Below are 115,343 nucleotides of genomic sequence, written 5' to 3'. Positions count from 1 at the left end.
TCAGTAAGCCATTTAAAACCGTACACGGTTGGCACATCGTCGAAGTTCTAGATCGTAGAGATGTAGACAAGACAGGCTCAGCCATGCAGAACCGCGCATACCGCATCTTGTTTAATCGTAAGTTCAATGAAGAAGCTTCGGCCTGGATTCAAGAACTTCGCGCCAGTGCATTCGTAGAAATGGTGAACGATGATGAGGAAGATAACAATGCCAACTAAGCGTATTGTTGTTACCGCCGGAGAGCCCGCAGGTATAGGCCCCGATCTCGCGGTTGCTCTCTCACAGCGAGACTGGCCGCATCAGGTTGTCGTCTGTGCTGATAAGACCTTAATTGCCGAGCGTGCACAGCAGCTTGGCATTGACATCGACCTAATCGATTATGATCCGACTGTTCACGATTCACATTGCAAAGGCCGCTTGGTTATTTTACATGAGCCGTTGCAAGCCCCAGCCAAAGCAGGAAAGTTAAACGAAGCGAATGGACAATACGTGTTAAATACCCTAGAAAAAGCAGCAAAAGGCTGTATGAAAGGTGAATTTGATGCTATTGTCACCGGCCCTGTGCATAAAGGGGTGATCAATCGAGCTGGTGTCAGCTTTAGTGGCCATACTGAGTTCTTTGCAGAAGTATCAAATACACCACTTGTGGTCATGATGCTGGCAACGGAAGGATTAAGAACCGCACTTGTCACGACTCACCTTCCATTATCGGAAGTACCTGCAGCCATCACCGAAGATCGTGTTACACGCATTGTTGATATATTGCATCACGACTTGGTCACCAAGTTTGGTATTACCAAACCCAATATCTATGTCTGTGGCCTCAACCCTCACGCAGGTGAAGATGGCTGCTTAGGTATGGAAGAGATAGAAACTATCACTCCTACCCTAGAGAAACTTCGCACAGAAAAAGATTATCAACTTATCGGCCCATTACCCGCCGATACAATATTTAATGACAAATATTTACGCGATGCGGATGCTGTCTTAGGCATGTATCACGATCAAGTTCTCCCTGTACTTAAATACAAGGGCTTCGGTCGTTCAGTAAACATCACTCTTGGTCTACCCTTTATAAGGACATCGGTCGATCATGGCACTGCATTGGATCTTGCTGGCACAGGCCAAGCAGATTTTGGCAGCTTTGAGACAGCACTGGCGTACGCAATAGATTTAGTAGAGAGCAGACAATGAGAAATGATGTCCACCTAGGGCACAAAGCAAGAAAGCGTTTTGGTCAAAACTTCCTAAATGATCCTTACGTTATCGACGGAATTGTATCAGCAATTAATCCGCGTCCAGGTCAAAACTTAGTTGAGATTGGCCCAGGTCTTGGTGCGATTACTGAACCAGTAGGCAAAGAAGTCGACAAGTTTACAGTTATTGAATTAGACCGAGATCTTGCAGAGCGTCTACGCAATCACCCAGATTTGGGAGATAAGCTCACCATTCACGAAGGTGACGCTATGCGTTTTGACTTTACTCAACTTGTTAATCCAAATAACAAGCTGCGTATCTTCGGTAACCTGCCGTACAACATCTCTACACCTTTGATGTTCCACTTATTTGAGTTCCATAAAGACATCCAAGATATGCACTTTATGCTACAAAAAGAAGTGGTGAATCGCCTTGCCGCCGGTCCAGGCACAAAAGCTTACGGCCGTCTGACGGTTATGGCTCAGTATTACTGCAAAGTGGTTCCAGTACTTGAAGTACCACCAACAGCATTTGTTCCACCACCGAAAGTAGATTCAGCGGTAGTAAGATTGGTTCCTTATGAAGAACTACCTTATCCTGCGACTAGTTTGAAATGGCTAGATAGAGTCTGTCGTGATGGCTTTAACCAGCGTCGTAAAACCGTTCGTAATTGCTACAAGTCTCTTATGTCGGCAGAAACGCTGGAAGAACTGGGCGTAAACCCTTCTATGCGACCAGAGAATCTAACATTACAACAGTTCGTAGCCATGGCTAACTGGTTAGATGAAAATCATAACTAATTCATTAAAAAACGCTCACTAGCTTGCTAATGGGCGTTTTTTTTTGTCATAGTGAATAGGCAGCCCTTTCAACAGCATAGGAGAGTCATATGGATACAACTTCGCCATGCGTGAAATGCCAAGTACATACCAAATACGTTGAAGAGCAATCTGACCCAGACAATAAGCGCTTTGTCTTTGCTTACGTCATCACGATAAAAAACCTAAGTCAGCAAACTGTGCAATTAATGAGTCGACGTTGGCTGATTACTGATGCTAACGGAAAACAGATCAGTGTCGAGGGTGAAGGTGTGATCGGCCAACAACCTATAATCGAAAAAAGTGATGAATACACGTATACCAGTGGCACGGCTATTGAGACACCTGTTGGCGTGATGCAAGGTCATTACATAATGATCGATGCCAACGGCAAAGAATTCATTACCGAAATAGAGCCATTCCGCTTAGCTATTCCCAATATTCTAAATTAAGGTTTTTTGTGGCAAATTATATTGTTGGTGACATTCAAGGTTGCTTGGATGAATTGGAACTACTGTTGTCAAAAAGTCATTTCGACAAACAAAAAGATACCCTTTGGATTGCTGGAGATCTCGTAGCTAGAGGCCCTAAATCACTGGAAACGCTCCGCTTCGTCAAAGCGATGGGAGAAGCAGCAAAAGTCTGCTTGGGCAATCATGATCTTCACTTATTAGCCGTATCGCTTGGCGTACACAAAGCGAAACCCAAAGACAAAACACTTCCGATTTTAGAAGCTATAGACAAGGCTGATTTATTAGACTGGCTCAGACACCAGCCTTTGCTCTTAGAACATGATGAATTTGTCGTTTGTCATTCAGGTGTTTCTCCTCTGTGGACTTTGGAACAGGCGAGAGTCAATGCTCGAGAAGTTGAGCAACAACTACAAAGTGATGATTGGCAAGCACTCATCCATAATATGTACAGCAATGACCCCGACTTCTGGCAATCAGGACTCACCGGTTTCGAACGTTGGCGTTACATCATTAATGCCTACACCCGAATGCGCTTTTGTTATCCAGATGGGCGCTTAGATATGGCCTGTAAGCTACCTCCTAGCGACGTAAATCCTCTGGAATATGTTCCGTGGTTCCAATTAGAAAATCGTGTCCCGCTTAATAAAACCGTACTATTCGGGCATTGGGCAGCACTAGGTGGCTACATCAGTGAACAGGTTATAGGATTGGATACCGGGTGTGTTTGGGGAGGTAGCCTTACTATGATTCGTTGGGAAGATAAGGCCGTTTTTGAACAACCAGCCTTGGGCTAAATATTCAATAAAAGACGCCTAAGAAACCTCTCTTAGGCACCCAATTATTAGCGCTCAAGAATGACGAACTGCATGTCGTACGCGTTTTTCTCATCCGCTTGATATTGCTCATTATGCACTTGTTTCCAGCCTTCTCCCCAATCAGGAAATTGAGTATCGCCATCAACATTTGCATCGATATAGGTTAGATAAAGTTTGTTTGCCATCGGCATACAGTGTTCGTAAAAGCTGCCACCACCAATGATCATCGCTTCTTCCACATCACTCACTAGGCTCAAAGCTTGTTCCAATGAAGTTACCGTCTCTACTCCATCTATGCAAAGCTCAGAATTTCGACTAACAACAATGTTTTGACGACCAGGTAAAGGGCGTCCTATAGATTCATAGGTTTTTCTACCCATAATAACGGGTTTTCCCATGGTGCACTTTTTGAACCAGATAAAGTCGGCAGGTAAGTGCCAAGGCATTTGGTTATCTTTGCCTATGACTCGATTGTCTGCCATAGCGGCAATCATGCTAATAATCATTGAGGTACTGTATTCCTAATTAAACGACGGGTCGGCTGCGATAGAATAACAGTCCCGGCATGGCAAGACCAATAGCCAAACCAGCAATTATAAACATCGCCTTTAGGAAGTTCTCCATTAGAGTAGCCAGAAGCTCTGGGGTATAACCAAGATGATTGATTTCCACCATAGCAATCATAGCTTTATAGGCAAACACCCCAGGAACCATCGGTATTAGCGCGGCCACCGTAAACACTTTAGGATGAGCTAGAAACTTATGCGACCAATGAACGCCTATCATACCGACAATCGTTGCGGCGAAAAAAGTCGCCCATTCAATCGGAACACCATAGTGCATCATCAAAAAGCGAGAGCCATGGCCAACTGCCCCACCAATCGCGCAATAAGCTAACGCATTTTGAGGAACATTAAATACCAACGCAAACCCTACTGCTGGAATGGCGGCAAAGAACATGTCGTTAAGTAGAGCAAATAATAATTCCACTATTGTCATTACTGAGCCCACCCTAGAACATCCGTCAGGCTCATGGCACCAATTATCCCCAAGCAGGTTGCTAGGGTTAATAAACTGGCAAACACAAAACGAGCGATCCCCATGTTGACATAGCCTTTGACCATATCAGCAACAGAGTTAATTAGTGGAAAGCCGGGGACTAACATGAGCACTGATGACGCCATCACTAGCTGAGGCTGCGCTCCGATGCTATAGATAACTGCTTGGGCAGAAATAAGTGTGGTAACAAACGCCGTGACGGAGAAGTTTAAGAGAGGGTTAAAATGGCGATGGCCGATTTCTTGACGTACCGTCATACCAACGGCTGAAGCTAGAAAAGTCATTGCAAACACTGACCAGTCACCGCCAGCGAGACGACTAAAAGCAGCGCATGATAGCCCTATCATCACCATGACTAGCCAACGATTATAGCGTTCAGGACTGATCTTATTCAGTTTTTTCTGAGCTAGTTGATAGTCAAGAATGCCTTTCTCCATCATGATACAGATACGTTGAACCTGAGTCACAACACGCATATTAAGCCCACGATCTGGGCTTCGTCTTGCCGTCGTAACACAATGTTCTTTGTAAACCGTGGTAATCACTAATGAACTTGCTGACAGTGATACTTCTACTTCGTCCATAGAAGCAGCAATACCCATTCTTCGAGTAATATCGCCAACTAACGTACTTTCTGCGCCATGAGCAAGTAACATTTGCCCTGCTTGCGCAATCAGCCGAGAGACGGCTCGTTGCTTAGAATCCATTCCAGTTTTTTCGTTGTCATTCAGTATTGAATCCATTTTAGGGGCATTTTCATTGTTGATGAACTAAAAACTGGAGCGCGATTGACAGAAAACAACAAATTTGTGAAAACTACTCTTGAGACAGATTCAGCGAATAAACTAACAGTCGTTTCAGGCTTACAAGGTCTTCCATTAGCTTCAAATTAAGCCATAAGTAGCCATTGATGCTCGTCTCCTCACCATCAATCTTTGGCAAACTGTTTTTTAAGGTCTCTCTTGCTGTCGCAATTTCTTTACCTGAAAGCTCGGTCTCTAATTTCCCGGTCATTATTAATGTTGCAAGTGCTTCGAACTCTTTCTCAATGATTTTCTGGCAATCATTAAGGGGTTTGGACCAAAGCATATTCAAATGACTGTGCCTATCGCTCCAATAAGAGGTGTTCAAAAGTTCAATGGAGTAAAGCATGTTGCGAAGCTGTACTTGAATCGCTTCTAATAATTGTGCACTCAGCTTTGACTCTTTAACTGAAGGAGAAATGAGACTTCTCAAGGTTACCATCTCCTTCATTAGCGTTTGCTGGTAGCGCTCAAGGTTCGGCTGTTCAAGCATGTTCAATGATGTGGATATTTGATAGACCTTAGCAAACCGGTCCAGCGTAGCGCCTAGACGCATGCGCCAATGAATAAACGCTCTTTGCGGATAAATAATGCAAAACAACACCGCTAATACACAGCCAATCGTTACATCAAGACCACGCCACAACGCAACTTCAATATCGTGATTACCTGCTCCAATAGTGACCGCAAGGGTAATACCAATCAGCAAACCCACATAAGGGCGTTTACCTAACGCAAAATAGGCACTACAAAACATCACAGCGCCGCACCAAGCATACATAGCCAACATTGACCATTGTCCAAGTAAAATGGCGGTAATCCCTGACAATGCTCCAATAATCGTTCCCATAGTGCGATGCCAAGCTCGTGGTAAAACATTACCTAAATACGAGATAGGGCCAATCACTACTACTAACGTAATGAGTATCCAGGTGCTTTCGGGAATCTGAAAATAACTGGTTAAAGCTAGAGTTAAAACGAATGCCACGGAAATCCGAATGCCATGTACAACACGGTAGTGTTTAAATATCAGAGCATCCACATCCGAAATTCGCCGATTTAAATCCATTTAAAAGGCTTCCTTTAGCATAAAGGGGGAGAAAAGAGAGTTTGTATCAGTTTGCCTTAGTACAAGCCACACTGAAATAATTTGAGTACAAAAAAAGCTGCAAAGTAACTTTGCAGCTTTTTAAATCATTGAGGTAACAATCAGTCACGGACGTAGACAACGTGGCCGTCATCTTCTTCGTCGTCCCAATCATCCCAATCGTCTTCAGTAATCACGTCTTTACCAGACATTGCATCTTTGTGGTAATCGTCCCACATAAAGTCGACTTTCTCTTCCTCAGAAATCTCTTCTTCAGCGCGAGGCAGTGTTTCCATAAAGTCAGCAAGCTTATAGCAAAGCTCTTTAGTTCCTTGCTTATTCACTGCAGAGATCTTGAAGTACTCATCTTCCCAACCAAGTGCGTCGAGGATCTCTTGGATCACTTCATTCGCTTCTTCTTCTGGCATAAGATCGACTTTATTGAATACTAACCAGCGCGGTTTATCCGCTAGCTTTTCGCTGTACTGCTCTAGCTCATCGATAATCGTCAGTGCGTTCTCGATTGGGTTACTTTGATCGATAGGCATAATATCGATCATGTGCAGCAATACTCGGCAGCGCTCTAAGTGCTTAAGGAAACGAATACCTAAGCCAGCACCGTCTGCGGCACCTTCAATCAGACCTGGGATATCCGCCACAACAAAGCTTTTCTCAGGAACAACGCTAACCACACCTAAACTAGGGATCAGCGTAGTAAATGGATAGTCGGCTACTTTTGGCTTAGCCGCCGAAACTGCACGGATAAATGTTGATTTACCCGCATTTGGCAAACCAAGCATACCCACGTCAGCAAGTAGCAACAGCTCTAAACGCAATTCACGAATTTCGCCTTTAGTACCCAGTGTTTTCTGGCGAGGAGCTCGGTTAACCGATGACTTAAATCGAGTATTACCTAGGCCGTGCCAACCACCCTTTGCAACCATCACTTTTTTGCCATGTTCAGCAACTTCAGCAACGATTTCATTAGTGTGAATATCTACAGCTCGAGTACCGACAGGCACTTTAAGTACCTTATCTTTACCACGCTTACCTGTACAGTTACCACCGCGACCATTTTCGCCACGCTCAGCTTCGTAAAAGCGTTGGAAGCGATAGTCAATGAGCGTATTTAGGTTCTCATCTGCTTCGATATAGATGTCGCCACCGTCGCCGCCATCGCCACCGTCAGGACCACCTTTCGCTACGAATTTTTCACGCCAAAAACTAACGACACCGCTACCGCCATCGCCCGCTTGGACTTTTACTACCGCTTCATCAACGAACTTCATCTCTTACTCCGACTACTTCTTCGCTACCCACCACCAAAGCCATCCTGCCGAAAAGACATAAGATCACTTTGTGGGCTCAATCAATTATCACTACATTTTAGCAGATGACAGAGACGATTCCCCATGGTGCAGAGCTTGTTGTTTCAACATAGCTATGCCTAGAGACTCGTCTCTATCGACTGCCCATATAAATAAAAAACCCCGCCGACTCGGCAGGGCTTTTGAATTCAGCTAGAAAGCTTATTCGTAATTTAGCTTAGCGCTAAAATTACTCAGCTTCGATGCTAACGAATTTACGGTTCTTAGGACCTTTAACTTCGAATTTCACTTTACCTTCAGTAAGAGCGAAAAGAGTATGGTCTTTACCGATACCAACGTTAGTACCAGCGTGGAACTTAGTACCACGTTGACGTACGATGATGTTACCTGCAAGAACAGACTCACCACCGAAACGCTTAACACCTAGACGTTTGCTTTCTGAATCGCGGCCGTTACGAGTAGAACCACCAGCTTTTTTGTGTGCCATTGTTAAACTCTCCTAATCGAATTAAGCGTTGATGCCAGTGATTTTCACTTCCGTGAACCACTGACGGTGACCTTGTTGCTTACGAGAGTGCTTACGACGACGGAACTTAACGATTTTTACTTTATCGCCACGACCGTGTTGTACCACTTCAGCAACTACCTTGCCGCCCTCAACAAGAGGAGCGCCAACTTGAATGTCTTCACCGTTAGCAACAAGAAGAACTTTATCAAATTCAACAGTTGCACCAGTTTCAACGTCTAATTTCTCTAAACGAAGAGTTTGACCTTCGCTTACACGGTGTTGTTTACCACCAGATTGGAAAACAGCGTACATATTTTACTCCGCTTTTTCCGCACAGCCTTTTGATTGTTATTTCAACAAATAGGGTGTGCGCTAAACTAATCATCAATAGGGCGCAGATTCTACGCGAATGATTACCCTATGACAAGCCATATTTTGAAAAAATTGGCGAAACACTAATCGCCAATGAAAAGTGCGGCAATAATGCCCTTTCACCATGTATTAATCAACGTTTTTTAGTGTATTATTCACAGATTATAACCAACGACTAAGCCTTATTGGCTCTAAGCTCAACCGGGTACGTAATGGATTTTAAAGCTATCCAAGCACTGACTGCCGATGATATGGCAAAAGTGAATGAAACAATACAAGCACAATTAAACTCAGAAGTTAGTCTAATCAATCAACTTGGTTTCTATATTGTAAGTAGTGGCGGCAAGCGCTTAAGACCGCTACTCGCGTTGCTTTCAGCGAAAGCTTTAGGATATCAAGGTAACGCACATACAACGGCTGCTGCGTTTATTGAGTTCATCCATACTGCGACGTTATTGCACGACGACGTAGTAGATGAGTCAGATATGCGACGAGGTAAAGCAACAGCAAACGCCGCCTTTGGTAACGCTGCGAGTGTTCTAGTAGGTGACTACATCTATACTCGTTCTTTCCAAATGATGACGGGTCTTGGCTCATTGCGCATTTTAGAGCTTATGAGTGATGCCGTGAATGTCATCGCAGAAGGTGAAGTTCAGCAGCTGATGAACTGCAATGACCCTAATACTTCTGAAGCAAGCTACATGCAAGTCATCTACTCTAAGACGGCACGTTTGTTTGAAGCCGCGACTCAAGTTGGAGCCATCCTCAACGATGCCTCTCCAGAAGTCGAACTTGCACTACAGAATTACGGTAAGTACCTTGGAACCGCGTTCCAGCTTATTGATGACGTCATGGATTACACCTCTACGGGTGAAGACATGGGTAAAAATGTCGGTGACGACCTAGCTGAAGGTAAACCAACATTACCGCTTATCCACGCCATGCAGCACGGTGAGGAACACGAAAGTGCGATGATTCGCGAAGCAATAGAAAAAGGTAATGGGATTGATAAGCTCGATACCATTATGGCAACAATGAACCGTGTGGGCTCATTAAAGTACACTGAAGACATGGCCTTTAAAGAAGCTGATAAGGCCATTGAAGCACTTTCTATCGTGCCTGACAGTGAATATAAAGAAGCCTTAATCGCGCTTGCCTACATGGCAGTGAAAAGAACAACATAAAGTCAAAGGGCAGTGATTGTACATCACTGCCCTTTTCCGTTTCTGACACCAAGCTTTAGTAGTATTTATCACAACCGTTATGAAGCTGCAGCTCTTCTTCGACTTCGTCAACAGATAGTGCCCATTGCTCCTCGCTTCCTATTGGTTCGACCAAAACGGACTGTGACTGCTCGTCGACAACAAGCACTCTGCCAGCGCCGTGTTGTGAATCCACCCACATACCTTTTACTACATCTTTCATTTCCATGACCCTTCCTCCCGCTCCGATTTATTACGGAGTCTTATAGGGTATAGATCAAAAAAGCCGATCTTAAAAAGACCGGCTTTTGCTATATAAATTAAATGTAGGAGTTTACTTAGCGAACTCTACACCAATTTCAATATCTTTATTAAGCGTCTCTAGCATGCCATCTAGTGCTGCTTTCTCGTAATCACTGAGCTCACCGTAACTAAGGATAGCTTCTGCGCCGTCTTTACCTAGCTTAACTGGTTGTGCGAAGAATGGAGCGTGCTCACCATCACCTTCCACATAAGCACACTCAATAACGTTCTCTTCGCCTTGAAGACCTTTAACAAGAGCTAAACCAAAGCGACACGCTGCCTGACCCATAGACAAGGTCGCAGAGCCGCCACCCGCCTTCGCTTCAACCACTTCAGTACCCGCGTTTTGAATACGCTTCGTTAACGCTTCTACTTCTTCCGCAGTAAACTCAACGCCTTCAACTTGAGAAAGTAGCGGCAAAATAGTCACACCAGAGTGACCACCGATAACTGGTACACGAATATCACCAGGATCTTTCGCTTTCAGGTCAGCCACAAATGTCTCAGAACGAATAACGTCAAGCGTCGTCACACCGAACAGTCTGCGCTTGTCATACACACCTGCTTTCTTCAGGACTTCAGCTGCGATAGGCACTGTGGTGTTAACAGGGTTAGTGATGATACCAACACATGCAGTAGGACACACTACCGCGATTTTCTCGGCCAATGACTTAACGATACCTGCATTGACATTGAATAGGTCTGAGCGATCCATACCTGGCTTACGCGCAACACCCGCTGAAATTAGAACCACATCAGCACCTTCAAGTGCTGGTGTTGGATCTTCACCCGCATAGCCTTTAATAGAAACAGGCGTTGGGATGTGGCTTAGATCAGCTGCAACACCTGGTGTGACGGGAGCAATATCATACAGGGCTAGATCAGAACCAGCAGGAAGACGGTTTTTTAGCAATAGAGCTAGGGCTTGGCCGATGCCACCTGCGGCACCAATAACAGCTACTTTCATGGGAGTTCTCCTTGAGATTTATATCTCTTATTAATAGTCTTGTAGGGTAATTTTTCATCGATTAGCTAAAAAGTTATAGTAATCACTAATCGATTACAATCAATTAACCTCAGCTTTGCGAGCTCGCGCAACTCACTGATTACGTGCTACTACGCTATCATGACAAGAGGGTGATGAGAACCCATTTTTCCCCTTGCTAATTATAAGGTTATCATCGCTAACCTCAGCATTGATAATAGTGATACCGTTGGCATAAACCATGGATTATTTGGTCAAGATCGAGGTTCTGTGCCACAATAGCCGGATCACTGCTAGTTGAACAAAAATAAGAGGCGTTTATGCGCAATAATGACAAACAAGACAACCTGGTTCGCGCGTTTAAAGCGTTACTAAAAGAAGAGCGTTTTGGTTCTCAGGGCGAGATTGTCGACGCATTAAAACTTGAAGGGTTTGAGAACATCAACCAATCAAAAGTGTCACGTATGTTGACTAAGTTTGGCGCAGTGAGGACCCGCAACGCAAAAATGGAAATGGTGTACTGCCTACCAGCAGAGCTTGGCGTTCCAACTGTCTCTAGCTCTCTACGTGAATTGGTTCTTGATATAGATTACAACAACGCTATCGTCGTTATTCACACTGGCCCTGGTGCTGCACAGTTGATTGCTCGATTGCTCGATTCTCTGGGTAAAGCAGAAGGGATTCTAGGGGTCGTTGCAGGCGACGATACCATCTTCATCACACCAACCTTGAGTGTGTCTACCCAACAATTGTTTGAATCGGTATGTGATCTATTTGATTACGCTGGCTAAGTTTTAAACATTAACATTTAGAATAAAGTATCACGGAACATGATTGTTCCGTGATTTATATCACATCTTGATAAATCGAAAAACAAGCCACAAAAAACATCTAATTACCTGTTTTTATTGAATAACACCCTAATCACCCCTATCCTTCTAAATCCTCTAGCACAGACAATTCCCCTATATTCATTAACAATTCAGTAATTTTCTGCCAATTTTTTTGGTATGATTGCGCCACTTTTTCAACATATGGATTGAAAAAGATGCCGTTTCCACATAGGAAACCTCTGAAGACATCTATAGTTATTCAGGGCTAATAATGAATAAGGAAGGGAAATTCATGGCATTTAAGAAACTTGTTAAAATTGGTGCTATTGCCGCTGCCGTTATGGGCACTGGCGCTGTTAACGCTCAAGAGTTCATCACAATTGGTACAGGTTCGGTAACAGGTGTTTATTACCCAACTGGTGGCGCAATCTGTAAGCTTGTGAATAAAGGCCGTAAGGAACACAATATTCGTTGTTCAGTAGAGTCCACTGGTGGTTCTATCTACAATGTCAACACAATGCGTGCTGGTGAGTTAGATTTCGGTATCGTTCAATCTGACTGGCAATATCACGGCTACAACGGCACAAGCAAATTTGAAGAGCAAGGCCCTTACAAAAAGCTTCGTGCAATGTTCTCTCTGCACACAGAACCATTCAACATTATCGCTCGCACTGATGCTGGTATCGAAAACGTAACTGACCTTAAAGGTAAGCGCGTGAACATCGGTAACCCAGGCTCAGGTGACCGTGCGACAATGGGCGTTGTTATGGATGCAATGGGTTGGACCAACGCAGACTTTAAACTTGCATCAGAGCTTAAAGGTTCAGAGCGTTCTCAAGCACTTTGTGACAACAAAATCGACGCATTCGTTTATGTGGTTGGTCATCCAAACGGATCAATCAAAGAAGCAACAACATCTTGTGATGCTAAGCTAGTTCCAGCAACAGGCGCACAAATCGATGAGATCGTAGCGGCAAACCCATACTACGCGTACAGCAATGTACCAGCAGGTATGTACCGTGGCACAGATCAAGATGTGAAGAGCTTTGGCGTAGCAGCAACAATGGTAACCACATCAGATGTTTCTGATGAAGTGGCTTACAACGTTGCAAAAGCAGTGTTTGAAAACTTTGACACGTTCAAACGTCTGCACCCTGCATTTGCTAACCTGAAGAAAGAAGACATGGTACAAGCAGGCCTATCTATTCCTCTTCACCCAGGTGCAGAGAAGTACTACAAGGAAGTTGGTCTTCTTAAGTAAGACGACTCCGTAGGGGAAGGCTCCCTTCCCCTATCACTTTTCTAATATGAGTATCACTCAAAACAATCAACACCAATTAACCCAATTGGTGTGGCTATTTGGGCTCTCTTTCCAAGCCCGTCATTTTTAGAGCCTTAAGAAACACAACTAAAACCACACGTTTGCATCCATTGACTACAATGTTAAATGCGAAATATGGTTCGTTCATTTTGTTTGAAAAACACTGGACCATAAAATAATAAAGGAAAAAGTACATGACGCAGACAACACAACCGTCGCAAGATGTGCAAGAAATGGTCGCACAAGCTGACACTGGAGCAAGAAGCCCGAAAGGGATTCCCGCAAAAATACTCTGGCTTGTTCCACTATGTTGGTCGCTATTTCAACTTTGGTACGCATCCCCACTGCCGTTTATTTTTAACTTTGGCGTACTGAACGACACAGAAGCACGTTCAATTCACTTAACGTTTGCTATTTTTCTAGCGTTTACCGCTTATCCAGCGATGAAAGGTTCACCGCGCGATCGAATTCCTGCTATCGACTGGATTTTAGCACTGGCAGGTAGTTTTTCTGCTGCCTACATTTACCTCTTTTATACTCAATTAGCAGGCCGCTCGGGCGCACCAACGACCATGGACATTGTCGTTGCCTGTACGGGTATGGTTCTACTACTTGAAGCAACACGCCGTGCTTTAGGTCCACCGCTAATGGTCGTCGCTGCGGTATTCTTGTTGTATACCTTTGGCGGTCCATACATGCCGGATGTTATCGCTCACAAAGGCGCAAGCTTGAACAAAGCGATGTCACATCTGTGGCTAACAACAGAAGGTGTATTTGGTGTTGCACTTGGTGTTTCAACGTCATTTGTATTCTTATTCGTTTTATTCGGAGCTATGTTAGAGCGCGCCGGAGCGGGTGCTTACTTTATTAAAGTCGCATTTTCTCTATTAGGTCACATGCGTGGTGGTCCCGCAAAAGCGGCCGTTGTGGCATCTGGTCTGTCAGGCTTGGTTTCTGGTTCTTCCATCGCCAACGTAGTAACTACAGGTACCTTTACCATACCTCTCATGAAGCGCGTTGGCTTCCCGGGGACAAAAGCAGGGGCTGTGGAAGTTGCGGCATCAACCAACGGTCAGCTAACGCCACCGATCATGGGTGCTGCGGCATTCCTGATGGTTGAGTATGTGGGGATTTCATACGTTGAAGTAATCAAAGCGGCACTACTACCTGCGCTGATTTCTTATATCGCTTTGATTTACATTGTTCACCTTGAAGCTTGCAAAGCGGGTATGACTGGCCTACCGCGCCGCCATAACCCGACGCTAGTTCAAAGTCTCTTATCATTTACCGGTACCATTCTTGGTCTTTGTGTCATTAGTGCTGTGGTGTACTACGGCATTGGCTGGACTAAAGGCGTCTTTGGTGACGCTGCGACCCCAATCGTAGGTGTAGCGCTCTTACTATCTTATATCGCGTTACTGCGTGTCTCAGCTAAGTACGCGAAAGAAGGTGGTATTGAAATTGATGCAGAACTAACTGAAGTGCCAGATCCGGGTCCAACCATCAAGTCTGGTTTACATTTCCTACTGCCTATCGTGGTTTTAGTGTGGTGTTTGACTGTTGAGCGCTTTTCTCCGGGTCTCTCTGCGTTCTGGGCAACGGTCTTTATGATCTTCATTCTGATTACCCAGCGTCCACTGATCGCAATCATGTCGAAAACCAGTGATGTCAATGCAGAGATAAAAGCTGGTTTTGTCGATTTGGCAGAAAGCTTAGTGTCTGGTGCTCGTAACATGATTGGTATCGGTGTGGCGACAGCTGCTGCGGGTACCGTTGTGGGTGTGGTTACACTCACGGGTATCGGCCTTGTAATGACCGACTTCGTTGAGTTTATCTCGGGCGGTAGCATTATCTTGATGCTGCTATTTACCGCCGTTATCTCTCTCATCCTCGGGATGGGTCTACCAACAACAGCAAACTACATTGTTGTTTCAACTCTCATGGCGCCTGTTATTGTCACATTGGGTGCGGCACACGGTTTAATCATCCCGCTGATTGCCGTTCACTTATTTGTGTTCTACTTCGGTATCTTAGCCGATGATACACCGCCAGTTGGTCTTGCTGCCTTTGCCGCAGCTGCAATTGCGAAATCCGATCCAATCCGCACCGGTATTCAAGGCTTCACCTACGATATTCGAACAGCAATTTTGCCTTTCATGTTCATCTTCAATACTCAATTATTGATGATGGGGATTGATTCGTGGTGGCACCTTGCTCTGACGGTTATCTCTGCGATTATTGCAATGCTTATTTTCTCTGCCGCAACTCAAGGTTGGTGGTTCACTAAGAACAAGTGGTGGGAAACTGTATTGCTACTTGTATTAACGTTTACCTTCTTCAGACCAGGTTTTTGGTGGGATATGGCCTTCCCGGCGAAAGTTCTTTCGCCAGGTGTTGAGATAGCTCAAGTTGTTGAGAAGCTAAATGTTGGACAATCCATCGAGTTACGTGTTGCAGGTGAAACCCTCGAAGGTAAGTACGTTGAAAAAACCGTTCGACTACCTTTTGATGATAGCGCTGTCACCGCAGAGGAGCGTATCGCTTCGATGGGACTAATGCTCGACAAAGATGCTGATAAGATGATCATCGATATGGTTGAGTTTGGAAGCCCAGCAGAAGCATCCGGTCTAGACTTTGACTGGGAAATTAAATCTATTGTGCAGGATGCCGATAGACCAATGAAAGAGTGGGTATTTGTACCTGCGTTGCTCTTGCTTCTCGCGATGGCGATGAACCAAAAGCGTCGTGCTCGTCGTGAAAACTTGAGCGCATAAAGGTATCAGGCTCTGGACTCGCTTTTGAATCCAGAGCCTAAAAACCTTAATACGGAACGGATAAAACTAGCCAAGCGTATGCTTTACCCTATGCTAGTAGGGTACAAACCAAAAAGAGAAAACACATGTACAAGCAAATCCTTGTTCCTGTCGATTTAAACGATAAAGGCTTTTCAGACAAAGCTGTAGAAATCGCGGTCTGGCATGCTAAGCACTCTAATGCCGAAGTGCATTTACTAAATGTTCTGCCGGGTATCCATATGTCTATGGTGGCTACGTATTTCCCTAAAGATGCCGCCTCGCAAATGAAAAATGATGTCAAAGCGCAACTTAAATCATTTGCTGATCAGCACATCCCTGATGAAGTTGTCTATAAAGTTCATGTTGCTGAGGGTAAACCTTATGCGACTATTCTTGATTATGCGGAGCGTTTAGGTGCAGACTTAATTGTTATGCCAAGTCACAAACGCTCTAAGATTGACAAGGTGGTTCTTGGCTCTGTTGCAAGTAAAGTGGTTCAGAACTCACCCATCAATGTACTGGTCGTTAAACCACAAGCAGATTAATTTCCTCGCCCCACTTTACGTGGGGCGAGTTATTTCTAGACCACTCTATTTTGCGTTTTGCCTTGCTCTACAGCTTCAATATTACTCACTAATATTTCGCAAAGCTTCTCTATGGAAGAGCGGCTTCCCCATGCGACATGCGGCGTTAAAATGAGATTGGGCAAATCCATATTCTCAACTAGAGGATTCGTTTGAGGCGCTGGCTCTTCTGTAAACACATCCACTCCTGCTCCAGCAATGTGATTCTCCTTTAAAGCACAAACCAAATCTGCTTCGTTAACCAAGCCACCGCGTCCAGTATTAATCAATACTGCCGTAGACTTCATATTCGACAACGCTTCACTATCGATAAGATTGGTCGTTTCCTCGGTCAAAGGACACAAAAGGGCAATGGCATCGCTCGTTTTCAAAAATCGTTCAAAAGGCACATAGCCCTCGCGGTATTCTGTTACACCTTTGCGTTCGGAGAACTGCACATTCATACCAATTGCCCTAGCAAGCGTCGCTGTCGCCTGTCCTAGGGCTCCGCTACCAATAATACCTAAGGTAGATTGAGCAATATCTTGAATAGGATGAGTGAAGAAACAGAACTTATTCTGACGTTGCCACTCACCATTGCGGATATCGTTGTGGTAAGCAGGAATATTTCGCATCAAAGTAAATAGCAATGCAATCACATGTTCAGGCACCGATTGAGTCGCATAACCTTGGACATTGGTAACGGTAATACCGCGTTGCGCGCAGTAATCGAGCTCAACGTTATTAACCCCAGTGGCAGCCACCGCAATATGTTTTACTTGCTTGGCCTGTTCAAGAATGTCTGAACCTAAATAGACTTTATTGCTAATGACGACATCTGCATCATAAATGCGTTCTAACACTTGTTCAGGCGAGGTCGACTGATATTCGACCCATTGATGTACGAAATTTGGAGTGGGAATCGCGATGGATGCTGGAATGGTATCACGATCTAAAAAGACAATTTTCTTGGTGGCCATGACTTCTCCTTGATGTCGTACGGCCACACACTTTATGACCGAGGCAAGGTCTTATAATCCGGTAAATCTGTCGCGGGGTCAAAGTGTTGCACCACTAATGGCTCAGACACTTGATGAAAATCGCATGGAACGAAAATGGATTGTAGCTTTTCAGTTTCAGGATGGTAGAAACACAGCTCTGCCGCATGCAGCTCTAATCTATCTGAGAAACTCATCGCTTCTTCATGGGCGTAGAATTCATCACCAACGATAGGATGCCCCAGTTCCAATAAATGCACTCTTAGTTGATGTGAACGTCCGGTAATGGGGAATAAGCGCACAATACTTGTCTGTTGTTCCTGCTTTACCACCTGATAGTATGTTTGCGACGGCTTGCCATGTTCGTAGCACACTTTTTGCCTTGGACGATTCGGCCAATCACAAATAAGCGGTAAATCGATTAACCCTTCCGATTCATCAGGTGTTCCCCAAACTCGCGCATAGTAGACTTTATGAGTAAGCCGATACTGAAATTGTTTCTTTAGAGAACGTTCTGCTTCTTTGTTTTTCGCTAGTAACATCAGCCCAGAGGTCGACATGTCTAAACGATGCACTACTTGAATCTCGGGATACACCTCAACAAGACGGCTCCACATACTGTCATAATGCTCGGGCGCTTTCCCTGGTACAGATAACAAGCCTGAAGGTTTGTTTACCGCGAGAATATGTTCATCTTCAAATACAGTATCTATCCAAGGATCTGTTGGAGGTGTGTAGCTAAGCATGGCCATAATAATTTACCGCATCACAATGAAGTAGGACGCAGATATCTGCGCCCTATTTTGTGTTATTAATTGTGGCTGACAACGATCAGACGTAGTGAATCCAGTTGGACTTGAGCTTTCGCGATATAGCCATCAAGCTCTTTGATTTGAGCTTCAATCGCTTCGATTTCCTCGTCACGAATATTTGGGTTTACCGCTTTTAGCGCCTGTAAGCGTTCTAGTTCACCATTCAAGCTCGCATACATTGCTTTATGTGCTTGCTCGCGAACCGCCACGACTTTCTCTTCGACCGCCTCATTACCCGATTCTATCAATCGATGAACATCGGCTTGAACAGACGTTACCAATTTACTTCCCAAATGGCGATTAACTGGGCTAAGTTGACGGTTGAAGCCTTCAAACTCTACTTGTGAAGAGAGATCATTACCGCGAGCATCCATCATCAAGCGAATCGGTGTTGGTGGTAAGAAGCGGCTAATACCACTCTGTTTTGGTGCTTGCGCATCCACAACATACACCAACTCCAATAAGATAGTACCGACTGGCAGTGCTTTGTTTTTCAGCAGCGAAACGGCGCACGTCCCTACGCCTTCACTCATCACGAGATCGATACCGCCCTGAATCATTGGATGTTCCCAACTAATAAAGTTCATATCTTCACGAGAAAGCGCCGTATCACGGTCAAACGTAATGGTTGCTCCTTCATACGGTAGGCCTGGATAGCTCGGTACCATCATATGCTCAGAAGGCGTCACCACCAGAGCGTTTTCACCTTTGTCATCTTGGTTTAAACCAATGGTGTCAAACAAACTCAGTGCGAATGTGACTAAGTTAGTATCGCCATCGGTCGCTGCAATCTTTTCGACAATCTCTTGCGCTGCTTCACCACCATTAGAATGCATCTCAAGTAAACGGTCACGGCCTTGCTCAAGTTCATGCTTAAGCTCTTGGTTGTAATGTCTTGAGCCTTCAATCACCTCATCCAGCTCGGTCGTATCGCCACTCGCAAGCATGTTGATAATGCTCTCTTCATAGCGGTCATACACCATACGTCCCGTTGGACACGTCTCAGCAAATGCATTGAGTCCTTCATCAAACCAACGTGCTAGTATTGCTTGAGAGGTGTTCTCTAAATAAGGAACATGTACGTCAATATCACGCTTCTGACCAATACGATCCAAACGGCCAATACGCTGTTCTAGCAAGTCTGGATTGAATGGTAAATCAAACATTACCAGTTGGTTCGCAAACTGGAAGTTACGACCTTCAGAACCGATTTCACTACAGATCAAGACCTGAGCACCACCTTCTTCTTGCGCGAAGTAAGCTGCCGCTTTATCACGCTCAAGAATCGACATACCTTCATGGAACACAGTTGCACGGATACCTTCACGTTCACGCAACGCTTGTTCAAGCTGAAGAGCGGTACTTGCACGTGACGCAATCACCAACACTTTCTCACTGCGCTTTGCTGTGATCTTTTCAATCAGCCAGTTAACACGAGAATCAAACTGCCACCAGCTAGAGTCTTCGCCTTCAAACTCTTGGAAAATCTCTTCAGGGTAAAGCATTTTCATCGCGCGTGCTTCTGGTGCCATCTTGCCACCAATCATGCCTGATACACGCATAGAGGTGGTGTATTGCTGTGGAATCGGCATCGGCACAAGGTTTACGTTACGCTTTGGAAAGCCTTTAATCGCGGCACGCGTATTTCGGAACAGCACTCGTCCAGTACCGTGGCGATCCATTAGGTTGTCGATAAGCTCTTGACGTGCTGTGGCTTTTTCTTCATCACCGGCATTGCTTTCTAGAACGTTGAACAATGGCTCAACATCTTGCTCAGACAATAGCTCAGTAATTTGGTTCTTCGCCTCATTGCTCAGCGCCTCTCCCGAGAACAGAGCTGTTACTGCATCGGCAACTGGCGCATATTGCTCTTCTTCTTTAACGAAAGATTCATAATCAAAGAAACGGTCTGAATCGAGAAGGCGCAATCTTGCAAAGTGGCTTTCGCGTCCCAACTGCTCTGGTGTTGCTGTTAGCAAAAGGACACCCGGTGTCTTCTCGGCCAACGCTTCAATGACTTGGTACTGACGACTTGGGTTGTCTTGACTCCACTCAAGGTGGTGCGCTTCATCTACGACCAGCAGATCCCATTCGCCTTCCAATGCTTGTTCAAAGCGTTTACGACTCTTACGTAAAAAGTCCAAAGAGCATAGGACAAACTGTTGAGTATCAAATGGGTTATCCGCCTCTGCGTATGCCTCAATGCAGCGTTCTTCATCAAAAATAGAGAAATGCAGATTGAAACGACGCATCATCTCCACCAACCATTGATGCTGTAGTGTCTCTGGCACCACAATCAAAACACGTTGAGCACGGCCGGACAGCACTTGCTGGTGAATGATCATACCTGCTTCAATGGTTTTACCGAGACCAACTTCATCAGCCAGCAATACACGTGGCGCATAACGACGACCCACTTCATGAGCAATAAAGAGCTGATGAGGAATCAAGCCTGCACGCATGCCACAAAGACCGCGCATTGGACTTTTGTGTTGTTCGTATTGATTGCTTAGTGCACGATAGCGCAGTACAAAGTTATCCATTCGGTCAATTTGACCTGCAAACAATTTGTCTTGCGGCTTGTTAAAACGAATTTGATGGCTCAAGAAGATCTCGCGTAATGCAACGCCCTGCTCTTCTGTATCTTGACGTGTGCCGACATACGTTAATACGCCTTGGTCTTCGAGCACTTCTTCAACTAGAAGCGTCCAACCTTCTTGGCTATCTATGACATCGCCAACATTAAAGATAACTCGGGTGACTGGCGCATCACTGCGTGCGTACACACGGTTTTCTTCTGATGCTGCAAACATAAGAGACACTGTTCTCGCATCCAATGCGACGACCGTACCTAAACCTAAATCACTTTCCGTATCGCTAATCCAGCGCTGCCCTAAAGCAAATGTCATAGAGAGACTACCTCAACTCGTATCGATATCTTTTGGTCATTCAAACGGTAACTCAGTCGAAAACTAAGCTCAAAACCCCGCCCAAATAATAGTAGGTGATAGAGCAAATATTGCTCATTTTCACCCTAGGGTGAAAGGTCGCTAATCTTACTTGAAGGCGTGATGCAGGTCACGCCAATTACAAGGAAATCCTAAGTTTTTTTTGTATTGTCGTGGCTGACATCAAACTGCAAAAAAATAGTGGCAAATGTAAAGACCAAAGTGAGTTTTTTCACTTATACTCAAATTGTAAACGTTAATAACATGTTACCAAAGAACCATGTTTTAATTGGATACAAGGGTATCAGGTTCAATCAGACTAATCATCGATTGAACATAGCAAGGTTGACTCACTAAGATAGGAAATCCGAGCCAGCATTGACCCCAGTCTGACTCGTTCCCAATCCGAGTTAACCGCAAAGGACAAGCGCCAGTTGCGGCAAGGAGACTCTATGGGCGATACCGACCGTAAATTTTTCGTTCTCGACACCAACATCCTTCTCCACGAACCCCACGCCATTTTTTCGTTCAAAGAACACGACGTCGTCATACCCATGACCGTACTTGAAGAACTCGATCGCATTAAGGACAGCAAACGCGATGTTGCTCGTGATGCACGCGTCGCAATTAGAGCTCTTGAAGATATCTTTAAAGAAGCGACGCCTGATGAAATTTCTGAAGGGATTCCCTTCTCTCACCAAATGGAAGCAACAGGAACCATTTCAATATTGGCAGACTATGTGCTGCAAGAAACAGTCAAAGCCTTCGCCGACAAGGAAGGCGACAACCGAATTCTCAATGCGGTGCTCTACTTGCAAAATAAACGCTCTCCTCGAGAAGTCGTTTTGGTCACTAAAGACATCAACATGCGTTTAAGAGCTAAAGGAGCTGGCGTTCGCTTTGTTGAAGACTATCGTACTGATCAGCTAATCGATGATGTGCAGTACCTCACAAAAGGTTTTCAAAAATCTGAAGGGGCGTTTTGGGAACATATTGACGAGGTAGAAACCAAAACTCTCGCCAACAAGACGTATCACACTTTTGACAGAGCCGCGATTGACCCAACGTTTATCAATCAATACTTGATCGATGATAGTAGTGATTTTGCGGGACGAGTGGCTGACATTGATAGTGATAAAGTGACAATTCGAGATCTCAGCCAAGAACGCCTATTGTGTCGACAAGCATGGGACATTCGCCCTAAGAATATCTACCAAGGCATGGCCATGGATGCTTTACTCGACCCTGATATCGATTTAGTGATTCTCACAGGTGCCGCAGGTAGTGGTAAAACACTACTCGCTATGGCTGCAGCACTGGAGATGACGATAGAGAGAGGTATGTTCGATAAGATTATCGTCACCCGAAATACACCAGATATTGGCGAGTCCATCGGTTTTCTTCCGGGTACTGAGGAAGAAAAAATGATGCCTTGGTTGGCTGCCATTACCGATACACTCGAAGCGCTACACAAGAACGATCACTGCACTGAGGGCTCACTGAAATACATCTGTGATAAAGCGAACATTCAGTTCAAATCTATTAACTTCATGCGCGGACGTTCAATCCAAAATGCGTTTGTTTTACTCGATGAGTGCCAGAACTTAACAGCCTCTCAGATTAAAACCATCATTACTCGCTGTGGTGAGGGGACTAAGATTGTCTGCTCGGGTAACTTAGCACAAATTGATTCCCCGTACTTAACGCCAGTAACATCAGGGTTAACGTATATGGTTGAGCGCTTTAAGAACTTCGGAGGCAGTGCCAACATTCACTTAAATGGTGTGGTAAGAAGTAGATTGGCCGAATTTGCAGAGGAAAATTTGTAAGTGGCTGCGACGTCATCCCCTTGAAAAAGGGGATGACGGTAGTTTTTGCTTTATACTTGTAAACTTAGTCAGTACCACCGACAGTTAGTGCATCTAACTTCAAGCTTGGCTGACCAACACCAACTGGCACACTTTGCCCAGCCTTACCACAGACGCCAACACCGCGGTCGATACTCAGGTCATTGCCCACCATAGAGACTTGCTGCATCGCTTCGATACCAGAGCCAATTAGCGTCGCACCTTTCACTGGCGCAGTAATCTTACCGTCTTCGATGAGATACGCTTCTGATGCTGAGAACACAAACTTGCCAGAGGTAATATCAACCTGACCACCACCAAAGTTTGGTGCATAAAGACCTTTCTTCACAGTAGAGATAATTTCTTCTGGAGAATGCTCACCCGGCAACATATAAGTGTTGGTCATACGAGGCATAGGTAAGTGGGCATAGGATTCACGACGGGCGTTACCTGTAGGGTTTACTCCCATTAGACGCGCATTAAGCTTGTCTTGCATGTAACCTTTCAGAGTGCCATTTTCAATCAACGTATTGTACTGCCCATGAACACCCTCATCGTCCACGTTAAGCGAACCACGAAGGTCTTGCAGTGTTCCATCATCAACAATCGTACACAGGTTTGATGTGACTTGCTGACCTACCTTGCCAGAGAATACTGATGACTCTTTACGGTTAAAATCACCCTCTAGGCCATGACCTACGGCTTCGTGTAACAGTACTCCAGGCCAACCAGAACCTAGTACAACTGGCATAGTACCAGCAGGTGCGTCAATTGCTTCCAGATTGACTAGCGCTTGGCGAATGGCTTCATCGGCATAGTTGTAAGCGACTTGTTGACCTTCCTCTGTTGAGAGGAAGAAATCGTAACCGTAGCGGCCACCACCACCAGCACTACCACGCTCACGACGGTCGCCTTTCTGTGCTAATACACTGATAGATAAACGTACCAATGGACGTACATCTCCAGCAAATGTGCCGTCGGTCGCTGCCACTAGCATTTGCTCATAGACGCCACTTAAGCTGACAGAGACTTCTTTAACTAAAGGCTCTTTAGTACGAATGTAGGCATCAAGCTGCTTTAGCAGTTCAGTTTTTTGTTGTTTTTCCCAACTATCTAATGGGTTAACCGCTGCATAGTAAGCTTGATTATCGCGACGAGTAAGCGCGTTAACTTGCGCGCTTTGACCTTGCTGTGCAATGCCTCTTGCCGCTACTGCACTTTGCTTCAGACCATCCAATGTGATTTGGTCTGAGTATGCAAAACCCGTTTTTTCGCCAGCAACCGCTCTAACACCAACACCGCGGTCGATATTAAATGAACCGTCCTTGATGATGCTGTCTTCTAGCACTAGAGATTCGTGCCAGCTGGATTGAAAATAGATATCCGCATAGTCAATCTGGCGAGTTGCAATGCTCGCAAGCGTAGCTTCAATATCTTGCTCAGACAGACCTGTAGGCCCTAATAGCGCGTCTTCTATGCGTTCCATATGATTACTCTTTATAGTAAATATAATTAGTGTAAGTGCTGTTCAAATCGAATGTGTTTAGCGACAGGCATACTCTGTCTCACTTCTTCAACAACATCAAAATTCAGTTCGGCGGTTATTGTACCTGTTTGCTGCTCAAGCTGTCCTTGAACCTCCCCCCAAGGCGATATCACCATAGAGTGTCCCCAGGTTTCTCTTCCGCACGGGTGAGTACCACATTGATTCGCTGCGACTATCCAACATTGGTTTTCAATCGCTCTAGCACGCAACAGGACTTCCCAATGTGCCTTTCCAGTCACCGCCGTAAATGCCGCAGGCACAACAATTACGTTCGCCCCTTGAGCCCTCAATGCACTGAATAGATGTGGAAAACGCAGGTCGTAGCAGATAGTTAAACCCACCGCACCAAAATCAGTCGGTACCATCGCAATACTTGTACCCGCTTTAAACGTTTCCGATTCACGGTAATTTTTGTGACCATCATTGACGTCTACATCAAACATATGCAGCTTATCATAATGGTTCATACGCTGCCCATTTACGTCAAAGACCAGCGTTGTTGTCGTCACTTCCGTTTCAGAAACCCGAATAGGAAAGCTGCCAATAATAAGGTGAACCTGATGGCGTCTTGCTAAATCAGATAACTTGTCTTGATACTGGCCTTTACCTAAAAATTCCGCGTGACGGTGATAATCGTCACGGGAACCAAAAACCAGTGAGTTTTCTGGGGTAAGAATCCACTTCATCCCCTTAGCAGAAAGAAACTCAACCTTATGTTCAATGAACTTGAAGTTCTCTTCTGGTTCAGGTCCTGATGTCATTTGTATGATGCCAAAGCGTTCCTTGCTCATGGTGTTACTTAATCTCCTTCTTGAGGTTTTCAGGTAACTTATACTCTCCCTGACTCCTCGAAATCTCACTTACCGTTGGTGAATCCAGTGGACCTTTAACTGAGTAGTTAACTTGTGTCACGACCTCAACCACTGGTGATATCACTGTCGTCACTGCAAGCACAACTAATGCTGTCTGAGGCGTCACCGCAAAAGCCGTAATGATAGGGATCCCTGAAGTCATGTCAGGCGTAAAGTTTACTTCAGCGTCGACGGTTTGAGTCGAGAGATCAGCCAATCCTTTGATCGTCATTTCACCAGCAACCGCATCCATCTTAATGTCATTGGTTACAAACACGCCATCTCTGATTTTGCCGCTACCCGTAATTGAGTTAAACGCCATCCCTTTATCAAATACATCAGTAAAATCGAGCTGCATCTTACGAATAATGGAATCCAAGCTAAACAGACCAAGCAAGCGCGCGGCACCGCTCACATCAGAGATGATACCTTTACCTAGCTTAGTACTGATTTCACCACTGACGGTATTTACTCGCATTGACCATGGTGCGCCATCCCACGTTAACTTTGAGTCGAGATCAAATGGTGCACGTTGGATACCCGAGGTAATACCAAATCGTTCCATAAGATCACTGTTATTCTCACCACTGACCGCTACGTTGACCTGTGATTTATTTTGCTGGCCAGCGACCATCCAGTTACCGTCAATATGTACTTTGTTTGTCCCGCTCGATAAGTCCAGTTTTTTCCAAACGAGCTTATTACCTTGTCGTTCAACATCCATATCCACTTTGCCGACTTTGTAACCTTGGAACCAGAAGTTATCAATCGTCAGTTGAGTATCCGGCATGATATCAAAGAAAGTTTTATCAAACTCAGTCACCAATGGCGCTTCAAGATTTTCCTGAGTGATAAGCGACTCATCATCTTGCGCCTTCTTATCAAATTCTGGCACGTAGATATGCAGACGCTTCAACGCAACATACAACTCGTTGTTGTCGCTGTAACTCGCCTGCCCTTTTGCCTCCTGGCTATCAAGATCGAACTGCCAGCCACCTTTTTTGTATCTGGCATTGAAGTTCACATCGTGCCACTCAATACCACCTAGCATCAGTTCTTTCGCTTCCACGTTTACCCGTTTAGGTAATGGAAGCTCCGGTTTATTCAGCTCATCTAGTAGTGCTTTCTTTTCACTCGGCGGCTCTTTAAACAACTCGCTCCATTGGTCGACATTGAACTTATCGGACCGTACTTGGAAATGATGGCCAACTATAGGGCTGATTTTGAACCCACCTTTCCCCAACACCAAGTTAGTCGCCTTAAGAACCGGAACTTCTCCTGTGATATCAATCTCGGTTTGATATTTAACGGAGGGTAACTGCAATCTAGCGGTTATAGCTTGTTGGTTTCCGGAAGCTTGAAGTCTTGCTTTACCTGATTCACCAAACGCTTTTTTGAGTGGATAAGGATATTCACTCGCAATGGTTGCAAGGTTAGCATTCAGGTCAAGCTGATAAGTAAAACCGACATCGTTGAGTTGAATATCCACGTCTAGGTTCCAAGGCGAGTGCCCTGCCAGTCGGCTGACCACCTTATCACCAACATAAGGCTCTAGTGGTGCGGTTTTCCAATCTCCAACCGCATCAATTCCAACCGAATAACCTTTGCCAGCATTCTGCCCTTGAAAATCAAGGAAAATCGGCTGGTTCAGCAAGTTTGCAGACAGTCCTGTCGCTTTCACCACATCATTGTCAAACTCTACTCTACCGGACACTTTTTCCAGCGTCATTGGGGGAGCATCGATTTCGACGTGATTGTCTTTTAGCTCCGCATAACCCCAAGCTCTGGACGGCGTATCGTCGCCAGAAAACGGAATATACAACTGGAAGTCGGCATTCACATCACCACTAACTTGAACCGCAGTTAACGCAGCACCAACCGAGTCCACCAGCGGCGAAGCGGTCATATAATCCCTGACGGCACTACCTTGACCTGTTGCCTTCGCTTCTATTTCAAGGTGCCCATCACCACTGAGTACTGGAATTCGACCCGTGATTCGCTGGCCTTTAACATTCATCAGTGTCGCAGAGCGAGAGTCCAAATACATGGTCTCATTCTGGAACAACAAATCGAGTTGTAAATCAGTCAGTGGTGGCCAATTGGTATCAAAACTAAATTTAGCATCGCGAAGTCCCACCCAAGCTTGGAACATGCCGTTATGTTCTCGATATGGGAAGTCTGACAGTTTGCCATACCACAACAGCTTAGATGTATTGACTCGACCCGCTTGGATCGCTGCCGATAAGTAGTCTGTAAGACTTTGCCCCATAGCTAAAGTTGGCAGATAACGCCAAACCTCACCTGCATTGTAAAGATCCGCTTCGGCATAGAATGACAAGAATGGGCTGTCATTCTTAGGGAAATCAAGTCTAAAAGCACCAAGCACTTGCAAGTCTGGCGTCGCAGCCGTCACTTTATCAGACCATAACGACCAACCTTGCTCGCCGTTATTTTGCCAATGAATATCAACCAAACCTTGCTTAATATTCAGTGGAGCTTGAAACACATCACCATAAGGGAAACGATCATCAATAACGTTAACGCGGGCATGAGCTTGCTTCATGTTACCGCGCACCGATCCTGAGACATGAGAGAAGCCTGGCAAAAGTTCCCATTGCGACATCGACATATTCTCAAGGTGTGCCGAATATTTCAGGGAGTCAGTACCATTAGTTTGGGATAGTCGAATATCTTCAATCTGCCCACCCGGGTTAAGTTTAGTTAACCACTCTTCCACACTCGGGTCAGAACTTAGTGATGCCAATGGCTTTAACGCATTCACATCGAGCTGAGAAATATTCACTTGCCATTGCTGTTGGCGATTCCATTCTGCTGCAATATCCAGTTCAGGCCACGGAACATCATTAGTTCTGGCTTGAACTTCATGAACATTTAGCTGCCAACCAGCATCTGATGGCAATAAATGCATAACCGCAGACTCGACGAATAGATCGTGGTCTTTGCCATCTTTAGACCAACTAAGCTCAGATGGTAACACTTCAAGATAAGCTTCTTTTGCAGTGCTGTTATCCAATGTAATCCAGCTGCGTAAGCTTACTTCACCATCTTTAATGCCAGTTTGCTGCTTTTGAGTTTCAGACAGCCACGGGGACAGTGACATTTGGTCCACGGCTACGTAAAAGTCGCCAGAGACATTCGACAGCGAACCTTTATCAATAAAGTCCGCTCTAACTTCTAGCGAGTTTAAGTTTGCATCGGCAATGGAGATGGTGCCCTGTGCTAAATGGCGTGCCTTTTGATTCCGCCATTGCAAATTCTCTATATCTAACTGACGTTCCTCACCAGATATAGATTGATACAACACTGTTGAATTAGCGACAGCAAAGCGATCTAACTGCCTTAATAACAAGTTATCTAGGCGGTTGACCAACTGCTCGCCACTCGCAGCGGGTTGCTTGGGCTGTTGAACCGTTTTTGGCTCAGTCGCTTTGAGTAAATCGACCGAACGAATGTCCAGCATCATGTCATTAATGACCATATCCGCTAAGACAGGCTGTCTTTGAATAATGGTTTGAATCAAGTCAAATTCGAGCTCTAAGTTCCCGACTTCGAATTTGGTTTCAGGACTTTCAGGAAGACCAACAACAACACCTTGAAGAGAAATAGAAGGGTGAGTGTTACGCCAGAAACCGCGCACATCTTTCAAAGAAATATTGAGACCTGTTCCTTGGTTTACCCAAGTCACAATTTCTGGTTGAATTTTATTTAGCTGTGGCAAACCCACACGCAATACTGTGACCGCAGAGGCAAGTAATACCAATACGGTCAATAGTAACCAGAGAAAAAAACGGACAATCCGATTAACGCGAGAACTCACAAATTACTCATTACATCATAACAACATCAAATTGTTCTTGAATATATAAAGGCTCAGCTTGAATTCGAACCTGTTTACCTATAAAGACTTCCAGTTCAGCCAATGCATGAGATTCATCGCCTTCAAGCGCTTCAGCAACAGCAGGAGACGCATAAGCCACGAATTTGTCGGCATCGTAAGCTCGATTAACACGCGTGATCTCGCGTAAAATCTCATAGCAAACTGTTTCGACGGTTTTCACTGAACCTCGGCCTTCACAAGTTGGACAACCACTACAAAGAACATGTTCAATACTTTCTCTAGTTCTTTTTCGTGTCATCTCAACCAACCCTAACTGGGTAAATCCATTGATATTCGTCTTCACTCGATCTTTAGAAAGTGCCCCTTCTAAAGAGTTCAACACACGTTGACGATGCTCTTCAAGACCCATATCGATAAAATCGATGATGATGATACCGCCTAAGTTACGCAGTCTAAGCTGTCGAGCAATGGCTTGAGTTGCTTCGACATTGGTGTTGAAGATAGTCTCTTCTAAGTTGCGACGACCCACGAATGCACCGGTGTTGATATCGACCGTTGTCATCGCTTCTGTTTGATCAATAATCAGGTAACCGCCAGACTTTAAGTCGACTTTACGTTCAAGTGAACGTTGAATCTCATTCTCGGTATCGTACATATCGAAAATGGGCTTATCGCCTTCATAAAGTTCAAGCAAACTCTCCAGTTCAGGTACAAACTCGCTAGTAAACTCTTTTAAGCTCTCAAAAATCAGTCTTGAATCCACTTGAACACGAGTAATTTCCGTCCCAACGAAATCACGAAGGATACGATGCGCTAAACCCAATTCACCGTATAACGTTGAACGCGTTTTATATTTAGTACGACGTTCATTGATTTTGGTCCATAAACGCTTAAGGAATGCAGCATCTTGCGCCAGTTCTTTTTCATTCGCACCTTCTGCTGCGGTACGAATAATAAAGCCACCGTTTTCATCGCAGTAGTCAGCAACCACATTCTTTAAACGGTTACGCTCTTCTTCGCTCTCGATACGTTGAGAAACACCGACATGGCTCGCGCCAGGCATAAAGACGAGATAACGAGATGGGAGGGTGATATCCGTGGTTAAACGAGCACCTTTAGTTCCAAGCGGATCTTTGACCACTTGCACTATGATGTCTTGACCTTGACGAACTAACTCAGAAATATCACGGACTTGAAACTGCTTCTTTTCATTTTCAGCCACACACTCAGTATGCGGTACGATGTCGGAAGCATGCAGAAATGCCGCTTTTTCGAGACCGATATCCACGAAAGCAGCCTGCATTCCTGGTAAGACTCGGCTCACTTTACCTTTATAGATGTTGCCAACGATTCCACGCTTTGCTTCGCGCTCAATGTGGACTTCTTGGAGAACCCCACCTTCAATCATAGCAACCCTTGTTTCACTAGGGGTTACGTTTATTAACAGCTCTGCACTCATGAGCGCACCTCAATATTTTTAATTATTTATAAATTCTTGCAAGAGCTGGTCAGTTTCATACAGTGGCAGTCCAACTACAGCGTAATAGCTGCCCTCGATTCGAGTGACGAAGCGTCCCCCTAATCCTTGGATTCCATAACTGCCAGCTTTATCTTGAGGTTCTCCACTTAACCAGTATTGTTCGATTTCTTTTTCGCTAAGTGTTTTGAACCATACATCCGTCGTTACCACAACCGATGACTGCTTATTCTTAGATACAACACTGACAGCAGTGAGCACCTGATGTTTTTCTCCTGACATCCCTTGAAGCATAGCTTTGGCATGTCCGAAATCATTGGGTTTTTCTAGTACATGTTCGTTTAAAACGACGACCGTATCAGAACCGACAACTACAGAGCTCGAGTCGCTCAGTTCAAGCCCAGCCATCGCTTTCTCTAACGACAAGCGCTCAACGTACTGTTGAGCACTTTCTTGGGCTTGTTTCACTTCTTCAATATCAGGACTCACCACTGAGAATTGGTATCCGAGCTGGCTTAACAGCTCTCTGCGTCTTGGTGAAGTTGACGCCAATACTATCTTTGTAGTCATTGATTTACCTGACATGCCAATGCCGTCTTACACGACGTAACAGTAAAAACATCCATGGCCAAAGTATACAGTTAATCAGACCACTCCACAGCGACATCGGATTAAAAGTGACGTCTTGGATCAAATACTCACCAAAAAAGATAAACACTTCTAGCAGCATAGATATCAAGGCCATGATCGTAGCCTGCTGCCAAAGTGCCATGTTTCTAAGGACCAAGAAATTAAGAGCCACGATATAGATGACAATCGACATCATCATCCCGCGAATGCCCAAGGTAGAACCGACCAGTAGATCCCAAGTCAGACCAACGATCAATGCGGTACCCACATTTACTCGATGCGGAAGTGCTAAAACCCAGTACCCTAGAACCAAGAATAACCATGACGGTCTTACGAAGTCTAGCACGCCTGGCCAAGGTATGGTTTGCAATACAAGCGCCACTATCAGTGACACACTGATCACTAAGTGACTGCGAAATGAACTATTAGCCATAATAGTATGAGAATCCTTTATTGCGCGTTCAGCGTATCTTCAACCGCTTGTTGCTGTCTATCATTACTCGGCCAAATCAACAGTAAGTATCGTAGTCGATCAAAGTCGACCACGGGCTCCGCAATAATGCTGGCAAACTCTCGTCGATTGTCTCGTTGTACCGATTTAACATGAGCAACTGGATAGCCTTCGGGATAGATTCCACCAAGACCAGAAGTCACCAACAGGTCATCTTTCTGAATGTCAGTACTTGTTGGAATGTGCTCTAGTTGAATCTCATCGATAGATCCATTGCCTGATGCAATAACTCGAATATCGTTACGAATGACTTGCACTGGTATTGCGCTGTTAGAGTCCGTCAGTAGCATAATACGGCTGTTGTGAGCGCCAACGAAGGTCACTTGACCAACGATACCATTTTCATTAATAACCGGCTGACCTTCGTAAACACCGTCGATACGACCTTTATCAATCACCACTTGGTGACGATATGGCGACGTGTCCACAGCCATCACCTCTGTCACCATCTTCTTTTCATCTCGGACGAAAGATGAGCCTAAAAGCTCACGAAAACGCTGGTTCTCTTCACGGTATTGATCAAGCAAAATTAAGTCACTTTTAAGGCGCAACACTTCGCGTTTTAAGTTTACGTTTTGCTCGGCTAGACCTTGTCGAGTGTTTAGCCTTTCATAGACGCCATCAAACATGGTACGAGGAAGGTTCGCTGCATATTGAATTGGTGCAACTGCACTGTTCAATAAGTAACGGAAATTTGAGAATGTATCTAAACGACTATCAGCCAGCATTAAGCCGGCTGATAAAGTAACAGCAAGAAATAACCGAAGTTGTAAAGAAGGACCTCGACCAAATATTGGTTTCATGTACTCATAATCCTGATGTGGACTCTAGTTTCAGTGCCACACCAAAACTAGAGTGAAACCATTATTCTTCTGTAAATAGATCGCCACCGTGCATGTCGATCATTTCTAGAGCTTTACCACCACCACGAGCCACACATGTTAATGGGTCTTCAGCGATAACAACAGGGATACCGGTTTCTTCAGTGAGCAATCGGTCTAGATCGCGTAGCAGTGCACCACCACCTGTTAGTACCATACCGTTTTCAGAAATATCAGAAGCAAGCTCTGGCGGACATTGCTCAAGCGCAACCATCACTGCCGATACAATACCAGTTAATGGCTCTTGCAACGCTTCTAGAATTTCATTTGAGTTTAGGCTAAAGCTACGAGGCACACCTTCTGCAAGGTTACGACCACGTACTTCAATCTCTTCAACCGTATCACCTGGATACGCAGAACCAATTTCGTGCTTGATCTTCTCAGCAGTCGCTTCACCAATCAAGCTGCCGTAGTTACGGCGCACATAGGTGATAACCGCTTCGTCAAATCGGTCACCGCCGATACGTACTGAAGAAGAGTAAACCACACCATTAAGTGAGATAACCGCTACTTCTGTTGTACCACCACCGATATCAACAACCATAGAACCTGTTGGCTCAGAGACGCGTAGACCCGCACCAATAGCAGCAGCCATAGGTTCATCGATCAAATACACTTCACGAGCGCCTGCACCTAGTGCAGACTCACGGATAGCACGACGCTCTACTTGTGTTGAACCGCAAGGGACACAAACTAGAACACGTGGGCTTGGTTTAAGAACGCTGTTGTCGTGCACTTGTTTGATGAAGTGCTGAAGCATTTTTTCGGTCACATAGAAGTCAGCAATAACGCCATCTTTCATTGGACGAATCGCAGAAATATTACCAGGCGTTCGACCTAGCATCTGCTTCGCTGCATGGCCTACCGCCGCAACGCTTTTGGCTGAACCCGCACGATCTTGGCGGATTGCTACTACAGAAGGCTCGTCAAGGACGATACCCTGTCCTTTTACATAAATCAGTGTGTTGGCAGTACCTAGATCAATCGATAGGTCGTTAGAAAACATGCCACGCAGTTTTTTAAACATATTCTTCGCTCGTCCTGCAAGAATGAGAAGACAAAAATTGCACTAAATGTACCAATGCCTTGCCATCACAGCAAGGCATTGAAGCAGAAACATGGGGTGAAACCCGCATTTTCTTACAGTTTCCTTACTTAACGCAAAAAATTCACAGGATTTATTGTCCGATAAGGTGTGGCTCACCGCGATAAATGACTCTATCGTTCCCTCGATGTGATCCAAAGGTCACTACGGCATGTGGATCTTCATCACCTACACCACGCCAGTTATATCTCAACCAAGAACGACCCGCGTTATTATCAAAGCACTTAATAGCGCTATCATTTTGGTTCAGTTTAATTGGGGCACTATGATCAAGCCTTAACCACAAATTAACTTGTTCACGAATTCTATTGTTGCTCGCAAAGAGTTGGCTGCTGTTGCCTTGGCTGATGGTGGCATCTTCTGTGGTTATAGCATTGCCCTCTTTATTAAACAGCTTTGCATCCGTCTCTAACTGACCTGACCACAAGATCTGCCGGCAGTAGTGCTTACCATTGAATGCGGAACCACTGTCCTCTTTATTGAGCACAAACCCAGTCTCAGTCCAATATTCCGTTCTCAAAGGGATATTGATGTCCGTTGTCAAATCGCCACCAACGTTATCTATCACCATACGGCCATAACGAAACTCGGGTTGTCTTGGGAACGCTTTCGCGTTGGTACCATTTACGGTTAAAGAAGGGCTTTCAAAATCTACACCGTCAACTAAATTAGACTGTACCCCAAAGAGCCCTTTAACAGGCAGTTCTTTTATCGAGGTAACACCATCCAGTTGATAACGTTTAGAGAAAACATAATCACCAAAGCTAGCCTCAAGTCGAGCTCGTGAAGTGCTGCATGACAAGTCAGTAGAATCGCACTTCCAAGCTTCACTATCCCAACTCGTTGCCGTCGCACTTATTCTCGGTAAGTAACTATCACCACTTTCATTGGTAGCAACATGGTTTAAGGTCACCATCAAATTGGATGTAAAATAACCATAGTTAGGGGTAGGTGATTTTTCTAGATTACGCGCCTCCACAACAAAGCTTGGTTTTATTGGTTGGCCCATATATGCAAATCCAGAGTGCCCTGACTCATAGCCCCATTGATTGGAGACCATAGCAAGATGATGAGGATAGAAGCGGCCGATACTACGGCTACTCGGATTGATTACCATCCCCAAATAGTTCGATTGACTTTGAGTCTGTATTAGAAGACTCCCGACATCTTCCCAATAGAGAGCGTAAAATGGCAACACACCATTACTATCTCGATTACTACGAACAAATGTTGACCCGTCCTCACCATCCATTTTAATAAGGAATCTTTCGTCGACAGGTCTAACTGCTGGCGTGTTCTCAGCAGCAGTGAGTAAAACACTGGAGACAGGCGCATCATTATCGAAGTAATTTTTGGTGATAAATTGCGACTGGCAAAACGATGGTAATATCGGAATTTGACCTTGAGTCGCACCATTTTTCTGCCATCGAATTGGCACGGCATCTAGGTTAAAGCGTTCCCCAGCGGCTTTATAGCCACTGCCTTGAGATGAAGTGCCATCTAATGCTAATTGGTAGTTTGATGCATCACAGATCGCGAACGTCCACGGCCTTACTTTTAGCTCGTGAACTCCTTTATATGTGACGCATTGTTTTGCGGCGTCTGCCCCTTGTTGGTCTGAAGGGCTCTGCTCACTCTCATTGACACAACGTGTCTGAGACAACTCAAAAGAAACTCGCCCAGCTTCATCGTACTGAATATCCATCAGAGCACTGCGACCAGCATCAGGGGTACTGCTGCCATGAGAAAAATCTAGTGCGAGATTCGTCACTGGAATTGGCACAAAATCATTACTCTGTGCAGCTTTGACTTTAACTGATGCCTGTACTGTTGGAGATTTGGGTTCTAGATAACGTGTCGCTGCAATATCAACGTTTTGCACCCCAGAATAGTTTTTTGCTGCTACAACTTGGGACAGACCTGAACGCGTTACATTACAGGTCACAGGGCGTACTTCGAGCGTTGCCGATTTTCCAGCAATCAAACTAGACGCTTGCGGCGTAAATTCAAACTTGTTTGCCGTAAACTCGTAGTTACCTGTCACAAGCGTATTGTTCGCACTCTCCACCAATTCACCGGACACGCTGAGCTGTTCGATGTGTTGACTACTCACATCAAATATAACCCGGCCGTTAGCACTTGGGTTGTACAGCTCCTCGCTAATACGAACCCCTTCTATCAATTGCATTGTGGCAGAGGCAGGCGCTGTAATTCTGACGCCTTTGGTGTAGTCTTCAATAGGCTTACCGAACTTATCGACCACATTAAACGTGACACGTTGGGTTTCACAACTCAATGCGATGCCTTTTAAAGGCTCCAATTCCAAATAGTAGTCTTGACCTACTGGTGGCGCTTTACATTGCGCAGGAATACGCGCAAACAACACATTGCCTTCACCTTCAATATCGTTCTCATCTCTGTCTTTATGTCGTTTCCGATCATCATAGTCACGCTCGCCAAGCGTCACATTTGGGGCGGCAACCCCACCAAAGATGTAGTTGTCTTCACCATTGACTAAGAAACCTCGCGTTCCGACACTGGCTGCTTCAGGAGGGACATAAAAATAGGCTTTGATAACAGAGTCTTCGCTCTCTATTTCAATGTCACTGCCCGCGCCATGCCCGACAAAAAGTAAATCTTCACTATTTCCTAATGTATTGATTTTTAAATCATCTTTGAAGTGAGGCGGATACAGGTCTCCGTTTGCTTTTATTCCTCGATAATTGATCTTAACTGGCCCATTGAGCAGTTGGATCTCTGCATCTTCCAGATGTATATGCTCATTAACCCAATACTCACCAGAGTCAATGATGAGCTTACTGTCATCTTCAACCTCTAACTTCTTGATCTTATTATTAGTCCACTTCAAATGACATACTTTGCCGTCTTTACACTTAAAATCGTTCGAATAGTCACCACTTGGAAAATCATCTAATTGCGGTGGATAGTTTTCAAAGCTCTTCGTGGGCTCCACTTGACAGTTTTGCCAACCAAAGCCACGTAAACCAATGGATGAAGACGTATAAAAGCAGCCGCCATAAGTGCTGTTATTGGTAAAGCGAGAAAACGCGAGGCCAGTGTCATTGCGCGGTAAAACGATAGCGTTGACATCAAAATCATCAAACCATTCGTCTCTATCATCGTCATATTCGCTATTCACATTCAGAAGCCCTTGTGGCGATCCAGATGTGTCATAAAGGGTAGTCTGCACTTCTTCTTTGAAATAGGGGCAAAGATCAAGCTTAAACTCAGGTGGGGGTGGTGTGTCATCGCACAACTTGGGTAAATTAAAGGTATTCTTCTTACCTGTGACCGACATATGATTGACCGTAATATTCATATTAAGATCGTTGTGTTCACCGCTTACCGTTAACCCCTTAGGAAAACTCTCCTCGTCCACATACAGTGCCGCTGAAACCTTATTATGGTTAGTAAAATTGATTCCCGCTTCTCTACCGTGACCTATTAGAATAAGATCTTTGATCGCTCCATCTTTGTTGATATGTGAGTGCCCGCTAACATAAAAGGTCTTATAGTGAAGTACCGTCGGTGATTTAACTTTAATTTTCGCAGCATGTTCTAAGGTTAATGAACCAATCCAAACCTCTCCTCCTTCTAATGTGAGTGTTTTTCCTTGTCTCATTGTAATAGTTTGTATTTTACTACCATCTCTCAATAAACAATGCTTATCACCACATTGAGACGACTCAAGCTCGGTCGGAAACGCAGCTAAAGTAACTGGTAGAGTTGGAGCATGACTCGTTGGATTCACTTCACAGCTGTTTGTCGGATTGTTTGGGTAATAGCAATGAGCCGCAGTGCCATTATGATCTGGACTATTAGCGAGATTTTTGAATGGTATTTTGAAGCCATCGACGTCAAATATTAATTTCTGATCATGACCGGCAAAATCAATTTGAGACACATAGTTTGGGTAGCCATCTTGTCGAAAGTTAGTTTGGATAGACTCTGGAAAGTAGTCGCAATATTCTATTGCATAACTATTTGCTACCACGAATAAGCTTATAAATAGAGCCATCAATTGCTTCATTCAGAGAATCCTTTTACCCAAGCTTCTTGCTGACGCTGAATATCAAACCCTTGTCCATCTCCACATATTGCCGTGCTGGTAATTTTAAAATAGCTGAGCTGTTTTGGAATCAGTTCTAGGTCGCCACCATTAACCGTTTCACACTGAACTGAAAGGCTACGGCAGTTAATATCCACTTGAGAAATTAAATAAGACATTGCTACAGATGACGATGGTTGAAGCTGGTTACATCTGATTTCCAGCTCTTCTGTCAGACTCGATTTATTTAACGGATAGAGCTGCGTCAACGCCCACTCAACACCAGAGTTCGCCAAAAACCAAGCCTTGGTACCAATCAACTCACGTGATAGCGTCTCGTTACTTGACCATTGAATTCTATTGAGATTCATTGCCAACATACCCATTACCACCACAACAAAAATGGCAACGATGTAGACACTCCCTTGTTGTGAACGTTTTCTAGGGAACATTGAGCACCTGTACATCATGTTGGAAGTTAGACGCTTCACCCGCTTGATTAAATACTAGATTTAGACGAACTAAAGCTGAGCGAAGTAGTGATGCTTCAAGGTGAGTAAAACTGCTTTTTACTGGGTCGATATTGGTGGCAACACGAATACCGTTTCGCTCTATCTGACCAGACGTGGTGATGCAATAATCGACCTTGTTTGCTGAGTTGTAGATATACAAACGCTGCCCAACCGAGTTCTGTTCTGGTAATTGATTTAACGTAAAATATTGTGCTTCGACCACAGAGCTGACCCCTGCCAAACTTGTCGCTCGACGACCTTCAAGATCTTGCTGTCGACTCGGATTAATGATCAACCTTTCGGTATTGGCAAATTTATGGGGATATTGGTGAATGTTACCCACCACAAACTCAGTTTTTCCTAGCTTCTCATCCAAATGATAAAAGCCGGAAAAGGTTATTGGATAAAACGAGACACATTGACCGTTCAAAGAGGTTTGAATGCTGTTGGGGACGGCGTGTCTAAGCTCACGGGACATTTTCTCAATAACAAACTGCGCTTGGTTCTGGATTTTAGTGCGCGCTACTGAATCCACATAACCGCGAGCACCAAACTCGACAAAACCAGCAATTCCTAAAAACAGAATTCCAACCACAACCATGGTGATGATCATTTCTAGTAAGGTAAAACCGCCTGATTGCTTAACGGAGAATGACATTAGTAATTCCCCTTATACGCAACAAACTCATACTCGGTGAAATTACTCACTGATACGCGGACAATGATCTTTTTGAACGAGCTTGTTTGATGCGGAGTTACTTGACCACTGAGTGCGTTATCGTAGTCGTAGCTAACCAAAATATTAACGACAAAATTGCGGTAGTCGTCTTGCTCATCACCACCGAGAAGTCTTGTAATAGATAAGCCTTGCTGGCACTGCTGCTGGGCGTTGGCACCGTACCAGCAGCCTATATAGTCATCGACATCATTATAGAAGGCGGGCTGCTCGTTCTTGTCCTGACCTAATGAAGCGGGTAATGTGCATTGCTTATCAAGTTCATCGCAACGCCATAGACTGCCGTTACGATCGCTCTGCTCATCAAAACTCACAGCTAATATCTGGTTCAATACCGCTTGTCCTAATGAAGCGGCTCGAACTTGGTAGTGCGGTAATGCGCTTTTCTGCACACTAGGGAATAAGAAGCTCGTCAATGTAATCAAAGCGATGGCTAAGATCACTATGGCAAGTACGCTTTCGATCAGCGTCATTCCTTGACTCATTTTTCTAGCACGCATCGACAAAACCTTCTGAATTAATACAAATGGATGCCGATTCACTAAATTGAGTGAATTGAATCGTAATGGGGTAAGTACAAGATTCACATACTGGACGACCAAGTAAGTCAAAATTCAGCAAGCTAGTGGGAGCAGAGACCTGAATGTTATCCAACGCTAAATAGTCCGATTGCTCTTCAGGGTTCACAAGAGTGCAACTGTACCGAGAGCCAAAACAACCATCTTTAATCGCCAGTTGATAGCGGCTATTGAGCTCACCGATATCGCTGATATTGGATTGCATTCGCCCAAGCTGTATTTGCTGAGTAATCGCAATAGCTTGCTCTTGTGCTGCAATCACAGAAAAGCCAGAACGGTTTAAAAATCGACTCGCAGCCACTACCGACACAATCGAAACTAAAACGATCACTACGATCAGTTCGATTAGCGTAAATCCGGATAACTTACGTTGTGGGATTAACATAGTAGTACCTGCCAAAATGATTGATAAATAATATACAAAAGGACAGTACTAACTCATCTATCTATCATTAGAAATCGTTAAAAATCAGAATACCTATCACAACACAAAAAAGGCCAGCCGGAGCTGACCTTTTTGCGTCTTGGCTAATTAGCAACCTGACGCATCAACGGTTACTCTAGGTGCTGTACCCGCTTGAGTTGATTCGTCGTATCTTACAAAACAGTTAGATTGGCGAATCGTACGGAAGTTAGCATTTGAACCATCATCAAAGGTAGCAATTAGCGCGTCACGACGAGTCGCAAACATCCAATCTTGTTGCAAGCCATCTACTGCACTTACAAGGCCAGCTGCATCAGCAGTTGGGTAACCAAATGCAACCGTTACTGCTTCATTTGTACCTGCATTAATGGTGGCCGCTGCTTGCTGCTCAACGCCTTCTACTGCTGCTTTGCCGTAAACAATGCCATTTGCGCCAGAAATAGCACCTTTTAAACCATTAAGAGATGATTCGCGGGCATCACCTTGTAGATTTAAAAAACGAGGTGCTGCAGTTACTGCAAGAATACCCAAAATAACGATCACCACGACCATTTCAATTAGCGTGAAACCACTTTGTCTTTTCATTTTTATATTCCTACAACTTATTTAAGTTCAACAGTAACTTTACCGGTACGAATATCGTACTCGAAGTAATGACGGTTACTTTCGTTTTGTGTATAGCGACATTTAGTGCTGCTCACTGCCTGCGCTAAGTACTTAGTGCCTTTTGAAGGACTGTTTGTATACTGCTCAACCGCTGGAGAATTTTGCAGTAAGTTCTCCATCAGGAATACGCACGCTTCGACATTTACGTTGTTGCTATTGTTAGCGTTAGTATTACTAGGGTAACCATCACGGAAGCCTGTTGTGCCATCTTCCGAGCGAGTCAACCAGAAACGAGTGCCATCGTAATCAACGTAGTTATTTACACCTGACTTAGTTCGGCCATTAGCTTCCCATTGCGCGCGAGCTGATAACACACCAGTTGCAAAACCACCAGCAACCGCTTCAACGCTAGATTCTTTTGCGCTTTCTGTTACATCAACAAATCGTGGTAGAGCCGCTACTGCAAGTAGGCCTAATACCACAATAACCACGACCAACTCGACTAGTGTAAAACCTTGAGCTTTTTTCATTATTTGATCCATTTATATCAAAAGTGTGATTTTCTGCCCAAATTATAACTAGTCGAGTAATGATTACAAAGCATTAACGTCAATTTTTTTACTCAAGTCAAAAAAATGACTTCAATATGCAAGCTATTAATTTTAATTGCTTTAATTTCAATATCAGTATTTATACCNNNACCGTATACACAACTATAGGTTTTTTTATTAATTTGCTCTGATTTTATAAATAGGTTGTGTTTTATAGAATCTGAGTCGTTGTAAAGTATTGATAACAAGTAGTTACAGTTTCTATTTTCATTATTTGATAGGGTAATCCAACCAGTTTGGTCAAATTTTACGACGGTATTATCAACTTGTAGATAATTTGGTTGCTTCTCTATTAGCCAAGTTTGATGCAATTCATTAATGCGCTGTTGCATAACTTTGCCGATCACTACCGCTTGAGTACGGGTGATTTTTTCTTGATTACGATTCACCGTAGATAAGAAAAACCCTACAAGCGCTAGAATCACACAACTCCAAATTAGCCAACGCAGCGCATCTCTTTGGAAAAAGACACTTTTGATAGCCATCGCTCGTTACATTCCTTTCATGGCATCGAGCATGCCCCACATAGGCAGGAAAATGCCAAGAGCCAGTATTAATACCATTCCAGCAACCACAGTGAGCAGAATCGGCTCAATTCTGGCGGTTAAGGTCTTCAGATCATAATCAACTTCTCGATCGTAAAAATCCGAAACTTCTAACAGAAGCTCATCAATACGACCCGTTTCCTCTCCGACAGAGATCATCTGAATAACAAGCGGCGTGAAAATATTGGCATTAATAGCAGTTGAAGACACCGTGCTTCCGGCCTCAATAGCCGCCTTCATTTCCATAATGCGGTTTTCCAAATACTTGTTGTCTATTGCTTCAGCCGATAACGCCAATGACTGATTCAAAGGCACACCAGCACGAAGCATAAGAGCAAATGTTCTTGAGAAACGTGAAAGTTGAGCACGATTTACAATGCCGCCGACAATAGGCAGCCTCAACTTAATATGATCCCACTTTTCCCTACCCGCGGCCGTAGCAAGCCAAGCACGAAATGCAAACAAACTGCCAGCTATCGCACCCAATAACAGCGGCCAATAACCGACGAAGAAATTCGAGGTAGTAATCAGAATACGAGTGGGAAGAGGAAGATCGACGCCAAACCTGGCAAACATATCAGCAAACTGAGGGATAACTTTGATATTCAGTACAAACAACGCGGCAACGATAAAGGTCAACACGAACGTTGGGTAGCGCATTGCCGCTTTAATACGCTTACGAGTTTCGACTTCTTGCTCATAATAGGCAGCCAGTTGCTCTAATGCTTGGTCTAAACGTCCCGTATTTTCACCCACAGCAATCATAGAAACAAAAAGTGGACTAAACACGCGAGGATGAAGCTGCATACAACTCGATAAGTTACGACCGTTAGTTAGTTCATTAACGACTTCTTCCAAGGCATATTTCAACTGCTTGTTAGTACAGTTTTGTGTCAGGCCCTTCATGGAGCGTAACAATGGCACACCGGCTTTCGTTAAACTGAACAACTGACGACAGAAAATAACCAGCACTTCTAAAGGTACCGCCGGCGCTATCAATACACTTAGGCTGTCACTAAATGACGTTGACTTACCACCTTGTGAGATCGACGTTGGAATCACCCCACGAGAGATCAAAATCTCCGCCGCAGTTTCTTCATTGGCAGACTCTAGATGACCAGAAATCTCTGAACCATCAAGATTGCGCCCTTTATAACGATAGGTTGGCATTGTCTTATCTCTAGCTATAAACCATCAAACTAAATGTAAATAGGTTCGATGCTACCGGAAGCATCCCCTTCACCCAGTGCCATCACTTCATCTAGGCTGACGGTTCCTTGAATTGCGAGTTCCATTGCGGACGCGAGCAAGGGTTTATATTCTTTCGAGGCTCTAGCTCGCTGTGAGAACAGTACAGCATCATTCGCCCGTAAGGCGTCCATCATTCCTTGATCGAGTTCCAGCATTTCAAATACGCCTATCCGTCCTCGATAGCCGGTTAGATTACAGTTTTGGCACCCCTGCCCTTTATGGAAGGTCATCTCCGTTTGATTAGGAAAGCGAGTCATCAGCCATTGCTTTACATGCTCATCAGTTGGATGCTCACGTTTGCAATCGGGGCAAATTCTTCTCACCAAACGTTGGGCAATGACCGCTCTTACGGCACTAGCAACTAAGTACCCAGGAGCCCCCATATCCATCATTCGTAACGCACTGTCGACAGAATCATTGGTATGCAAAGTTGTAAGAACCAAGTGCCCGGTTAATGCAGCACGCAAACCAATTTCCACGGTTTCTTGGTCACGCATCTCGCCAACAAGAATGATATCGGGATCTTGGCGCAGGAAAGTTCTCAGGATCGATGAAAAATCCAAATTAATTTTTGGGTTTACTTGAACCTGATTGACTCGAGGCAAACGATATTCAACCGGGTCTTCTGCAGTAATGATCTTTTTCCCAGGACTATTTAACTCAGTCAGCGCACCATATAAAGTCGTGGTTTTGCCGGACCCCGTTGGTCCAGTGACCAAGATCATTCCATGAGGGCGACGCAACTGCTTTCGCAATTTGATCAGCAGATCATTTGGAATCCCCGACTCTTCAAGCCTTCTGACACCTGTTGATTGGTTGAGCAGACGCATGACCACAGATTCGCCATGTTCAACGGGCATAGTCGACATACGAATATCAACCGACTGTCCTTTGGCTCTAATATTAAATCGGCCATCTTGAGGTAGACGCTTTTCCGAAATATCCAAATTTGCCATAAGCTTCAATCGCAGTACCATCGCTGGCGCAACATTCACTTCATTTAATAACGTTTCATGTAACACGCCATCAATACGCTGTCTAAGACGCAATACATCGGCATCTGGCTCAATATGAATATCAGAAGCACCTACTTGAATGGCGTCTTCAAACAAAGAGTTAATCAGCTTAACCACCGTCACCTCTTCGCTTTCATCTTCTTCAATATTGAAGTCAAAAACATCCGTCGACTGATGCTCAGCATGAAGCTGCTCTGCAAATGAAGCGATTTCTTTGGTACGGCGATAGTAGCGGTCAAAACCATCAAGCAATTGCTTTTCGGGGGCAATAACAAACTCGATAGCGTATTGACCAAGTTGGTTTAACAATGATTCCTGAACAAAAAGATCCGCAGGATCACTCATCGCGACTCGTAATGTATCGTCTCGACGACCAATCACAAGTGCTCGCAAGCGTCTTGCATGAACTTCAGGAAGAAGCTGAACCGCATCCACATCGACTTGTGCCCGACTTAAATCGATCAATGGTAAAGCTAATTGCTGCGACAAAAACGTTAGCATCTGCTGTTCAGACAGGGCAGCCAGCTCTATCAGTGTTGCACCAAGTTTTCGGCCTGTATTACGCTGAATCGACAAAGCCTGCTGTAGCTGCTGTTCATTGATAATGCCTTCTTCAACCAGTAGATCACCGAGACGTTTACGAAGTTTAATTTGCATCATTACTTCCTTCGAGGCTTTCTATGACCTTAAGTCTGTCGCGAATAAATGCTTTCGATTGGCTTGAAACACCTATCTTTTCGAGCGCGTTTTCATAAGAGTTTTTAGCCAGTGAAAACTCCATTTTACGCTCCTGCTGAATAGCAAGCCCCATCCACCAACGAGCATTTTCACCGTCTTGTTGGGTAAGCAACTCATAGCTTTGATAGGCCATATCGGCTTGTTTATTTCGCTGCGCGAGACCGGCTCTGAGTGATAAGTATTCAATCGATGGATACTCAGGCAGATAAACCAACGGCGTGAGGGCAGCCTCCTGCTGATTCTCCTTGATAAGCAATTTCGTTAACGCCAAACGTAACCTTTCACCAGAAGGGTTACGATTAATCCCTTCTTGCAAAAGTTCATACGATTTTCGGGTCTGACCTTTACCGTAGTAGAGCGCCGACAATCGTTGTCTTACTTGCTCATTTTCCGGAGCGTACCTAAGTGCAGCGGTATAATTCTCAAGTGCACCATTAATATCATTGGCATCAATCGATTTCTTGGCTCGTTGAATGGCTTTTTCCGCTAACTGTTCCGAGCTGAGTTCTACTTGCTCAACCACCATCTCTCCACCATTGGCTTGAGGCTCAGCTTTATTTGGAGATAGTTGGGCTAACAGAATAGGTTCAGCAGAGGACGGCAACACGTGCGTATCTGCCATCGTAGTGACAGCTTTTGACTGGTCTTTGACTAGCGATACGCGTTGAATATCAGTCAGCTTTGCATTTGGTAAGTCGAACACAGCAGAAGAAGCGGAGCCTAAATTCGCTGTCGGTGAGTTTAATTGAGCACGAGACTGCGCTAAAGAGCGTGTACTTTCTTGAGGTACACTCATAGAAGGTGACGTATTTGCCGTAGAAAACGCCCAGCTTCCCATCGCTAAACTGACTAAGACTCCAACCCCAATCCACACAATGGGAGAGGTATTCCTCACTTTGGGTATTACAGCTTGCTCAATATTCACGTGAGAATTATTGGGTTTACTAGTCAGATTTGATAAGGCTTTATTAATCGCACTCATAGTTATTTCCATCCCCAGAGTACTGGGTATTTGAATATCGGCTTGGTGGCATCAAAAGTATCTTTTATCGCCAGATACAAGTGGCGGTTTAATACCTGCTGGCTGTTGTCACCAAACGCTAACAACAGTGTTTTATGGCAAATTTGGTGCACCAATCTTGGAACGCCTTTACTTGCTCGCCAAATGGCAGCCAGTTGATGATGACTGAACAGATGTTCCTCACGTCCAGCGCTCATCGTTCTCTGTTGGACATAAGCAAAACACTCAGCTTTTGCCATAGTACGTAATGTGGCGCTGAAGGTGATTCGCTGTCTAAATTGCCTTAGGTGATGCTGTTCAAGTCGCGTATCCAATTCAGGCTGCCCAAACAGCACTAAATGCATCAATTTGCTGTCTTCGGTTTCTAGATTTCCTAATAAACGAAGCGTCTCTAGTGCTTCATCAGATAAGGCCTGAGCTTCATCAATCAAAGCTACTACTGGTCGCTTCGACTGTTTGGCTTCGATAAGTTTTTTTTGAATATCTTCGAGCAACGTATGTTGCTGGCATTGCTCTATGCCAAGTTCTTTAGCAATAGCAATTCTTAACTCGGCACCGGACAACACCGGATTGGGCAAATAGACTAAGCTGTAATCAGCCTCGAGCTGTTTGATTAACATTCGGCAGACTAGGGTTTTTCCAGTACCTACTTCGCCCGTGACTTTGAGGACTCCTTCACCAAGTGCCACGCCCGCCGTCACAGTCTGTATCGCCTCATAATGCGGCGACAGACCAAAAAACAGCGCAGTATTGGGCGTCAGCGCAAATGGGTATTGCTCAAATCCGAAATAGTCTAAGTACACCGTTTATCGTTCCAATCGCTTCAACTCAAACTTCAAGCCCTAAGCCTTTTAATCTTCTGGGAACCACTCGTTAAGTAAGTCTCGAGAACGCTCAACTTCTTTCTGCCATGTATTCACACCAACAACAGTCGGACGTAGCAAGATGACCAACTCTGTTTTTTCCGTCACGTTTTGCGTATTTCTAAACAAGTGTCCCAGTGCAGGGATATCCCCAAGATATGGCACTTTAGAGACCATTTCAGTGGTTGCCGATTTCATCAGACCACCAATCACAACGACGTCACCGTCAGCTGCACGGATAACGGAGTCTGATTCACGAATAGAGCTTTTCGCTAGCGGCACAATGATAGACCCCCCTAACACTTCTATCTCTTTTTTCTCTTCTTGAACTTCAATAACTGCAGGATGAACATGCAGCAGAACATTACCTTTTTCATCAATTTGCGGCGTCACGTCCAAAGAAATACCCGAGAAGAAGGGCGTTAATTCAACTTGAGGCGCTACGTTGGCATTTTCACCAGAACCAATAACCGTTGAGATATCGGTAACGAAGTACTCATCGGTACCCACTTTGATAACCGATTTTTGGTTGTTGGCGGCGGTAATTCGAGGACTAGAAAGGACATTGAGATCGCCTTGCGTCGCCATAAAGCTCAATACGGCTTCAAAATGTCCGTCCGTAATGGTCACATTGGTTTGCCCACCTAACAGGGTGCCAATCTGATTTAAAGGTGGCACTGGGTTTTGCGCTGGTCGGGAGATAGACACACCACCACTACCAATTGCCGCACCAATATTGCTCCAGCTAATGCCTTGTTGATAACCGTCGCTCAGCGTTACTTCTAGAATCTTTGCTTCCAGAATCACTTGACGATGAAGTCGCTGCTGCGACATATCTAAAAACTCTCTAACCTGACGAATTTCATCGGGATAAGCACGTAAAGTAAGTAAACTAGCTTGAGGGGTAACCACCACACTGCGACCGTCACCAGTACCTATCAACTTACTTACCGCTTGCTCAAGCGAAGGCCAGAAATCACTTTCACTGGTGGTTTCAATACGAGTTCCACCTTGCTCATTATTGTTGCTATTGCCACCATTAACGTTATTTGAGCTTGATGAACTGGACGAGTTCGAATTTGAACTGTTCGAGCTCGAGTTATTGTTTGAATTACTGCTATTGTTGTTATTGCTCGAATCTCTGCTGGAGATGGTTCCGGTCGTTATCGAGGTTAATGAGCGACCTGAACGTTTGAACTGCAAATAATCCACTGGAATAGAAACTGTGCGTAAACCCGCTGGATACACTTGGATGATTCGACCTTTTTTCTCAATGTCATAACCATACATATCACTAACGTTATCCAGCACTTCATCTAATGTCACGTCGCTCAAGTTAGCAGTAATTTTACCCGATACGCTCGGGTGAATAGACACGCTGTACTCGGTTCCTTTTACCAAACTGGTGAAAAATGCCTTGGCTTCGACGCCATTGGCTTGCACTCGGAAACGCTTCAGCGTTCGGCTCGAATGTGAGCCTGCCTGAGCGTCTAGCTCAGGCATTAGGTCAGCTTCCACTGTTGGGGGTAACTCATCTAGGCTCTTGTTATTCGCATTGTTCACCGATTCATTGAGACTTTGCTTTATTTCAACCGGATCTCGATGTCCCATTGAACATCCCACCAATGCTGCGATACATATACCGACTACTACCTTACGCATCATATTCTTATAGCCTTAGTTTTTTACGTCCATCGCAAATAAGCCAAGTTTCCACTGCTTGCCTGCGCGCTGAAGGAGGAGATTTTCACTGTTGATATTGACGACTTTGTAACCGTTAATGACATCACCTTTTTCAACCACTTTGTCATTCATCACGGCTGAACACGGCATTGCCTGTTCGCAGACAATGCTTTGCAATGTCGGCAATCGGTACACTACTTTTTTCTTCGGTTTCGTTTGTACTTGTGTTGGCTGCGCCCACCCTAAAGGTGCAGTGGGATCTTGGGTCGCCCACGAAGACATGGAAACACTCAATAAGGCGATAAATATTGCTCTAACCACCGATAAACTCCTTGCGAGTGCCCAGTGTGTACACTTCTAAAATCAAGCGAGCTTTGGGATGTTTTTCCACATCATATTTAAAGCTACGCCAATAATATTTAACCGGCATTTGCTCCAACTCAGACAGATATTTAGCGATAGCAAAATAGTTACCCGTCAATTCAATCTTAACCGGATGAACAAAGTAACCGGAGTACTCACTTGCTCCATCAGTGCCAGTAATAGGCTCTGGTGGTAGCGACTCAAGAGCAACAAGTTTCAAGCTTTGGCTCTTGCTTAGCACCAATTCAAGCAGGTTCGTCATTTGAACCGGTGAGATAAGGTTATCCACCAATCCAGAGAGCTGTTCTGATAACGCTTGGCTCTCATCAATTAGCCGATTGAACTCAAGATTAATGTCTTTGTCTGGATCTTGTTTAAGTTGGCTGCTCAATACTGAAAGCTGCCCCTCTAATTCCATGTTTTCACTGGAAACTTGTTGAAGTTGTCGTTCCAAACGGCTCTTTTGCAATAGACTAGGTTCAAGCAACAGCAGATAAAGCATCATAGCCACAATGACGAAAGCACAGATTGAGAGTAACGATTTTTCTCTTGTACTTAAGGCGAGGAACCTCTGATCTAACTTCAGCCAATAGTCCTTCACTGCTTAGCCTCCAATACTTGTGTCGCATCCACTTTTTCACCCGCATTTGCCACAGTATCTAGAGTTCGAATTTCTGGACTGGTACGCAATTCAAATGTCACGACATCATTAGTATTACGACCAATTTTCAAAGTCTTAAAGGTTCTTCCAACCAGACTTTGCTCTTGCTTGAATTGCCCAACCCAGTTTGGAATCACACTGGCGTTTCGTGCTAATCCAGAAATATCAATATTGCTTTTATCAAGGTAAATATGTTGAATTGAAATGTCGTTCCTTCCCAACGTCGCAAGCGAGTTCATCACGCTTGAATAGCCAACTTGCTGCTCTTTGTCATAGTCATCTACCGCATCCAACGCGTCTTTTTTCGCGGCGATCTCCTGCTTTAAGCGCTCGACGGCGGCAACTTTAACCGGAGAAGGTCGATGTGACTCCAACGCCGCTTTTTGCTGACTTAATTCATCATGTAACGAGTCTGCGCGAGACTCCGATTGTGCAAGCTCGCTTTCTAATTGAGCTGTTGAAACTGAAATATACCCGTACACCGCAACAGCAGCTGTTACCGTCAGAGCCAGTACAGACGCAACTCGAGCTAAGGTAAAATGCTCTTGTTTAGGCTTTAAATACGATGGATACAGGTTAACTGCTGGTTCTTCCAACTGCTCACTGGCGATTTGAGCTAATAACGCTCCAGACCAACCCGTACGCTCAGAAACTAGGGGCATTACTTTGACATTCAATCGTGCAGTGAGCGCTTCAGCCAGTTGAGTTTCCGATTCTTCATCACAACAAACGTGCAACGCATGCACGCCACCTGTTTTTAATTGCGATGACAGATAGTCAAGAGACCTTTGCAACTCAAGAGCCAAGCTGTCGACATCAAGTCCAATGGTTTCATCTTGAATAACAGGGCCAGAAACACTACGAATGGTTCGATGGAAAATCGGCAATTGTTCAACAAAAGCACTGACTCGATAGTGATGAAAACGACTTCTTTGCAATAAAACCGCGCTGTGACTCTCTTTTTGAGCTCTTGCCCAAAATAGCTCTTCTGGAATAACTTGAGCCAGTTCCAATCCTAACTTTTCTAATACACCGCGAAGCTGTAACAGCCAGGATTTCTGAATCACATAGGCAGTTGTTTTATTCAAGCTTGGCAGCTCTAGACCATCGGCAACAATCTCAGTCACTCGCTCACTGATAACATCCTTCAATAAAAAAGGCAGAGCTTGAGGCCACTCAGATTTTGGTATTCTTGGCGTGTCTATTTGATAGGTATGATAAAGGTCGCTACCAATGACAACATTGACGCTTTGGCCCTTGGTTGCTTTAGGCTGCAGAAGTTGCTCAAGCGCCTTTTGCCAATTGTTGGCAGTAATATCACAGTTACTAACCTTAAGCTGTCCTTTCTCTGACAAAAAGACGCCATCCGACTGCATAATAACTACCATTGGGGAAGTATTCGCTTGTTTCGACCCAAATCGAGCAACGATGTTTTTAAACGTCATAACATTTCCGCGTTAGGTTCTTTTCCAACGATTTCTTCGTCCAGGCTTTATCATTGCCGCTTTTGGCTTAGGATCTGGCATGAGTTGTGTTTCAGCTGCAAAATAACGTCCTTGACCACCGCTAACACCAAGATCAAGCAGCGTATGCCACTCTTTTTTATTTTCCACGCCTACGGCAATAACTTGTGTTTTGGAGTCCCCACAAGCACCAACCATGCTGCGAACAAACAATTGGTTTTCATCCCGTTGATCAATTTTCTTAATTAAGCTGCGATGCAACTTAAGATAATCTACTTTCAGATCTTTGATGTAATGAGTACTCACAATCGAACGACCAGCCTGACCTACGATTACTGTGCACCCTAAACCGGACAGCATTCTAACAACTGGGCGAATATAGTCCAGATGTTGAACTAGTCTTGCCTCGGAAAATTCAAAGCTTAATTGTGAGCGTACCGCGCTAGGCAATTGCAACAACTCATCACGAAACCACTTAAAATAGCCTTTATTAGCAAATGGCACGACATAAAGATTGATAGAAATCGGTAGAATAGCCGGGCTTTTCTTAATGTTTCGTAACACTTTATTGAGCACTGCACGATCAAAATTGGACTCGTAGCCTACTTGAAGTAAAGCGGAATGGAATCGTGACGCTTTAACAATACCTCGTTCCGGATCTTCAATTCGCGCAAACAATTCTTTGTGAAGTACGTCGAGCTCCTTCCCTTTTTCGTACAAATAGCAGGGCTGCGAAAAAATAAGTAGATTTTCAGGCAGAAGTGCTTTATCAAACAATGTACGCCAACGCACACTGCCACGCTCATCGAACTTTTGGACTTGCTTGCTAAAGCGACTCCAGTTATTTACCTTTTGCAGTTGAGCACTTTTCAGCGCCGTTTCAGCCTCTTCCATGATGCGCCCTTGGCGTTCACCTTCGGAATACATACTGACACCAATGTGACACCAGTTCTCTTCATCAAGAGGCATTGGCGGCGTGATTTTTTCAAGCTGACGAATACATTGGTTTGCTAGGTTAGCAACATCTTTGCTGCTTTGATGCGGAATAAATACGGCAAAATCGGCGTCATAGTAACGGGAGAAAATCACATCAGGATATTTCTGAACCGCGTTGGAAATCACTTCACCAACTTCCACGAGGAAGTCATCTGACGTCGATTTACCTTGAACCTCCTGTACTTGATCCCAGTCTTCAATGCGAAATAGCATAACGCCGCCTTGAGCGCCGCTTTCATGTATCGCTGATTCTAGTTTGCTATCAAATAGCATTCGATTTGCGCTGCCAGTCAATGGATCAAGGAAGGTTTGTGTGCGAATAAAGGTGTCGAATCGACTGCGCTCTTGGCGAGCATCTTGCAATTCTTCGATTAGAATGTCCAAAGCCTCACTAGCAGTATAAGGCCATTCTCTTTCATCTCCTTTAGCAAACTGCTCTACGCGACCGCCTAAGATCATCCGACCTCGCTCTTCCAATAACTCTGAGCCAACTAGCTGTTTACGAAGCCACTTCACCCCTTGCATTAGACAAAAGACAATCAACCCAAAAGCTAAAGTGACCGACCACATGGCTTCAATGGAATAACGCACATCCAAATAAGGGGGCAGCGCGGTAAATTCGACGCGATAGCCATCATTGCGCTCTAAATCAAAACCTTCTCGATACACAATGGTGCGATCTATGGTTGGAGAGGTGTTTTTGTATCGGTATACCACGCCAGCTGAAGAGGTCAGCTGCATCTCAATGATATTACTGGCTTGCAACATCTTAGGCATCCAACGCTGCATCATATAGGCTGCATCGGGGTCTTCTAATTCTTTATCGATAACTCGAACAATGCCAGCCAAGTGGTGATTGAGGTACTCTTGGCCCATCCTTTTAATGGATAGCGTTCCGCCAACAAACAGAATAAATACGGCACTCATGACAATTACTGTCACAAAAGCCACTAAGCGAGTGCTCAGTTTGAGGGTGGGAGTTTGCCTCATAGGTACTAAAGTCCTTTTTGAACCGATGATGTCATTAACGTTTGTAGTCCGAACTCAACTCGTTGATGCAACAAGAGAGATTCATGCGCACATTATATAAAATAAGCTATCGCGTTAACTGTTTGTTATATCAAATTTACTATAACCCGTTAAGCAACAAGCAATGCGTTGTCTCTAAGAAACAAAAAAAACCGCGAATTCATCGCGGCTTTTCTATGCAAAAATCAAATAGAACTTAATTTGACTTGATATTCAGCACTGATTAGAACGGGATATCGTCATCGAAGTCCATTGGTGGTTCATTGTACTGCGGCTGCTGTTGAGCAGGTTTTTGCTGAGCTGGTTGTTGTACAGGTTGTTGAGGCTGTCCCCAACCCTGTTGTTGAGGAGCTTGCTGCTGCATGCCACCACCTTGGTTCATGCCGCCTTGCATACCACCCTGCATAGGAGCACCACCACCTTGGCGGCCACCTAGCATTTGCATCACGCCGTTGAAACCTTGAACAACAACTTCCGTTGTGTAGCGGTCTTGACCACTTTGGTCTTGCCACTTACGAGTTTGCAGTTGACCTTCAATATAAACTTGAGAGCCCTTACGCAGATATTCACCAGCAACTTCCGCTAGCTTGCCAAACAGAGCAACGCGGTGCCACTCAGTTTTTTCACGCTGCTCGCCTGTCGCTTTATCACGCCAAGATTCAGAGGTTGCGATTGTAATATTCGCCACGGCACCGCCGTTTGGCATGTAACGAATTTCTGGGTCGTTACCTAAGTTACCCACTAGAATGACTTTGTTTACTCCACGGCTTGCCATGTTTTGCTCCGTAACCACAGTGTGTTTCAAATTAGCCCAGTAGGATAACACGAACCACTGGTACCGCAACAGCGCTTATCCTGAGGATACCAAAATAACCCCTTTCCCCTCATTATTACGAGCGAAGCAAATAATGATAAACTTTATATTTATATCAATTACTTAGATAGTTTTAAGTCACTCTCAAACTACTTTTTTATCACTAGAACATAAACTACATACTCGTCAATATGCATAAAAACCACGAGTAAAAGTGTGCTATGAGAAGAAATAATTACCAACGCGTCATTCAACATGTCACTCTTAATCAAGAGGACTCAGTTACCAAAACGGTCAAGCGCTTATCCCATCTAAGTATTAATGCTATTCAAGCCATCACTCCTCAAGATCTACTTTCAACCACCTCCGGTTCTCGTAATCGTATTTTGCTCTTTGATTACGAAGAATCCTTAGATCTTTTCCAACAAGTGTTAAACCTGCCTTTAGCAAGCAAAAATTTTGAGACCGTACTGATCAATGTTCCGCATCGGCTAACGACCGAGGAGATCCTTAGATATGGTCATATCAAAGGGCTCTTTTACAGCCACGAAGACGCTAAGAAAATCGTGATTGGTCTGGGAGAAATCATTAACGGCAAAAACTGGCTACCTCGAGAAGTAACCAGCCAACTGTTACACCACTATCGCCATGTGGTTTCAGCAAATACCTCTCCCACTGTGGTAGATTTGACGGCTAGAGAAATCGAGATCCTGCGGTGTCTGCAATCGGGAGCCAGCAACTTACAAATATCTGAAGACCTATTTATTACTGAGTCCACAGTAAAATCTCATCTTTATCAAGTCTTTAGAAAGCTTTCTGTAAAAAACCGCCTACAAGCGATAGCTTGGGCCAATCAAAACCTTCTCTCCTAGCAATACACACAAAACACATCTTCATCTATGTAGAGAGTTCGCTCTGTTTTTCAATGCAAAACAGAGCGAACTCTGACACATTTCTACTGTCATAAACCGGCGATAATATGTAGACTTAGGTCCAATCGCCCGTCAGTGGCAACAAATTAAAACGAATAAAGATAAAGGGTTTTATCATGATCAAGAAGTGCCTATTCCCGGCAGCTGGTTACGGAACTCGCTTCCTACCCGCTACAAAATCTATGCCTAAAGAAATGATGCCAGTGGTTAACAAACCATTGATTGAATACGGTGTGGAAGAAGCCATTCAAGCGGGAATGGACGGAATGTGTATTGTTACCGGTCGTGGTAAACACTCCATCATGGATCACTTCGATAAAAACTACGAACTTGAACACCAAATTAGTGGCACTAATAAAGAAGAGCTTCTTGTTGATATCCGCGACATCATTGATTCGGCACAATTCACCTACATTCGCCAACGTGAAATGAAGGGCCTGGGTCATGCGATTTTGACTGGTCGTGAGCTTGTAGGTGACGAACCATTTGCCGTCGTTCTAGCGGACGACCTTTGTGTTAACGAAGATCAAGGTGTACTGGCTCAAATGGTCGCGCTCTACAAACAGTTCCGCTGCTCAATCGTTGCGGTTCAAGAAGTACCTGAAGATGAAACGCACAAATACGGTGTTATCTCCGGTGAAATGATTAAAGACGATCTTTTCCGTGTAGATGATATGGTTGAAAAACCTGAGCAAGGCACAGCGCCTAGCAACCTAGCAATCATTGGTCGTTATATTCTTACTCCAGATATTTTCGAGCTAATTGAACAAACAGAGCCTGGCAAAGGCGGTGAAATCCAAATCACCGACGCCTTGCTTAAACAAGCAAAAGCTGGCTGCGTTTTGGCCTACAAATTTAAAGGTCAACGTTTTGACTGCGGTAGCGTAGAAGGCTATATCGAAGCAACGAACTACTGCTTTGAGAATCTTTACCTAAAAGATGAGAAAACAGCAGAGCTTGGCAAACACGCAACTAAGAAAGCGTAATATAAGCTTGAGCTCACAAAACAAACGATAAGCAGTAGCGCCATTTTCATCGAGAAGTGGCGTTTTTTTACATTTACAGACCTGTTTTTTTATCCAGTATTTCTTTGCACAAACTTCACACTATGTAATACTTGTCACACTACGTATTACATGAGTGGCAACAATGGATAAGATCGAAGTTAGGGGTGCTCGAACCCATAACCTAAAAAACGTCAATCTGACAATTCCTCGCGACAAACTGACCGTTATCACTGGCCTTTCGGGTTCAGGTAAGTCTTCACTCGCCTTTGATACTCTGTACGCAGAGGGGCAACGTCGTTATGTGGAATCCTTATCCGCTTATGCAAGACAGTTTTTATCCTTGATGGAAAAGCCTGATGTTGACCACATCGAAGGCTTGTCTCCAGCTATATCTATAGAGCAGAAATCCACCTCGCATAACCCTCGCTCAACTGTAGGTACCATTACAGAAGTCTATGACTACTTGCGCTTGCTGTATGCTCGAGTGGGCGAGCCACGCTGCCCAGAACACAAAACACCACTAGCCGCACAAACCGTTAGCCAAATGGTTGATAAGGTTCTAGAGCTACCAGAAGGCTCTAAAATGATGTTGCTAGCTCCAATTGTTAAGGAGCGTAAAGGTGAGCATGTTAAAACTCTAGAAAACCTCTCAGCTCAAGGTTTTATTCGCGCCCGTATCGACGGAGAAACCTGCGATCTTTCCGATCCGCCGACACTTGAGCTGCATAAAAAGCACACCATTGAGGTGGTTGTCGACCGCTTTAAAGTTCGAGATAACTTACAGCAGCGTCTTGCCGAATCTTTTGAAACCGCACTAGAACTCTCAGGAGGCATCGTCGGTGTCGCTTGGATGGATGAACCTGAAAAAGAGGACATCATCTTTTCTGCTAATTTCGCTTGCCCTTACTGTGGCTATAGCTTGCAAGAGCTTGAGCCTCGCCTGTTTTCGTTTAACAACCCTGCTGGGGCCTGCCACACGTGTGATGGTTTAGGAGTCCAACAATACTTCGATCCAGCCCGAGTAGTTATGGATGAAGAACTGAGCATTGCTGAAGGTGCGATTCGTGGTTGGGATCAGAAGAACTACTACTACTTCCAAATGCTGACCTCACTGGCCAAGCATTACGACTTTGATTTATACGCGCCCTTTAAATCTCTGCCGAAAAAGATCAAAGATGTGGTGCTCACAGGCTCAGGTCGTACAGAGGTAGAATTTAACTACGTTAACGATCGCGGTGATATCCGCGTGAAACGCCATCCATTTGAAGGGATCCTAAATACCCTTGAGCGCCGTTATCGTGATACTGAATCTAACTCAGTACGTGAAGATCTCGCGAAATATATCTCGACAAAATCCTGTGGTTCTTGTGGTGGTACTCGACTGCGTGAAGAAGCACGTAATGTCTTTATCGCTGATACCACATTGCCAGAAATCGTTGAAATGAGCATCAGTGGTGCCATGGACTTTTTCCGTTCATTAGAGCTTGAGGGGCAACGCGCCCAAATAGCAGAGAAAGTCATGAAAGAGATCAATGATCGTCTGCACTTCCTCGTTAATGTAGGCCTTAACTACTTAAACCTGTCACGCAGTGCCGAAACACTTTCAGGCGGGGAAGCGCAGCGTATCCGCTTGGCAAGTCAAATTGGTGCAGGTCTAGTCGGGGTAATGTACGTTCTTGATGAGCCTTCTATTGGTCTCCACCAGCGCGACAATGAACGTCTTCTTAATACGCTAACGCATTTAAGAGATCTAGGTAACACCGTATTGGTTGTTGAACACGACGAAGATGCTATCCGAACGGCAGACCACGTCATTGATATTGGCCCTGGCGCAGGCGTTCATGGTGGTTCTGTAGTAGCTGAAGGTACTATTGAAGACATTATCCAATCAGAAGAATCACTAACCGGTCAGTACCTAAGCGGGAAACGAGAAATCGCGATTCCTCAACAGCGTACGCCAATGGATGCCAAGAAGGTGGTGAAGCTGCAAGGTGCAACAGGCAATAATCTTAAAAATGTCGATTTAACTATTCCAGTTGGTCTATTTAGCTGTATTACTGGTGTTTCCGGTTCAGGTAAATCCACCCTGATTAATGATACCTTCTTTAAGATAGCGCACACTCAGCTCAATGGAGCAACAACTGCCGAACCATCCCCTTATAAGAAGATTGAAGGTTTAGAGCATTTCGATAAAGTGATCGATATTGACCAAAGTCCAATAGGTCGTACACCCCGCTCTAACCCTGCTACTTATACTGGTATCTTCACCCCCATTCGCGAACTGTTTGCAGGCACTCAAGAGTCACGCTCTCGTGGCTACAAACCAGGTCGCTTTAGCTTCAATGTTCGCGGCGGCCGCTGTGAGGCATGTCAAGGTGACGGCGTTATCAAGGTAGAAATGCACTTTTTACCTGATGTATACGTGCCATGTGACGTATGTAAAGGGAAGCGTTATAACCGTGAAACGTTAGAAGTTCGCTACAAGGGTAAGACCATTGATGAAGTGCTACAAATGACTGTAGAAGATGCTCGTGAGTTCTTCGATCCGGTTCCTGTAATTGCTAGAAAACTACAAACCCTAATGGACGTAGGTCTTTCGTACATTCGTCTCGGTCAAGCTGCGACAACACTTTCAGGTGGTGAAGCTCAGCGGGTTAAACTGGCTAGAGAACTCTCTAAACGTGATACGGGTAAAACGCTCTATATTTTAGATGAGCCAACAACAGGTCTGCATTTCCACGATATCGAGCTGCTCTTGTCCGTTCTGCACCGTCTTCGTGACCATGGCAATACCGTCGTGGTTATCGAGCACAATCTTGATGTCATTAAAACTTCTGACTGGATCATCGATTTAGGACCAGAAGGTGGACAGGGAGGAGGAGAAATTATCGCTCAAGGGACCCCAGAAAATGTGTCTCAAGTCGAAGGTTCTCACACAGCACGCTTCCTAAAACCTATGCTAAAAGGTTAAATTAGGGCATCTTAGAAGAGTGACGTATGGTTACGTCACTCTCTTTCTTGTTCATTAACTAGTAGCAAGCATGGCAATTATTCATACCAACGGTACAGAACTGGCTGAAAATCGAGTTCGTCCCCCGCTCAATCGAAAGTTCATGGCCGCTATGGCGATGCTTTATCTCATCGCGACACATGTTTTCTGGCCAAATCCAGGCGGCTTGGGGCTTGCACTCACCTTCAATAACACAGCGTGGATTGCATTTAGCGTCGCTTTAGCTATTGGGCTTTATCAACTCGGTAGCAACCAAGTATTGCGTTATAGCAAACTTACTATTGGTTTGTTGCTCTCTTGTATTCTGTTAAGTGTTCCACTGTTCTACAGCAAACCCGACATGGTTTCCGTCGCTCCTCGATTTATTGCTCTGTGGAGTGGCATGTTGTTGTTCATTGTTTTGCAGCAATTTCGCTTCACCAATAAGCAGAAACAACGGTTTTTGTGGTTGGTTGTCCTAGCGGCTCTGATTGAGTCTGCGATTGGCTATGGCCAATATTTCTTGCTGTCCGATGATAATTTCATGGGATATAACGTAATCATTAACCGCCCTTATGGGATCTTCCAACAGCCTAATGTGATGGCTAGCTTTCTCGCCACCGCTCTGGTTCTGTCTGGTTATCTGCTCGCACGTCAACGACATAAATATAACTGGCATATCAGCGATGTCTCCATCTTATATTTAACACCCGTTATTACCTTACCTCTAATTGTCGTTTTAGGCTCAAGAACAGGCTGGCTAGGTGCACTAATCGGAACATTGCTGCTTATCCCTTATCTATATCGACACTCAACTAGGAAGCGCTTTCGAGGCTGGTCTTTTGCTAGTTTAGCCGGCGTAGCATTAGGACTTTTGCTTGGATTTGGCAACAGCAGTAGCCAAAATCTTATCGAACAAAAAGCCAGCTTTACCGACATTCGTACAACGATTTACAGCCAGTCCATAGATATGCTGATCGAGAAGCCATTTACTGGCTATGGATTGGGAAAGTTTGAAGCGGAGTACATGGTGTATACGGCTCGACAGCACCAGCTCAACAACAATTTTGCTGCTGGCGTACCTGCTCTGGATCACCCACATAACGAATTGTTGTTTTGGGGGATTGAGGGGGGATTGCTGCCGATTCTTGGCATTTTGCTCGCGGCTCTTTTCATCCTAAGCCGAATTTACACCGCTAAACCCGGGACACGCTTGGCTATATTCGCTCTATTCTTACCCATTGTGCTGCACAGTCAAACGGAGTATCCGTTTTATCATTCACTGATACACTGGATTACCTTTATCATCCTGATTTATTGGGTAGACCAACGTACGCCTCGATTAAAACAAGCTTCGTTATCCGGTGTAACTAAGACACTGACGAGAGTGATGTCTCTATTGATACCAATTTTGGTCATCACCTATATGGTTGCGTCTTTGCATACTAATTATGTGTTAACTAAGTTTGAAAAATCTGACCCAGTCGATGTCACCATCTTAGAGCAAGTCAGTAACCCTATGGCATGGCAAGATCGTTATGACTGGGATGTCTATAGCACTTACCTAAAGCTCGGGTTACGCACTGGTGATAAAACGCTAATTCAACCTTATATTGACTGGTCTGTGGATATTATCCGTCACAAGCCACGTCCTGCTTTTTATCGTAATCTGATAACGGCTTACCAAGGGATGGGAGATACGAGTAAAGCTCAGCAAGTAAAAACCGAAGCAGAATATCTATTCCCTTATCAGCAGTTTGAGCTAGTTGCTATCGAGCCATTACAGGCGAAGCCTCCCAAAGTCTCTGCAGCAAACTAAATATACTCAATGACAATGAAAATGGGACGCTACCTAGCGTCCCGTTTTTTATCCGCCCCATTCATACAAGGCAGGAATATCAATGATATCGTTATCAAAGCGAATGGTAATGAACTGAGGCTCTATAGCTAGCAACTGGATATTATTCAGCCTATCCCCTTCTTTTAACTCTTGACCATTGATTTTAACCCAACGTCGCTGAGCATCAGACGAATACATATGAGTTTGTAGATTCAATGCAGGCAGACGTCCACGATAACGAGCTTGATTATCTTCCAGAGCAATATGATCTGAATTACTTGGTACTAAAGTAGGTTCTGTCTTATTGATGGCAGACGCGACTTTGCGAGCAATCTCAGGGTCTAAACCACTCAGATCTAAGTTCTCTAAATCAAAAGACTGTTCTGAAGCCGTGTTGGTATCTGGCACAACATCAATAGGTGAACTAGCACTCGTCGTGTTTACAACTTGAGTGACCTGAGTCGTAGCAACGGGCACGCTGACTTGTGGCAACGGTTTAAGCTGCGAAAAATCAGGGTATGCCAAAATAGAGTATGATTCGCTTGGTTTCTGTGGGTCCTCCAGTGCACTCTGAGAGGCTATTGCACCGACAGAAACGAGCACTAAACTACTCCAGATTAGAGACTTCATAGTGACCCCTCTTGGTTCTGCTTGGCTTCGATGGAAGGTGGGTTATTCTGGGTTAACAGCTCCAATTTACGCAGCGTATTGCGCCCAGCTATGCCATCAACATCAATATTCTGCCAACGCTGAAAGACTTCCACTTTACGTTTTAGTGCTTCGTCGAAAATATCGCTACCAGAAGGTGTACCTCCAAGCACTTTTGACAATTTTTCATCCAATAACCGAACTTGCGCTCCCTGTTGATTCAATCGGAGCGTGGTTTGCAGTTCACGTTGCCAAATAGAGTAGTATTCACCAGTCCATAACTGCTCAAGCCATGACTTCGGCAAAGAGATACGTTGCTGACCATTCAGCACTTGCACTTGGTCGTCTGAAACTTGATACAGCACCACATAACTTTGTCGTCCATCCAAATACAAAGACATCACAACAGGCAGATTCTGTTGCTCTATCTGAGACAAGGTACCTAAATACTTTTGGCACTCAAAACTACTGCTCGGTGACTCTTCGCACATGCCATCAAGTACACCTGCTTTGTAGCCCCAAACCGCATAAAGCTCTTGAATCGCAGATATTTTATCTTTTCGTTTAAACAGATCTTGCAGTAGCTCTTTAGGATAAGCTTCTGCAACATTGTTAACGGGTAACATCACTTCTTGGGAAGAAGTATTTGAGGTACTGACTGGCTCAGCAACTTGCTGTTGGTTTGATAATGATGACAACCACGCTAATCCTTCGGCACCTTTCCAGTACAGTCCCCCAGCAACTGCAATGCCTAGTAGCGCAGGCATTGCATAAGTCGACAATAACTCTGACAAACCACCACCTGTGTTTTGCACCGAATGTCCCACACCAGGAGCTTGGAACGAAAGAATATCTTCACAAGCTTTATGAGCCAAAGACTTAGATACTTTTTTCTCTCCTGAGTGATAAGCATACTGTAACGCTTTATCTCCGATGAGATTAATCAAACGCGGAATGCCCTGACTGGCGTTATTTATGGCAGCCACAGCCCCCTTCGAAAACAGTGAAATGTCACCGCCAGCCGTCGACAAGCGAAACTCTATATATTGGCGAGTCTCCCCTTCCGTAAGCGGCAATAGGTGATAGCGTCCGGTGATTCGTTGGGCCAATTGGCGTAATTGGGTTGTGCGCAGTTTGTCTTGTAACTCAGGTTGACCAATCAACAAAACTTTCAGTAACTTATGATCATCCGTTTCAAGGTTAGTCAACAGTCGCAACTGCTCGAGAACTTCCGCAGAGAGATGCTGCGCTTCATCGATCACAAGTAGCGTATTAATACCTTGTTGATCATTATCGATTAAATATTGGTAAATGGCTTGGCTGAGCTGTTTTAAGGAAGCCCTTTCAGGGTAACTAAGTGAAAACTCGTCGCAGATAGCTTCAAGCAGATCTTGGCTCGAAAACGTAGGATTTAGGATCAATCCAGATGCCGTTTTATCATCCAGTGACGCTAACATGGCTTTGGCTACGGTGGTTTTTCCTGTCCCCACTTCTCCCGTTAACATGGCGAATCCACCACCTTGGCCAAGACCAGCTTGAAGGTGCTGCATTGCTTCTCGATGTCGCTGACTCAAGAATAAATAACGAGAGCTCGGTACTATTGAAAATGGCACCTCGTAAAAACCAAAATAATCCTTATACATCCATTCAACCTTACAATATCAGTCAAAGCAAAGTACCATTGAGCTAGATGAATGCCAACGGCTAAGTACGAAAAAGGGGAGCCAATTTGCAAGTCTATCTTGTTGGGGGCGCAGTACGCGACCAATTGCTTAAACTTGAGGTCTATGACAAAGATTGGGTCGTGGTTGGCGCAACACCAGAACAAATGTTGGCTGACGGCTTTCAAGCTGTAGGCAAGGAATTTCCTGTCTTCTTGCATCCTAAGTCGAAACAGGAACACGCTCTCGCTCGCACTGAACGCAAAGCTGGCAAAGGCTATACCGGTTTCGAATGCTTTTCATCGCCAGATGTTACTCTAGAACAGGACTTAATGCGCCGCGATCTTACCATTAACGCCATGGCACAGGACGATTCAGGACGTATTATTGATCCTTACAACGGACAGCAAGACATAAAAAATAAAGTGTTACGTCATGTCTCACCGGCATTCGTTGAAGATCCACTTAGGGTGCTGCGAGTCGCTCGTTTCGCGGCCAAGCTTGCTCACCTCGGATTTACTGTCGCTCAAGAAACCATGGATCTAATGAAATCAATCGTTAACGATGGGGAATTGCAGCACTTAACCGCCGAGCGAGTGTGGCAAGAGTGGCACAAATCACTGACAACTCGTCATCCTGAGGTGTTTTTAGATGTACTTCGTTCCTGCGGTGCGCTTGCAGTTGTTTTGCCAGAGTTAGACGCACTGTTTGGTGTTCCACAACCTGAAAAGTGGCATCCTGAGATCGATACGGGCATACACACGCTGATGGTTGCACAGCAAGCTGCATTGCTAAGCACATCGCCAATCGTCCGTTTTGCCGCTCAAGTTCATGACCTCGGAAAAGCTCTAACGCCTCCAGAAGAGTGGCCAAGCCATAAGCTTCATACACACACTGGACAAAAAGCTATAAAGTCTCTTTGTAGTCGCGTACGTGTACCTAATGAGTACCGTGATTTAGCTGTTGCGGTTTGCGCTCAGCACTCCAACGTTCATCGTGCGGCCGAGCTAAGGCCGGCAACCTTCATTAAGATTTTTGGCCAACTCGATGTGTGGCGTAAACCCGAAAAATTACAGCAAGTCTTGGTGTGCTGTGAGGCCGATCATAAAGGACGAAAAGGATTGGAGAGAGCCCCGTATCCACAAGCCGAACGTTTCATGCAAGCTTACCAAGCGGCAATCAGTGTGGAAGTGCAAGACATCATAGCAGATGGTTTTAAAGGACAAGCAATTAAAGAAGAACTTGATAAGCGTCGTGTTAAAGCCGTAGAACAAAGCCTAAGCCCTAAGGCTTAGGCTTTGTCGTCTTAGCTCATCAGTAGAAACGCAAATAGGCCCACACCTAAAATTAGTCGATAGATCACAAATGGTGTCATACCCATTCTTGAGATCAATTTTAGGAAGAAGTGAATACAAATGTAGGCGCTAATAAAAGACACGATGATGCCAGTTAGTAGGAAACCAACATGAATGGGCTCAGAGCCTGTCACCAGTTTTAGACCAAGATAAGCACCAGCCAGAGTGATAATTGGGATAGACATCAGAAACGAGAAACGCGCTGCCGCTTCGCGAGTAAATCCGAGATACAACGCCGCCGTGATGGTCGCACCAGAGCGAGAAGTACCAGGTATGATCGCCAAAGCTTGTGCTAAGCCAATAAATAACGCTTTCTTCCAACCCGCTTGGTATTCATCGTCTGCTAACTTGGAGTTTTTGTCTACCCACCAAAGCAGCAAACCAAACACGATTGTCGTTGTCGCAATCACATAAGCACTGCGCAAATACAGTTCCACGATGTCCTTCATCAGCAAACCAAAGATACACGCAGGAATAGTTGCAAGGACAATCATCCAAGCCAACTTAGCCTCTTTACTGCGCTCTCCTTTGAAAATAGAGCCGAATAGCGCGCCAAATAAGGTAACCACTTCCTTGCGGAAATAGATAACCACCGCAGCTAACGTACCCACGTGTACTGCCACATCAAAGGCTAAACCTTGGTCTTCCCATCCTAAAACCGCTGAAGGTAAAATCAGGTGAGCCGAACTTGAAATAGGTAAAAACTCAGTAAGTCCCTGAATTAGAGCCAATATAAAGGCTTCAAAATAACTCATTATTAACTACCAACTAAAATTGAAAATCGATTCTTCTTAAAGCCACAGGAGCTGGAATCGCCGCTAAGATCTGACAGAGTGTGCGCTCATCATTTGGAATGACCAAATCTGGAGCAAGATCATACAGAGGTTGTGTGACAAATGAATATTTAAAAATGTCTTCACGTGGAACAAGCGGCTTTTTTTGTGAGATTTCATTTCCAAACAACAGGATATCGAGATCTATGGTGCGATTTTGAAACTTAGCCGCGTCAATATCTCGCCCCCACTTTACTTCGATCTCTTTCAAAGCAGCACTAAACTCAACCAAGTTCAGCGATGTATCTAAACGAACCACCATGTTGTAGAAATCATTACCTGAGAAACCAAAAGATTCACAAGCATACACCGGTGACATTTTTAAGTTACTAGCGATGAGCGATAGCTCTTGGCACGCAGCGCGAATGTGTTTTTCACGATCCACATTAGAGCCCACACCAATAAAGGCAGTAATCATGCCTCGCCTCTTTCGATGACAACACCAACACTTTTGGCTTGTGGTACTGCACCCGGTTTCGCTAAACGAATTCTCACCCAAGGCACTGAAAATTGAGTTTGAATTAACTCAGCAATTTCTTCAGCAACTCTTTCTACCAGCAGAAAACGACCGTTTTCAATATGATTGAGTACGGCTTCGCTCACCTTTGAGTAATCTAATGCATCAATGACATCGTCGCTTTTTCCAGCTGGAGCATTGTCGTGAGCCATCTCAATATCTAATATAAGCTTTTGTTTTATTTCTTGTTCCCAGTCATAAACACCAATAGTAGTAATGACTTCAAGCTGTTCTATAAATACTTTATCCAATGCCATGATTTGTCCTTTATTAGAGGTCGGATACCCATTTGTTGGGAAAAAACGTACTATTTTCGATATGATATCAGTCCCCTTAGATAATTTCTTGCGAAAAGGTGCCTAATGACCCCGTTAGCGTTTGCTATGATCATCGCAGCTTACTTACTTGGTTCAGTCTCAAGTGCAGTGCTGATCTGTCGTTTGCTGCGATTACCCGATCCAAGAACAGTAGGCTCAAATAACCCAGGCGCTACCAATGTGCTTCGTATCGGAGGCAAAGGGGCGGCGGTAGGTGTACTATTGTGCGATATGCTCAAAGGTACAATTCCGGTTTGGAGTGGCTACTATCTGGGGATAGACCCTGTCATTCTTGGTGTCATTGCGATTGCTGCGTGTCTTGGGCACATGTACCCTATTTTCTTTCACTTCAAAGGCGGAAAAGGAGTCGCGACCGCACTTGGCGCGATTGCACCTATCGGCTGGGATCTCACCGGACTTATCACTGGCACTTGGTTACTGGTTGCTGTGATCTTTCGTTATTCGTCCTTAGCGGCCATAGTCACGGTTTTGCTTGCACCAGTTTACACTTGGATGGCAAGACCACTCTTTACGCTTCCTGTTGCTATGTTGAGCTGTCTTATTTTACTGAGGCATCACCAAAACATTCGCCGATTGTTTGATGGAAGTGAACCCAAACTTGGTAAGAAAAAAATCTCGTAGTTGGCAGCTAACCAAATAGCAAAAAGCGGCGCCAATTGGCACCGCTAAACACTATTTGAGCGTGGAGAGTTATCACTGTTGGCTATGCTGAGCTAAGAACTCTGTCAGCATGGCAGTCACGTATTCTGGCTGCTCTAAATTACTGATATGACCAGCTTCTGGAATCACATTGATCGCACTGCCAGAAATCAGATCATTCATCAAATACGATTCAAGTACTGGTCGTGGCTTATCTTCTGCTCCGACTGCGACTAGAGCAGGTAGCGCGAATTTCTCAATTTCATCGCACAAATCACGTCGACCGAAGACCATACGACCAATCCGTGCAACTTCAACCGCTCTGTCACCGCTCAATGCAGACAAATTAGTTTCAAAACCATCAACAAGCTCAGCATTAACCTGTTTGGCATTATTGGCAAAGAACAGTGGCACCACTGCTTCAACAATCGGTGCTGGCACGGCTTTAAGCTCGGTGATCGTTGCTAGCATGGCGAAATATTTAGCATGAGCAACTTCAGGCTCTAGACCTACAAACGTGTCCATAAGGACTAAGCTCTTGACTCTCGCTGGTGCTAATGCGGTTAGCTCTGCGCCCCACATCCCTCCAACGGACAAACCAACGATAGAAAACTCATCAATTTCAAGCTTATCCATTAACGCCAAGAGATGTTGCGCGTAATCTTTAAGATTCGACATCGAAGTTGGCGCTGCCTCTGACTCGCCATGTGCCCAAAGGTCTGGAACAATGCAGCGATAGTGTTGGCTTAGCGCTTCTACTTGCGGTTGCCACATCGCACTGTCCCACAAATAGCTGTGACCAAAAAGAACTACTGGTCCTTGACCCACATCTTGATATGCCATGGTTTGGTCATCAACCTTGAATTGTTTCATATTCGTTCATTCCCTATGTTTTTTAACAGGTTAACACAGATGGTAAGTCACAGACTTTCGCTATTTTGTTAAAATATGTCGTTAAAAAAGGCCACCTAAGTGACCTTTTCTTTACGCTTTAATCGGCTTTAGTTGGTCAATTGGCCAACGTGGCGTAGCCTCTACTGAGAGCTCAGCGGCTTCACCATTTTTCAGTCGCTGCATACCAGCATAAGCTATCATGGCACCATTATCGGTACAAAATTCAGTACGAGGATAATAGACTTCGCCTCCAATTTTGTTTGCGAGGGTTTCAAGCTCTTGACGCAAGAATTTGTTAGCACTCACTCCACCGGCAATAACAATGCGCTTCATACCAGTTTGTTTTAGAGCACGCTTGCATTTAATTGCCAGTGTATCGCACACCGCTTCTTGGAATGCATAAGCGATATCTGCACGGGTTTGTTCGCTATCATCATTGGCCGCGATTGTATTCGCAGCAAAAGTCTTCAAACCAGAGAAACTCATATCCAAACCTGGACGATCCGTCATTGGACGCGGGAACTTAAATCGACCCGGTGTGCCTTTGTCAGCTAATTTAGACAACAAAGGTCCGCCTGGATAATCCAACCCCATCAATTTAGCGGTTTTATCAAAGGCTTCACCCGCAGCATCGTCAATAGACTCACCAAGGATCTGATATTCACCAATGCCTTTTACTTCAACGATCATACTGTGGCCACCAGAGACCAAAAGCGCAATAAATGGAAATGGCGGTGGGTTGTCCTCTAACATTGGGGCAAGCAGGTGACCTTCCATATGATGTACAGGAATAGCCGGAACTCCCCAAGCGTACGCCATGCTTCGACCAATCGTAGTACCCACTAACAGTGCACCAACCAGACCCGGACCGGCGGTATACGCGACACCATCAATATCTTTTGGCGTTAAATTCGCTTCCGCTAATGCAGCTTTGATCAACGGGATCGTTTTTTTTACATGATCACGAGATGCCAGTTCAGGAACCACACCACCATAATCGGCGTGCAGTTTCACTTGGCTATATAGTTGATGCGAAAGCAACCCTTTCTCATCGTCATAGATTGCGATGCCAGTTTCATCACAAGAGGTTTCAATACCTAAAATGCGCATATTGTTCTCGACATATTTCGAAATTGGCGCAATATTACCTCGTCATTGGCTCTCAAACAAATTTTGTACAAGAGATAGACGACAAAGTACTTTACAAAGCCCATCTGATCGGATTAAAATTCCGCACCATTTTTGATCTAGCTGGTTTATCGCTTAGAACTAAGAACTTCGATAGGAACGTCTTAGACCTAACAAACAAGCGCCAGCATTAATGAATAGTTAACCCCTGAGGTGAAAGGCATATGCCAGTAGTTAAAGTACGTGAAAACGAACCGTTCGACGTTGCACTACGTCGTTTCAAGCGCTCTTGCGAAAAAGCAGGTATCCTTTCTGAAGTGCGTCGTCGTGAGCACTATGAAAAACCAACTACAGTTCGCAAACGCGCTAAAGCAGCAGCTCAAAAGCGTCACGCTAAGAAGCTAGCTCGCGAAAACGCTCGTCGCGTTCGCCTGTACTAATAACTAGGTCCAATAGGATTTAAGTTATGGCTCTGATTGATAAACTCAAAGACGAGCAAAAACTAGCGATGAAAGCCAAGGACAAACCGCGCCTTGGCACTATTCGTTTAGCTTTAGCCGCCATTAAGCAACGTGAAGTTGACGAACAGATTACTCTGGGCGAAGACGACATTCTTGCTGTGCTGACTAAAATGGTTAAACAACGTCGCGACTCTGTTACGCAATTTGAAGCAGCTGGTCGTCAAGACCTTGCTGAAGCTGAGCAAGCTGAAATTGCCGTACTTGAGGACTTTATGCCTCAACCGCTGACTGACGAGGAAGTATCTGCACTGATTGAAAGTGCGATTACCGAATCTGGTGCTGCGGGCATGCAAGACATGGGTAAGGTAATGGGTGTGCTTAAGCCACAAATTCAAGGCCGTGCAGATATGGGTAAAGTAAGTGGTCTAGTTCGCGCTAAACTCGCTTAATCTCCCAATCAAATTGCAGCAAGCCGTGCTATCCTTTGGAACGCACGGCTTGTTTGTATCTCACTCTCGTAAAAAGGTTTTATGGCAGGAATTATCCCTCGTAGCTTTATTGATGATCTGTTGGCTCGTCTCGATATAGTCGACATCATTGATGCGCGCGTAAAACTGAAAAAACAAGGCAAGAACTACGGTGCTTGCTGCCCTTTCCATAACGAGAAAACACCGTCATTTAGTGTTAGCCAAGAGAAACAGTTCTATCATTGTTTTGGCTGTGGTGTACACGGTAATGCGATTGATTTTCTTATGGAATATGAACGCCTTGAGTTCGTTGAGGCGATCGAAGAGCTGGCCGCTTCACTTGGGTTAGATGTCCCTCGTGAACAACGTAATGGCAGCTCAGGCAATTTTTCCAAAGGGCCTACAGCCAATAGTGAGCAGAAACGATCTTTATATGATCTCATGGGTACTATCGGACAGTACTACCGAGATCAGCTTAAAGTTTCATCAAATAAAGCCGCTATAGAGTACTTAAAGGGTCGTGGACTCTCTGGAGAAATTGTCCAAAAGTTTGGCATTGGTTACGTGCCTGACGAGTGGGACAGTGTTCGAAAGAACTTCGGTCAACAGAAAGCTACCCAAGACATGTTGGTGTCCGGCGGTATGCTAATTGAGAACGACAAAGGTAACCGATACGACCGATTTAGAGGACGTATCATGTTCCCAATCCGCGATAGGCGCGGAAGAGTAATTGGGTTTGGCGGACGCGTTCTTGGCAACGACACGCCTAAGTATCTCAACTCACCCGAAACACCGATTTTCCATAAAGGTAAAGAGCTGTACGGCCTTTATGAAGTGTTGCAGGCGTATAGAGAGCCTCCACAAGTCTTGGTTGTTGAAGGCTATATGGACGTGGTTGCCTTAGCTCAATACGGTGTTGATTACTCCGTCGCCTCACTCGGCACATCGACCACAGGCGAGCACCTTCAGGTCTTGTTTCGTCAAACAAGCACCGTGGTGTGCTGTTACGACGGTGACCGAGCGGGACGAGATGCAGCATGGCGCGCCATGGAAAATGCTTTGCCGTATCTAAACGATGGCCGACAACTAAAATTTATGTTTTTGCCGGATGGCGAGGATCCCGATTCCTTCATTCGTCAAAACGGTAAAGAGGCATTTGAAACTGAAGTACAAAATGCAATGCCTCTCTCTGACTTTATGTTCTCCTCGCTAATGCAGCAGGTAGATAGTCGAACAAAAGAAGGCATGGCGAAGCTTAGTACGCTAGCCGTTCCACTCATCGATAAAGTGCCAGGTGGAACCCTGCGTCTATACTTGAGAGAACTTCTCGGACGCAAACTTGGGCTTGTTGATGAAAGGCAGCTTCAGCAACTAATTGACCGCCAAGGCCAACAAGAAACGCGAGCTCAGCCTCATAAAGAGATTAAACGCACACCAATGCGTGAAGTGATAGCTCTCCTTTTGCAAAATCCGAGCTATGCTGAAATGGTACCTGACCTCTCAACGGTAAGAGATTTATCATTACCGGGGTTGAATTTATTCGTGGAAGTGGTTGATAAATGTCAAGCGCATCCCCATATGACTACAGGCCAGTTATTAGAACAATGGCGTGGTGGCAACAATGAGGCACTTCTGTCTCGTCTCGCAAGTTGGGTTATTCCACTTGACGACGACAATCAAGAAGACGTATTTATCGATTCATTGGACAAGATATTGTCTCAGTGCATCGAAAAACAAATTGAAAACCTGCAGGCCAAAGAAAGAAGTGTCGGCTTATCAGTCGAAGAAAAACGGGAGCTGCTAGCCTTGATGCTAGACTTAAAAGCGTAACCCAATTCAGTTAGTCAGCAATGAATAAATTTGTTAATATTAGTGGTTTGCATTTCGCATACTAAAATTCCTTCACCAGATCTTAAGTTGGATATCGTCTATGGACCAAAATCCGCAGTCACAGCTAAAATTACTTGTCATTAAGGGCAAGGAACAAGGCTATCTGACCTACGCAGAAGTAAATGACCACCTACCTGAAGAAATCGTCGATTCTGAACAGGTAGAAGATATTATTCAGATGATTAATGACATGGGTATTAAGGTAGTAGAAACTGCTCCTGATGCTGATGACCTTGCTCTGAATGATGACAACAACATCACTGATGAAGATGCTGCCGAAGCTGCTGCTGCAGCGCTTTCAAGTGTAGAAAGTGAAATCGGCCGTACAACTGACCCAGTGCGCATGTACATGCGTGAAATGGGTACCGTTGAGCTATTGACTCGCGAAGGCGAGATCGACATTGCGAAACGTATTGAAGACGGTATCAACCAAGTTCAAAGCTCTGTAGCTGAATACCCAGGCACTATCCCTTATATTCTTGAACAGTTTGACAAGGTTCAAGCTGAAGAGCTTCGCCTTACCGACGTAATCACAGGCTTCGTCGATCCAAACGAAGAAGAAACGACAGCGCCAACGGCGACTCACATCGGTTCTGAGCTTTCTGAAGCAGATCTGGAAGACGAAGACGACGAAGACGCTGATGAAGATGACGATAGTGAGGAAGAGGAAGAAGATACAGGTATCGACCCTGAACTTGCTCTAGAGAAGTTCACAGCGCTTCGCAATAGCTATCAAGACCTTCAACTGGTTATCAACGAATATGGTTACGACAGCCCACAGGTGGCTAAGTCACATGAGTTGGTCCAAGAAGTCTTTAAAGAATTCCGTCTGACACCAAAACAATTTGATCACCTAGTGAACGAATTGCGCACTTCTATGGATCGTGTACGTACTCAAGAGCGTCTGATCATGCGTCAAGCTGTTGAATACGGCAAGATGCCTAAGAAGTCTTTCATTGCCGTCTTTACTGGTAATGAGTCAAGTGATGCTTGGCTAGATGAAGTACTTGCTTCTGACAAGCCTTACGCAGAGAAAATCAAACGTTACGAAGATGACATTCGTCGTTCGATTCAAAAACTGGACATCATTGAAGAAGAAACATCGCTTTCTGTTCAAAACATCAAAGACATCAGCCGTCGTATGTCTATCGGTGAAGCGAAAGCTCGTCGTGCGAAGAAAGAGATGGTTGAAGCGAACTTACGTCTCGTAATTTCGATTGCTAAAAAGTACACCAACCGCGGTCTACAGTTCTTGGATCTTATCCAAGAAGGTAACATCGGTCTAATGAAAGCAGTAGATAAGTTTGAATATCGCCGTGGTTATAAGTTCTCAACTTATGCGACATGGTGGATCCGTCAGGCAATCACTCGCTCTATCGCAGACCAAGCGCGTACAATCCGTATTCCAGTGCATATGATCGAAACGATCAACAAGCTGAACCGTATTTCTCGCCAAATGCTTCAAGAAATGGGCCGTGAGCCTCTTCCAGAAGAATTGGCAGAACGTATGCAAATGCCGGAAGATAAGATTCGTAAAGTACTAAAAATCGCTAAAGAGCCTATCTCTATGGAGACACCAATTGGTGACGACGAAGATTCGCATCTAGGTGATTTCATTGAGGATACTACTCTAGAGCTGCCTGTTGATTCTGCAACAATGACTAGCCTACGAGTGGCAACTAAAGACGTGCTAGCAGGTCTTACTCCTCGTGAAGCAAAAGTATTACGCATGCGTTTCGGTATCGATATGAACACTGACCATACTCTAGAAGAAGTGGGTAAGCAGTTTGACGTAACGCGTGAGCGTATCCGTCAGATTGAAGCGAAAGCACTACGTAAACTGCGTCACCCAAGCCGCTCAGAGACCCTGCGCAGCTTCCTTGACGAGTAATTCGTAAGCAATTTAGCAAAAAGGTGAGCACTAGCTCACCTTTTTTGTTTTATGCGGTTTAAGTGATTAAAAAGCAAGCGCAATTACCCCTTATTGCGTCTAGACACCCAGCGTCCCTTCCCCTATAATCATCCACCTATCGGCCCCTTAGCTCAGTGGTTAGAGCAGTCGACTCATAATCGATTGGTCCGCAGTTCAAGTCTGCGAGGGGCCACCAAATTTAGAGAAGGCGCATGGAGAAATCCATGCGCCTTTTTCGTTTTTCAGTCGTACTAAACAATTACTACTAGCACTCAATACGCTAAGCGAGTAACGTTATCAAATGAGCATCGAAACCCTGCTAGTTAATATATCGTTACATAACTTCACCAGTTAACGCTTTACACTTGCTTCTTGGCGTTGAACACTGCCTTGCAACGTGTAGTTAGCAGTCAATAAAGTAGAGTCTGAAAGATATTATGAATAACACGACGGCTAAAAAGTCGAATCCCCTATTTGAAATCCTATTTAACGTTTTCATCCCGTCCTTCATTTTGATGAAATTCAGCGGTGATGAACACCTAGGGACGACCATGGCGTTGGTTGTCGCTTTACTCTTCCCTATCGTGTATGGCGGCATGGACCTAATCCGCAACAATAAGTTTAACTTTATCGCTGCGCTAGGCTTCGTGAGCGTCCTATTGACTGGTGGTATAGGCCTATTAGAGCTAGACACGCGCTGGTTGGCCTTTAAAGAAGCCCTAATTCCTGGCCTGATCGGTTTAGCGGTACTAGGCTCAACGTTTACTCGTTACCCATTCATGCAAAAGATGATTTTGAATGACAGCGTGTTTAATCTGTCATTAATCAAACAACGCTTGAATGAGAATGGTAATACCGAAGGTTTCGAACGTTGCTTAGTCTCGTCAAACTACTTATTTGCGAGTACTTTTGCCTTTTCCTCAGCGATGAACTACTTCTTAGCGACGTGGATTGTTACCAGCCCAGCAGGAACACCTGCATTTAACGAGGAGCTTGGTAAGCTCACACTATATAGCTACCCTATAATCGCTATTCCAAGTATGTTGATGATGGTTGGCATCTTCTACTACCTGTGGCGCCAAATCAGACAAATGACGTCATTAGAAACCGAGCAGATCTTCCATAGCGAATAATTCTCCAACGCCTGAGAGTCTTTTTTCTCTCAGGCACATTTACACAGACTTTCCCTCACATACAGAAGCAGTCCTCTGCTGTTCGAAAATTCTCTTTGTTGGTGTTACTTAAGTCTCCAGTGACCACGTAAATCTAAAGCATCTGTTGAGCAGAACACTTAATTTTCTCGTCGTAAATTAAGTATCAAGAAACATATTAATCGAATCTATTTGAGTGGATTCGTCGCGATAAGGGCGGCCGAAAAAATGGATTATTCATCAATTTGCGATAGTAATCACAACAAATAGCCCACTCAATTTTCCATCAAAAATTAACGTCTAAATTCACCTAGTGATCACAGTCACAGCTAATCTAAAACCAAACCCAAGGCCATATAAATAAAGACTCACCTAGTTTGTAACCACTAACAAACCATATTACTACCACTTAAAAACGTGATATTTACCCACCACTTAACCTGTTTAAAAAACACTCACAACTATCGGTTTTTGACGTTTTTGACGTTTTTGACGTGTCAAAATACTATTTTGACGTTTTTAACGGGAACAGTAATTGATAAATTATCTTTTAAGGTGTTTTCTTAATAACGCCTAAGGCCTACAGGCCACTCTTTAGGACACATATTAAGAGGTAGGCTTTAGCACAATGTGAGGAAGGTAGGCTTACCTTCCAGTGAAACAAAAGCAAATAGTAAGGAATAGCTATGCTTGCGCATATTAAAAAAACAGCACTAGCGACAGCAATTATCGCAACCTCAGTAACAGGCTTTAGCTCTGTTACCGTCGCAGCGGAACGCAGCGAACTGACCATCCACCCGAAAGAGTTCAACACTTTTGTACGCAACTTTAACCCTTATCTGGGTGCGACCAACCTACACACTACGACAGATTTCCTATTCGAACCTTTAGTTGTTTTCAACGAAATGCACGGCAACAAACCAGTATTCCGTTTGGCTGAAGGCTTCAAAATGTCTGATGACCTAAAAACAGTGACCTTTGATATCCGCAAAGGCGTGAAATGGTCTGACGGTGAAACATTCGACGCCGATGATGTTCTATTCTCATTCAATCTAGTGCAGAAAAATCCAGCACTAGACCAAAGCGGCATCAACTCTTGGGTAGAGAAAGTTGAAAAGCTGAATGACTACCAAGTGAAGTTCTATCTAACAGAAGCAAACTCTAACGTCCCATACGAGATTGTTAAAGTGCCAGTGGTTCCTGAGCACGTGTGGAAAGACGTTAAAGACCCAACGACCTTCACTAACGAAAATCCTGTAGGTTCTGGTCCATTTACTGAGATCGATACATTCACTCCACAGCTATACGTTCAATGTCGTAATCCTAACTACTGGGACAACGACAACCTAGAGGTTGATTGTCTGCGTGTTCCACAAATTGCTAACAACGACCAGTTCCTAGGCAAAGTTGTTAACTCAGAAATGGATTGGACATCATCGTTCATTCCTGACATCGACCGCACTTATGCTGCCGCTTCTCCAAACCATCAATACTGGTATCCACCAGCGGGTACACAAGCATTTGTTGTTAACTTCAAAAACCATGATGCTGCGAAAAAAGAAGCTCTTACTAACGTCGACTTCCGTCGTGCATTCTCAATGGCTCTTGACCGTCAAACTATCATCGACATCGCCTTCTATGGCGGCGGTACTGTGAATGACTTCGCTTCTGGCCTTGGCTACGCATTCGCCACTTGGTCTGACGAAGCGATTCACAATAAATACAAAGGCTACAACAGCTACGATGTTGACGGTGCAAAAGCATTGCTAGAAAAAGCAGGCTTTAAAGATGTGAATGGCGATGGCTTTGTAGACACTCCATCAGGTAAATCATTTGAGCTCTTTATCCAATCACCTAACGGCTGGACAGATTTTAACAACACGGTTCAACTTGCTGTAGAGCAACTAGCTGAAGCGGGCATCAAAGCCAAAGCTCGTACGCCTGATTTCTCTGTTTATAATCAAGCAATGTTAGAAGGTAACTACGACGTCGCTTATACCAACTACTTCCACGGTGCAGATCCATACACGTATTGGAACTCTGGTTATAACTCTACGCTTCAAGCTGGTGACGGTATGCCTCGCTTTGCAATGCACTTCTACAAGAATGCTGAGCTAGATAACTTGCTAAATAGCTTCTACAAGACGGCAGATAAAGATGAGCAGCTAGAAATTGCTCATGGCATCCAGAAGATCATTGCTCAAGACCAAGTCACTATTCCAGTGATGTCAGGTGCTTATATGTACCAATACAACACCACTCGTTTTGCGGGTTGGTGGAATGAGCAAAATCCTAAAGGTCGTCCAAATATCTGGGCAGGTATTCCAGAGCGTCTACTACACGTACTGGACCTAAAACCAGTTAAGTAAACACAAACTAAAAGCGGTACATCCGTGCCGCTTTCTTCCCCTTTCTATGTCTATTTGATGTTTGGCGCTCGTCGTCAGGGGATTGCTCGTCTCTAATTTGGAGGCGGCGTAGCCAGCAAAGGAAAAGCTGGGTAATTAAGGTGTGAGTTATGGGTTATTTTTTAAGACGTTTGTCATTATATGCAGTAGCACTATTAGTTGCGGCTACTATCAACTTTATTATTCCAAGGGCGATGCCGGGCGATCCGGTCACTATGATGTTCGCTCATACAACGGTGCAAATTACACCAGAGCGTATTGCAGCAATGAGAGAGCTGCTGGGCTTTGTTGACGGTAATTTATTCGTTCAATATCTAACGTACATGAAGAACATTTTAAGTTGGGAGCTTGGTGTTTCGGTTCAGTTCTTCCCATTAACCGTCAGTGAGCTGTTAGGCGGCGCATTCGGTTGGTCACTGTTTCTGGCGGGCACCGCTGTCGTGATGTCTTTCTCTATCGGCTCGGTTCTTGGTATTTTCGCAGCTTGGAAGCGCGGTTCTCGTTTCGACACATTCGTTACTCCTGGAATGCTCATTATTCAGGCGATTCCACCTGTGGTTATTGCCATGTTAGCTATGTTCATCTTTGCGATAGGCCTGAAATGGTTTCCTACGGGCTATGCGTATACCCCAGGCACCATTCCTGAATGGACAAGCTGGGCATTTATCAAAGATATGCTTTATCACGCAGCGCTTCCCCTATTCTGCGCCACAATCATTCAAATCGGCGGCTTTCTAGTGAACATGCGTAACAACATGATCAACTTGTTGGGAGAAGACTACATCACCATGGCTCGCGGTAAGGGCTTAAGTGAAAACCGCGTGGTATTCAACTACGCAGCGCGTAATGCGCTCCTACCAAGTGTCACTGCGCTTTCTATGGCGTTGGGTATGGCGATAGGTGGTCAGTTAATCGTCGAAATCATCTTCAACTATCCGGGACTTGGCAGTGTCATGCTGAATGCAATTCATGCTCGTGACTATCAAGTACTGCAAGGACAACTTCTTATTATGACGCTCTTTATGCTGTTCTTTAACTTAGCTGCAGACATGTTGTATGTCGTGCTAGACCCACGTCTACGCAAAGGAGGAAAATAGTCATGAAAGGTTTTCTCTCTTTAGTTTGGCGCAACACCACTGCGCGTATCGGACTTATCATCATCGGCTTATTTATGTTTGTGGCCATTGCCGCACCTCTAGTCACCAAACATGCACCAGACAAGCGTACGGGTAACCCTCACGAATACCCATCAGCGGTGGTTAAGTTAGCACAAGCTAACCCAGACGGCTGGGTAGCGCAAAATCTAGCGGATGATCGTAGAACGTTACTCATGTCGAAAAAGGCAGATCATGTATTGGGAACCACGCGGATGGGGCGTGATGTATGGTCTCAAGTAGCTTACGGCGCTCGCGTATCACTGATGGTGGGTTTTAGTGCTGGCCTAATCGTATGCGTGTTAGCCACGGTAATCGGAATTTCCGCGGGTTACTTTGGCGGCCGTGTTGACAGTGTACTGACCTCGGCAATGAACATCATGCTGGTGATTCCGCCCTGGCCTCTTCTCTTTGTTGTTGCCGCTTTCGTTGGTGAGGCGGGGCCAATGACCATCGCAGTCGTTATTGCCTCCATCTCTTGGGCATGGGGAGCAAGGGTTATTCGTGCACAAACCTTATCACTTCGAGAAAAAGAGTTCGTAAAAGCGGCTGAAGTACTTGGTGAATCACGACTACGCATCATTTTTGTTGAGCTGCTACCAAACCTAATCTCAATTGTTGGTGCAAGTTTCATCGGCTCAGTGTCTTACGCCATCTTGATGGAAGCCATTATCTCTTTCTTGGGAATGGGCGATCCAAACACCATCAGCTGGGGCATCATGCTTTATAACGTTCAAACTTCCTCAGCCATGCTGATTGGCGCATGGTGGGAAATTCTAGCTCCATGTATCGCGTTGACTCTTCTTGTTACCGGCTTAGCACTGCTTAACTTTGCCGTTGATGAAATTGCCAACCCGCAACTTCGTTCTCACAAAGGCCTTAAACGCTGGAAGAAAATCGCAGAACAAGACAAACAGGAACGCGAAGTACAAGTCGCGCCACAAAATGCACTTTGGAGCGGAGATCGTTAATCATGTCAGAACCACTAATTTCAGTCCGCAATTTGTGCGTAGATTACATCACTGAGGCAGGCGATGTTCGAGCGTGCAACAATGTTAGTTTCGATATCGGTAAAGGCGAAGTGTTTGGTCTTGCAGGAGAATCTGGTTGTGGCAAATCAACCGTTGCCTTCTCACTAATGCGCTTGCACAAGCCACCCGCGTTTATTTCAGGTGGAGAAGTGATCTTCAATGGCGAAGATATCCTTCAATACAGTGATGATCGTATGCAAACCTTCCGCTGGAGCCAAATGTCTATGGTATTCCAAAGCGCCATGAATGCTCTGAACCCTGTACTTACCATGGAAGAGCAGTTCTGTGACGTTATTATGCGCCATACCAATATGACTCGTGAACAGGCCGTAAGACGTGCTCAAGGCTTATTGGAGATTGTTGATATTCATCCGAGCCGTCTAAACGACTACCCGCACCAGTTTTCTGGTGGTATGCGCCAGCGCTTAGTGATTGCGATTGCTCTCGCCCTCAACCCGAAAATGATCATCATGGATGAGCCAACCACTGCGCTTGATGTGGTTGTACAGCGTGAGATTCTGCAAAAGATCTATGCCCTCAAAGAGGAGTTTGGATTTTCGATCTTGTTCATCACCCACGACATTTCACTTATGGTGGAGTTCTCAGATCGCATTGGGATCATGTATTCCGGTGAGCTTATTGAAGTTGCCCCTTCACAACAGATTTTAGATTCACCCTACCACCCGTACACAAAAGGGCTGGGAAGTTCATTCCCTCCTTTAACAGGTCCTAAAACCAAGTTAACGGGCATTCCAGGTAATCCACTAAACCTATTGGAGATTCCACAAGGCTGCCGCTTCCAAGCACGGTGCGATCGCGTTCATGAAACATGTACTCGCGTACCAACGAAGTTACGCCAAATTGAGCCGAACCGTTTTTCTAACTGCCACTTATATGGCGACACCATCGCTGTATCGCAAGAGTTGTCATAAGCAACCAGCAACAAACTGAGCAAGTTATACAAGGAATTTCTGGAGAAACATTATGAGCAACTATGGTGAACTGCTGATTGAAGGCAAAAATGTTGTCAAAGATTTCGCAATAAACAGTAATACGCTAAAACAACCAATGATGCGTGCTATCAATGACGTCTCATTCAAAATGTACAAAAGTCGCGGTCTTGCGGTGGTTGGTGAGTCAGGCTCTGGCAAATCAACAACGGCAAAAATGATCGCCAAAATGTATGCCCCAAGTGGTGGTGAAATTAAATATCGCGGCCGAGATATTCAAGAGATCAAAGCGCGCAGCGAGTTGATGAAATACCGCGAAGGCGTACAGATGGTATGGCAAGATCCGTTCGGTTCATTAAACCCAACACACACGATCTTTCATCATATTGCGCGTCCACTGCTGATCCATAACAAGGTGTCGAAAAGCAACAAAAAAGAGCTAGAAGAGCGAGTGTACGATCTGCTCGATCAAGTGGGCTTAATTCCACCTAAAGAAACCGCAGCCAAATACCCTCACCAGCTTTCAGGTGGCCAAAGGCAGCGTGTCAACTTGGCAAGGAATATTGCGGTTGGAGCAGAAGTTGTCCTGGCTGATGAGCCAACTTCTATGCTCGATGTCTCGATTCGCGCTGGCGTTCTCAACCTGATGGAAGAGATGAAGTTTGAGAAACAAATGTCATTGCTTTACATCACTCACGATATCGCAACCGCTCGCTATATCGCGGAAGATATCTCGGTGATGTACGTCGGCCATATGGTGGAATGGGGCGATACCGATGAGGTCATCGCCAACCCTCAACATCCCTACACCCAACTTCTTGTTTCTGCGGTACCGGATCCGAAAAAATCTATTCATGAGAAGTTGGAAGGTAATAAAGGCGAGATTCCACTCTGGACACCAGCCTCCGTTGGTTGCCCATTTGCGGGTCGATGCAAACACGCAACCAGTAAATGTACGGAAGCCTTGCCGCCAGTGACCAAACTCGCCGACAACCATTTTGTACGTTGTTATCTCTACGAAAACTAATTAAACGCTCCTGTAATGGGAGCGCTTCTTCTCGACAGGTGAATGAAAAAACGATGCAATTGCTCACTAATCATATTGGCTATCAGGTAAACAATGCGAAACGCGCAGTGTTGATGTGTACTGATCCACATCATCCAGTGACGACTGCATATTTAGTTGATGCGTATTCTGAAAACACCGTTCTAGAGCTCACACTCGAAGGCGGACAATCTGTCGACAACTGGCATTGTGGAGTGTTTTTTACTATCGACTTCAGTCAGTATCAGCAGGCGGGACGTTACTACCTTCGCTACCAGTCCGTTCGCTCTCATGATTTTCTTATTGAAGAACATAATCTATTAACGCGCAGTTTTTCTGATGTCATTCATTATTTCAAATCTCAACGCTGCGGTGGACAATTCGATGAACACGATAGGCAAGCGCGTATTATCGGCAGCGATGAAACCGCCGATGTGCACGGTGGTTGGTATGATGCTTCTGGAGATGTCAGTAAATATCTAAGCCACCTTTCCTACGCCAATTACCTCAATCCACAGCAAACTCCAATGGTGGTTTGGAATATGCTGAAAGCGGACGATATCCTGTTCGCACAACAAGACACCCCAAATTTTATGCGTGCACGTTTACAAGAGGAAGCGCTTTACGGCGCCGAGTTTCTTGCTCGCATGCAACATAGCGACGGTTACTTTTACATGACCGTATTTGATAAGTGGAGCAAAGATGTCGAACAGCGCGATATCTGTGCCTACGAGACTCAATTAGGTCACAAGAAACAAGACTATCAAGCGGGTTTTCGACAAGGTGCTGGCATCTCTATTGCCGCTCTTGCCAAAGCGAGCCAATCTGAGTCGGCCACCTGTTCCCAAGCAACGCATTTTATTGAGCTAGCCCGAAAAGGCTATTGGCACTTACAAGAACATAATACGCAATATCTCAACGACAGCATTGCTAATATCATTGATGAGTACTGTGCACTGCTGGCGACGGTCGAGCTTTATAAAGCGAGCGGTGAAGACCTTTATTTAGATCAAGCGAGAATCTGGGCGGACTCATTAGCCTTGCGGGCCAAAGCCGACGACAACTACGATTTCTTCTGGTCTAGTGATTGTGATGGTTCTCGCCCGTTTTACCACGCTGCTGAAGCGGGTTTACCTGTCATTGCATTAGCAGAATATCTCGCTATTGAAACTAACTTTGAACGTCAACAACGTTTCGCGCAATTAGTCACACAAGCCTGTCAATTTGAACTAACAGTAACCGCTGAACTATTTAACCCCTTTAGTTACCCAAGACAGTATGTAAAAGGTGTTGATGAGCCAAAACGCTCTGCCTTTTTCATTCCACATAACAACGAATCTGGATATTGGTGGCAAGGTGAAAATGCCCGTATTGCTTCTCTCGCATCCATGGCTTTGATTGCCAAGGACGTAGTCTCGGACAGTTCATTAAAGCAACAGCTAGAGAGCTATGCTGCTCACTGCCTCGACTGGATATTAGGGTTGAACCCCTATGACATGTGTATGTTAGACGGTTACGGTTTTAATAACCCCGATTATCTACCGCAGCTAGGATTTTTCAATGCCCATGGCGGTATCTGTAACGGCATTACTGGCGGCTTTGACGATGAACGAGATATTGCATTTAACCCCAGAAATCAAAAAGACGACATGCTGCAAAACTGGCGTTGGGGTGAGCAGTGGATTCCTCATGCTGCATGGTATCTGTTGGCCGTGGCACTAAAGCATAGCGATAGCAAAGGTGAACATCATGGCTAGATTCATCGCGGGGATCGACGGGGGCGGCACTTCGTGTCGCGCCAGAGTTCTAGATAAAGATGGCACGATTATCGGTGAAGGCAAAAGTGGTAGCGCCAATATCATGTTGGGGGCTGAGGTTGCTTTAACCTCAATCATCGAAGCGATCTCCATTGCGCTGACACAAGGTGGTTTGGATGACTCCTACTTAAACCAAGTCGACGTGGGTCTAGCACTAGCAGGCGCAGAGCATAAAGCCAGTTACCTCGCTTTCCTATCAGCCCCGCATCCATTTGCCAGTATTACTCTAAATACCGACGGCTACGGCGCATGTTTGGGCGCTCATGAAGGCAAAGATGGCGCCATCATGATAGCGGGCACGGGCTCTGTTGGTCTGTTTATTTCAGGTACAACGCAGCACGTCGTTGGTGGGCGTGAGTTTCCGATTTCTGACCAAGGAGGCGGCGCTATCATGGGGCTAAGGTTGATTCAAGATGTGTTGCTTATTCAAGACGGTATTTTTGATTCCTCTCCTTTGGCCGACATCGTAATGACGCATTTTAACAATGACATTGACAATATTGTTGAATGGTCAAAGATCGCCTTGCCTAGAGATTACGGTCAGTTTTCACCGCAGATTTTTGAGTATGCCTATCTCAATGATCCTCTTGCAAAAAAATTACTGATGCAAACCGCCCGTGATATTGAGATGTTTCTTACCGCCTTGCATCAACGCGGGGCAGAAAACATCTGTTTAATGGGCAGTATTGCCGAACGTATTTTTGATTGGTTATCGCCAGCAGCGCAACGTTGGATAGTGTCTCCAAAAGGAGATGCAATGGACGGTGCGTTGATGATGGCAGGACAGCCAAGTCACAATCTTTACGATTGAGGTAGATCTATGGACTTTCGTATCGACTTAGCAGTGATTGAAATCTTACCCAAAGGCAGCCGCTTTGGGCTTACACTGCATAATCTCTCTGAAAAAAGCGTGGCTAATTGGCAACTCAATTTTGCTTTCGACAGGCATATTGAGAAAACCAGTTTATCTCATGGAACGCTGAAGCAAGTAGGCAGCCTATGCTCTTTATCGATAAACAACACGCCACTTTATGCCAACAACCACTGCTACGTAGAGTTTGCTATTTCTACATCACCATTCAAACTGCTCTCTGATGGTATAAAAGAAGCTTACCTAACCACAGATTCCGGAACGCAATGCACCGTATCTGTGTCACCTATTGTGTTGAAAGAAGCGATCGACCAACCAACTGAAGTACCTAGCGTCAAAGCAGCAAGACATAAGCTTATTCCAGAGCCGATGTCAGCTAACTTTAATAATGGTGTCTATGAGCTAACTCGTTATAGTCAGATAACCGTCGACAATACAGAGTTTCAATCTGCTGCCAATTGGTTAGCCGAAGAAGTAACTCGCTTGTTCAGTATCGAATCCAAGTCTATTGGTCAGCAAGATATTCATTTTAGGCACTCTCCAGTACTGGATTCTGAAGAATATAAGCTGATCGTCAATGATAACGGTGTGGTCATTGAGTCAACCAGTCAGTCTGGCTTTATCTATGGTGCAGCGACCTTAATTCAATTGATGGATTTTGATGCAGCGCGCCATACTCTCTACATTCCTTTCTGCCAAATTCATGATAAACCTCGTTTTGCTTATCGTGGAATAATGATAGACAGTGCGCGTAGCTTCCAATCAGTTGAAGACATCAAACGCCTTATCAACCTGTTTGCTCATTATAAATTGAATACCTTCCATTGGCATTTAACGGATGATGAAGGGTGGCGTGTTGAAATAAAAGCGCTACCTGAGCTTACTGAGATTGGCGCTTGGCGAGGCCCAAGTGAAACCCTTGAGGCTCAGTTTCATCATATCAATCAGCGTTATGGCGGATTTTATAGCCAAGAAGAGATTAGGGACGTCGTCGCATTTGCCGCACAACGCGGCATCCAAGTGATTCCAGAAATCGATATTCCAGGCCACTGCCGTGCCGCCATCAAGTCATTGCCACATATGCTGGTTGATCCTGATGACCGCTCTATCTACCGCAGTGTCCAACATTACAACGATAATACGCTGTCGCCAGGTATCGATGGCACATATCGCTTCCTTGATATCGTCTTAGAAGAGATTAGCGAGCTATTCCCTGCTCCTTACGTTCATATTGGTGCAGATGAAGTGCCTGTGGGTGTTTGGGAGAAAAGCCCAAGTTGCCAAGCTTTAATGGAGACTCACGGCTACAGCAGCTCTAAAGAGCTGCAAGGTCATTTACTCCGTTACGCTGAAGACAAACTGAAGTCTCTGGGTAAACGCATGCTGGGCTGGGAAGAAGCACACTTTGGACACAAAGTTAGCAAAGACACGGTCATATACTCGTGGCTAAGCGAAGAAGCAGCTATTAACTGCGCCAAACTCGGCTATGACGTCGTACTGCAGCCGGGTCAAACCACCTATCTGGATATGGCACAAGATCACTGCCCAACAGAGCCTGGTGTTGATTGGGCAAACGTCATCACACTGGAGCAAGCTTACCTATATGAACCTCTCTCTGAGCTGAGCTCTGATGACCCAATCAAAAAACGGATACTAGGCATGCAAGCTGCGCTGTGGACTGAAATAGTCAGCCACCAGCAACGCCTAGATTACATGATATTCCCCCGACTACTCGCTCTAGCAGAGACTGCTTGGTGTCCAGAGAATCGAAAAAACTACAGCGCATTTTTAGCAAGACTGAAAGCTCACCTTAGCTTGTTGCAACGCCAAGGTGTTCAATATCGCGATCCTTGGACTCAGATCGAGGAAACTGAAAACGCGCATCTCCAGACGAACAACAATAACAACGATAGAATTTAATTTCCCCATAAGGATATAGACATGCAATACGGCTACTTTGACAACGAGAATCGTGAATACGTCATCACTCGTCCCGATGCTCCTGCGCCATGGACCAATTACCTTGGTACTGAAAAATTCTGTACTGTGATTTCTCATAATGCCGGTGGCTACTCGTTCTACAACTCACCGGAATACAATCGAGTCACCAAATTCAGACCAAATGCAAGCTTTGACCGCCCAGGGCACTATGTGTACCTACGCGATGACGAAACCGGAGACTACTGGTCTATCTCTTGGCAGCCTGTAGCCAAGAGTCTCGACGAGGCTCAATATGAGGTTCGTCACGGTCTTTCTTACTCGAAATTCAAATGTGACTATGCGGGAATAGAGGCAACCAAAACCTTGTTTGTTCCTAAGGGTGAAGATGCTGAGATTTGGGATGTTGTCATTCGTAATACCAGTAATAAGCCTCGCACTATCAGTGCCTTTTCTTTTGTTGAGTTCTCATTCAGTCATATTGCCTCTGATAACCAAAACCACCAGATGTCACTTTACTCAGCAGGCACCGATTATAACGATGGTGTGATTGAGTATGACTTGTTCTACAACACTAACGATTTTGAAGGCTTCTACTACCTAGCATCAACCTTTGAACCCGATAGCTACGATGGTCAAAGAGATAATTTCCTTGGTGCTTACCGAGATGAATCGAACCCTATTGCCGTTGAACAGGGACGTTGTTCGAACCATACGCAAACCTGTTATAACCACTGCGGATCACTGCATAAGCAATTCACTATTCAGCCAGGAGAAGAGGTTCGTTTCGCTTACATTCTAGGTATTGGCAAGGGCAACGGGGCCAGACTTCGCGCAAAATATCAAAACCTATCTGAAGTGGATAGTGCCTTTGAGGCCATCAAAGCTCACTGGGAGACACGCTGCGCGAAATTTCAAGTCAGCTCTCCGAATGAAGGCTTAGATACCATGTTGAATACTTGGACTCTGTATCAAGCTGAAACCTGTGTGGTTTGGTCTCGCTTTGCCTCATTTATCGAGGTGGGAGGTCGCACCGGCTTGGGATACCGAGATACGGCCCAAGATGCCATGGCCGTCCCTCACTCTGCTCCTGAAATGACTAAAAAACGCATTGTCGATCTGCTTCGTGGCCAAGTTAAGGCTGGTTATGGTTTGCACCTATTCGATCCTGATTGGTTCGATCCTGAGAAAGCGGACGTTAAACCTTCTAAATCACCGACGGTAGTGCCAACACCTAGCGATGAAGATAAGATCCACGGTATCGCAGATACCTGTTCTGATGACCACCTATGGTTGGTACCAACTATCTGCCGCTATGTGATGGAAACTGGCGAAATGGACTTCTTCAATGACGTCATACCTTACGCCGATGGTGGTGACGCCACTGTGTATGAGCATATGAAGGCAGCGCTTGATTTCACAGATAAACATGTCGGAGCTACTGGTATTGCAAAAGGTCTGCGTGCCGACTGGAACGACTGCCTAAACTTAGGCGGAGGAGAATCCTCTATGGTGGCATTCCTTCACTACTGGGCGCTACAAGAGTTTGTCGACTTAGCTCGTAAATTGGGGCAACTTGACGATGTGGCACACTATGGGCAGATGGCGAAAAAAGTTCAAGATGCCTGCGAGACTCACCTTTGGGATGAGGATGGTGGCTGGTACATCCGTGGTATTACCAAAAATGGCGATAAAGTCGGAACTAACGAACAGACCGAAGGCAAGGTTCATTTAGAATCAAACACTTGGGCGGTAGTGTCAGGCGCGGTCTCCGAAGAACGAGGTAAGAAAGCCATGGACGCGGTTGACGAATACCTCTACTCCGATTACGGCTTACATCTCAACGCACCATCTTTCGCTACTCCTAACGACGATATTGGCTTCGTCACTCGGGTCTACCAAGGAGTGAAAGAGAACGGGGCAATATTCTCTCACCCTAATCCATGGGCTTGGGTCGCTGAAGCTAAGTTAGGACGCGGTGATCAAGCAATGAAGTTCTATGACGCTCTAAATCCGTATAACCAGAACGACATGATTGAAACTCGAGTTACCGAACCGTACTCCTATGTACAGTTTATTATGGGACGTGACCATCAGGATCATGGCCGCGCCAATCATCCATGGTTAACAGGTACCTCAGGATGGGCTTACTTTGCCGCAACCAATTACATCCTTGGGGTTCGCTTAAGCTTTGACGGCCTTATCGTTGACCCATGCATTCCAACAAGCTGGCCTGAGTTTGAAGTCACTCGAGAATGGCAAGGCGCAACTTACCATATCAAAGTGACCAACCCCAACCATGTTAGCAAAGGCGTCACAAGTATCACCTTAAACGGTGAAGATATTGAAGGTGCTATTCCTGCACAACCTAAGGGTAGCGTTAACCAAGTCAACGTTGTTCTCGGCTAATCAAAAGCCTGAGTTGACCATAATAATGAGCCCTACGGGGCTCTTCTCAAGGAGCAATGTATGATCAAATTTGGAACAGGCGGGTGGCGCGCTTTTATTGGTGAAGAGTTCACTCGTGATAACGTCAAACTGGTAGCGCAAGCGCTGGCTAACATCATCAATGATGAAAACGTCGCAGAACGAGGATTTATCATCGGCTATGACCGACGTTTTCTATCGGACAAAGCGGGCCGCTGGTTTGCCGAAGTGCTAGCCGCGAACCAAATTCCAGTACACTTTATCAATAAGTTTGTGCCAACGCCTATCGTTATGTTTAAAGCCAAGAGCATGAACTGCGCTTACTCGGCTTGCATCACCGCATCTCACAACCCTGCTGATTACAACGGCATTAAAGTATTTATTGAAGGTGGTCGCGATGCCGATGAAGTGATTACTGAAAAGATAGAGTCTCAAATCGCGGCCTTAACTGCTACGGAGGTAAAATCTATCGACTTCGAGCACGCCGTGGACAACCAACAGATCATCGAAATAAACCCAATGAACGAGTTTGTCGATTCAATCATTGAGCTTATTGATATTGAGTCCATTAAAAAAGCCAATCTACGCGTGTTGATCGACCCTATGTTTGGCGTAGCCAAAAATGCACTACAAACTGTACTGATCAATGGTCGCTGTGATGTCGATGTGATTAACGATGGGAAGAACCCAGATTTTGGTGGGCTTATGCCATCCCCTAGCGCCGCAACCCTATATCGCCTAAAACACTTGGTGGCAGCAGAAGGGTACGATATTGGTATTGGTACTGATGGCGACGCTGATCGCTTAGGGATTATTGATGAAAAAGGTAATTTTATTCACCCTAATGAAGTCTTAATGCTGCTTTATTACTACCTTCTTGAATACAAAGGTTGGAAAGGCTCAGTAGTGCGTAACATCGCCACAACTCACTTACTCGATAAAATCGCACAGAGTTATGGTGAAAAGAGCTTTGAGGTTCCCGTAGGCTTTAAGCACATCAGTGCCCAAATGGAGGCCAACGACTCATTAATCGGCGGTGAAAGCTCTGGCGGTCTAACCATACGTGGTCATATCAAAGGCAAAGACGGAGTATTTGCTTCTAGCTTACTGGTGGAGATGCTTAGTGTCACCAATAAAAAACTCTCTGAACTACTTGATGAGATTTATAGCAAATACGGTTATGCCTACACGGCTGAAGGTGATTGCACCTTCAAACCGGCTCAAAAGGACAGCCTTTACCATAAAATTTATGTCGAAAAGTCTCTGCCTGAGTTCGATTACGAGGTAGAGAAAGTCAGCTACTCCGATGGAGCAAAAGTTTACTTCAAAAACGGTGGTTGGGTCATTGCTCGCTTTTCTGGTACCGAACCACTATTGCGTATTTTTTGTGAGATGGAAGATAAAGCGCAAGCAGAATATGTTCTTCAGCAGATGAAAGACTTCTTGTCTTTATAGTCTCTGCGTCCTCGTCTTCTTACCGTATATTGGGTTGAGTCACCTTTCAATCCAAGTGAATAGTAAGAAGCTCCCTATAGGTGAAGAACATTTTGCCCGGCGACTGTCGCCGGGCTTTTTTGTACCTAGTCATTGGCGATGCCACTTTATTGCAAGAGAGTGACCTTTCGTGCGTATTTGAACAGAGCAAAGGAACTATCACTTGGGTAATTAGGCAAAAGCCACAATACCTTGTGACTCTACGCTTACAGCCACATTCTGGCCGACATACAAGGCTTCCATCGAAGTACCCAATACCTTAGTACCCTCAATTTCTACCACATAGCGACAATGATCACCCATGAAGTGCTGCTCAAGAATAGCGATCGAGCTGCTATCTGAGGCCCTTAACTGGACGTGCTGCGGTCGAACAAGCAATTGGCATTTTGCTCCCTGATCAATCAAGGTGCATGACGATGCTTCTATATGACCAATGGCCGTATTAAATGTAGAGCCTGACAAGAACGTGGCTGCTAGATAGCTTCCGCCACCTAAAAAGTCAGCAACGAATTTGCTCGATGGACAGAAATACAGCTCTGATGCTGTACCATACTGCTCAATCACGCCTTGATTCATCACCGCCATTTTGTCGGCAAACGCAAACGCTTCTTCTCGACTGTGAGTCACAAAGATGGCTGTGACACCCTGCTTTTTGAAAATCTTGCGGATCTCTCGAATCAGCTCATGTCGTACTTGTGTATCGATATTAGAAAATGGTTCATCGAGCAGAAGTAGATCGGGTTTATAAGCTAAACTACGAGCAATGGCGACACGCTGCTGTTGTCCACCCGATAGTTGATGAGGATAACGATCGCTAAACTGATCCAAATGAACCAACGTCAGCATCTCCTCGACAATCGCATCTTGTTCTTGCTTAGCCATGCCCTTTAGACCAAAGGCTACATTTTGAGCTACGGTTAAGTGAGGAAATAGCGCATAATCTTGAAAGATCATACCGATATTACGCTGCTCTGGCGCTAGCCATGTCTCACCATTGTCGATCACGCGCTCACCAAGCGTCATCACACCTTGAGAAAGAGGCAATAAACCTGCCACCGCTTTAAGTAGCGTGGTCTTTCCGCAACCACTCGCGCCCAACAAGCAAACAATTTCACCTTGTTCAACCTGAAGCGATAAGGACTCTAAAATCGTCTGACCATCATATTGGCAAGATAGTTTTTTGATAGACAAAGCCGTAGTCATTAGTGATTTTGCTCCAGTGAACGGTTAACAATAATAAGAGGTAGTAGGCCGACCAACACTAACAATACCGCTGGCATCGCGGCAAGTTCTAAGTGCTCGTCAGAAGCAAAGTTGTACACGTAAGTAGCCAGAGTCTCGAAATTGAAAGGACGCAATAACAGGGCTGCATTAAGTTCTTTCATGGATTCAATAAACACCAGTAAACCAGCGATCAACACGCCCCGTTTGATAAGCGGCAAATGCACTCGAAGCAACATTTGGTTCTTCTTACATCCCATAGTGCGTGAAGCCATATCAAGAGACGGCGATACCTTACTTAAACTGGTTTCAATACTACCGATAGCAACGGCAGAAAAGCGCACCACCATTGCAAAAACAAGTGCAAACATGGAACCAGAGAAAATCAATCCAGGGCGTTGCCAATCCATCCATTTAGCAAAATCGTTGACGCTGTGATCCATAAATAACACGGTGACCATAACCCCAATCGCCAAGACGGTTCCCGGTACGGCATAGCCAAGCGAAGAAGCGCGCATAAAGACCACACTTTTTCTATTTGGTGCAAGCCTACGATAGAAGTTCACGACGATAGCAACAAAGACACCAATAATCGCTGCCATCAATGACACTTTAAGGCTATTCATGGCATAGGTCTGAAATTCTTCGGTCCAGCTTTGCGCAAAATACTTGTAGGCGTAAATCATCAACTGACCAAGCGGCAAGATAAATGCAATCGACACTAAGCCCCAACACCAGAACAGCGCTAACCATTTTTTCCAGCCCGATAGTTCATAGCGAAAATCTTCGTGACTGTTGTATTGGCTTTGAAATAGCTTTTGCTTACGTCGACTATAGCGCTCAGCGCCGAGTAACAACACGATCACCACCATCATCATGGCCGAGATCTTCGCAGCAGCACTTAAATTAGAATACCCCAACCAAGTATCGTAAACCGCCGTGGTTAAGGTACTCACGGCAAAATAGCTCACGGTACCAAAATCGCCTATGGTCTCCATCGCCACTAATGACAAACCAACGGCGATCGATGGTCTAGCGAGTGGTAATGAAATGCGCCAAAAGCTTGCCAACGGAGAACACTTTAACAGACGTGCCGATTGCAACAGTGAGACGTTCTGCTCCATAAATGCCGCACGGCACAGCAGATAGACATAAGGATACAGTACTAGCGACAAGACAACTGTAGCACCTCCAACGGTGCGAATATCAGGAAACCAGTAATCCCCTGCTTGCCAGCTAAAGACATCTCGTAGCCATATTTGGATGGGACCAGCAAAGTCAAACCAATCGGTAAAAATATAGCCAATGATATACCCTGGCATGGCAAGTGGTAGCACTAAAGCCCACTGCAACACTTTTTCACTTGGCAGTTTGCACATAGCCATCAGCCATGCACTAGGAACCCCCAAAAACAAAGAGAGTACCAAGACACCAGCAACCAATTTGACCGTATTTGAGATGTAGGTGGGCATCACCGTCGCAAGGAGGTGTGAGAAGAGATCACTTGATTCACCAAGTGCCGTGTAGAAGATCGCTAAAATAGGCAAAACCAGTAGCAGAGTTATCACTCCACTACTGGTTTTCCAAACATCATTTTTTTCTTTCATTGCCTAAACATACAGCAGGCGACACGAAGTCGGAAGTTCTTAACCAGAATAACAAAGGGGGTATTATACCCCCTTTCTGTCGATTATAGGTCGAACTTAACTTCGTCTAACAATTTGATTGCAGCACTGTGATATTCGGCAATCTCATCGAGCGAAATTTTATCTGCTTTGAAATCACCCCATGATGCCACAAGCTCAGAACGCTTAACGCCTTCTTTTACTGGGTACTCATAGTTAACTTCTGCATACATTTGCTGAGCTTTGTCGCCTGTTAAGAACTCCATTAGCTTCAATGCGTTGTCTTTGTTTGGCGAGTATTTCGCCATTGCCATACCACTGATATTTACGTGAGTACCCGTTGTGTTTTGGTTCGGGAAGTTAATGTATACCGCATCAGCCCAAGCTTTTTGCTCTTTATCATTAACCATCTTACCTAGGTAGTAGCTATTACCTAGAGATACGTCACACAGGCCTTCGCTGATCGCTTTCACTTGAGCGCGGTCATTGCCTTGTGGTTTGCGTGCTAGGTTAGCTTTTACGCCTTCTAGCCACTCTTTTGTCTCCGCTTCACCGTGGTGAGCAATCATAGAAGACACAAGAGATACGTTGTAAGGATGCTTACCGCTACGAGTACAGATTTTGCCTTTGTACTCAGCGTTTGCTAGGTCGATATAATCAAAATCATTACCTAGCTTGCCTACGCGGTCACGAGAAGAGTATACGTTACGAGTACGCAGTGTTAATGCAAACCACTCGTTCTCTTTATCGCGGTACTGAGCAGGAACGTTAGCGTTGATTACGTCACTATCTACCGCTTGAACTACATCCTTGTCAGTCAATTCCGCTAGACGGCTAATATCTGTGGTTAACACTACGTCAGCCGGGCTATATTCGCCCTCTTGCTGAAGTTTTTCTGCCAGACCTTTCTTAGCAAACTTTACGTTTACTTTAATGCCCGTTTCTTTAGTGAACTCGTTAAACATAGGCTCAACAAGGAAAGGTTGGCGGTAAGAGTAAACGTTGACTTCTTCAGCAGCCATCGCTGGTGCTGCAAAGCTAGCTGCAATTGCTGAAAGAGTTAGCAGTTTTTTCATCGTTTTAGTTCCTTTAATTCATAATGAGAACGTTTATCAGTTGCGTTATTATATTCATATTAATTCTGAAAACAATGATCTGATATAAAAAAACCTGCCATAAAAGGCAGGTTTTGATTAAGTTTGTAACGAAACATTACTTAACACTAACAAACTCCGGATAAGCACCTACACCACAATCGTGCATGTCCATACCCTCTAATTCTTCTTCTTCTGTTACACGAATACCGATTGTCGCTTTCAGCACTGCCCAGACTGCAAGACTTGCCGCGAATACCCAACCGAAGATAACTGCTGCGCCTAAAAGCTGAGCACCAAACGTTGCATCGCCGTTGCTTAGTGGCACTACCATTAGGCCGAAGAAACCACACACACCGTGAACAGAGATAGCACCAACCGGATCATCAATCTTAAGCTTGTCTAGGCCAATGATGCTGAATACGACTAGCGCACCGCCTACTGCACCAATAGCTACTGAGTACACAGGTGAAGGAGATAGAGGGTCAGCAGTGATAGCAACAAGACCCGCTAACGCACCATTGAGAATCATAGTTAAGTCAGCTTTACCCCACGTTGTTTTACACACTAGCATTGCTGCAATAGCACCCGCTGCTGCTGCTGCGTTAGTGTTAAGGAAGATTTGACCTACCGCTGTCGCGTTCTCAAAATCTGAAACCATTAATTGAGAGCCGCCGTTGAAACCGAACCAGCCTAACCATAGGATAAACGTACCTAGAGTCGCTAAAGGCATGTTTGAACCTGGAATTGGGTAGATTTCACCATTCTTGCCGTACTTGCCTTTACGAGCACCTAGCAACAGAACACCAGCTAATGCAGCCGCTGCACCCGCCATATGAACGATACCTGAGCCAGCAAAGTCACTAAAGCCTGCTTCTGATAGGAAACCACCACCCCAAGTCCAATAACCTTCCATAGGATAAATAAATGCCGTTAGTACGACAGAGAAGATAAGGAAAGACCAAAGCTTCATACGCTCAGCAACCGCACCGGATACCACTGACATTGCTGTTGCTACGAAAACAACTTGGAAGAAGAAGTCCGACTCTAGAGAGTGGTCTGCACCTTCACCTTGAGTGCCGATTAGCGCACCAAACGATGGTAGCCAGCCGCCTTCGCCATTGTCCACATACATAATGTTGTAACCCACGATGAGATAACAAGTACATGCGATAGCGTACAAACAGAAGTTTTTGGTTAAGATTTCAGTGGTGTTTTTTGAGCGAACTAGGCCAGCCTCTAACATGGCAAAGCCTGCCGCCATCCACATTACGAGCGCGCCTGAAATAAGAAAGTAAAAAGTGTCTAGCGCATAACGCAGTTCGCTGACTGTTGTTGCTAATTCCATAATATGTTCTCCAATCCCTTAAAGTGCTTCAGCATCCATTTCGCCCGTACGAATACGTACTGCTTGGGCTAGGTCGTACACAAATATTTTTCCGTCGCCAATCTTGCCGGTTTGAGCCGCATTAGTGATAGCTTCTATAACTCGGTCTACGTTGTCTGCGTGCGTTGCAATTTCCAGCTTCACTTTCGGTAGAAAGTCCACTTGATACTCTGCACCGCGATATAATTCTGTGTGACCTTTCTGACGACCAAATCCTTTGACCTCAGAAACTGTCATCCCTTCAATGCCTACATCTGCAAGTGCTTCTCTTACATCATCCAGCTTGAATGGTTTAATGATTGCGTTAATAAGTTTCATGGCATCCCCTTCGCCTTTTTATCCCTGTTGCTTAAAACAGCAATCAAGGTGCGTGCCAACTTTTTAACCTATTGAAATATAAGGATTCGAGTTTTATATGTTATAAAAATGAAAATACCTTGCACTTTATTGGTGCAAGGCATTCACAAAAATAATGCGTTAAATGTTATTAGCACTAAGAATGTGCAAAATAACCGTATTATCCACTTAGCGATTATGTATAAAGCGCTCCCACTGCTCGATAACAGACAAGAAATCCTCCAAACCACACTCACTGTAGCTTTCACTTTCATACAGTGAAAACTCTTCTTCGGACTCCGTTAACGTCTCAAAAGCTAACGTATTTTCATACACATGGACTTCAGACTCGAGAATACTCAAAGAAATCTCTTTGCCCTGCCATTTGTGTTCATTACCAGAAAATTGTGACGCTTTCGATAGCAGTGCTTTTATTTCCATGATGGTGCGGTCGTCGGTACTAACTTCTTCTTGAAGTAATCTAGCGATCACTTCTTGACCCATTTCGCACTTCACTAGATATTCACCAGTGAAACTGTTTTTAATAAACTCGAATTCCATCACTTTTTCTCTCTGTAAACTCGCGCCGATTATACCTCAGAATCACTAGCAATCAGGTATACTCAACAACAATTCCTTAGAAGAGCCAATACCATGCAACTTAACTCTCTCATTGCTAAGCAAATTGTTGATCGTGCAAAAAAGATCATTGCCTACTCCATTAACGTTATGGATGAAAATGGCGTGATCATTGGCTCAAGCGATCCTAGTCGACTGCATCAAACACACGAAGGTGCACTGTTGGCCATTCGTGATAACCGCACGATTGAGATCAATGACTCTGTTGCCTCCACCCTCTCCGGTGTAAAAACTGGCATTAACCTCCCTATTATTTACAGCGAACATGTTATTGGCGTAGTGGGTATTTCTGGTACTCCGGAAGAGGTTAGAAGCTACGGTGAACTGGTTAAAATGACGGCTGAGCTGATCGTCGAACAAGCGGCATTAATGTCTCAGGTCCAATGGAATAAACGTCATAGGGAAGAGCTGCTGCTGCAACTTATCGAAGGTTCGAGCTTGAATGATGGTCAGTTGCTCTCCATTGCCCAAAGGCTGGACCTCGATCTTTCCCAGCCAAGAGTCGCCACTGTTATTAAAGTAATTCCACGCGCGGGCGAACCAGTCACACTAGAACACTTACAAAAACTGGTTCATCTATTGGAACACCCGGAGCGCGACAATATAGTCGGTATTGCTTCAGTGTCTATGAATGAGATTGTGGTTCTTAAGCCCGTGACTATTGTTAATTACACTTGGAATCGTAAAGAAGAGCAGAAGCGAGTCGCCAAACTGGTAAAACGCATCGACAATGAGTGTGATTTTTCGATTCAAATGGCGATTGGCGATTACTTTCCGGGGCTAATCGGCCTTGCTCGCTCATATGAAACCGCCAAAGCAACGATAGAAAGTAGTACCAGTAATGATGATGCTGTTATGTTCTATCAAGATCGAAAACTTTCGGTACTGATCAGCAGTATCAAACAAGACCCATGGCGAGCGACTCAGCTTAAAGCGCCCATCGAGAAATTAATGGCAGCCGACAGCAAACAGGTCCTATTGAAAACCCTGAGCACCTTTTTTGCTCAAAATTGCGATCTGGCTCAAACTTGTGAATCCCTCCATATTCATCGTAACACTTTACGATACCGCCTAGACAAAATACAACAAGAAACAAATTTAGATATCAATAAGTTAGATGACAAAATCCAGCTCTATCTTGCGTTAAAATGTTTGTAAATATTACGTTAATTTGTGCATTTGCACAAATTACCTATTAACCACAATGATAAATTCGTCAGTTCGCATAAAGAAAATCTTCTCCTGAATAGCTAATCTTCCGCTCATAAAGGGTGCAAACACCCAATAAAAAATTATTAAATTAGCGGAAAACTAAACCATGATTGAAGTCTCTACCTTAGGCGCACTCGCAGCTCTTGTTGTTGCCATTGCCCTTATTCTTAAAAAAGTTCCACCAGCTTATGGCATGATCATCGGTGCCCTGATCGGCGGTGTTGTAGGTGGCGTGTCATTAACCGATACGGTTGCTCTCATGATTGGCGGTGCGCAAGGCATTGTTACTGCGGTATTGCGTATTCTTGCTGCTGGTGTTCTTGCTGGCGTTCTAATTGAATCAGGGGCGGCAACCTCTATCGCAGAGACCATCGTTAAGAAAGTCGGTGAGACTCGCGCTCTTCTTGCTCTGGCTATCGCCACCATGATTCTGACTGCCGTTGGTGTATTCGTCGATGTTGCAGTTATTACCGTTTCTCCAATTGCTCTTGCCATTGCTCGCCGCGCAGACATCTCTAAAACAGCAATTTTGCTTGCGATGGTTGGCGGCGGTAAAGCCGGTAACGTCATGTCACCTAACCCAAACTCAATTGCAGCAGCTGACGCATTCAACGTTCCACTAACTTCGGTGATGGCTGCAGGTGTGATTCCAGGACTTTGCGGCATGATCTTCGCTTACTTCCTCGCGAAAAAGCTCGTCAACAAAGGCTCTAAAGTAGCAGAAAGCGAAGTGGTTGCTGTTGATCACTCTAGACTACCGTCATTTGGCGCATCGATTGTTGCTCCACTTGTGGCGATCGCTCTACTTTCTCTTCGCCCTATTGCTGGTATTAACGTAGACCCGCTTATCGCGCTTCCATTAGGTGGTTTACTTGGTGCCGTCGTCATGGGTCGTTTTGCTGACACTAACCACTTTGCCGTTTCCGGTCTATCACGCATGGCACCTGTCGCAGTTATGTTATTAGGTACCGGTACCTTAGCTGGCATTATTGCTAACTCTGGTCTGAAAGATGTGCTTATCGATTCCTTAACAGCATCGGGCCTTCCTTCTTATCTATTAGCACCAATTTCCGGTGCAATGATGGCGCTTGCTACCGCTTCTACTACAGCCGGTACGGCGGTTGCGTCTAGTGTGTTTAGTTCCACAATTCTTGAGCTTGGCGTTCCTGCATTAGCCGGTGCAGCCATGATTCACTCAGGTGCTACCGTATTGGATCACATGCCACACGGTAGTTTCTTCCACGCCACTGGTGGCGCTGTGCATATGGATATTCGCGAGCGTCTCAAACTCATTCCTTACGAGTCAGCGGTTGGTCTAGTGATCGCCTTTGTCTCTGTAATGATCTTTGGTGTGTTCGGTCTATTTGTATAAGGTCCTATTATGAAAATTATTATTGCTCCAGATTCATACAAAGAAAGCTTAACGGCCATGGAAGTTGCCGAAGCGATCGAAACCGGTTTTAAGAAAATCTTTGCCGATGCTGAATATGTCAAACTTCCAATGGCGGACGGTGGTGAAGGTACGGTTCAATCATTGGTTGATGCTACTGAAGGCTCTATTGTTACTTGCCAAGTTACTAGGCCCTTAGGTCAGCAAGTTGAAGGCTTCTACGGCCTTATGGGGGATGGTTCAACAGCCATTATTGAAATGGCTGCGGCGTCAGGCCTACATCTGGTTGAACCTGAGCTACGCAACCCGCTTGTTACCACAACTTATGGAACTGGCGAATTAATCAAAGCGGCGCTAGAGCGCGGTGTGAAGCACATTATTGTTGGTATTGGCGGCAGCGCTACCAATGACGGCGGCATAGGTATGGCGCAGGCTCTTGGTGCTAAATTGCTGGACCAACAAGGCAATGAGCTTGGCTTTGGCGGTGGAGAACTCGATAAGCTAGCCAGCATTGACCTATCAGGCCTTGATGCTCGCTTGAAAGACATCCGTTTGGAAGTCGCGTGCGATGTTGATAATCCTCTGTGTGGCCCTAAAGGCGCCTCGCACGTGTTTGGTCCACAAAAAGGCGCAACACCAGAGATCGTGGCAACCCTCGATAGCAACCTTGCGCATTATGCCAGTGTCATCAAAGCTACTAACGGTCGTGATGTCATTGATACCGCAGGCGCCGGTGCTGCTGGTGGCCTCGGTGCAGCACTACTTGGTTTGTTTGATGCATCACTACGTCCTGGTATCCAAATTGTGATGGATGCGGTGAACCTAAGCGAAGTGGTAAAAGATGCAGACCTTGTGATTACAGGTGAAGGCCGAATTGACAGCCAAACCATTCATGGTAAGACGCCTATCGGTGTGGCACGTACTGCGAAGCAATACGACATTCCTGTGATAGCCATTGCAGGTAGCACAGCAAAAGACTGCGCAGTGGTTCACGAACACGGTATTGATGCAGCGTACAGCGTAGTACTAGGTGCTACTGACCTACCAACCGCCTTAAAAGAAGCAGCGTTCAACGTTGAAATGACCTCTCGTAATATTGCAGCGGCAATGGCGATGAACTTCAGCAAATAATCCGCTTTAGAAATACAAAATGCCCACTCAATTGAGTGGGCATTTTTTATTATCATACTTACCGTCACGTTAAGCGTAAAAAATGCTGTTAGAACTCGATGTTACGACCGAAGCTCATTGGCCATTCTGTTGGGTTTTTCTTACCTTCGCGGATGTGGCGACATTCAGCTAGCCATACTAGAAGCTCCCAACCGAATGCAGCAGTAAGCAGCGCATCTTTCTCGTCAGAGTTTTTCTGAGGCGCAAACTCGGCAATATCAGCACCCACTAAGTTAATGCGCTTAGTCGCGCGAAGTTTACGGAAGATGTCGTAATACATGCGAGCAGAAACACCAAATGGATCTGGGCTTGAGTTTGCACTGTGATCAAGAAGATCTAGACCATCTAAGTCAAAGGTTAGGTACACCGGACGACCATCACCTTGTTTCTCAAGGATCTGTTCTACGATGTAATCCACGCCTAAATCGTAAATTTCATCAGCCAAGTAGAAGTTACCGCCAATCGCCTTCGCTTTGCCTTGTTGAGATGCACACCAGCGACCGCGCATACCCATGCTGACACTGGTCGTTGGGTCGATAGCACCTTCTGATGCTAGGCGGCAATACCAGTTACCTGAATATGACTCGTAATCAAAGTCAGCACGTGTGAGTAGGTCAAAGTGACCATCAATATGAATAAGTGAAACCGGACCGTGCACTTTCGCAAGTGCCGCAGGCCCTGGGTAAGCAACGGTATGGTCGCCACCAAAGAAGAATGGAGTACAGCCGTGGTTGATCACCATGTCATCAACCACTTTCTGCGCATTGCGCATTTCTTCATCTAAGTTGAACTGACCAAGGCCATCCCAGTTTCCGTAATCGATGATGTTACATAGTTCAAATGGCATCGTGCCATCTTGGTGAATAAGGCCCATACCAGTTTTAGAGGCATCACGAATCGCACCAGGACCAAATTTATGACCACCAGCATTTGGTGAACACTTATCCATGGTCAAGCCATACATAACAATGTCCGCGTTTTCAAAGCTGTTCACATAAGGTGCGCCAAATGCACCAACATGCTCTTTACCCAGTAAACTGAATGCTTCTACACCTTGTTCCGCCATACGCTGCTGCATTGGAGCGATGTCTTCATTGATATAAAAGTCTGCATCCGACTTATTCCAATAGATATCTTGGTAAAGTTCGAGTTTCTCTTTTGAAATTTCTACACGTTTTGGCTTGAACATATTGTTGCCCTCATTGTTTTTCTGCTTTTCAGCGATGTCTATATTGTATCCACTCACCTCGCTTACTATAATTACATTTCCGGCCAATGAGATTACATTTCAGGACAACAACATGAGTTCACTACATCAGCAGCAGTTTTTGCAAGCCATTGTTGGCCACTGGGAATCATTACTCAGAGATTTGGCGAAACAGCCACTGGCTATCGATCCGTTTCTTCGCCGCGCTAAAATCAGACGTATTAGCTATGGTCATTATGAATTGATGACGACTCAACAAGTGCTGACGTTAATGAAATTGTCCATGGAACAGTTGAACATCGATGGTATCGGATTACGCATCGCAAGTAGGCTTACCATTGAAGACACCGGAGCTTTGGGCTTTGCCATGCTAGGCTGTAAGACACTTAAGCAGCTATTAGAAACGATCATTCATATACCCTGGATGACCAGTGACTACGTTGTAGCGCGGCTTGGCAAATGAGCATTGCGACCTAGCAAAATGAACACTATAAAGTGTGCTCATTTTGCTAGGGATACCAATGAAACTATTATGCGCCAGCACTGATTGTGATAAGCGATGCAATATCGTTAACGTAAACACCAATTAGGATTGGCGTTAATGACCATTCCCCCACGAAGCCAGTATTATTAGTATGATAATAGAGACGCTGAGAAGAACAGAAAGAGCGACCCATTGATTAGGCAGAGTCTGGTAATTTGGGCCAAGGATGTTCTTGTTGGATTTTCAATCGAGCTGCTAAGGTTTGGCGGTCCAACTCTTCGGCTTCGGCTATAGCTTCAGGTGTCTTGATAAGATCCCGTTTGATTTTGGCCTCTTCAATTAGAGGACTTACGAATTGAAAATAAGCATTGCGTCTAACTTCATCAACTTGAAGTATCTCCAACTCATAATTCTCTTGGGAAAGCGGCTTCCAAGTTCCATCTTGATCAGCATAATAACGACCCATTATAGGCTTGGGACCATGCATCTCAATCCAATCTCCTTCTGGGTCGGGTTTATCACTAATACCATTCCAAATTAAGGTGATTTGCTTTTCTCCGTGGCCAAAATAAACCTGCTCATGAATTATCTGTGCTTCCGGAGTTTCTACATCTACGTTTTTCATACATTAACTTCCAAATTAATAAGAGATACCATCAACACGTGTAATAGCTCCTGAGTACCCCTGGTTTAAAATATCTACATTAGCTTGACTTTGAGTGATATTGGTTAGTGTTACTCGGACATCATTGTTTGATGACCCCTTGGCCGTAAAACCACCAACAAACAAGCAATCATTCGCTCCTGAGATACTTTTCGCTATATCAATTGGAATAGTCACGGACATGTGATGTTTGTAGCTTCCCGTGTCAAAAAAACCACTAACACGTAAAGCCCTAAAATCATCTAAAACTTTACCACTGGATGACCAATCAATGATGGTTCCATCTCCGACACCACTCAAATTATAAAACAGTGTCGTTGATTCATAAGGAGTGAGGTTTCCTGTTGAGAACACTTGTTCCCAAGAAGTAAAACCAATACCGACTTTCCAACGACGAACCCAAGTATTAGATGAAGGTTGGGTAGCAACCCAATAATACATGATGAAATCATTCTCTCCCCAACGTTCGTAACGAACAACGCCATTTAGACCTGGAGTAGGACTATCTCCTGCTGTGCTATTATCCGTTTTGAATATAGAACCATTAGGCTTATCAAGTGCATTAAAATCGTTCAACAAAGCTGGAGAATCAACACCTAACCCATATTGATTGAACGCTTGATGAATATTAAGAGAAGTGACAACTTTTTCATTATCCTCTCCCGTTTCTGCCTCACTTTGGCTCGCAAACTTAAGATTCTCACTGCTGAAGTTTTTCTCCCATGCTGTAAAACCAATACCGACTTTCCAACGACGAACCCAAGTATTAGATGAAGGTTGGGTAGCAACCCAATAATACATGATGAAATCATTCTCTCCCCAACGTTCGTAACGAACAACGCCATTTAGGCCTGGAGTAGGACTATCTCCTGCTGTTGTTGCATCTGTACGATAAATTGCATTGTTGAGTACATCAGTTGAATTGAATGAATCTAACAATGGAGGTGAGACTAGACCGAGTCCATATTGCGAATAGGAAGTGGCTATTTTTGCTAAATGATCAAACTTATCGGGGTCGAAGGCTACACCAGAAGCAGTTAGTGCATTCTGAAACTCCCGAATCACCGCATTAAACCAATCCTGCCCTGGATAACTTGGTGCGCCATTGTCATTGCTCTCACTGAAGTAACCAGGTGTACCGACTCTTGGCTTGAGTGCGGGTACGTTTTCAACCTGAGAGCCATTATTGAGTGGATGCATTACACGCTCTCCTCATAGATAAATTCATAGTATTTACCGCCTAACTTGAACTTGTTTAAGGTGCATTCAAGTATGACGGCGGTTTGAGATACTAACGGGGTTAAACAATCGTCAAGGCAGGTGGCGTAAGCTTGGGTGATGCCTTTGACGTGAATACGTAATAGATGGCGGTACTTCTCTTCATAAAGTGGATAGGTACAACCACGCAAACAGTGGTGAGGGAAGATTTCCTCTACCTCGATATCAAAGCCTAAATCTGAGCCTAACTTCTCGATATTCCACGCTTGCAAACCACCTTTGCGGTGATACTTTTCAACCACAGCGGCGCGGCGTGATTCAAAGGTCTGATTTTGAATCTGACATTCAGGAAGTCCTAAATACACTTCCCATTCATCAATCAGTTTCTGAGTGGTTTCAGGGCGCATTTCAAGCAGTAGACTATCAGCACTGACTTCTGCTGCTTCCAGTCGTGGTGCGTAACCTGCGGCGTACTTATAGAGATCTAACGACGTAGAACGTTGCCACAGGATACCCCGTGGCATTTGCGCCATTATCGAATTCGTCCATTGCTCTACGGTGTGGCCCATGTGATCACTCCGAGGTCATGTAACTCATTCGATGCCGCAGGAACGTCTGCGGCTAAGTCTAGCGTGTAGTCTTCGACGCCAGTCACTGAACCAATCGCGGTACGTACTGCGCTTACCAGTAGCGTGCTTCCAGGACTAAGCGTTTTAAAGTAACCATCAATACTGGTTTGGACACTGGTGCGAAGCTCCGTGGTGTCTGGGGTCAGATTAATATCTAAATCGGTAGTCTTCAGTGATAGCGGAATATCAATGGCTTCGATGCCAGCAGGACGACCAACATCTGTCCCTATCGCTGGGTCTTGATGGCGGTAAATATAAGCACTCATCACTTGCTTATCTGTCACCGTGGGTAGAATGTCTTGACGTCCATCGAAGACGAACGCATAACCCACCGTTGAACCGCCTTGATAGGCATCAATAGCCCACGCACGAGTCACACCTGCAACTTCACGGCACCAGGCCACATAGTCATGCACTGCACCGCCCATAGGTGGATTTCGTTTGCGAAACAGCAAGCGCTCTAACACCTGAGAGACTGGCTCAATATCCGCACCACCTGAAATATCGCCAGTGATGCCGTTAGGTTGAATACCTGGAACGGTTGAAACCAAAGTAAGCGTCTCACCTGCGGCTAGGTTGCCAGCGGCTCCTGCTTCTTCAGCTTCCACCTCGACGACTACGTTACCACCTGATGGCGCATTGGATAGCGTGACTCGATACAAGCGCCCGTCAGAATGCGTCATTACCGTATCAACTGGAATGGGTACATCACCGACAAACGTCACAGGGCCAGCGGCATTAGTCGCAAGCTTTTGAATCACGCCTTCATAACGCGCAGCATCAATAATGGTTTGGTCTTCAGATTCGGTAGACGGGATGATTTGACGCACGATCCAAGTCTGGTAATCGTATAGGTCACGAACGCTGCCACTTACGGCAGAATTTAACGCTTGCTCGATACCAAACTTAGGAAGCACCTCATCTAACGAGGCTTCAATATCGATTAAACCGCTTTCAATCAGTTGTCGTAGCGTCGGAACGTTAAACGGCACGTTGCGCCTCCCATCGTTTAGAAACCGTCAGTGAAATCACTTCACCGTCTGGTTTGGTAATATCGATATTCAAGGCCAAGGTTTGAAAACGGGGAATAGAGCCAACGACAGTAACACTTTTTGCCATCTGACCATCACCGCTATCAACAAGCATCCAGGCAAGCGCATCTTGTGCGTATTTCACGGCGCGATTGCGTACATCGGTAGTCAGCTTTTCTCGATACAAGAGCCAAAGCTTTGAACCCCATGGCGCGTCATAGAAAGTGTCACCAGGCCAACCGCGAAGGTCGCCTGAATCGTCAGGCAAGGTATCAGAGTCTTCAGCGCGAGCATCAGTAAACAGTGAGATCAAAACGAGGGCAGAAACTGTGTCATCTGCGACACTTCCGCCCTCGATAATGACTCCTGTGTTCTTCATCATGTCGAACACAATGCTTACGCTCATAACTAACCCACTGGTGCTGATGTATTCCTGTTCTCTGCATCTCTGTGGAAGTGACCAAGGTAGCTGATATTGCCAGCGGTCAAGTCTGAGCCGCCAACAACACTGGCAGACGTAATGCCCCCAGTGGCGAAAATACCTAAGTCCGTTGAAATACCACCTGTGACATGCAAAGGGCCTTGAATTAATGTTTCAGGGGAAATAATAGTGAGGGAGTTAGCGGCTTCAAAAATAACATCAGTTGCTCTAACAACTATCTTGCCATCCTTGGTGAGCCTGATTTGGTGACCTTCCAAATGGTAGAGAAAAACATCACCGATTTCACCTTTTGGGCGCACTTTTTTGTCTTCAACGGCCAACGCAACCAGATTACCAAGGTTGCCACCAAGAGCGGCTAGAATGGCTTCACTTCCCGTTGGGGGGACAGAGCTCATTCCGTAGTTCTGAAAGCGCTCGATGTTATCCGCAGATTCATCGGAATGGATCTGCACCTGGACGTTCTGACGCTGCAAGTCTTCCACAATACCAGAGACTAAAGCACGGGTGACCATGCCAGTGATACGGCGCTTGATAGGCGCAAGTAACTTCTCGATATGTCTCATGGTTACCATTGACCACCTCCCACTTTTGTTTGCTTCTCGGCTTCAGCAGGAATATCGAACGCTTCAGGGTTCACAACACTAATCACAGCCAAACGACCACCATCGTCTTCACTGAACATGACAGAGGCAATCAGCAGCTCTTCATCCAGACCGATAATGTCATCCTGAACAGGAACAAGTGTATTGAAGTTCCAGAGCTTACCCGTTTGAGGAATGCGCCACCCTGTCACCGTATACTCAGCACCATTGGATTTAGCAATGCTGCGCTGGCGCTCCCACTGACCGCGCTTGGCTGCGCCCTCTGCGGTAGTGATTTCCTCGTTGACAATAATCATGGGGCGATAGCGGCTAATCTCTGCATCTTTCACTTCGGCTTTGATGCCACCAACCGTGGACAATGGCGAGTCATCCCATGAACCAAATGCTGCGCCTACAGCTTTGATAGTGAAGCTGCTAAAACGCTGACGCCAACTAAAGCGACCACGTGCGGCTTTCACGTTCTCACCCAATATCAGTGATACGCCAGCTCGCTGTGTGCTTCTTCGCGTAATGACCAAATTGCCATAGGTATCACTGGTGAGCAGAACGCCACGCTGACGGGCTAAACGAGCCAGCAGCTCATGAGGAGTTTCCCCTTGTTCAATCTGGATGCGAGGGAAGGCTTCGCCTACATCCGTATTCACGATCACTTTAATACCAAAAGGCTTACACACGGTTTGAGCAATCTGGGTTAACGTCTGATTGTTGAATTGACCTGATGGGTAATCGATAGAGCAATCCACAAGGTCAGCGGTTTTATCTCGGCCACTGACAGAAATGATCACCTGGTTAGCATCATAACTTGGCACCCAGTCATCAACATATCCCGTAATCACGCGCTCACCACCAATCTCAACAACGCAAGGTTCGCCCTGTTTAATCGGCTCCATGAACGCCTGGTACTTAGCGTCTGAATCCTGCCACTTCCACGTCAGCTCTAAATCAAACGAGCCAGACATTGCTTCTAATGAGCGGGTGACATTGATTTTTGTCCAGCCGCCATAAACATTGCCGCCTGCCTTCAGAAGGATTTCATCCAATTGAGTTGTCATGAGCGAATAACCTCCACGGAATCAGAAGGCAGGATAAATGAAGGATTAGCCAAACCATTACGACGCACAATACTTTGGCGCGTTTCGGTATCGGCGTTCTCTTGCCATGCCACCAAAGAAACAGGAACGGTACTTACTGGCGTGTAGACGCTAAGTTGAGGAAGCAGCTCGGCACGAGAGCGAGTATCCGCAAGTACCGCTTGGCGAAGCAATCGAAACTGACGCCAAACAGCAGAGTCACCCAGCTCTACGGCGTCAGCAGAACGTTCGGCAAGTTCATTGGCAATGTCATAGCCTGTTTGCTTTAGCTGTTGACCTGTTAATACCGCCTTGCGTTCAGCACCGGATAGGCTTTCAATGTTTTCTTCCTGGTCGATAAGATCAACACTGAGGTCTGCCTCACCCATGGCTGAAGCTTTAGATACCACCGCAGAGTTCAAAATAAGGCGCTTATAGGCATCCGCATTGGAAAGCACAGCGGCTTGCTTGGTTGGGTTCGCTACACCAGGAACAGAGCTGGCAAAGCCGTTTTCACTTTCAATATTACGACTTAAACCACCTGTGACTGCCAGCTCGGCACGCATACCTTCCCAACGGTTTTGCACGTTCTGGTAAACATCGAGCGCACGGATAGGGTCAGTCACTACGCCTTTGACGTCTTCCAATAACCCCATGGTTTCTCTTGCCAGTTCACCAGGGTAAGCCAACAAGTTACCAATCGAGTCTTTGGTGCGCATAAGGCGGTCAGTCCACTCACGCAGCTCACTAGGAAGAGAGGGCAAGCCACGGGTAAACTCATCCAAGTCATCAAGAAACTGATCAACCATATCGCCAACGCCTTCAGTTGCACTCTCATCGAAGTCCTTTTCAAAAGCATCATTTGCAGCATCTTGTGCTTTGGCTGATTCGGTTTGCACCTGATTGGCCGTATCACGCTTAGCGGTAGGGAACAGGTTTTCACCCTGCTCAAACACCTCAAAGCTAAAGGTGGCAAGTCCATCAGTTTTGTTCACCAGTTTATGGCTGACTTTACCAATCTGAACCTTACGAACACCAAACCAAGGATGAATAAACTCACATGGTCCTAGCTTATTAAGAGCTTCCAAAATATCACTGAGCTGCTGCATGTAGTCATCACCCACACAGCGGCCACTGATGCGCTCTTGTGTTAATACCTTGCCATTGTCTTCGGTATAACCCACTTCCTTTTTAGGGTAAGCATGAGGAATAGCACGACGGCCAGATTCGCCGTCTGCTTCATCGAGAAAGAATTCCACCCCACGAACGGAGGCCATTAAACGATCTTCAAATGCCATTTATAGCCCCTTTAATTTGTGCCGGTGTCTGGGTCGATTTGGATAGTGGGAGATGATGAAATAACGGAAGTTTTAGTTCTATCATCCGATACATCAACTTTTACATTTACTTGCCCACCAACAGGATAATTAGATTGACCGCCAATCTGGTTGTAATTGCCTGTTAAGTAAGAAGGCAAGCCTTGTTGATTTTGTTTATTTAAATATTCATTCGCGAGGTTAACCGCGGTTTGCTTTGCAGGTTTGGCATCTGATGAGTCAAATACACTAGGAAAAACATCAGCAAGTTTGGTGGCTTTGGCCCACTTACCAAAATCAGTATCTCCAACTAAAGAATCAAGCACAGTATCTACAAGCGGATAGATAACTGTCGCAGCAGCAGCTCCTTTTAAAGCAGTACCAGTTTTACTTGATTTTGTTTTTTTCGAATCCGTTGTATCGGAAACATCTCCAGACAGACCACCCATGCCACCACTTGGCATATTAATGACGTAAACAGGCATCGCCCCCAACTTCTCTGCAATTTCTCCAGCTTTTCCACCAGAGCCTTTGCCAACAAGTCCGGCTGCACCTTTCAATAATGGAGCACCAATTCTTATCGCTTTATTCAAGGCGTAAACTGAAGCTAAAATCTTAGCTAAGTTTCCATATCCGCCAACTGCATCGCTAATTGCTGAAGCACCATTCCCAATAGCTCGCAGCACTGGAAGTAATTCTTGACCAACTTCCTTTACGGCACCTGCAAACTCAGCAGCAGCTCTAAAAGCCTCAACGAGATCTTTACCTACTGTTTGTACAAGTTCATCGTACTCACCCGTTTCTTTCATCTCATCAAGCATTGAAAGGAAAGTACCAAGTTCATCTTTTAATACATCGAACGCACCACTTTCCATTACGTCTTTTTGGAAAACAGACCAGTGATCGCCCATGTTGGAAATCATACCGTTCCATGTCTCCATCTGCTTCTTAGCCGCACCTTGTGAAGCTTTACCCATTTGGTCTATGAGATCTTTAATAGCGTCTCGGGTAAGCTGGCCCTTGCTTGCCATATCTTGTAATTGCGCAGCCGTATACCCGAGCCCGTTATTTTTACCTAGGTCTTTACTAGCCTGTACAAGGTAGTCCCATACCGGAACGCCACGCTCTAACATCTGAAGAGCTTCTTCACCCTGTAGCTTTCCTTTCGTCCATGCTTGACCAAGAGCTGTCGCTATACCATCTACTGATTCAGCTGTCCCACCCATCATTGCGGCTTGGTCGGCAATAGCTTGCATCGTGCCATCCATAGGATCGAGACCAAAAGCTTTTAGCTTTACGAATGACTGAGTGACTTCGTTTACTGCGTAGGGGGTGTTTTGAGTAAAGTCCTCAATCCACTCTAAAGCTTTCGCTCCTCCTTCCTCTGAACCTTGCAGTTTATTGAGCATTACTTGATAACGTTCAAACTCAGCAGCCGTTTTAATAAATGTTCTTTCAAATGCAAAAGCCACTGCTCCCGCACCAAGAACAGTACGGTTACCAAAAGTATCGATACCTTTACTTGCTGATTTAGCTGACTGTTCCATCATATTGAATGCACTTTGGCTTTTTTTCCCAAGAGTGGATATTGATTGCGAGTATTTACTTGCTTTAGAGGCTAGATTGCCCTGTAAATTCAGAACAATATCGGTTTCAAGTTTTTTAGCCATGCTCTGCTCCTTCGATAAGCGGCGGTAGCATTTCAAAAATATGACGAATAGGAAGGACTTTTAAATCGCTGACTGGATACCTTGCTCCCATATTAAGGAGCAAGGTTCTAAGCGGTTTAGTCAGCGATTTCAGGTCGCCCCCGCGATTCGAGAGCCTCCGTTACTTCTTCTGGAACCATTGCATCATCTAGCTCAGAAGCTTTTGACTGGATAAGGTTAAAATCCTCTTGTGACAATTTCAGCAATTCTTTTGCAGAGAATGGGCCTTGGATCTTCCCGATAAATTCCACTTGACGACACAGTAATTCCATCCCCATTTGAACATTACTGGTGTAAGCGTATGGACGGCCCTCAATCAACCCTAACTTTTCAGAAGCCAATTGAGCGTCAAAAACATCTCTAGGAGTGAGCTCTCGAAGGCCAACTTCATATCCAGTGTTTTCTCCCGATTTAAGGCCATCCTTAAGTTCAAAAGTAAGAACTGCCATTAGATTTTCTCCGCAGGGTTACCTTCAAAGGTGCCCGTAATCTCACCGGAGTCACTCAACTGAAACGGTGCTTGAGGGGACGCACCTGTGATCATATAGTCCACGCCGTTATCACCTTCCCAGGTTAACGTGGCATCGGTGATATTGTTGATCTCCACCACATCGACATCTTCATCTGCCGCAATGACCACCGCTACCGTAGAAGGCACGAACTCTTTTGATTTACCCCAAATACGATTTGGACCAGGGTGCGAAACATGATTGAAGCCACCAGGGTTCAGAGTCGAACCCTTCTTTGTTTTTAATTGTTTGCTATTCGCTCGAATAACAACTTGACCAAGGATTTGTCCCATGGTGCGTACTCCCTATTAAAGTTTGAACTGCATCAGTGCCGTGAAGACTCGGAACTGGTTAACAATGTCAGGCTTGAACACACAGTTCAGGCGGTTCTGGTCACTGGTGTCTCGGTACACCTCAAGGGTTTCTTTGAAACCATCAAAATCTTCCATGAGACCAGCTGGAACCCAGTCATCATTTGCCAACTCCAAAATGGTGTTACGCATGATTTTAGGCGTCACCACAGGTTGTCCCGGGTCAAGGCGATCAAGTACATCATCATTTGCCAGTTTATGGCGAGGAAAACGGTTCGTGACTAAGGTGCGCAGCGAATAACGCAAGTACCCCAAGGTTGCTGGCGTTGTAATATCAAGGTAGCTTGGGTCTGGGTCGCCAAAGCTATTCTCTCGATACATCGAAACTTCACGCTCAATAGCCACTTCATTGCCAGCGGTCACCATGTAAGTCGCAATACCATCGTGAAGCAGCAGGTTACGCTCTGTCATATCCCACTGTGTGGTCTTGGCTGGCGGTAACAAGCTCGTTAATACCAACGTCTGGAGTGGGCGCGCTGGGTCAATACCCAAAGAGTAGGAAGCTCGGCCAGCGTAAGCCGCTGCCCATTCCCACGGTGACTGAGGCGCATCGTTGGTGCCCATACAGGTAAACAAAAAGTCATTGCGAGCCTGACCAAATGCGCCTGTTTCGGCAAACGTGCCACGGAACGCAGTATAGGCAATGCCTTCAATCATCTTGAGCGGCCCCCAACGACTGACAAGCTCATCACGCAAGTCATTCATCGACTGGGTATCATTAAACGGCATTACCATATGGTTGTACCATTCGTTCGGAATGGCAGCGATAACCGCACTCATATCTGGCGTTCCTGCGCCCGTTGCCATGGCGGTCACCGCAAGCGTGACACCACCAGGAAGCACTTCACCATCGTGATAGTTGTAACGGATATCAATGTCGTTACCCGTAATACCTGTCCATTTACAAGTCAACTCAACGATTGAGGTTTCGCCCGATTTCAGCGCAGCGGTAACAGGTAAGTTTTCGTTTGCCGTGACTTTCGCAATAATGGCCGTCGCAATTGAGTCTGCATCATCGGTATCTTTAACCGTCACTTGCACACTTTCACCTGCAATCAGCAAGTAGATCACACCTGCTTTCACCGTTGTGGTGGTAACGGAAATTTCCCCTTTTGCTGCCGTAGCGGCTAGGTCTGCAACACCAAGTGCGTACACATCAGTGAACTGATTGTTCTTGCGAAACTTCTTCAGCTCTAATGCCATCATGGAACCCTTGCCATACAAGTCGTCCATTTGGCTTTCACTGGTTGTGATGCGATTGAGTGTCAATGGTGTAGCGCTGCCACTGGCAAGCTGTTGACCAAGCACCAACACTTTCTGCGCAAGGGCAGGTGTTCCGGTCAGAGCCTGGCTGTTATCGATCTCGATATAAACGAGGGGGACTCGAATATCGTTAGGAATTGAGCCTAATGACATGCTTATTCTCCTTTATCTGTTTGTGGTTTGGCTTTTGCCGCTTTTTTCTGCTGTTCAAGTTGCTTGGCTTTCTCGTCAGCACGGGCTTTTTTAATGGCTTCGACCTCTTCATCAGAGGGTTGAAGAACATCGCCATCTTTAATGCGGCGCAGCCAATAAGCGCTGCGTTCGACATCTTCACCACCTTCTGCCAGGAAACCACCCTCTGGCTTGCGCACTGGCACTTGGGTCTTTTTCGGTTTCAAGAAAATCAGTTTCTTTCCTAACGACATGGTTTACGTCCTATGGTTGTTAACGTTAAAAACTTAATGACTATTGAGGCAGAGATACTTCACCCTCAATCGTGGGAGCGCCCTCTGCAATTTCACCTTTCAGACCAAAGGTTAAAAAGTCATCCAAATCACTTAGATCAATCTCTTCATCCAAGTACCACTGCTGTGACCAAGTGACAGACCATATAGCAACACCAAGCTCATCAATTTTCCCGTTGTAAAGGTTGTCACTGCGAACATTCATTGCTTTGCTATAAGCGCTCGGAAGCGCACTTCTATCAAGCAGGGCTCGCACTAAGCTTCCAGTAATGACTTCTGCACGGGTATCTTTCTCATAGCCGTATTGGTCTGCGGTAAAGATGTAAGCAACGAAATTGACATTGCCAATCAGGCGATTACCTACGGTGTCGTATTCCGCCACTCTGAGCGCAGCAACACGAACACCACCATCTCGATTTGATAGCCAGCGTTTAACATCGGCGGGCGTATCGAATCGGCCTATATGGCGTTCTACCGTTTGAACCTTATCTATTTCCCTTTGTCCACCTTCCAAAGTAGGTTTCAGGTAATTCACGATTTCATTGCAGGCCCACACAGTGGAGCCAATGGTGTGAAAGTCGGGTCTTGTTGTCATTTCAGCCATCCTCTTAGTGCATCAGCTCACGCCAAAAATCCCCAATCACGGCGTAGATTTCGGTCTGGTTATCTCGACTCAGACCAAGGTACTCACGCTGTGGAATGTTCATCATGCGAGTGAATGCGTTGACCGATTGATAAACTGGAAATGCCAATGCTTTGCCGAACGCTTGTGTGATAAGGCGCGTATGCGCAGCCACTTGAACCGCACCTGAAAATCCATCTTGATGAACACCTGAGTAAGGTAAAGGCGATCCAATTCGAACTTGATTTCGCTCCACGATGAACTGAATCGAGTCAAGCAAGTCACCTTCACCCTGGAGTAATGACTGATTCCCATGCCGTGTCTTGGCATAACCATCAGACCACTCAGGCCAAGCACGACCATCCGGTGATGTTTTTTCATCTGCAATGCGTCTCCGTGTTTGGCTCTCGACTACCGCACCCAGTGAATCAAGTAGCTCTGCCTTGTGTATAGGGTTACCCAGCGTGTCAATGAGTTGCTGGTAACGCTCAAGCTCCTGTGTTCCGCTCACCTGGATACTGGCACTCGTCACAACACCCCTTTTAAGCTGTTGCGGGTAAACTGGCGTTCGTTCTCTTGAATCAGTTCAACTTTGCCCACGCTGCTTTCTGCTGGGGCTTCAATCGTTGGTAGGCCAAGTTCACGTTTGCCATCTGCAATCTCACGTAAAGTGGTCAATTGCATTTTGTAACGCTCTTCCAGAAGGTTAGTGGCTTGTGGATCACGGTCAGCGAGCCAGTAGAACGCAATAGTGATGGCAATCTTGTTCAACATGCCTGGCACTGTTGGCAAAGGCAGCACATAACGACGGCCAAGGAACGAATCAATTTCTTCATCAGCCTGGTCTAGCGCCTGATTAATCCAGGTGTCGTTAAGTTCGCCTGTGTCACGGTCTACCGCGAAGTTCCACAGCATCTGCTCATCACGGTCAATCAGGTCTTGCTTGGTTGCGTAGATTGCCATCTTGGTTCACTCACTTACTGTTTGATGTCGATGACGTCTTCTAACTCGACGTCCTCAATAACCAGGTTGGGTTCACGGTGCACGCGCTGAGCTTTTTCCGCAGACATAAAGACCACAAACTCAGAGTCGATATCTTCCGTAGCCAAGATTTCAGGTTGATCTTTCGGTTCTTCATCAACCACGAGCACCACGGTTTCTTGAAGGCGACGGAACTTAACACCACTGCGCCAAAAACCTTGATCTGATTTAGCACGAACTTTAAAGGCACCAAGAATACCGAGCACATCAACATGCTCCCCAATATCACCATCAGTAACTTTCTCTGAATCCAATGCGTCATCTTTCGATGCTCCTTCTTCAGTTGTGTCTGAATCCGCCATCGACGCAGGTTGCTCCGGCTTGTCACTCTCCACCTCTTCAGGTTTCGACGAGTCAGATTCAGGCTGTGGACTATCCTGCTCATTCGCAGGCTCTTTGGTTGATAAAGCTTCTGCATCAGCATTGTCTTTATCTTGCTTAGCCTTAGCATCCGCCGCTGACTTTGCTTCTGCTTCGTCTAACGCTTTCTGTTTGGCTTCCTCTGCTGCCTTGGCTTTATCTGCATCCATTGATGCAGCAGCGTCTCCATTGGCAGGTTTTGTGGCGCGAGGTTTTTTTTGGGTAGTTGCGTTTTTAGTTCCACTCACTGTGAACTCCTTTTAAACACGATTTAATTAAGGCTTAATGCCCCAGAAACTCATGATCACACCTGCTGATGCTGGCAACCCATTAACAGCAGCAAATGAAACAATCGAGACCGTTCGGCTTGCATCACTGGTTGAGTGACGCCATCGGAATTTCTGACCAGCAAGAACCGATACGGAGACTGAATAATCAACAGAACGCTTCTCATTGGTTGATTGACTGTCCAACGTAATAGGGCGCAAACTGCCTTCATAAGGCACCCATTGACTGCTTCCCGTATCAAAAACTTCAATAAACATGTCGAGTAGACGACACTTG

The 115,343-nt window shown here is 45.2% G+C and carries 103 protein-coding genes, 1 tRNA gene and 2 pseudogenes (1 of these 106 only partly in view); 37 read left to right on the top strand and 69 right to left on the bottom strand.

Annotated features, from left to right (window positions below):
• The 5 genes from surA to HW45_RS19895 form a co-directional block, all read left to right on the top strand.
• On the top strand, nucleotides 1-218 hold the final stretch of the coding sequence (gene surA, locus HW45_RS19915; protein WP_038229174.1) for a peptidylprolyl isomerase SurA. It extends 1,087 nt beyond the left edge of the window; 218 of the gene's 1,305 nt are visible here — the last part of the coding sequence; its start codon lies off the left edge, out of view; its stop codon occupies nucleotides 216-218.
• On the top strand, nucleotides 208-1,194 hold the full coding sequence (pdxA, locus tag HW45_RS19910) for a 4-hydroxythreonine-4-phosphate dehydrogenase PdxA (protein ID WP_038229171.1): 987 nt from the start codon (nucleotides 208-210) through the stop codon (nucleotides 1,192-1,194). Before surA ends, pdxA begins: the two co-directional genes overlap by 11 nt.
• Nucleotides 1,191-1,997 carry a 16S rRNA (adenine(1518)-N(6)/adenine(1519)-N(6))-dimethyltransferase RsmA gene (rsmA, locus tag HW45_RS19905; RefSeq protein ID WP_006074840.1) on the top strand — a complete coding sequence of 269 codons (807 nt, stop codon included), beginning with the start codon at nucleotides 1,191-1,193 and terminating at the stop codon, nucleotides 1,995-1,997. The genes pdxA and rsmA overlap by 4 nt, the downstream gene beginning before the upstream one ends.
• 89 nt (nucleotides 1,998-2,086) lie before the next feature.
• Nucleotides 2,087-2,467 (top strand): Co2+/Mg2+ efflux protein ApaG, encoded by a 381-nt coding sequence (gene apaG, locus HW45_RS19900; RefSeq protein ID WP_006074838.1) that lies wholly within the window; start codon nucleotides 2,087-2,089, stop codon nucleotides 2,465-2,467.
• 8 nt (nucleotides 2,468-2,475) lie between these two features.
• The gene (locus HW45_RS19895) at nucleotides 2,476-3,282 is read left to right on the top strand and encodes a symmetrical bis(5'-nucleosyl)-tetraphosphatase (protein WP_038229169.1); all 807 of its coding nucleotides are present in this window, start codon (nucleotides 2,476-2,478) and stop codon (nucleotides 3,280-3,282) included.
• 47 nt (nucleotides 3,283-3,329) lie between these two features.
• Here the strand turns inward: HW45_RS19895 and folA are convergent, their stop codons facing one another.
• From folA to rplU, 7 genes are all read right to left on the bottom strand, one after another.
• Nucleotides 3,330-3,809, bottom strand: coding sequence for a type 3 dihydrofolate reductase (gene folA / locus HW45_RS19890; RefSeq protein ID WP_038229167.1), 480 nt, complete (start codon nucleotides 3,807-3,809; stop codon nucleotides 3,330-3,332).
• 19 nt (nucleotides 3,810-3,828) lie between these two features.
• Nucleotides 3,829-4,302, bottom strand: a complete 474-nt coding sequence (locus HW45_RS19885; protein ID WP_006074835.1) for a threonine/serine exporter family protein — start codon at nucleotides 4,300-4,302, stop codon at nucleotides 3,829-3,831.
• Complete coding sequence (locus tag HW45_RS19880; RefSeq protein ID WP_038229650.1) at nucleotides 4,302-5,069, bottom strand: threonine/serine ThrE exporter family protein; 768 nt, start codon at nucleotides 5,067-5,069, stop codon at nucleotides 4,302-4,304. Before HW45_RS19880 ends, HW45_RS19885 begins: the two co-directional genes overlap by 1 nt.
• A gap of 109 nt (nucleotides 5,070-5,178) precedes the next feature.
• Nucleotides 5,179-6,234 (bottom strand): FUSC family protein, encoded by a 1,056-nt coding sequence (locus HW45_RS19875; protein WP_006074833.1) that lies wholly within the window; start codon nucleotides 6,232-6,234, stop codon nucleotides 5,179-5,181.
• A gap of 140 nt (nucleotides 6,235-6,374) precedes the next feature.
• Complete coding sequence (gene cgtA, locus HW45_RS19870; protein WP_038229165.1) at nucleotides 6,375-7,541, bottom strand: Obg family GTPase CgtA; 1,167 nt, start codon at nucleotides 7,539-7,541, stop codon at nucleotides 6,375-6,377.
• Nucleotides 7,542-7,809: 268 nt separating this feature from the next.
• Nucleotides 7,810-8,067, bottom strand: coding sequence for a 50S ribosomal protein L27 (rpmA, locus tag HW45_RS19865; protein ID WP_004409945.1), 258 nt, complete (start codon nucleotides 8,065-8,067; stop codon nucleotides 7,810-7,812).
• 21 nt (nucleotides 8,068-8,088) lie between these two features.
• Nucleotides 8,089-8,400 carry a 50S ribosomal protein L21 gene (gene rplU / locus HW45_RS19860; RefSeq protein WP_006074830.1) on the bottom strand — a complete coding sequence of 104 codons (312 nt, stop codon included), beginning with the start codon at nucleotides 8,398-8,400 and terminating at the stop codon, nucleotides 8,089-8,091.
• A gap of 272 nt (nucleotides 8,401-8,672) precedes the next feature.
• Here rplU and ispB point away from each other — a divergent pair, with 272 nt between their 5' ends.
• Nucleotides 8,673-9,644, top strand: coding sequence for an octaprenyl diphosphate synthase (gene ispB / locus HW45_RS19855; RefSeq protein ID WP_038229163.1), 972 nt, complete (start codon nucleotides 8,673-8,675; stop codon nucleotides 9,642-9,644).
• Nucleotides 9,645-9,699: 55 nt separating this feature from the next.
• On the opposite strand, the gene HW45_RS19850 is transcribed toward ispB, so the two are convergent.
• Nucleotides 9,700-9,891 carry a hypothetical protein gene (locus HW45_RS19850; protein ID WP_031496916.1) on the bottom strand — a complete coding sequence of 64 codons (192 nt, stop codon included), beginning with the start codon at nucleotides 9,889-9,891 and terminating at the stop codon, nucleotides 9,700-9,702.
• 105 nt (nucleotides 9,892-9,996) lie between these two features.
• Complete coding sequence (mdh, locus tag HW45_RS19845) at nucleotides 9,997-10,932, bottom strand: malate dehydrogenase (protein WP_038229161.1); 936 nt, start codon at nucleotides 10,930-10,932, stop codon at nucleotides 9,997-9,999.
• A gap of 338 nt (nucleotides 10,933-11,270) precedes the next feature.
• Here mdh and argR point away from each other — a divergent pair, with 338 nt between their 5' ends.
• From argR to HW45_RS19825, 4 genes are all read left to right on the top strand, one after another.
• Nucleotides 11,271-11,741 (top strand): transcriptional regulator ArgR, encoded by a 471-nt coding sequence (gene argR, locus HW45_RS19840; RefSeq protein ID WP_006072881.1) that lies wholly within the window; start codon nucleotides 11,271-11,273, stop codon nucleotides 11,739-11,741.
• 334 nt (nucleotides 11,742-12,075) lie between these two features.
• Complete coding sequence (locus HW45_RS19835) at nucleotides 12,076-13,044, top strand: TAXI family TRAP transporter solute-binding subunit (protein ID WP_006072880.1); 969 nt, start codon at nucleotides 12,076-12,078, stop codon at nucleotides 13,042-13,044.
• Nucleotides 13,045-13,298: 254 nt separating this feature from the next.
• Nucleotides 13,299-15,878: a TRAP transporter permease gene (locus tag HW45_RS19830; protein WP_038229159.1), complete on the top strand. Its 2,580-nt coding sequence runs from the start codon at nucleotides 13,299-13,301 to the stop codon at nucleotides 15,876-15,878.
• Nucleotides 15,879-16,003: 125 nt separating this feature from the next.
• Nucleotides 16,004-16,444: a universal stress protein gene (locus tag HW45_RS19825; RefSeq protein ID WP_006072878.1), complete on the top strand. Its 441-nt coding sequence runs from the start codon at nucleotides 16,004-16,006 to the stop codon at nucleotides 16,442-16,444.
• Between the two features lie 35 nt (nucleotides 16,445-16,479).
• Here the strand turns inward: HW45_RS19825 and HW45_RS19820 are convergent, their stop codons facing one another.
• From HW45_RS19820 to rapA, 3 genes are read right to left on the bottom strand one after another with little or no spacing between them, the layout of a single operon-like run.
• Nucleotides 16,480-17,442 (bottom strand): D-2-hydroxyacid dehydrogenase, encoded by a 963-nt coding sequence (locus HW45_RS19820; RefSeq protein ID WP_038229156.1) that lies wholly within the window; start codon nucleotides 17,440-17,442, stop codon nucleotides 16,480-16,482.
• Between the two features lie 32 nt (nucleotides 17,443-17,474).
• Entirely contained in the window at nucleotides 17,475-18,212 is a 738-nt protein-coding gene (gene rluA, locus HW45_RS19815; protein ID WP_038229155.1) for a bifunctional tRNA pseudouridine(32) synthase/23S rRNA pseudouridine(746) synthase RluA, read from the bottom strand.
• Between the two features lie 59 nt (nucleotides 18,213-18,271).
• Nucleotides 18,272-21,181, bottom strand: a complete 2,910-nt coding sequence (gene rapA, locus HW45_RS19810) for an RNA polymerase-associated protein RapA (protein ID WP_038229153.1) — start codon at nucleotides 21,179-21,181, stop codon at nucleotides 18,272-18,274.
• Between the two features lie 491 nt (nucleotides 21,182-21,672).
• Between rapA and HW45_RS19805 the strand changes: the two genes are divergently transcribed.
• Nucleotides 21,673-23,049, top strand: coding sequence for a PhoH family protein (locus HW45_RS19805; RefSeq protein WP_038229151.1), 1,377 nt, complete (start codon nucleotides 21,673-21,675; stop codon nucleotides 23,047-23,049).
• Between the two features lie 64 nt (nucleotides 23,050-23,113).
• On the opposite strand, the gene tldD is transcribed toward HW45_RS19805, so the two are convergent.
• The 25 genes from tldD to HW45_RS19675 all read right to left on the bottom strand — a co-directional run bounded on the left by tldD (nucleotide 23,114) and on the right by HW45_RS19675 (nucleotide 53,867).
• Nucleotides 23,114-24,553 (bottom strand): metalloprotease TldD, encoded by a 1,440-nt coding sequence (gene tldD, locus HW45_RS19800; protein ID WP_038229150.1) that lies wholly within the window; start codon nucleotides 24,551-24,553, stop codon nucleotides 23,114-23,116.
• Between the two features lie 26 nt (nucleotides 24,554-24,579).
• The gene (locus tag HW45_RS19795; RefSeq protein WP_038229148.1) at nucleotides 24,580-25,404 is read right to left on the bottom strand and encodes a carbon-nitrogen hydrolase family protein; all 825 of its coding nucleotides are present in this window, start codon (nucleotides 25,402-25,404) and stop codon (nucleotides 24,580-24,582) included.
• Between the two features lie 4 nt (nucleotides 25,405-25,408).
• Nucleotides 25,409-29,302, bottom strand: coding sequence for a YhdP family protein (locus HW45_RS19790; protein ID WP_038229145.1), 3,894 nt, complete (start codon nucleotides 29,300-29,302; stop codon nucleotides 25,409-25,411).
• Between the two features lie 10 nt (nucleotides 29,303-29,312).
• A complete protein-coding gene (rng, locus tag HW45_RS19785; protein ID WP_006071014.1) occupies nucleotides 29,313-30,782 on the bottom strand; it encodes a ribonuclease G in 1,470 nt (489 codons plus the stop codon).
• An 18-nt stretch (nucleotides 30,783-30,800) separates the two neighbouring features.
• The gene (locus tag HW45_RS19780) at nucleotides 30,801-31,370 is read right to left on the bottom strand and encodes a Maf family protein (RefSeq protein WP_038229648.1); all 570 of its coding nucleotides are present in this window, start codon (nucleotides 31,368-31,370) and stop codon (nucleotides 30,801-30,803) included.
• Nucleotides 31,371-31,374: 4 nt separating this feature from the next.
• A complete protein-coding gene (gene mreD, locus HW45_RS19775; RefSeq protein WP_006071011.1) occupies nucleotides 31,375-31,863 on the bottom strand; it encodes a rod shape-determining protein MreD in 489 nt (162 codons plus the stop codon).
• Between the two features lie 17 nt (nucleotides 31,864-31,880).
• The gene (gene mreC, locus HW45_RS19770; protein WP_006071010.1) at nucleotides 31,881-32,744 is read right to left on the bottom strand and encodes a rod shape-determining protein MreC; all 864 of its coding nucleotides are present in this window, start codon (nucleotides 32,742-32,744) and stop codon (nucleotides 31,881-31,883) included.
• 61 nt (nucleotides 32,745-32,805) lie between these two features.
• Complete coding sequence (locus HW45_RS19765) at nucleotides 32,806-33,849, bottom strand: rod shape-determining protein (protein WP_038229144.1); 1,044 nt, start codon at nucleotides 33,847-33,849, stop codon at nucleotides 32,806-32,808.
• 151 nt (nucleotides 33,850-34,000) lie between these two features.
• Nucleotides 34,001-37,978 (bottom strand): DUF6701 domain-containing protein, encoded by a 3,978-nt coding sequence (locus HW45_RS19760; RefSeq protein WP_038229143.1) that lies wholly within the window; start codon nucleotides 37,976-37,978, stop codon nucleotides 34,001-34,003.
• On the bottom strand, nucleotides 37,975-38,448 hold the full coding sequence (locus HW45_RS19755) for a hypothetical protein (RefSeq protein WP_038229142.1): 474 nt from the start codon (nucleotides 38,446-38,448) through the stop codon (nucleotides 37,975-37,977). The genes HW45_RS19760 and HW45_RS19755 overlap by 4 nt, the downstream gene beginning before the upstream one ends.
• On the bottom strand, nucleotides 38,438-39,166 hold the full coding sequence (locus HW45_RS19750) for a PulJ/GspJ family protein (RefSeq protein WP_038229141.1): 729 nt from the start codon (nucleotides 39,164-39,166) through the stop codon (nucleotides 38,438-38,440). The genes HW45_RS19755 and HW45_RS19750 overlap by 11 nt, the downstream gene beginning before the upstream one ends.
• Nucleotides 39,166-39,744: a type IV pilus modification PilV family protein gene (locus HW45_RS19745; RefSeq protein ID WP_038229139.1), complete on the bottom strand. Its 579-nt coding sequence runs from the start codon at nucleotides 39,742-39,744 to the stop codon at nucleotides 39,166-39,168. Before HW45_RS19745 ends, HW45_RS19750 begins: the two co-directional genes overlap by 1 nt.
• Nucleotides 39,734-40,207 carry a prepilin-type N-terminal cleavage/methylation domain-containing protein gene (locus HW45_RS30245; protein ID WP_038229137.1) on the bottom strand — a complete coding sequence of 158 codons (474 nt, stop codon included), beginning with the start codon at nucleotides 40,205-40,207 and terminating at the stop codon, nucleotides 39,734-39,736. The genes HW45_RS19745 and HW45_RS30245 overlap by 11 nt, the downstream gene beginning before the upstream one ends.
• A gap of 147 nt (nucleotides 40,208-40,354) precedes the next feature.
• On the bottom strand, nucleotides 40,355-40,831 hold the full coding sequence (locus HW45_RS19735) for a type II secretion system protein (protein ID WP_038229135.1): 477 nt from the start codon (nucleotides 40,829-40,831) through the stop codon (nucleotides 40,355-40,357).
• Nucleotides 40,832-40,848: 17 nt separating this feature from the next.
• Nucleotides 40,849-41,385: a prepilin-type N-terminal cleavage/methylation domain-containing protein gene (locus HW45_RS19730; RefSeq protein WP_412104842.1), complete on the bottom strand. Its 537-nt coding sequence runs from the start codon at nucleotides 41,383-41,385 to the stop codon at nucleotides 40,849-40,851.
• Nucleotides 41,386-41,954: 569 nt separating this feature from the next.
• Nucleotides 41,955-43,178 carry a type II secretion system F family protein gene (locus HW45_RS19720; protein WP_038229131.1) on the bottom strand — a complete coding sequence of 408 codons (1,224 nt, stop codon included), beginning with the start codon at nucleotides 43,176-43,178 and terminating at the stop codon, nucleotides 41,955-41,957.
• Between the two features lie 29 nt (nucleotides 43,179-43,207).
• Nucleotides 43,208-44,932: a GspE/PulE family protein gene (locus tag HW45_RS19715; protein WP_038229129.1), complete on the bottom strand. Its 1,725-nt coding sequence runs from the start codon at nucleotides 44,930-44,932 to the stop codon at nucleotides 43,208-43,210.
• Nucleotides 44,922-45,995 (bottom strand): tetratricopeptide repeat protein, encoded by a 1,074-nt coding sequence (locus tag HW45_RS19710; RefSeq protein ID WP_051868239.1) that lies wholly within the window; start codon nucleotides 45,993-45,995, stop codon nucleotides 44,922-44,924. The genes HW45_RS19715 and HW45_RS19710 overlap by 11 nt, the downstream gene beginning before the upstream one ends.
• 2 nt (nucleotides 45,996-45,997) lie before the next feature.
• Nucleotides 45,998-46,837, bottom strand: coding sequence for an ExeA family protein (locus HW45_RS19705; RefSeq protein ID WP_006070992.1), 840 nt, complete (start codon nucleotides 46,835-46,837; stop codon nucleotides 45,998-46,000).
• Between the two features lie 48 nt (nucleotides 46,838-46,885).
• Nucleotides 46,886-48,559, bottom strand: coding sequence for a pilus (MSHA type) biogenesis protein MshL (gene mshL / locus HW45_RS19700; protein ID WP_038229125.1), 1,674 nt, complete (start codon nucleotides 48,557-48,559; stop codon nucleotides 46,886-46,888).
• 15 nt (nucleotides 48,560-48,574) lie between these two features.
• The gene (locus HW45_RS19695; RefSeq protein ID WP_038229124.1) at nucleotides 48,575-48,901 is read right to left on the bottom strand and encodes a hypothetical protein; all 327 of its coding nucleotides are present in this window, start codon (nucleotides 48,899-48,901) and stop codon (nucleotides 48,575-48,577) included.
• Nucleotides 48,894-49,544, bottom strand: a complete 651-nt coding sequence (gspM, locus tag HW45_RS19690) for a type II secretion system protein GspM (protein WP_038229121.1) — start codon at nucleotides 49,542-49,544, stop codon at nucleotides 48,894-48,896. The genes HW45_RS19695 and gspM overlap by 8 nt, the downstream gene beginning before the upstream one ends.
• On the bottom strand, nucleotides 49,541-51,049 hold the full coding sequence (locus HW45_RS19685) for a hypothetical protein (protein WP_051868237.1): 1,509 nt from the start codon (nucleotides 51,047-51,049) through the stop codon (nucleotides 49,541-49,543). The genes gspM and HW45_RS19685 overlap by 4 nt, the downstream gene beginning before the upstream one ends.
• 12 nt (nucleotides 51,050-51,061) lie before the next feature.
• On the bottom strand, nucleotides 51,062-53,053 hold the full coding sequence (gene csrD, locus HW45_RS19680) for an RNase E specificity factor CsrD (RefSeq protein WP_038229118.1): 1,992 nt from the start codon (nucleotides 53,051-53,053) through the stop codon (nucleotides 51,062-51,064).
• A 262-nt stretch (nucleotides 53,054-53,315) separates the two neighbouring features.
• Nucleotides 53,316-53,867 carry a single-stranded DNA-binding protein gene (locus tag HW45_RS19675; RefSeq protein WP_006070982.1) on the bottom strand — a complete coding sequence of 184 codons (552 nt, stop codon included), beginning with the start codon at nucleotides 53,865-53,867 and terminating at the stop codon, nucleotides 53,316-53,318.
• Between the two features lie 260 nt (nucleotides 53,868-54,127).
• Here HW45_RS19675 and HW45_RS19670 point away from each other — a divergent pair, with 260 nt between their 5' ends.
• The 4 genes from HW45_RS19670 (at nucleotide 54,128) to HW45_RS19655 (ending at nucleotide 60,653) form a co-directional block, all read left to right on the top strand.
• A complete protein-coding gene (locus tag HW45_RS19670) occupies nucleotides 54,128-54,778 on the top strand; it encodes a LuxR C-terminal-related transcriptional regulator (protein ID WP_038229115.1) in 651 nt (216 codons plus the stop codon).
• 176 nt (nucleotides 54,779-54,954) lie between these two features.
• A complete protein-coding gene (gene galU / locus HW45_RS19665) occupies nucleotides 54,955-55,824 on the top strand; it encodes a UTP--glucose-1-phosphate uridylyltransferase GalU (RefSeq protein ID WP_006070978.1) in 870 nt (289 codons plus the stop codon).
• 163 nt (nucleotides 55,825-55,987) lie between these two features.
• Complete coding sequence (uvrA, locus tag HW45_RS19660; RefSeq protein ID WP_038229114.1) at nucleotides 55,988-58,816, top strand: excinuclease ABC subunit UvrA; 2,829 nt, start codon at nucleotides 55,988-55,990, stop codon at nucleotides 58,814-58,816.
• Between the two features lie 70 nt (nucleotides 58,817-58,886).
• Nucleotides 58,887-60,653 carry a PglL family O-oligosaccharyltransferase gene (locus HW45_RS19655; RefSeq protein WP_038229113.1) on the top strand — a complete coding sequence of 589 codons (1,767 nt, stop codon included), beginning with the start codon at nucleotides 58,887-58,889 and terminating at the stop codon, nucleotides 60,651-60,653.
• 48 nt (nucleotides 60,654-60,701) lie between these two features.
• Here HW45_RS19655 and HW45_RS28450 read toward each other — a convergent pair whose 3' ends face one another.
• Together HW45_RS28450 and HW45_RS19645 are read right to left on the bottom strand one after the other, a co-directional pair.
• Nucleotides 60,702-61,304 carry a general secretion pathway protein GspB gene (locus HW45_RS28450; protein ID WP_051868235.1) on the bottom strand — a complete coding sequence of 201 codons (603 nt, stop codon included), beginning with the start codon at nucleotides 61,302-61,304 and terminating at the stop codon, nucleotides 60,702-60,704.
• Complete coding sequence (locus HW45_RS19645) at nucleotides 61,301-62,965, bottom strand: ExeA family protein (protein WP_038229111.1); 1,665 nt, start codon at nucleotides 62,963-62,965, stop codon at nucleotides 61,301-61,303. The genes HW45_RS28450 and HW45_RS19645 overlap by 4 nt, the downstream gene beginning before the upstream one ends.
• Nucleotides 62,966-63,051: 86 nt before the next feature.
• On the opposite strand from HW45_RS19645, the gene HW45_RS19640 reads away from it, so the two are divergent.
• A complete protein-coding gene (locus HW45_RS19640; RefSeq protein WP_038229109.1) occupies nucleotides 63,052-64,278 on the top strand; it encodes a multifunctional CCA addition/repair protein in 1,227 nt (408 codons plus the stop codon).
• Nucleotides 64,279-64,289: 11 nt separating this feature from the next.
• Here the strand turns inward: HW45_RS19640 and HW45_RS19635 are convergent, their stop codons facing one another.
• The 3 genes from HW45_RS19635 to folB are packed head-to-tail and all read right to left on the bottom strand — an operon-like array spanning nucleotide 64,290 to nucleotide 65,945.
• A complete protein-coding gene (locus tag HW45_RS19635) occupies nucleotides 64,290-65,093 on the bottom strand; it encodes an undecaprenyl-diphosphate phosphatase (protein WP_038229107.1) in 804 nt (267 codons plus the stop codon).
• Between the two features lie 13 nt (nucleotides 65,094-65,106).
• Nucleotides 65,107-65,589, bottom strand: a complete 483-nt coding sequence (gene folK / locus HW45_RS19630; RefSeq protein WP_038229104.1) for a 2-amino-4-hydroxy-6-hydroxymethyldihydropteridine diphosphokinase — start codon at nucleotides 65,587-65,589, stop codon at nucleotides 65,107-65,109.
• On the bottom strand, nucleotides 65,586-65,945 hold the full coding sequence (gene folB / locus HW45_RS19625; protein WP_038229103.1) for a dihydroneopterin aldolase: 360 nt from the start codon (nucleotides 65,943-65,945) through the stop codon (nucleotides 65,586-65,588). Before folB ends, folK begins: the two co-directional genes overlap by 4 nt.
• A gap of 105 nt (nucleotides 65,946-66,050) precedes the next feature.
• On the opposite strand from folB, the gene plsY reads away from it, so the two are divergent.
• A complete protein-coding gene (gene plsY, locus HW45_RS19620) occupies nucleotides 66,051-66,647 on the top strand; it encodes a glycerol-3-phosphate 1-O-acyltransferase PlsY (protein WP_038229101.1) in 597 nt (198 codons plus the stop codon).
• A 72-nt stretch (nucleotides 66,648-66,719) separates the two neighbouring features.
• On the opposite strand, the gene HW45_RS19615 is transcribed toward plsY, so the two are convergent.
• Both HW45_RS19615 and tsaD read right to left on the bottom strand, forming a co-directional pair.
• Nucleotides 66,720-67,538: an alpha/beta fold hydrolase gene (locus HW45_RS19615; RefSeq protein WP_038229100.1), complete on the bottom strand. Its 819-nt coding sequence runs from the start codon at nucleotides 67,536-67,538 to the stop codon at nucleotides 66,720-66,722.
• A gap of 111 nt (nucleotides 67,539-67,649) precedes the next feature.
• Entirely contained in the window at nucleotides 67,650-68,669 is a 1,020-nt protein-coding gene (gene tsaD / locus HW45_RS19610) for a tRNA (adenosine(37)-N6)-threonylcarbamoyltransferase complex transferase subunit TsaD (protein WP_038229098.1), read from the bottom strand.
• A 242-nt stretch (nucleotides 68,670-68,911) separates the two neighbouring features.
• Here tsaD and rpsU point away from each other — a divergent pair, with 242 nt between their 5' ends.
• The 16 genes from rpsU to HW45_RS19530 all read left to right on the top strand — a co-directional run bounded on the left by rpsU (nucleotide 68,912) and on the right by HW45_RS19530 (nucleotide 89,664).
• Nucleotides 68,912-69,127, top strand: coding sequence for a 30S ribosomal protein S21 (rpsU, locus tag HW45_RS19605; RefSeq protein ID WP_001145625.1), 216 nt, complete (start codon nucleotides 68,912-68,914; stop codon nucleotides 69,125-69,127).
• Between the two features lie 26 nt (nucleotides 69,128-69,153).
• A complete protein-coding gene (locus HW45_RS19600; RefSeq protein WP_006075067.1) occupies nucleotides 69,154-69,597 on the top strand; it encodes a GatB/YqeY domain-containing protein in 444 nt (147 codons plus the stop codon).
• Between the two features lie 81 nt (nucleotides 69,598-69,678).
• Nucleotides 69,679-71,445: a DNA primase gene (gene dnaG / locus HW45_RS19595; RefSeq protein WP_038229096.1), complete on the top strand. Its 1,767-nt coding sequence runs from the start codon at nucleotides 69,679-69,681 to the stop codon at nucleotides 71,443-71,445.
• Nucleotides 71,446-71,545: 100 nt separating this feature from the next.
• Nucleotides 71,546-73,396, top strand: coding sequence for an RNA polymerase sigma factor RpoD (gene rpoD, locus HW45_RS19590; RefSeq protein WP_038229094.1), 1,851 nt, complete (start codon nucleotides 71,546-71,548; stop codon nucleotides 73,394-73,396).
• A 141-nt stretch (nucleotides 73,397-73,537) separates the two neighbouring features.
• Nucleotides 73,538-73,613: transfer RNA gene (locus tag HW45_RS19585), tRNA-Ile, on the top strand.
• Between the two features lie 241 nt (nucleotides 73,614-73,854).
• Nucleotides 73,855-74,550, top strand: a complete 696-nt coding sequence (locus HW45_RS19580; RefSeq protein ID WP_038229093.1) for a VC0807 family protein — start codon at nucleotides 73,855-73,857, stop codon at nucleotides 74,548-74,550.
• 704 nt (nucleotides 74,551-75,254) lie between these two features.
• Nucleotides 75,255-76,937: an ABC transporter substrate-binding protein gene (locus HW45_RS19575; RefSeq protein WP_038229092.1), complete on the top strand. Its 1,683-nt coding sequence runs from the start codon at nucleotides 75,255-75,257 to the stop codon at nucleotides 76,935-76,937.
• A 149-nt stretch (nucleotides 76,938-77,086) separates the two neighbouring features.
• On the top strand, nucleotides 77,087-78,073 hold the full coding sequence (locus tag HW45_RS19570; protein WP_006075062.1) for an ABC transporter permease: 987 nt from the start codon (nucleotides 77,087-77,089) through the stop codon (nucleotides 78,071-78,073).
• Between the two features lie 2 nt (nucleotides 78,074-78,075).
• On the top strand, nucleotides 78,076-79,101 hold the full coding sequence (locus HW45_RS19565; protein WP_006075061.1) for an ABC transporter permease: 1,026 nt from the start codon (nucleotides 78,076-78,078) through the stop codon (nucleotides 79,099-79,101).
• A 2-nt stretch (nucleotides 79,102-79,103) separates the two neighbouring features.
• Complete coding sequence (locus HW45_RS19560) at nucleotides 79,104-80,093, top strand: ABC transporter ATP-binding protein (RefSeq protein ID WP_006075060.1); 990 nt, start codon at nucleotides 79,104-79,106, stop codon at nucleotides 80,091-80,093.
• 52 nt (nucleotides 80,094-80,145) lie between these two features.
• Complete coding sequence (locus HW45_RS19555; protein WP_031494295.1) at nucleotides 80,146-81,138, top strand: ABC transporter ATP-binding protein; 993 nt, start codon at nucleotides 80,146-80,148, stop codon at nucleotides 81,136-81,138.
• A 53-nt stretch (nucleotides 81,139-81,191) separates the two neighbouring features.
• Nucleotides 81,192-82,913: a glycoside hydrolase family 9 protein gene (locus HW45_RS19550; protein WP_038229091.1), complete on the top strand. Its 1,722-nt coding sequence runs from the start codon at nucleotides 81,192-81,194 to the stop codon at nucleotides 82,911-82,913.
• Nucleotides 82,906-83,784 carry an N-acetylglucosamine kinase gene (locus tag HW45_RS19545; RefSeq protein WP_038229089.1) on the top strand — a complete coding sequence of 293 codons (879 nt, stop codon included), beginning with the start codon at nucleotides 82,906-82,908 and terminating at the stop codon, nucleotides 83,782-83,784. Before HW45_RS19550 ends, HW45_RS19545 begins: the two co-directional genes overlap by 8 nt.
• Before the next feature lie 9 nt (nucleotides 83,785-83,793).
• Complete coding sequence (locus HW45_RS19540; RefSeq protein ID WP_038229088.1) at nucleotides 83,794-85,764, top strand: beta-N-acetylhexosaminidase; 1,971 nt, start codon at nucleotides 83,794-83,796, stop codon at nucleotides 85,762-85,764.
• A 21-nt stretch (nucleotides 85,765-85,785) separates the two neighbouring features.
• Entirely contained in the window at nucleotides 85,786-88,191 is a 2,406-nt protein-coding gene (locus HW45_RS19535; protein ID WP_038229087.1) for a GH36-type glycosyl hydrolase domain-containing protein, read from the top strand.
• Between the two features lie 60 nt (nucleotides 88,192-88,251).
• The gene (locus HW45_RS19530; RefSeq protein WP_038229086.1) at nucleotides 88,252-89,664 is read left to right on the top strand and encodes a phosphoglucomutase/phosphomannomutase family protein; all 1,413 of its coding nucleotides are present in this window, start codon (nucleotides 88,252-88,254) and stop codon (nucleotides 89,662-89,664) included.
• 210 nt (nucleotides 89,665-89,874) lie between these two features.
• Here the strand turns inward: HW45_RS19530 and HW45_RS19525 are convergent, their stop codons facing one another.
• The 6 genes from HW45_RS19525 to HW45_RS19500 all read right to left on the bottom strand — a co-directional run bounded on the left by HW45_RS19525 (nucleotide 89,875) and on the right by HW45_RS19500 (nucleotide 95,927).
• Entirely contained in the window at nucleotides 89,875-90,906 is a 1,032-nt protein-coding gene (locus HW45_RS19525) for an ABC transporter ATP-binding protein (protein WP_038229084.1), read from the bottom strand.
• The gene (locus HW45_RS19520) at nucleotides 90,906-92,531 is read right to left on the bottom strand and encodes an ABC transporter permease (protein WP_038229083.1); all 1,626 of its coding nucleotides are present in this window, start codon (nucleotides 92,529-92,531) and stop codon (nucleotides 90,906-90,908) included. Before HW45_RS19520 ends, HW45_RS19525 begins: the two co-directional genes overlap by 1 nt.
• Nucleotides 92,532-92,614: 83 nt before the next feature.
• Nucleotides 92,615-93,625, bottom strand: coding sequence for a Fe(3+) ABC transporter substrate-binding protein (locus HW45_RS19515; RefSeq protein ID WP_038229082.1), 1,011 nt, complete (start codon nucleotides 93,623-93,625; stop codon nucleotides 92,615-92,617).
• A 136-nt stretch (nucleotides 93,626-93,761) separates the two neighbouring features.
• Nucleotides 93,762-94,991, bottom strand: a complete 1,230-nt coding sequence (locus HW45_RS19510) for an ammonium transporter (protein ID WP_038229081.1) — start codon at nucleotides 94,989-94,991, stop codon at nucleotides 93,762-93,764.
• An 18-nt stretch (nucleotides 94,992-95,009) separates the two neighbouring features.
• A complete protein-coding gene (locus HW45_RS19505) occupies nucleotides 95,010-95,348 on the bottom strand; it encodes a P-II family nitrogen regulator (protein WP_038229080.1) in 339 nt (112 codons plus the stop codon).
• A gap of 207 nt (nucleotides 95,349-95,555) precedes the next feature.
• Nucleotides 95,556-95,927 carry a YacL family protein gene (locus HW45_RS19500; protein WP_031494037.1) on the bottom strand — a complete coding sequence of 124 codons (372 nt, stop codon included), beginning with the start codon at nucleotides 95,925-95,927 and terminating at the stop codon, nucleotides 95,556-95,558.
• Between the two features lie 93 nt (nucleotides 95,928-96,020).
• Here HW45_RS19500 and HW45_RS19495 point away from each other — a divergent pair, with 93 nt between their 5' ends.
• The 3 genes from HW45_RS19495 (at nucleotide 96,021) to HW45_RS19485 (ending at nucleotide 99,738) form a co-directional block, all read left to right on the top strand.
• Entirely contained in the window at nucleotides 96,021-97,163 is a 1,143-nt protein-coding gene (locus HW45_RS19495; RefSeq protein WP_038229075.1) for a sugar diacid recognition domain-containing protein, read from the top strand.
• Between the two features lie 160 nt (nucleotides 97,164-97,323).
• Nucleotides 97,324-98,589 carry a GntP family permease gene (locus tag HW45_RS19490; protein ID WP_031495021.1) on the top strand — a complete coding sequence of 422 codons (1,266 nt, stop codon included), beginning with the start codon at nucleotides 97,324-97,326 and terminating at the stop codon, nucleotides 98,587-98,589.
• A gap of 9 nt (nucleotides 98,590-98,598) precedes the next feature.
• Nucleotides 98,599-99,738: a glycerate kinase gene (locus HW45_RS19485; RefSeq protein ID WP_038229073.1), complete on the top strand. Its 1,140-nt coding sequence runs from the start codon at nucleotides 98,599-98,601 to the stop codon at nucleotides 99,736-99,738.
• Nucleotides 99,739-99,826: 88 nt separating this feature from the next.
• Here the strand turns inward: HW45_RS19485 and HW45_RS19480 are convergent, their stop codons facing one another.
• On the bottom strand, nucleotides 99,827-100,966 hold the full coding sequence (locus HW45_RS19480; RefSeq protein ID WP_006075617.1) for an arginase family protein: 1,140 nt from the start codon (nucleotides 100,964-100,966) through the stop codon (nucleotides 99,827-99,829).
• 112 nt (nucleotides 100,967-101,078) lie between these two features.
• Here HW45_RS19480 and HW45_RS19475 point away from each other — a divergent pair, with 112 nt between their 5' ends.
• Nucleotides 101,079-101,447: an AraC family transcriptional regulator ligand-binding domain-containing protein gene (locus tag HW45_RS19475; protein ID WP_038229071.1), complete on the top strand. Its 369-nt coding sequence runs from the start codon at nucleotides 101,079-101,081 to the stop codon at nucleotides 101,445-101,447.
• Between the two features lie 217 nt (nucleotides 101,448-101,664).
• Here HW45_RS19475 and HW45_RS28445 read toward each other — a convergent pair whose 3' ends face one another.
• The 18 genes and pseudogenes from HW45_RS28445 to HW45_RS19385 all read right to left on the bottom strand — a co-directional run.
• Complete coding sequence (locus HW45_RS28445; RefSeq protein ID WP_051868233.1) at nucleotides 101,665-102,093, bottom strand: hypothetical protein; 429 nt, start codon at nucleotides 102,091-102,093, stop codon at nucleotides 101,665-101,667.
• A gap of 15 nt (nucleotides 102,094-102,108) precedes the next feature.
• Complete coding sequence (locus tag HW45_RS19465) at nucleotides 102,109-103,332, bottom strand: hypothetical protein (RefSeq protein ID WP_038229069.1); 1,224 nt, start codon at nucleotides 103,330-103,332, stop codon at nucleotides 102,109-102,111.
• Nucleotides 103,332-103,919, bottom strand: coding sequence for a YmfQ family protein (locus HW45_RS19460; RefSeq protein ID WP_038229068.1), 588 nt, complete (start codon nucleotides 103,917-103,919; stop codon nucleotides 103,332-103,334). Before HW45_RS19460 ends, HW45_RS19465 begins: the two co-directional genes overlap by 1 nt.
• Entirely contained in the window at nucleotides 103,904-104,971 is a 1,068-nt protein-coding gene (locus HW45_RS19455) for a baseplate J/gp47 family protein (RefSeq protein ID WP_038229065.1), read from the bottom strand. Before HW45_RS19455 ends, HW45_RS19460 begins: the two co-directional genes overlap by 16 nt.
• A complete protein-coding gene (locus HW45_RS19450; RefSeq protein WP_038229063.1) occupies nucleotides 104,961-105,416 on the bottom strand; it encodes a phage GP46 family protein in 456 nt (151 codons plus the stop codon). Before HW45_RS19450 ends, HW45_RS19455 begins: the two co-directional genes overlap by 11 nt.
• A gap of 2 nt (nucleotides 105,417-105,418) precedes the next feature.
• A complete protein-coding gene (locus HW45_RS19445) occupies nucleotides 105,419-106,024 on the bottom strand; it encodes a phage baseplate assembly protein V (RefSeq protein ID WP_038229061.1) in 606 nt (201 codons plus the stop codon).
• Nucleotides 106,018-107,106 (bottom strand): phage baseplate assembly protein, encoded by a 1,089-nt coding sequence (locus tag HW45_RS19440; protein WP_038229059.1) that lies wholly within the window; start codon nucleotides 107,104-107,106, stop codon nucleotides 106,018-106,020. Before HW45_RS19440 ends, HW45_RS19445 begins: the two co-directional genes overlap by 7 nt.
• Entirely contained in the window at nucleotides 107,103-108,422 is a 1,320-nt protein-coding gene (locus tag HW45_RS19435; protein ID WP_038229057.1) for a DNA circularization protein, read from the bottom strand. The genes HW45_RS19440 and HW45_RS19435 overlap by 4 nt, the downstream gene beginning before the upstream one ends.
• Nucleotides 108,423-109,099: 677 nt before the next feature.
• Nucleotides 109,100-109,990, bottom strand: a pseudogene (locus tag HW45_RS30030) (tape measure protein); the annotation flags it as partial.
• Nucleotides 109,991-110,226: 236 nt separating this feature from the next.
• Nucleotides 110,227-110,598 carry a phage tail assembly protein gene (locus HW45_RS19425; RefSeq protein WP_038229055.1) on the bottom strand — a complete coding sequence of 124 codons (372 nt, stop codon included), beginning with the start codon at nucleotides 110,596-110,598 and terminating at the stop codon, nucleotides 110,227-110,229.
• Nucleotides 110,598-110,951, bottom strand: coding sequence for a phage tail tube protein (locus tag HW45_RS19420; RefSeq protein WP_038229053.1), 354 nt, complete (start codon nucleotides 110,949-110,951; stop codon nucleotides 110,598-110,600). The genes HW45_RS19425 and HW45_RS19420 overlap by 1 nt, the downstream gene beginning before the upstream one ends.
• Nucleotides 110,952-110,966: 15 nt before the next feature.
• The gene (locus HW45_RS19415; RefSeq protein ID WP_038229052.1) at nucleotides 110,967-112,445 is read right to left on the bottom strand and encodes a phage tail sheath subtilisin-like domain-containing protein; all 1,479 of its coding nucleotides are present in this window, start codon (nucleotides 112,443-112,445) and stop codon (nucleotides 110,967-110,969) included.
• 2 nt (nucleotides 112,446-112,447) lie between these two features.
• A complete protein-coding gene (locus tag HW45_RS19410; protein WP_038229051.1) occupies nucleotides 112,448-112,717 on the bottom strand; it encodes a DUF2635 domain-containing protein in 270 nt (89 codons plus the stop codon).
• Nucleotides 112,718-112,757: 40 nt separating this feature from the next.
• Nucleotides 112,758-113,351, bottom strand: coding sequence for a hypothetical protein (locus HW45_RS19405; RefSeq protein ID WP_038229640.1), 594 nt, complete (start codon nucleotides 113,349-113,351; stop codon nucleotides 112,758-112,760).
• Nucleotides 113,352-113,364: 13 nt separating this feature from the next.
• On the bottom strand, nucleotides 113,365-113,910 hold the full coding sequence (locus HW45_RS19400; protein WP_038229050.1) for a phage virion morphogenesis protein: 546 nt from the start codon (nucleotides 113,908-113,910) through the stop codon (nucleotides 113,365-113,367).
• Entirely contained in the window at nucleotides 113,907-114,341 is a 435-nt protein-coding gene (locus HW45_RS19395; protein WP_038229048.1) for a gp436 family protein, read from the bottom strand. Before HW45_RS19395 ends, HW45_RS19400 begins: the two co-directional genes overlap by 4 nt.
• Before the next feature lie 14 nt (nucleotides 114,342-114,355).
• Complete coding sequence (locus HW45_RS19390; protein WP_235225511.1) at nucleotides 114,356-115,027, bottom strand: hypothetical protein; 672 nt, start codon at nucleotides 115,025-115,027, stop codon at nucleotides 114,356-114,358.
• Between the two features lie 27 nt (nucleotides 115,028-115,054).
• A pseudogene (locus HW45_RS19385) lies at nucleotides 115,055-115,343 on the bottom strand (hypothetical protein); the annotation flags it as partial.

Origin of the sequence: Vibrio sp. ER1A (assembly GCF_000733315.1) — a bacterium.
GTDB classification, from domain to species: Bacteria; Pseudomonadota; Gammaproteobacteria; order Enterobacterales; family Vibrionaceae; genus Vibrio; species Vibrio mediterranei.
The sequence above is the reverse complement of the archived record's forward strand: the minus strand, read 5'-3'. Positions and strand labels throughout refer to the sequence as shown.

Excerpts from the sequence above, each read along its gene's own strand:
- HW45_RS19755 (WP_038229142.1), bottom strand. The coding sequence starts at position 38,448 with ATGTTCCCTAGAAAACGTTCACAACAAGGGAGTGTCTACATCGTTGCC.
- HW45_RS19545 (WP_038229089.1), top strand. The coding sequence starts at position 82,906 with ATGGCTAGATTCATCGCGGGGATCGACGGGGGCGGCACTTCGTGTCGC.
- HW45_RS19500 (WP_031494037.1), bottom strand. The coding sequence starts at position 95,927 with ATGGAATTCGAGTTTATTAAAAACAGTTTCACTGGTGAATATCTAGTG.
- mshL (WP_038229125.1), bottom strand. The coding sequence starts at position 48,559 with ATGCGTAAGGTAGTAGTCGGTATATGTATCGCAGCATTGGTGGGATGT.
- csrD (WP_038229118.1), bottom strand. The coding sequence starts at position 53,053 with ATGAGGCAAACTCCCACCCTCAAACTGAGCACTCGCTTAGTGGCTTTT.
- HW45_RS19410 (WP_038229051.1), bottom strand. The coding sequence starts at position 112,717 with ATGTCGTTAGGAAAGAAACTGATTTTCTTGAAACCGAAAAAGACCCAA.
- HW45_RS19520 (WP_038229083.1), bottom strand. The coding sequence starts at position 92,531 with ATGAAAGAAAAAAATGATGTTTGGAAAACCAGTAGTGGAGTGATAACT.
- HW45_RS19555 (WP_031494295.1), top strand. The coding sequence starts at position 80,146 with ATGAGCAACTATGGTGAACTGCTGATTGAAGGCAAAAATGTTGTCAAA.
- rng (WP_006071014.1), bottom strand. The coding sequence starts at position 30,782 with ATGAGTGCAGAGCTGTTAATAAACGTAACCCCTAGTGAAACAAGGGTT.
- folB (WP_038229103.1), bottom strand. The coding sequence starts at position 65,945 with ATGGCATTGGATAAAGTATTTATAGAACAGCTTGAAGTCATTACTACT.
- HW45_RS19475 (WP_038229071.1), top strand. The coding sequence starts at position 101,079 with ATGAGTTCACTACATCAGCAGCAGTTTTTGCAAGCCATTGTTGGCCAC.
- HW45_RS19515 (WP_038229082.1), bottom strand. The coding sequence starts at position 93,625 with ATGAAAAAACTGCTAACTCTTTCAGCAATTGCAGCTAGCTTTGCAGCA.
- HW45_RS19525 (WP_038229084.1), bottom strand. The coding sequence starts at position 90,906 with ATGACTACGGCTTTGTCTATCAAAAAACTATCTTGCCAATATGATGGT.
- HW45_RS19550 (WP_038229091.1), top strand. The coding sequence starts at position 81,192 with ATGCAATTGCTCACTAATCATATTGGCTATCAGGTAAACAATGCGAAA.
- HW45_RS19530 (WP_038229086.1), top strand. The coding sequence starts at position 88,252 with ATGATCAAATTTGGAACAGGCGGGTGGCGCGCTTTTATTGGTGAAGAG.
- HW45_RS19570 (WP_006075062.1), top strand. The coding sequence starts at position 77,087 with ATGGGTTATTTTTTAAGACGTTTGTCATTATATGCAGTAGCACTATTA.
- cgtA (WP_038229165.1), bottom strand. The coding sequence starts at position 7,541 with ATGAAGTTCGTTGATGAAGCGGTAGTAAAAGTCCAAGCGGGCGATGGC.
- HW45_RS19580 (WP_038229093.1), top strand. The coding sequence starts at position 73,855 with ATGAATAACACGACGGCTAAAAAGTCGAATCCCCTATTTGAAATCCTA.
- dnaG (WP_038229096.1), top strand. The coding sequence starts at position 69,679 with ATGGCAGGAATTATCCCTCGTAGCTTTATTGATGATCTGTTGGCTCGT.
- apaG (WP_006074838.1), top strand. The coding sequence starts at position 2,087 with ATGGATACAACTTCGCCATGCGTGAAATGCCAAGTACATACCAAATAC.
- HW45_RS19415 (WP_038229052.1), bottom strand. The coding sequence starts at position 112,445 with ATGTCATTAGGCTCAATTCCTAACGATATTCGAGTCCCCCTCGTTTAT.
- HW45_RS19655 (WP_038229113.1), top strand. The coding sequence starts at position 58,887 with ATGGCAATTATTCATACCAACGGTACAGAACTGGCTGAAAATCGAGTT.
- galU (WP_006070978.1), top strand. The coding sequence starts at position 54,955 with ATGATCAAGAAGTGCCTATTCCCGGCAGCTGGTTACGGAACTCGCTTC.
- HW45_RS19805 (WP_038229151.1), top strand. The coding sequence starts at position 21,673 with ATGGGCGATACCGACCGTAAATTTTTCGTTCTCGACACCAACATCCTT.
- HW45_RS19405 (WP_038229640.1), bottom strand. The coding sequence starts at position 113,351 with ATGACAACAAGACCCGACTTTCACACCATTGGCTCCACTGTGTGGGCC.
- HW45_RS19495 (WP_038229075.1), top strand. The coding sequence starts at position 96,021 with ATGCAACTTAACTCTCTCATTGCTAAGCAAATTGTTGATCGTGCAAAA.
- HW45_RS19505 (WP_038229080.1), bottom strand. The coding sequence starts at position 95,348 with ATGAAACTTATTAACGCAATCATTAAACCATTCAAGCTGGATGATGTA.
- tldD (WP_038229150.1), bottom strand. The coding sequence starts at position 24,553 with ATGGAACGCATAGAAGACGCGCTATTAGGGCCTACAGGTCTGTCTGAG.
- HW45_RS19395 (WP_038229048.1), bottom strand. The coding sequence starts at position 114,341 with ATGGCAATCTACGCAACCAAGCAAGACCTGATTGACCGTGATGAGCAG.
- HW45_RS19835 (WP_006072880.1), top strand. The coding sequence starts at position 12,076 with ATGGCATTTAAGAAACTTGTTAAAATTGGTGCTATTGCCGCTGCCGTT.
- tsaD (WP_038229098.1), bottom strand. The coding sequence starts at position 68,669 with ATGCGCATTTTAGGTATTGAAACCTCTTGTGATGAAACTGGCATCGCA.
- HW45_RS19715 (WP_038229129.1), bottom strand. The coding sequence starts at position 44,932 with ATGCAAATTAAACTTCGTAAACGTCTCGGTGATCTACTGGTTGAAGAA.
- HW45_RS19420 (WP_038229053.1), bottom strand. The coding sequence starts at position 110,951 with ATGGGACAAATCCTTGGTCAAGTTGTTATTCGAGCGAATAGCAAACAA.
- rplU (WP_006074830.1), bottom strand. The coding sequence starts at position 8,400 with ATGTACGCTGTTTTCCAATCTGGTGGTAAACAACACCGTGTAAGCGAA.
- pdxA (WP_038229171.1), top strand. The coding sequence starts at position 208 with ATGCCAACTAAGCGTATTGTTGTTACCGCCGGAGAGCCCGCAGGTATA.
- HW45_RS19735 (WP_038229135.1), bottom strand. The coding sequence starts at position 40,831 with ATGAAAAGACAAAGTGGTTTCACGCTAATTGAAATGGTCGTGGTGATC.
- rsmA (WP_006074840.1), top strand. The coding sequence starts at position 1,191 with ATGAGAAATGATGTCCACCTAGGGCACAAAGCAAGAAAGCGTTTTGGT.
- HW45_RS19875 (WP_006074833.1), bottom strand. The coding sequence starts at position 6,234 with ATGGATTTAAATCGGCGAATTTCGGATGTGGATGCTCTGATATTTAAA.
- HW45_RS19480 (WP_006075617.1), bottom strand. The coding sequence starts at position 100,966 with ATGTTCAAGCCAAAACGTGTAGAAATTTCAAAAGAGAAACTCGAACTT.
- HW45_RS19535 (WP_038229087.1), top strand. The coding sequence starts at position 85,786 with ATGCAATACGGCTACTTTGACAACGAGAATCGTGAATACGTCATCACT.
- HW45_RS19450 (WP_038229063.1), bottom strand. The coding sequence starts at position 105,416 with ATGAGCGTAAGCATTGTGTTCGACATGATGAAGAACACAGGAGTCATT.
- rapA (WP_038229153.1), bottom strand. The coding sequence starts at position 21,181 with ATGACATTTGCTTTAGGGCAGCGCTGGATTAGCGATACGGAAAGTGAT.
- HW45_RS19465 (WP_038229069.1), bottom strand. The coding sequence starts at position 103,332 with ATGCATCCACTCAATAATGGCTCTCAGGTTGAAAACGTACCCGCACTC.
- ispB (WP_038229163.1), top strand. The coding sequence starts at position 8,673 with ATGGATTTTAAAGCTATCCAAGCACTGACTGCCGATGATATGGCAAAA.
- HW45_RS19780 (WP_038229648.1), bottom strand. The coding sequence starts at position 31,370 with ATGACTACAAAGATAGTATTGGCGTCAACTTCACCAAGACGCAGAGAG.
- HW45_RS19885 (WP_006074835.1), bottom strand. The coding sequence starts at position 4,302 with ATGACAATAGTGGAATTATTATTTGCTCTACTTAACGACATGTTCTTT.
- HW45_RS28450 (WP_051868235.1), bottom strand. The coding sequence starts at position 61,304 with ATGAAGTCTCTAATCTGGAGTAGTTTAGTGCTCGTTTCTGTCGGTGCA.
- HW45_RS19565 (WP_006075061.1), top strand. The coding sequence starts at position 78,076 with ATGAAAGGTTTTCTCTCTTTAGTTTGGCGCAACACCACTGCGCGTATC.
- HW45_RS19670 (WP_038229115.1), top strand. The coding sequence starts at position 54,128 with ATGAGAAGAAATAATTACCAACGCGTCATTCAACATGTCACTCTTAAT.
- HW45_RS19720 (WP_038229131.1), bottom strand. The coding sequence starts at position 43,178 with ATGCCAACCTATCGTTATAAAGGGCGCAATCTTGATGGTTCAGAGATT.
- HW45_RS19635 (WP_038229107.1), bottom strand. The coding sequence starts at position 65,093 with ATGAGTTATTTTGAAGCCTTTATATTGGCTCTAATTCAGGGACTTACT.
- rpoD (WP_038229094.1), top strand. The coding sequence starts at position 71,546 with ATGGACCAAAATCCGCAGTCACAGCTAAAATTACTTGTCATTAAGGGC.
- HW45_RS19795 (WP_038229148.1), bottom strand. The coding sequence starts at position 25,404 with ATGAGCAAGGAACGCTTTGGCATCATACAAATGACATCAGGACCTGAA.
- HW45_RS19685 (WP_051868237.1), bottom strand. The coding sequence starts at position 51,049 with ATGACGTTTAAAAACATCGTTGCTCGATTTGGGTCGAAACAAGCGAAT.
- HW45_RS19645 (WP_038229111.1), bottom strand. The coding sequence starts at position 62,965 with ATGTATAAGGATTATTTTGGTTTTTACGAGGTGCCATTTTCAATAGTA.
- HW45_RS19485 (WP_038229073.1), top strand. The coding sequence starts at position 98,599 with ATGAAAATTATTATTGCTCCAGATTCATACAAAGAAAGCTTAACGGCC.
- mreC (WP_006071010.1), bottom strand. The coding sequence starts at position 32,744 with ATGAAACCAATATTTGGTCGAGGTCCTTCTTTACAACTTCGGTTATTT.
- HW45_RS19440 (WP_038229059.1), bottom strand. The coding sequence starts at position 107,106 with ATGACAACTCAATTGGATGAAATCCTTCTGAAGGCAGGCGGCAATGTT.
- folA (WP_038229167.1), bottom strand. The coding sequence starts at position 3,809 with ATGATTATTAGCATGATTGCCGCTATGGCAGACAATCGAGTCATAGGC.
- HW45_RS19600 (WP_006075067.1), top strand. The coding sequence starts at position 69,154 with ATGGCTCTGATTGATAAACTCAAAGACGAGCAAAAACTAGCGATGAAA.
- HW45_RS19490 (WP_031495021.1), top strand. The coding sequence starts at position 97,324 with ATGATTGAAGTCTCTACCTTAGGCGCACTCGCAGCTCTTGTTGTTGCC.
- mreD (WP_006071011.1), bottom strand. The coding sequence starts at position 31,863 with ATGGCTAATAGTTCATTTCGCAGTCACTTAGTGATCAGTGTGTCACTG.
- HW45_RS19825 (WP_006072878.1), top strand. The coding sequence starts at position 16,004 with ATGTACAAGCAAATCCTTGTTCCTGTCGATTTAAACGATAAAGGCTTT.
- HW45_RS19710 (WP_051868239.1), bottom strand. The coding sequence starts at position 45,995 with ATGAGTGCGATTAATAAAGCCTTATCAAATCTGACTAGTAAACCCAAT.
- HW45_RS19850 (WP_031496916.1), bottom strand. The coding sequence starts at position 9,891 with ATGGAAATGAAAGATGTAGTAAAAGGTATGTGGGTGGATTCACAACAC.
- HW45_RS19445 (WP_038229061.1), bottom strand. The coding sequence starts at position 106,024 with ATGGTAACCATGAGACATATCGAGAAGTTACTTGCGCCTATCAAGCGC.
- HW45_RS19615 (WP_038229100.1), bottom strand. The coding sequence starts at position 67,538 with ATGAAACAATTCAAGGTTGATGACCAAACCATGGCATATCAAGATGTG.
- HW45_RS19435 (WP_038229057.1), bottom strand. The coding sequence starts at position 108,422 with ATGGCATTTGAAGATCGTTTAATGGCCTCCGTTCGTGGGGTGGAATTC.
- HW45_RS19745 (WP_038229139.1), bottom strand. The coding sequence starts at position 39,744 with ATGCGTGCTAGAAAAATGAGTCAAGGAATGACGCTGATCGAAAGCGTA.
- HW45_RS19510 (WP_038229081.1), bottom strand. The coding sequence starts at position 94,991 with ATGGAATTAGCAACAACAGTCAGCGAACTGCGTTATGCGCTAGACACT.
- HW45_RS19765 (WP_038229144.1), bottom strand. The coding sequence starts at position 33,849 with ATGTTTAAAAAACTGCGTGGCATGTTTTCTAACGACCTATCGATTGAT.
- folK (WP_038229104.1), bottom strand. The coding sequence starts at position 65,589 with ATGATTACTGCCTTTATTGGTGTGGGCTCTAATGTGGATCGTGAAAAA.
- HW45_RS19425 (WP_038229055.1), bottom strand. The coding sequence starts at position 110,598 with ATGGCAGTTCTTACTTTTGAACTTAAGGATGGCCTTAAATCGGGAGAA.
- HW45_RS30245 (WP_038229137.1), bottom strand. The coding sequence starts at position 40,207 with ATGTTAATCCCACAACGTAAGTTATCCGGATTTACGCTAATCGAACTG.
- HW45_RS19540 (WP_038229088.1), top strand. The coding sequence starts at position 83,794 with ATGGACTTTCGTATCGACTTAGCAGTGATTGAAATCTTACCCAAAGGC.
- HW45_RS19880 (WP_038229650.1), bottom strand. The coding sequence starts at position 5,069 with ATGGATTCTAAGCAACGAGCCGTCTCTCGGCTGATTGCGCAAGCAGGG.
- HW45_RS28445 (WP_051868233.1), bottom strand. The coding sequence starts at position 102,093 with ATGAAAAACGTAGATGTAGAAACTCCGGAAGCACAGATAATTCATGAG.
- uvrA (WP_038229114.1), top strand. The coding sequence starts at position 55,988 with ATGGATAAGATCGAAGTTAGGGGTGCTCGAACCCATAACCTAAAAAAC.
- rluA (WP_038229155.1), bottom strand. The coding sequence starts at position 18,212 with ATGGCCATGCTTAGCTACACACCTCCAACAGATCCTTGGATAGATACT.
- HW45_RS19820 (WP_038229156.1), bottom strand. The coding sequence starts at position 17,442 with ATGGCCACCAAGAAAATTGTCTTTTTAGATCGTGATACCATTCCAGCA.
- HW45_RS19830 (WP_038229159.1), top strand. The coding sequence starts at position 13,299 with ATGACGCAGACAACACAACCGTCGCAAGATGTGCAAGAAATGGTCGCA.
- HW45_RS19760 (WP_038229143.1), bottom strand. The coding sequence starts at position 37,978 with ATGAAGCAATTGATGGCTCTATTTATAAGCTTATTCGTGGTAGCAAAT.
- argR (WP_006072881.1), top strand. The coding sequence starts at position 11,271 with ATGCGCAATAATGACAAACAAGACAACCTGGTTCGCGCGTTTAAAGCG.
- rpmA (WP_004409945.1), bottom strand. The coding sequence starts at position 8,067 with ATGGCACACAAAAAAGCTGGTGGTTCTACTCGTAACGGCCGCGATTCA.
- HW45_RS19675 (WP_006070982.1), bottom strand. The coding sequence starts at position 53,867 with ATGGCAAGCCGTGGAGTAAACAAAGTCATTCTAGTGGGTAACTTAGGT.
- HW45_RS19460 (WP_038229068.1), bottom strand. The coding sequence starts at position 103,919 with ATGGGCCACACCGTAGAGCAATGGACGAATTCGATAATGGCGCAAATG.
- HW45_RS19560 (WP_006075060.1), top strand. The coding sequence starts at position 79,104 with ATGTCAGAACCACTAATTTCAGTCCGCAATTTGTGCGTAGATTACATC.
- mdh (WP_038229161.1), bottom strand. The coding sequence starts at position 10,932 with ATGAAAGTAGCTGTTATTGGTGCCGCAGGTGGCATCGGCCAAGCCCTA.
- plsY (WP_038229101.1), top strand. The coding sequence starts at position 66,051 with ATGACCCCGTTAGCGTTTGCTATGATCATCGCAGCTTACTTACTTGGT.
- HW45_RS19575 (WP_038229092.1), top strand. The coding sequence starts at position 75,255 with ATGCTTGCGCATATTAAAAAAACAGCACTAGCGACAGCAATTATCGCA.
- HW45_RS19750 (WP_038229141.1), bottom strand. The coding sequence starts at position 39,166 with ATGTCATTCTCCGTTAAGCAATCAGGCGGTTTTACCTTACTAGAAATG.
- rpsU (WP_001145625.1), top strand. The coding sequence starts at position 68,912 with ATGCCAGTAGTTAAAGTACGTGAAAACGAACCGTTCGACGTTGCACTA.